At 69.9% G+C, this 109,778-nt stretch carries 92 protein-coding genes and 6 pseudogenes; 46 read left to right on the forward strand and 52 right to left on the reverse strand.

What is annotated here, in order from left to right; genetic code table 11:
* Window positions 1–122: 122 nt before the first annotated feature.
* Entirely contained in the window at window positions 123–1,151 is a 1,029-nt protein-coding gene (locus tag ACFVV1_RS33965; protein ID WP_389997421.1) for a LacI family DNA-binding transcriptional regulator, read from the reverse strand.
* A 144-nt stretch (window positions 1,152–1,295) separates the two neighbouring features.
* On the opposite strand from ACFVV1_RS33965, the gene ACFVV1_RS33970 reads away from it, so the two are divergent.
* The 4 genes from ACFVV1_RS33970 (at window position 1,296) to ACFVV1_RS33985 (ending at window position 3,426) form a co-directional block, all read left to right on the forward strand.
* Window positions 1,296–1,505 (forward strand): hypothetical protein, encoded by a 210-nt coding sequence (locus ACFVV1_RS33970; RefSeq protein ID WP_389997424.1) that lies wholly within the window; start codon window positions 1,296–1,298, stop codon window positions 1,503–1,505.
* A gap of 112 nt (window positions 1,506–1,617) precedes the next feature.
* Window positions 1,618–1,785, forward strand: coding sequence for a hypothetical protein (locus ACFVV1_RS33975; protein WP_389997426.1), 168 nt, complete (start codon window positions 1,618–1,620; stop codon window positions 1,783–1,785).
* Window positions 1,786–1,880: 95 nt separating this feature from the next.
* Entirely contained in the window at window positions 1,881–2,444 is a 564-nt protein-coding gene (locus tag ACFVV1_RS33980) for an ATP-binding cassette domain-containing protein (RefSeq protein ID WP_389997429.1), read from the forward strand.
* 358 nt (window positions 2,445–2,802) lie between these two features.
* On the forward strand, window positions 2,803–3,426 hold the full coding sequence (locus tag ACFVV1_RS33985) for a hypothetical protein (RefSeq protein ID WP_389997432.1): 624 nt from the start codon (window positions 2,803–2,805) through the stop codon (window positions 3,424–3,426).
* Between the two features lie 551 nt (window positions 3,427–3,977).
* Here ACFVV1_RS33985 and ACFVV1_RS33990 read toward each other — a convergent pair.
* A pseudogene (locus tag ACFVV1_RS33990) lies at window positions 3,978–4,276 on the reverse strand (lytic polysaccharide monooxygenase); the annotation flags it as partial.
* Between ACFVV1_RS33990 and ACFVV1_RS33995 the strand changes: the two are divergent.
* A pseudogene (locus ACFVV1_RS33995) lies at window positions 4,242–4,445 on the forward strand (DUF1348 family protein); the annotation flags it as partial. The pseudogenes ACFVV1_RS33990 and ACFVV1_RS33995 overlap by 35 nt on opposite strands.
* 170 nt (window positions 4,446–4,615) lie before the next feature.
* On the opposite strand, the pseudogene ACFVV1_RS34000 reads toward ACFVV1_RS33995, so the two are convergent.
* The 3 genes and pseudogenes from ACFVV1_RS34000 to ACFVV1_RS34010 form a co-directional block, all read right to left on the reverse strand.
* Window positions 4,616–4,768, reverse strand: a pseudogene (locus tag ACFVV1_RS34000) (lipase); the annotation flags it as partial.
* Between the two features lie 165 nt (window positions 4,769–4,933).
* Entirely contained in the window at window positions 4,934–5,449 is a 516-nt protein-coding gene (locus ACFVV1_RS34005; RefSeq protein ID WP_389997434.1) for a DinB family protein, read from the reverse strand.
* Window positions 5,450–5,644: 195 nt separating this feature from the next.
* Window positions 5,645–6,424 carry a tyrosine-protein phosphatase gene (locus ACFVV1_RS34010; RefSeq protein ID WP_389997436.1) on the reverse strand — a complete coding sequence of 260 codons (780 nt, stop codon included), beginning with the start codon at window positions 6,422–6,424 and terminating at the stop codon, window positions 5,645–5,647.
* Window positions 6,425–6,564: 140 nt separating this feature from the next.
* Between ACFVV1_RS34010 and ACFVV1_RS34015 the strand changes: the two genes are divergently transcribed.
* Complete coding sequence (locus ACFVV1_RS34015) at window positions 6,565–7,245, forward strand: YoaK family protein (protein WP_389997439.1); 681 nt, start codon at window positions 6,565–6,567, stop codon at window positions 7,243–7,245.
* 291 nt (window positions 7,246–7,536) lie between these two features.
* Here ACFVV1_RS34015 and rpmG read toward each other — a convergent pair whose 3' ends face one another.
* Window positions 7,537–7,701, reverse strand: coding sequence for a 50S ribosomal protein L33 (gene rpmG, locus ACFVV1_RS34020; RefSeq protein ID WP_389997442.1), 165 nt, complete (start codon window positions 7,699–7,701; stop codon window positions 7,537–7,539).
* A gap of 337 nt (window positions 7,702–8,038) precedes the next feature.
* Here rpmG and ACFVV1_RS34025 point away from each other — a divergent pair, with 337 nt between their 5' ends.
* On the forward strand, window positions 8,039–9,484 hold the full coding sequence (locus ACFVV1_RS34025) for a PP2C family protein-serine/threonine phosphatase (RefSeq protein WP_389997444.1): 1,446 nt from the start codon (window positions 8,039–8,041) through the stop codon (window positions 9,482–9,484).
* 143 nt (window positions 9,485–9,627) lie between these two features.
* On the opposite strand, the gene ACFVV1_RS34030 is transcribed toward ACFVV1_RS34025, so the two are convergent.
* Entirely contained in the window at window positions 9,628–11,127 is a 1,500-nt protein-coding gene (locus ACFVV1_RS34030; protein WP_389997446.1) for a hypothetical protein, read from the reverse strand.
* 231 nt (window positions 11,128–11,358) lie between these two features.
* Here ACFVV1_RS34030 and ACFVV1_RS34035 point away from each other — a divergent pair, with 231 nt between their 5' ends.
* Window positions 11,359–12,495 carry an aminoglycoside phosphotransferase family protein gene (locus ACFVV1_RS34035; RefSeq protein WP_389997449.1) on the forward strand — a complete coding sequence of 379 codons (1,137 nt, stop codon included), beginning with the start codon at window positions 11,359–11,361 and terminating at the stop codon, window positions 12,493–12,495.
* A gap of 69 nt (window positions 12,496–12,564) precedes the next feature.
* Here ACFVV1_RS34035 and ACFVV1_RS34040 read toward each other — a convergent pair whose 3' ends face one another.
* From ACFVV1_RS34040 to ACFVV1_RS34065, 6 genes are read right to left on the reverse strand one after another with little or no spacing between them, the layout of a single operon-like run.
* Entirely contained in the window at window positions 12,565–15,681 is a 3,117-nt protein-coding gene (locus ACFVV1_RS34040; protein ID WP_389997656.1) for a ThuA domain-containing protein, read from the reverse strand.
* Between the two features lie 51 nt (window positions 15,682–15,732).
* Window positions 15,733–16,608: a sugar phosphate isomerase/epimerase family protein gene (locus ACFVV1_RS34045; protein ID WP_389997452.1), complete on the reverse strand. Its 876-nt coding sequence runs from the start codon at window positions 16,606–16,608 to the stop codon at window positions 15,733–15,735.
* Window positions 16,605–17,822 carry an ABC transporter substrate-binding protein gene (locus ACFVV1_RS34050; RefSeq protein ID WP_389997454.1) on the reverse strand — a complete coding sequence of 406 codons (1,218 nt, stop codon included), beginning with the start codon at window positions 17,820–17,822 and terminating at the stop codon, window positions 16,605–16,607. The genes ACFVV1_RS34045 and ACFVV1_RS34050 overlap by 4 nt, the downstream gene beginning before the upstream one ends.
* Window positions 17,819–18,823 carry an ABC transporter permease gene (locus tag ACFVV1_RS34055; RefSeq protein ID WP_389997457.1) on the reverse strand — a complete coding sequence of 335 codons (1,005 nt, stop codon included), beginning with the start codon at window positions 18,821–18,823 and terminating at the stop codon, window positions 17,819–17,821. The genes ACFVV1_RS34050 and ACFVV1_RS34055 overlap by 4 nt, the downstream gene beginning before the upstream one ends.
* Window positions 18,820–19,836 carry an ABC transporter permease gene (locus tag ACFVV1_RS34060; protein ID WP_389997460.1) on the reverse strand — a complete coding sequence of 339 codons (1,017 nt, stop codon included), beginning with the start codon at window positions 19,834–19,836 and terminating at the stop codon, window positions 18,820–18,822. Before ACFVV1_RS34060 ends, ACFVV1_RS34055 begins: the two co-directional genes overlap by 4 nt.
* A complete protein-coding gene (locus ACFVV1_RS34065; RefSeq protein WP_389997463.1) occupies window positions 19,833–21,320 on the reverse strand; it encodes a sugar ABC transporter ATP-binding protein in 1,488 nt (495 codons plus the stop codon). Before ACFVV1_RS34065 ends, ACFVV1_RS34060 begins: the two co-directional genes overlap by 4 nt.
* Window positions 21,321–21,485: 165 nt before the next feature.
* On the opposite strand from ACFVV1_RS34065, the gene ACFVV1_RS34070 reads away from it, so the two are divergent.
* Window positions 21,486–22,673, forward strand: coding sequence for an ROK family protein (locus tag ACFVV1_RS34070; protein ID WP_389997466.1), 1,188 nt, complete (start codon window positions 21,486–21,488; stop codon window positions 22,671–22,673).
* A 151-nt stretch (window positions 22,674–22,824) separates the two neighbouring features.
* Here the strand turns inward: ACFVV1_RS34070 and ACFVV1_RS34075 are convergent, their stop codons facing one another.
* A complete protein-coding gene (locus tag ACFVV1_RS34075; protein ID WP_389997468.1) occupies window positions 22,825–24,156 on the reverse strand; it encodes an N-acetylmuramoyl-L-alanine amidase in 1,332 nt (443 codons plus the stop codon).
* A gap of 384 nt (window positions 24,157–24,540) precedes the next feature.
* Here ACFVV1_RS34075 and ACFVV1_RS34080 point away from each other — a divergent pair, with 384 nt between their 5' ends.
* On the forward strand, window positions 24,541–26,754 hold the full coding sequence (locus tag ACFVV1_RS34080; protein WP_389997471.1) for a germacradienol/geosmin synthase: 2,214 nt from the start codon (window positions 24,541–24,543) through the stop codon (window positions 26,752–26,754).
* Here the strand turns inward: ACFVV1_RS34080 and ACFVV1_RS34085 are convergent.
* From ACFVV1_RS34085 to ACFVV1_RS34120, 8 genes and pseudogenes are all read right to left on the reverse strand, one after another.
* A pseudogene (locus ACFVV1_RS34085) lies at window positions 26,730–27,026 on the reverse strand (glycoside hydrolase family 95-like protein); the annotation flags it as partial. The gene ACFVV1_RS34080 and the pseudogene ACFVV1_RS34085 overlap by 25 nt on opposite strands.
* Before the next feature lie 78 nt (window positions 27,027–27,104).
* On the reverse strand, window positions 27,105–27,605 hold the full coding sequence (locus ACFVV1_RS34090) for a hypothetical protein (RefSeq protein ID WP_018550733.1): 501 nt from the start codon (window positions 27,603–27,605) through the stop codon (window positions 27,105–27,107).
* Window positions 27,606–27,732: 127 nt separating this feature from the next.
* Complete coding sequence (locus ACFVV1_RS34095; protein ID WP_389997474.1) at window positions 27,733–28,134, reverse strand: ACT domain-containing protein; 402 nt, start codon at window positions 28,132–28,134, stop codon at window positions 27,733–27,735.
* A 238-nt stretch (window positions 28,135–28,372) separates the two neighbouring features.
* Window positions 28,373–28,615 carry a DUF397 domain-containing protein gene (locus ACFVV1_RS34100; RefSeq protein ID WP_389997477.1) on the reverse strand — a complete coding sequence of 81 codons (243 nt, stop codon included), beginning with the start codon at window positions 28,613–28,615 and terminating at the stop codon, window positions 28,373–28,375.
* A 102-nt stretch (window positions 28,616–28,717) separates the two neighbouring features.
* On the reverse strand, window positions 28,718–29,884 hold the full coding sequence (locus tag ACFVV1_RS34105; RefSeq protein WP_389997480.1) for a thiolase domain-containing protein: 1,167 nt from the start codon (window positions 29,882–29,884) through the stop codon (window positions 28,718–28,720).
* Window positions 29,877–30,932 (reverse strand): thiolase domain-containing protein, encoded by a 1,056-nt coding sequence (locus ACFVV1_RS34110; protein WP_389997483.1) that lies wholly within the window; start codon window positions 30,930–30,932, stop codon window positions 29,877–29,879. Before ACFVV1_RS34110 ends, ACFVV1_RS34105 begins: the two co-directional genes overlap by 8 nt.
* The gene (locus tag ACFVV1_RS34115; protein ID WP_389997486.1) at window positions 30,933–31,877 is read right to left on the reverse strand and encodes a Zn-ribbon domain-containing OB-fold protein; all 945 of its coding nucleotides are present in this window, start codon (window positions 31,875–31,877) and stop codon (window positions 30,933–30,935) included.
* A gap of 15 nt (window positions 31,878–31,892) precedes the next feature.
* Complete coding sequence (locus ACFVV1_RS34120; RefSeq protein ID WP_389997489.1) at window positions 31,893–32,693, reverse strand: crotonase/enoyl-CoA hydratase family protein; 801 nt, start codon at window positions 32,691–32,693, stop codon at window positions 31,893–31,895.
* A 167-nt stretch (window positions 32,694–32,860) separates the two neighbouring features.
* On the opposite strand from ACFVV1_RS34120, the gene ACFVV1_RS34125 reads away from it, so the two are divergent.
* The 3 genes from ACFVV1_RS34125 to ACFVV1_RS34135 all read left to right on the forward strand — a co-directional run bounded on the left by ACFVV1_RS34125 (window position 32,861) and on the right by ACFVV1_RS34135 (window position 36,956).
* The gene (locus ACFVV1_RS34125; RefSeq protein WP_389997659.1) at window positions 32,861–34,489 is read left to right on the forward strand and encodes an acyl-CoA synthetase; all 1,629 of its coding nucleotides are present in this window, start codon (window positions 32,861–32,863) and stop codon (window positions 34,487–34,489) included.
* A 276-nt stretch (window positions 34,490–34,765) separates the two neighbouring features.
* The gene (locus ACFVV1_RS34130; RefSeq protein WP_389997492.1) at window positions 34,766–35,833 is read left to right on the forward strand and encodes a nitrous oxide reductase family maturation protein NosD; all 1,068 of its coding nucleotides are present in this window, start codon (window positions 34,766–34,768) and stop codon (window positions 35,831–35,833) included.
* A 34-nt stretch (window positions 35,834–35,867) separates the two neighbouring features.
* On the forward strand, window positions 35,868–36,956 hold the full coding sequence (locus ACFVV1_RS34135) for a methyltransferase (RefSeq protein WP_389997495.1): 1,089 nt from the start codon (window positions 35,868–35,870) through the stop codon (window positions 36,954–36,956).
* Window positions 36,957–37,049: 93 nt separating this feature from the next.
* On the opposite strand, the gene ACFVV1_RS34140 is transcribed toward ACFVV1_RS34135, so the two are convergent.
* From ACFVV1_RS34140 to ACFVV1_RS34170, 7 genes are all read right to left on the reverse strand, one after another.
* On the reverse strand, window positions 37,050–37,382 hold the full coding sequence (locus ACFVV1_RS34140; RefSeq protein ID WP_389997498.1) for a TcmI family type II polyketide cyclase: 333 nt from the start codon (window positions 37,380–37,382) through the stop codon (window positions 37,050–37,052).
* 82 nt (window positions 37,383–37,464) lie between these two features.
* Window positions 37,465–37,944 (reverse strand): SRPBCC family protein, encoded by a 480-nt coding sequence (locus tag ACFVV1_RS34145; RefSeq protein WP_389997501.1) that lies wholly within the window; start codon window positions 37,942–37,944, stop codon window positions 37,465–37,467.
* 1 nt (window position 37,945) lies between these two features.
* A complete protein-coding gene (locus tag ACFVV1_RS34150) occupies window positions 37,946–38,203 on the reverse strand; it encodes an acyl carrier protein (protein ID WP_389997504.1) in 258 nt (85 codons plus the stop codon).
* 15 nt (window positions 38,204–38,218) lie between these two features.
* Entirely contained in the window at window positions 38,219–39,469 is a 1,251-nt protein-coding gene (locus tag ACFVV1_RS34155; protein ID WP_389997507.1) for a ketosynthase chain-length factor, read from the reverse strand.
* The gene (locus tag ACFVV1_RS34160) at window positions 39,466–40,734 is read right to left on the reverse strand and encodes a beta-ketoacyl-[acyl-carrier-protein] synthase family protein (RefSeq protein WP_389997509.1); all 1,269 of its coding nucleotides are present in this window, start codon (window positions 40,732–40,734) and stop codon (window positions 39,466–39,468) included. The genes ACFVV1_RS34155 and ACFVV1_RS34160 overlap by 4 nt, the downstream gene beginning before the upstream one ends.
* Entirely contained in the window at window positions 40,731–41,201 is a 471-nt protein-coding gene (locus ACFVV1_RS34165; protein ID WP_389997512.1) for a cupin domain-containing protein, read from the reverse strand. The genes ACFVV1_RS34160 and ACFVV1_RS34165 overlap by 4 nt, the downstream gene beginning before the upstream one ends.
* 76 nt (window positions 41,202–41,277) lie before the next feature.
* On the reverse strand, window positions 41,278–42,399 hold the full coding sequence (locus tag ACFVV1_RS34170; RefSeq protein WP_389997515.1) for a SchA/CurD-like domain-containing protein: 1,122 nt from the start codon (window positions 42,397–42,399) through the stop codon (window positions 41,278–41,280).
* 191 nt (window positions 42,400–42,590) lie between these two features.
* Here ACFVV1_RS34170 and ACFVV1_RS34175 point away from each other — a divergent pair, with 191 nt between their 5' ends.
* Complete coding sequence (locus ACFVV1_RS34175; protein ID WP_389997517.1) at window positions 42,591–44,294, forward strand: FAD-dependent oxidoreductase; 1,704 nt, start codon at window positions 42,591–42,593, stop codon at window positions 44,292–44,294.
* Between the two features lie 21 nt (window positions 44,295–44,315).
* On the opposite strand, the pseudogene ACFVV1_RS34180 reads toward ACFVV1_RS34175, so the two are convergent.
* Window positions 44,316–45,060 (reverse strand): annotated as a pseudogene (locus ACFVV1_RS34180) (alpha/beta fold hydrolase); the annotation flags it as partial.
* Between the two features lie 187 nt (window positions 45,061–45,247).
* On the opposite strand from ACFVV1_RS34180, the gene paaK reads away from it, so the two are divergent.
* Window positions 45,248–46,537, forward strand: a complete 1,290-nt coding sequence (gene paaK, locus ACFVV1_RS34185) for a phenylacetate--CoA ligase PaaK (RefSeq protein ID WP_389997520.1) — start codon at window positions 45,248–45,250, stop codon at window positions 46,535–46,537.
* Between the two features lie 138 nt (window positions 46,538–46,675).
* On the opposite strand, the gene ACFVV1_RS34190 is transcribed toward paaK, so the two are convergent.
* The 5 genes from ACFVV1_RS34190 to ACFVV1_RS34210 form a co-directional block, all read right to left on the reverse strand.
* On the reverse strand, window positions 46,676–48,175 hold the full coding sequence (locus ACFVV1_RS34190) for an acyl-CoA synthetase (RefSeq protein ID WP_389997523.1): 1,500 nt from the start codon (window positions 48,173–48,175) through the stop codon (window positions 46,676–46,678).
* Between the two features lie 88 nt (window positions 48,176–48,263).
* Window positions 48,264–49,730: an MFS transporter gene (locus tag ACFVV1_RS34195; RefSeq protein ID WP_389997526.1), complete on the reverse strand. Its 1,467-nt coding sequence runs from the start codon at window positions 49,728–49,730 to the stop codon at window positions 48,264–48,266.
* Window positions 49,731–49,869: 139 nt separating this feature from the next.
* Complete coding sequence (locus ACFVV1_RS34200; RefSeq protein WP_389997529.1) at window positions 49,870–50,010, reverse strand: hypothetical protein; 141 nt, start codon at window positions 50,008–50,010, stop codon at window positions 49,870–49,872.
* Between the two features lie 181 nt (window positions 50,011–50,191).
* On the reverse strand, window positions 50,192–51,742 hold the full coding sequence (locus ACFVV1_RS34205) for an acyl-CoA synthetase (protein ID WP_389997532.1): 1,551 nt from the start codon (window positions 51,740–51,742) through the stop codon (window positions 50,192–50,194).
* Window positions 51,739–52,848 carry an NAD(P)H-dependent flavin oxidoreductase gene (locus ACFVV1_RS34210; protein ID WP_389997535.1) on the reverse strand — a complete coding sequence of 370 codons (1,110 nt, stop codon included), beginning with the start codon at window positions 52,846–52,848 and terminating at the stop codon, window positions 51,739–51,741. The genes ACFVV1_RS34205 and ACFVV1_RS34210 overlap by 4 nt, the downstream gene beginning before the upstream one ends.
* A 182-nt stretch (window positions 52,849–53,030) precedes the next feature.
* On the opposite strand from ACFVV1_RS34210, the gene ACFVV1_RS34215 reads away from it, so the two are divergent.
* From ACFVV1_RS34215 to ACFVV1_RS34225, 3 genes are all read left to right on the forward strand, one after another.
* Window positions 53,031–54,887 carry a serine hydrolase gene (locus ACFVV1_RS34215; RefSeq protein WP_389997538.1) on the forward strand — a complete coding sequence of 619 codons (1,857 nt, stop codon included), beginning with the start codon at window positions 53,031–53,033 and terminating at the stop codon, window positions 54,885–54,887.
* Between the two features lie 299 nt (window positions 54,888–55,186).
* Window positions 55,187–56,062: a phosphotransferase gene (locus tag ACFVV1_RS34220; RefSeq protein WP_389997540.1), complete on the forward strand. Its 876-nt coding sequence runs from the start codon at window positions 55,187–55,189 to the stop codon at window positions 56,060–56,062.
* A gap of 98 nt (window positions 56,063–56,160) precedes the next feature.
* Window positions 56,161–57,381: an MFS transporter gene (locus ACFVV1_RS34225; RefSeq protein ID WP_389997543.1), complete on the forward strand. Its 1,221-nt coding sequence runs from the start codon at window positions 56,161–56,163 to the stop codon at window positions 57,379–57,381.
* Window positions 57,382–57,564: 183 nt separating this feature from the next.
* On the opposite strand, the gene ACFVV1_RS34230 is transcribed toward ACFVV1_RS34225, so the two are convergent.
* On the reverse strand, window positions 57,565–58,674 hold the full coding sequence (locus tag ACFVV1_RS34230) for a LacI family DNA-binding transcriptional regulator (protein ID WP_389997546.1): 1,110 nt from the start codon (window positions 58,672–58,674) through the stop codon (window positions 57,565–57,567).
* A gap of 228 nt (window positions 58,675–58,902) precedes the next feature.
* Here ACFVV1_RS34230 and ACFVV1_RS34235 point away from each other — a divergent pair, with 228 nt between their 5' ends.
* The 11 genes from ACFVV1_RS34235 to ACFVV1_RS34285 are packed head-to-tail and all read left to right on the forward strand — an operon-like array spanning window position 58,903 to window position 72,872.
* Complete coding sequence (locus ACFVV1_RS34235) at window positions 58,903–60,171, forward strand: ABC transporter substrate-binding protein (RefSeq protein WP_389997549.1); 1,269 nt, start codon at window positions 58,903–58,905, stop codon at window positions 60,169–60,171.
* Between the two features lie 12 nt (window positions 60,172–60,183).
* Window positions 60,184–61,152 carry a sugar ABC transporter permease gene (locus tag ACFVV1_RS34240; protein ID WP_351254483.1) on the forward strand — a complete coding sequence of 323 codons (969 nt, stop codon included), beginning with the start codon at window positions 60,184–60,186 and terminating at the stop codon, window positions 61,150–61,152.
* Window positions 61,139–62,062 carry a carbohydrate ABC transporter permease gene (locus ACFVV1_RS34245; protein WP_389997553.1) on the forward strand — a complete coding sequence of 308 codons (924 nt, stop codon included), beginning with the start codon at window positions 61,139–61,141 and terminating at the stop codon, window positions 62,060–62,062. Before ACFVV1_RS34240 ends, ACFVV1_RS34245 begins: the two co-directional genes overlap by 14 nt.
* A gap of 45 nt (window positions 62,063–62,107) precedes the next feature.
* On the forward strand, window positions 62,108–62,872 hold the full coding sequence (locus tag ACFVV1_RS34250) for an SDR family NAD(P)-dependent oxidoreductase (RefSeq protein WP_389997557.1): 765 nt from the start codon (window positions 62,108–62,110) through the stop codon (window positions 62,870–62,872).
* Entirely contained in the window at window positions 62,860–64,650 is a 1,791-nt protein-coding gene (locus ACFVV1_RS34255; protein ID WP_389997560.1) for a heparinase II/III family protein, read from the forward strand. Before ACFVV1_RS34250 ends, ACFVV1_RS34255 begins: the two co-directional genes overlap by 13 nt.
* Window positions 64,651–64,653: 3 nt before the next feature.
* Window positions 64,654–66,639, forward strand: a complete 1,986-nt coding sequence (locus ACFVV1_RS34260) for a hypothetical protein (RefSeq protein WP_389997563.1) — start codon at window positions 64,654–64,656, stop codon at window positions 66,637–66,639.
* A gap of 2 nt (window positions 66,640–66,641) precedes the next feature.
* Entirely contained in the window at window positions 66,642–67,244 is a 603-nt protein-coding gene (locus ACFVV1_RS34265; protein ID WP_389997566.1) for a hypothetical protein, read from the forward strand.
* Window positions 67,241–68,320, forward strand: coding sequence for a DUF1565 domain-containing protein (locus ACFVV1_RS34270; RefSeq protein WP_389997569.1), 1,080 nt, complete (start codon window positions 67,241–67,243; stop codon window positions 68,318–68,320). Before ACFVV1_RS34265 ends, ACFVV1_RS34270 begins: the two co-directional genes overlap by 4 nt.
* Complete coding sequence (locus ACFVV1_RS34275) at window positions 68,317–69,468, forward strand: SGNH/GDSL hydrolase family protein (protein WP_389997572.1); 1,152 nt, start codon at window positions 68,317–68,319, stop codon at window positions 69,466–69,468. Before ACFVV1_RS34270 ends, ACFVV1_RS34275 begins: the two co-directional genes overlap by 4 nt.
* Window positions 69,469–69,478: 10 nt before the next feature.
* A complete protein-coding gene (locus ACFVV1_RS34280; RefSeq protein ID WP_389997574.1) occupies window positions 69,479–71,893 on the forward strand; it encodes a polysaccharide lyase 8 family protein in 2,415 nt (804 codons plus the stop codon).
* A 4-nt stretch (window positions 71,894–71,897) separates the two neighbouring features.
* On the forward strand, window positions 71,898–72,872 hold the full coding sequence (locus tag ACFVV1_RS34285) for an acetylxylan esterase (RefSeq protein ID WP_389997577.1): 975 nt from the start codon (window positions 71,898–71,900) through the stop codon (window positions 72,870–72,872).
* Window positions 72,873–72,881: 9 nt separating this feature from the next.
* On the opposite strand, the gene ACFVV1_RS34290 is transcribed toward ACFVV1_RS34285, so the two are convergent.
* The 3 genes from ACFVV1_RS34290 to ACFVV1_RS34300 are packed head-to-tail and all read right to left on the reverse strand — an operon-like array spanning window position 72,882 to window position 77,641.
* Window positions 72,882–74,426, reverse strand: a complete 1,545-nt coding sequence (locus ACFVV1_RS34290) for a phytoene desaturase family protein (RefSeq protein ID WP_389997579.1) — start codon at window positions 74,424–74,426, stop codon at window positions 72,882–72,884.
* Window positions 74,427–74,478: 52 nt separating this feature from the next.
* Window positions 74,479–76,725 carry a tetratricopeptide repeat protein gene (locus ACFVV1_RS34295; RefSeq protein WP_389997582.1) on the reverse strand — a complete coding sequence of 749 codons (2,247 nt, stop codon included), beginning with the start codon at window positions 76,723–76,725 and terminating at the stop codon, window positions 74,479–74,481.
* A gap of 28 nt (window positions 76,726–76,753) precedes the next feature.
* Window positions 76,754–77,641: an oxygenase MpaB family protein gene (locus ACFVV1_RS34300; protein ID WP_389997585.1), complete on the reverse strand. Its 888-nt coding sequence runs from the start codon at window positions 77,639–77,641 to the stop codon at window positions 76,754–76,756.
* Between the two features lie 568 nt (window positions 77,642–78,209).
* On the opposite strand from ACFVV1_RS34300, the gene ACFVV1_RS34305 reads away from it, so the two are divergent.
* On the forward strand, window positions 78,210–78,797 hold the full coding sequence (locus ACFVV1_RS34305) for a hypothetical protein (protein ID WP_389997588.1): 588 nt from the start codon (window positions 78,210–78,212) through the stop codon (window positions 78,795–78,797).
* A gap of 200 nt (window positions 78,798–78,997) precedes the next feature.
* On the opposite strand, the gene ACFVV1_RS34310 is transcribed toward ACFVV1_RS34305, so the two are convergent.
* On the reverse strand, window positions 78,998–79,933 hold the full coding sequence (locus ACFVV1_RS34310) for an AraC family transcriptional regulator (protein ID WP_389997591.1): 936 nt from the start codon (window positions 79,931–79,933) through the stop codon (window positions 78,998–79,000).
* Window positions 79,934–80,022: 89 nt separating this feature from the next.
* On the opposite strand from ACFVV1_RS34310, the gene ACFVV1_RS34315 reads away from it, so the two are divergent.
* Window positions 80,023–80,952: an NADP-dependent oxidoreductase gene (locus ACFVV1_RS34315; protein WP_389997593.1), complete on the forward strand. Its 930-nt coding sequence runs from the start codon at window positions 80,023–80,025 to the stop codon at window positions 80,950–80,952.
* A gap of 464 nt (window positions 80,953–81,416) precedes the next feature.
* Here the strand turns inward: ACFVV1_RS34315 and ACFVV1_RS34320 are convergent, their stop codons facing one another.
* Window positions 81,417–82,862 (reverse strand): DUF4157 domain-containing protein, encoded by a 1,446-nt coding sequence (locus ACFVV1_RS34320; RefSeq protein ID WP_389997596.1) that lies wholly within the window; start codon window positions 82,860–82,862, stop codon window positions 81,417–81,419.
* Between the two features lie 180 nt (window positions 82,863–83,042).
* The gene (locus ACFVV1_RS34325; RefSeq protein WP_389997598.1) at window positions 83,043–83,417 is read right to left on the reverse strand and encodes a hypothetical protein; all 375 of its coding nucleotides are present in this window, start codon (window positions 83,415–83,417) and stop codon (window positions 83,043–83,045) included.
* 179 nt (window positions 83,418–83,596) lie between these two features.
* On the opposite strand from ACFVV1_RS34325, the pseudogene ACFVV1_RS34330 reads away from it, so the two are divergent.
* Window positions 83,597–83,758, forward strand: a pseudogene (locus ACFVV1_RS34330) (RidA family protein); the annotation flags it as partial.
* A gap of 218 nt (window positions 83,759–83,976) precedes the next feature.
* Here ACFVV1_RS34330 and ACFVV1_RS34335 read toward each other — a convergent pair.
* On the reverse strand, window positions 83,977–84,651 hold the full coding sequence (locus tag ACFVV1_RS34335; protein ID WP_389997600.1) for a CBS domain-containing protein: 675 nt from the start codon (window positions 84,649–84,651) through the stop codon (window positions 83,977–83,979).
* 227 nt (window positions 84,652–84,878) lie between these two features.
* Between ACFVV1_RS34335 and ACFVV1_RS34340 the strand changes: the two genes are divergently transcribed.
* Window positions 84,879–85,796 (forward strand): pyridoxamine 5'-phosphate oxidase family protein, encoded by a 918-nt coding sequence (locus ACFVV1_RS34340; protein ID WP_389997661.1) that lies wholly within the window; start codon window positions 84,879–84,881, stop codon window positions 85,794–85,796.
* A 281-nt stretch (window positions 85,797–86,077) separates the two neighbouring features.
* Here ACFVV1_RS34340 and ACFVV1_RS34345 read toward each other — a convergent pair whose 3' ends face one another.
* A complete protein-coding gene (locus ACFVV1_RS34345) occupies window positions 86,078–86,311 on the reverse strand; it encodes a hypothetical protein (RefSeq protein WP_389997603.1) in 234 nt (77 codons plus the stop codon).
* A gap of 57 nt (window positions 86,312–86,368) precedes the next feature.
* Between ACFVV1_RS34345 and ACFVV1_RS34350 the strand changes: the two genes are divergently transcribed.
* Entirely contained in the window at window positions 86,369–86,851 is a 483-nt protein-coding gene (locus ACFVV1_RS34350; RefSeq protein ID WP_389997606.1) for a hypothetical protein, read from the forward strand.
* A gap of 945 nt (window positions 86,852–87,796) precedes the next feature.
* On the opposite strand, the gene ACFVV1_RS34355 is transcribed toward ACFVV1_RS34350, so the two are convergent.
* Entirely contained in the window at window positions 87,797–88,330 is a 534-nt protein-coding gene (locus ACFVV1_RS34355) for an HPP family protein (protein ID WP_389997608.1), read from the reverse strand.
* A gap of 37 nt (window positions 88,331–88,367) precedes the next feature.
* Window positions 88,368–90,323, reverse strand: coding sequence for an ATP-dependent zinc metalloprotease FtsH (gene ftsH, locus ACFVV1_RS34360; protein WP_389997611.1), 1,956 nt, complete (start codon window positions 90,321–90,323; stop codon window positions 88,368–88,370).
* 640 nt (window positions 90,324–90,963) lie between these two features.
* On the opposite strand from ftsH, the gene ACFVV1_RS34365 reads away from it, so the two are divergent.
* The 4 genes from ACFVV1_RS34365 (at window position 90,964) to ACFVV1_RS34380 (ending at window position 94,388) form a co-directional block, all read left to right on the forward strand.
* Window positions 90,964–92,040, forward strand: coding sequence for a YbhN family protein (locus tag ACFVV1_RS34365; RefSeq protein ID WP_389997613.1), 1,077 nt, complete (start codon window positions 90,964–90,966; stop codon window positions 92,038–92,040).
* Window positions 92,041–92,234: 194 nt separating this feature from the next.
* On the forward strand, window positions 92,235–92,375 hold the full coding sequence (locus ACFVV1_RS34370) for a hypothetical protein (RefSeq protein WP_389997664.1): 141 nt from the start codon (window positions 92,235–92,237) through the stop codon (window positions 92,373–92,375).
* A gap of 433 nt (window positions 92,376–92,808) precedes the next feature.
* Window positions 92,809–93,384, forward strand: coding sequence for a hypothetical protein (locus tag ACFVV1_RS34375; protein WP_389997616.1), 576 nt, complete (start codon window positions 92,809–92,811; stop codon window positions 93,382–93,384).
* 722 nt (window positions 93,385–94,106) lie between these two features.
* Window positions 94,107–94,388 carry a DUF1876 domain-containing protein gene (locus ACFVV1_RS34380; RefSeq protein ID WP_389997618.1) on the forward strand — a complete coding sequence of 94 codons (282 nt, stop codon included), beginning with the start codon at window positions 94,107–94,109 and terminating at the stop codon, window positions 94,386–94,388.
* A gap of 95 nt (window positions 94,389–94,483) precedes the next feature.
* Here the strand turns inward: ACFVV1_RS34380 and ACFVV1_RS34385 are convergent, their stop codons facing one another.
* Window positions 94,484–94,912: a hypothetical protein gene (locus tag ACFVV1_RS34385; RefSeq protein WP_389997620.1), complete on the reverse strand. Its 429-nt coding sequence runs from the start codon at window positions 94,910–94,912 to the stop codon at window positions 94,484–94,486.
* A 192-nt stretch (window positions 94,913–95,104) separates the two neighbouring features.
* Here ACFVV1_RS34385 and ACFVV1_RS34390 point away from each other — a divergent pair, with 192 nt between their 5' ends.
* The 3 genes from ACFVV1_RS34390 (at window position 95,105) to ACFVV1_RS34400 (ending at window position 98,576) form a co-directional block, all read left to right on the forward strand.
* The gene (locus ACFVV1_RS34390) at window positions 95,105–95,566 is read left to right on the forward strand and encodes a cyclic nucleotide-binding domain-containing protein (RefSeq protein WP_389997622.1); all 462 of its coding nucleotides are present in this window, start codon (window positions 95,105–95,107) and stop codon (window positions 95,564–95,566) included.
* 47 nt (window positions 95,567–95,613) lie between these two features.
* On the forward strand, window positions 95,614–96,237 hold the full coding sequence (locus ACFVV1_RS34395) for a CBS domain-containing protein (protein ID WP_389997625.1): 624 nt from the start codon (window positions 95,614–95,616) through the stop codon (window positions 96,235–96,237).
* Window positions 96,238–96,623: 386 nt separating this feature from the next.
* Window positions 96,624–98,576: a multicopper oxidase family protein gene (locus tag ACFVV1_RS34400; protein WP_389997627.1), complete on the forward strand. Its 1,953-nt coding sequence runs from the start codon at window positions 96,624–96,626 to the stop codon at window positions 98,574–98,576.
* A 334-nt stretch (window positions 98,577–98,910) separates the two neighbouring features.
* Here ACFVV1_RS34400 and ACFVV1_RS34405 read toward each other — a convergent pair whose 3' ends face one another.
* Genes ACFVV1_RS34405 through ACFVV1_RS34420 form a run of 4 tightly spaced genes read right to left on the reverse strand, consistent with a single transcriptional unit; the run spans window position 98,911 to window position 102,105 of the window.
* Window positions 98,911–100,032: an HAD-IC family P-type ATPase gene (locus ACFVV1_RS34405; RefSeq protein ID WP_389997630.1), complete on the reverse strand. Its 1,122-nt coding sequence runs from the start codon at window positions 100,030–100,032 to the stop codon at window positions 98,911–98,913.
* Window positions 99,933–100,328, reverse strand: coding sequence for a cation-transporting P-type ATPase (locus tag ACFVV1_RS34410; protein WP_389997632.1), 396 nt, complete (start codon window positions 100,326–100,328; stop codon window positions 99,933–99,935). Before ACFVV1_RS34410 ends, ACFVV1_RS34405 begins: the two co-directional genes overlap by 100 nt.
* An 8-nt stretch (window positions 100,329–100,336) precedes the next feature.
* Window positions 100,337–101,203, reverse strand: a complete 867-nt coding sequence (locus ACFVV1_RS34415) for a universal stress protein (protein WP_389997635.1) — start codon at window positions 101,201–101,203, stop codon at window positions 100,337–100,339.
* Entirely contained in the window at window positions 101,203–102,105 is a 903-nt protein-coding gene (locus tag ACFVV1_RS34420) for a universal stress protein (protein ID WP_389997638.1), read from the reverse strand. Before ACFVV1_RS34420 ends, ACFVV1_RS34415 begins: the two co-directional genes overlap by 1 nt.
* 282 nt (window positions 102,106–102,387) lie before the next feature.
* Here ACFVV1_RS34420 and ACFVV1_RS34425 point away from each other — a divergent pair, with 282 nt between their 5' ends.
* From ACFVV1_RS34425 to ACFVV1_RS34435, 3 genes are all read left to right on the forward strand, one after another.
* Complete coding sequence (locus ACFVV1_RS34425) at window positions 102,388–103,101, forward strand: CBS domain-containing protein (RefSeq protein WP_389997641.1); 714 nt, start codon at window positions 102,388–102,390, stop codon at window positions 103,099–103,101.
* Between the two features lie 109 nt (window positions 103,102–103,210).
* Complete coding sequence (locus ACFVV1_RS34430) at window positions 103,211–104,113, forward strand: universal stress protein (RefSeq protein ID WP_389997643.1); 903 nt, start codon at window positions 103,211–103,213, stop codon at window positions 104,111–104,113.
* The gene (locus tag ACFVV1_RS34435; protein ID WP_389997646.1) at window positions 104,110–104,802 is read left to right on the forward strand and encodes a CBS domain-containing protein; all 693 of its coding nucleotides are present in this window, start codon (window positions 104,110–104,112) and stop codon (window positions 104,800–104,802) included. The genes ACFVV1_RS34430 and ACFVV1_RS34435 overlap by 4 nt, the downstream gene beginning before the upstream one ends.
* Window positions 104,803–106,080: 1,278 nt before the next feature.
* Here ACFVV1_RS34435 and ACFVV1_RS34440 read toward each other — a convergent pair.
* The gene (locus ACFVV1_RS34440; protein WP_389997649.1) at window positions 106,081–107,154 is read right to left on the reverse strand and encodes a zinc-dependent alcohol dehydrogenase family protein; all 1,074 of its coding nucleotides are present in this window, start codon (window positions 107,152–107,154) and stop codon (window positions 106,081–106,083) included.
* 179 nt (window positions 107,155–107,333) lie between these two features.
* On the opposite strand from ACFVV1_RS34440, the gene ACFVV1_RS34445 reads away from it, so the two are divergent.
* Both ACFVV1_RS34445 and ACFVV1_RS34450 read left to right on the forward strand, forming a co-directional pair.
* A complete protein-coding gene (locus ACFVV1_RS34445) occupies window positions 107,334–108,761 on the forward strand; it encodes an MBL fold metallo-hydrolase RNA specificity domain-containing protein (RefSeq protein ID WP_389997652.1) in 1,428 nt (475 codons plus the stop codon).
* Between the two features lie 208 nt (window positions 108,762–108,969).
* On the forward strand, window positions 108,970–109,623 hold the full coding sequence (locus ACFVV1_RS34450; RefSeq protein WP_389997654.1) for a CBS domain-containing protein: 654 nt from the start codon (window positions 108,970–108,972) through the stop codon (window positions 109,621–109,623).
* Window positions 109,624–109,778: the final 155 nt, after the last annotated feature.

Below are 109,778 nucleotides of genomic sequence, written 5' to 3' on the forward strand. Positions count from 1 at the left end.
GGCCCGGCAAAGACCGTCCCACTCCCATTCCAGCCCGCTACACTCTCCACGCCCAAGCCGTTGACCAGCGCTAATGGAGAAGTCCGGCTGGAGTATTAGGCTGTCCTTTCCCTGCGTTCGGGTCAGTTCGGCATGAGGGGCGGCGCCGTCGACGCGCGGACTTTGAGGGTGCTGGGCGTGACGTGCTCACGTTGCGCCGGGGGCCGTCCGTCCAGGACATCGAGCAGGATCCGCGCGGCCCGCCGGCCCGTGTCGGCGCTGTGCAGGCTGACGCTGGTCAGCGCGGGGTCGACGAGTTCCGCGGCCGTGGTGTCGTCGAAGCCCGCCACGGATACGTCGGTCGGCAGGGCTCGCCCGTGCTCGCGCAGCCAGCGCATCGCGCCGAACGCCATGCTGTCGTTGAAGGCGAAGATCGCGGTGGGCGGCTCGGGTCGCGTCATCAGACGTCCGGCCGCGGCGTAGCCGGACGCGGCGGTGAAGTCGCCGTGTTCCACCAGGTCGTCCGGGGTCGTACGGCGGACGTCGACGAAGGCGCGAAGCAGGCCCCGTAGCCGGGCGGCCATGGCGAGCCGGTTTTCCGCCGGGCCGTCGACGACACCGATCCGGCGGTGTCCCAGGGCGAGCAGGTGCTGGGTGACGGCGTAGGCGCCGCCGTCGTCGTCGGGGTGGACGCGGTAGAGGTCTTCGTCGGTGTGGCCGACGACGACGGTGGGACAGCCGGCCGACCGCAGCGCGGGCAGCGCCTCCCCGCCGGCCCCGGCCTCCACGAGCAGCCCGTCGACCTGGCGGCGCCGGGTGAAGCGCCGGTGGGCCGAGGCCGCGTCGTCGAGCACCTCGCGGGTGGACAGCAGCAAACCGTAGCCGCGGGCGGCGAGTTCCTGGTCCGCTCCCCCGACCAGGCGGATCAGGTGGTCGTTGGAGAACGCGAAGCCGGGGTTGTGCGGGAGGACGACGCCGACGACCTCGGTGCGCCCGCTTGCGAGGGCGCGAGCGCCCGCGCTCGGGCGGTAGTCGAGCACACGCATGGCGGAGAGCACCTTGTCCCGAACGCCGTCGGTGACCGTGGGGTCGCCGTTCACCACCCGGGAGACCGTCTGGTGCGAAACACCCGCCTTGGCCGCGACGGTGCGCAGAGTCGGCCGATCGGACACTCAGGGACCTCTACCCCATGACCGTTCACTTGAAGCACACCGGATCATAGGACTCCCAGTCACCCAGTGGAAGCCGACTCACATGGACTGACGCACTGCTTGAGCGACTCTATCTTCAGCGGCGTCAAGTGAACGGTCACTTGCTTGCCTGTCTGTCCGGCCGACCGGAAGATGCTCGCCGAGCAAAGGATCCTGATCACGAGCGACAGGACGCCGGAACATAACCTCCCCTCACCCGGCAAGGGCGCGGTGACCCGTCGCCAGGCGCTGGCCTACGGCAGGAACGCCGCGATCGCCGCAGGACTGGCCGGTGCGTTCTCCATGGAGAGCTACCACGGCGGCGGCAGCGCCTGACGTTACGTCAAGAAGCCTTGTCGCACCAGCGCCCGACGCCTCCCCGTACGCCAGCACGTCCGACGTCGTCACCTCCTGGACCGGGAACACGTTCTCCAGGGCCACCGAGTGGGTGCAGAACTTCATCTTCAACATCGCCGTCGCCGCCGACGGCACGGTCTACACCGTCAACTTCTGGGACGAGGCCGGCAACTACGCCGGTATCTACAAGGACGGCCACCTCATCGGAAACTGCAGAGGGGCCAACAGCGACGCGGTCGCGGTCAGCGCTTCACCCTGAACGGCACCGGCACGCCCTTGACGTTCACCGTGGGCAGCCCGCCGGCCGCAGCGGCCACTTCGGCGGCGCAGGCCGCGGCGACGGTCGTCGTCGACATGCTCGGCCGGGTCGGGATTCCCGACCCGACGCGCCGGTACTCGGCGTACCCGCACGAGTTCTCCGGCGGCATGCGGCAGCGCGCGCTGATCGCCATCACGCTGGTCCGCGAACCCGAGCTGCTGATCGCCGACGCGCCCATGACCGCGCTGGACGTCACCGTGCAGGCCCAGATCCTCGATCTGCTCAACGAGCTGCAGGCCGAAACCGGGACCTCGGTGATCCTGGTGACCCACGACCTCGGCGTCGTCGCCGAGGTCTGTCACCAGGTCGTGGTGATGTACGGCGGGGTGTGCGGGAGCAGGCAGCCGTCGCCGGCCTGTTCAGAGACCCGCGAGACCCCTGCACCCCAGGCTGCTGGCTTCGATGCCGTCACTGGCAGGGGAATCCGAGCGGCTCGGCCCGATCAGACTCTTTTCCTGGCTCGCCGCAAAACCTCGTGCTTTCGACTCCACCGCAACAGCGCACGATCCCGTCGAAGAACCCCCAACCCGAAGCGCGGCATGACCTGTGTCCGGTGGCAGTGCGCTAATCAACGGCTGCGGTGCCGGGTTCTGCGGTGACGGGGTATCGCCCGCCTGAGCAGCCAGAACGGGGGAGGGGATGTGGCCGAGGGGTGTTCGGGGTGGTGGCGTGGGACTGCTGTGTGGGTCGTGTCAATGAATGACACGCCGTCAACGGGGTGATCGGGTTTCAGCAAGTCGCCCGTACAGGCTAACGGCATTTCAAGTCCCTTGAATTCAGGGACTAGTTCACTTTGCCTAAGATTATATGAAAATAGCATATGGCGTACGTTGTGTACCTCGATCGGAGTCCCGGCACCAGCACCCAATGTGCCCGATATGACAGGTATGGGGACCGTTAGTACGTTCAATCACGGGTCGGCTACTCAGCCGCCCCCTCTGAGACAGGAGAAGTGACATGGCTACCCGTTCCACCGTTGTTACGGCCGCTGTCGCGGCCGCTGCGGCCCTGGCCGCTACCGGCATCACCTACGCGTCCGCCGCCACCTCCGAGCCGGCCCAGGCCGCCCCCGTCGTCCAGCAGGCCGCCCCCGCCGTCCAGCAGGCCCCCGCCCCCGTCACGGCCCTCGACGGCGGCGACGCCGGCAGGGGCAACGAGGGCAGGGGCAACGAAGGCAGGGGCAACGAAGGCAGGGGCAACGAAGGCAGGGGCAACGAAGGCAGGGGCAACGACGAGGGTGGTGGCCGCGACGAGGGTCGCGGCCGCCACGAGGAGGGCCGCATCCACATCAACGAGCGGACCTACTCCGACGAGCGCGGCGGCTGCATCACCGTCGTCAGCGGCCTCGGCTCCAAGAGCCTCAACATCCGCAACGACAGCCGCCGGACCATCGAGGTCTTCCGCGGCGCCACCTGCGACAACGGCGCCCCCATCGCCACCGTCGGACCCCACAGCTCCAGCGACGGCGTCTTCCCCGGCCACGTCCGGGGCGGCGTGTGGGTCAAGAACGGCGTTGTGGGCAGCTTCCGCGTGATCGATCACCACTTCGGCGGAGGCCGCGACCGCGGTGACCGGGACTGATGACCGAGTCACTCGGTTGACGTAGAACCCCGGCCCGCCGGAATCGGGCCGGGGTTCCACCCCGAACTCCCCACATCCCATACACAGCCCACGATCCTCGGCAGACCCGGCCATCCGGCCGGCACAACGTGGCACCGGCGCGGCAGACGCCACCCACGACCCAACCGCCCAGAAGCCCGCCCCACCCCCACCACACCGCCTTCGATGCCTGCCCCTCGGCGACCAACACCTGGATGACCGAGGTGCGGTGGTGATGACCGGATGGTGGTCGGTCCTCTCGGACCGGCGGCTTCCGCGGTTGCTCCGCATGTCGGCTTCGTCCGGGCAGAGCCGGGCGATGTCGACGGCGCGTTCGGCATAAGCGACCGGCCCCCGGATCCGAGGGCCGGTTCTGCCTGTCGGTGTCTTGCTCGCCGTTCGACGGTGCGCCGGTGACGGGGGCACCTGTCCGGGCCATGTCGAGCACGCGCAGTCCACCGACTTCGCTGCGACCCTCGGTCCCATGGGACGGCGGACACCCCGGGAGAGCGGCGCCGGTCCGGACTACTCGGTCAGCCGACGTTCACATCGATGCAGGCGTAGAACGCGTTGGCGGTGTCCGCGATGTTCCACACCGCGAGGACCTTCTGCTTGCCCGTCAGGCCGCCGAAGTTCACCTGGTGGGTGACGGTGGAAGCGGGTTGCGCGCCATTGCGAACCGGCTGTTGCCACCGCTACAACTGGTCAGCCCCTTGGGTCCTTCCGCGCTCTGCGGCTCGTACGTGATGTCTCCGCAGCTCACGGTGCCCGCGGCGCACTGAGCCCGGCGGCTCGGAGGCGACGAGAACTGGGAGTTCGACGAGAACGGGCTCATGAGTGTGCGGCACGCGTCCATCAACGACGTACCGATTCGGGAGTCCGAACGCAAATACCACTGGCCGCTGGGCCGTCGGCCGGACGGCCACCGTGGGCTGAGTGACCTCGCCCTCCGACGAGCTGATCGGACAACAGCAGCGAGGGGCTACGGAGGCCAGAAGTAATGCAGCGGTCAACAAGCTGAAGCGGTTCCGGGCCGTTGGACTCCCCTGTAACGAGCGCGGATACGGTTGCCTCGACACCGTTCACCGCCGCTGCACTCCCGCATCCAGCTGCGAACCCGGCTCGGAATCCGGCTCCGATCACGAGCGCGGCCAGACGAGGAGCGGGCGTTTCAGGTGCGCTTGGCGATGAACGGTCCGCCGGTGGCGAAGGCCAGGGCGGCGAAGCGTTCACCGATGCGGCGATGCGTGGCGGCGTCCGGGTGGAGCTGGTCGGGCAGCGGCAGCTCGGCGAAGTCCGCCTCGCCGTAGAGGTCGCGGCCGTCGCCGCACTCCGGACCGATAGCGCCTGTCGCCCTGCCCCACTCGGCACCGGGACCGCGCACCGGCGGTCCCGGGCCGAAATGTCGCAGCGGCCGATCAGGTCCCGGCCACAACGCCCCCGCGGGCGGGCGAGCGGGTCTGCGGGCCGAGCCGTTCTCCGTGACGCATCACGAGCCGGTCACACCGTCTGTACGCTCCCGCAACAGGTCGGCGTGGCCACTGTGGCGGGCGTACTCCGCGATCATGTGGACGTGGACCATGCGTAGCGAGTACACCTCGCCGGCATGGGTGAAGGTGTCGTCCATCGAGGCATCCGCGACGATCTCGTCCGCCAGCCGGCATTCCTCGACCAGGCGCGCGTAGTCCTCGGCTGCTCGGGACGGGTCCACGTCTTCGAAGTCCGCGTCCTTGCCCCTCTCGGGGTCGTACATCGGGTCGAGCTTCCGACCGGCGAACCGCTGCCGGAACCAGACGCGTTCGACCTTGGCCATGTGGCGGATCAGTCCGAGGAGTGTGAGGTTCGACGGCGAAACCGTCTGCTCGGCGAGTTGCTTCCCGGTCAGGCCGGCGCACTTGTGCAACAGGGTGCTGCGGAACCAGGCGAGGTAGCCGGTGAGCATCTCGCGCTCACCGGCCACGAGCGAACCGGGCGTGCGCTCAACATCAGGTGCTGTCCATGTCATCCCTCGATCTTGCCCCGTGCCCGCCTGACAGGGACAGGGCTTTTCGCTCGGACAACCGGCCTCTCGCCGGTGAGTGATCCGTCGGTCGTCCGCACCCGCGACCTCGCGCCACGCCGGGCCGGGGTTGAGGTATGGCCACACACGTCGGGCGCGCGAACGGGCGCCCCCACGCCGGCGTGACCGGCGCGCGCCGGTTCAGGCGCTCCCTACGGCCGTGGAGCACTCGGCCGGTCGGCGTTCGCCCGCGGGTTCGAGGAGGTTCTCGCGCAGAGCGGCCAGCAATTCCTCGTCGACACCCAGGAGTTCGACCGCGTACGCGCGGACGGAGCCGTGGGTCGCGGTGAGATCCGCCAGAAAGAGCCGCATGATGTCGGCGGGCGCCCGGCCGTACCCGGGCCAGACCGGTTTCCGACCGGCGTGGTCCGCCCGCCAGTCGGCCAGGAGCCGTTCACTGGCGAGCTCGGTGAGGGTGAAGTCGGCGACGATGTCGTCCTCGGCCACACCGAGCAGGGACAGGACGAGTGCGGCGAGCAGCCCGGTGCGGTCCTTGCCCGATGCGCAGTGGAAGACGACGGGCCCGCTGTCCTCGGCCGCGAGCACGTCCAGGGCGCGGCGGAGTTCGGCGACTCCGTCGTGCGCGACCTCCGCGTACCGGTCGGCCAGGAAGCGTCCGGTTTCCACGTCCGGGCCGAGCGCCGCCTGGTCGTAGGGCCGGTGCTCGATGCTGAGGTGGTGGTAACGCAGTCCCGGGGCGTCGGGCACTCGGCCCTTGGCCGCGATCTCCCAGTCGTAGCGCAGGTCGATGACCGTACGGACACCGAGGGCCAGGAAGCGGTCCCAGTCCTCGCCGCGGAGCTTGCCCAGCGAGTCGGATCGGTAGAGCCGCCCCCAGCGGACCGGGCGGCCATATTCTCCTCGATATCCGCCCACATCACGGAAGTTGTGCAGTCGATCGAACGATATGTGTCTGTTCATGATGCAGAACCCTAAGGCCGCTCCGACTCGCAGCCGGCCCGGCTCCCTGCCGGTGCCCGGCTGTGCCCGGCCGTGCCGCTCGCCGCGCCGGTCCGGCCGCGAGTCGGCGCCTTCGGCGGGACTGAGCCGAGAATGCAGGCGTGTCTACTCCTGTTCTCCCTGCCGGGCGCGATCCACGGGACGAATGGTCCCTGCTGCTTCTGTCGGCCGCTTCCGGTGCGGCCGACGCGTTCGTCTTCATCTGTGTCGGCCAGGTCTTCGCCGGGGTGATGACCGGGAATCTGGTGCTGCTGGGCGCTTCCGCGGCCGGTGTCGGGGAGCACGGGGTGGCCCTGCGTGTGATCACCGCGCTCGTTTCGTACGGCGTCGGTGTCGTATGCGGTGCGCGGATGAGCGAACGGTTGCGGTGGCCGCTGCCGGTGATGCTGCTGATCGAGGTGGTGCTGCTCGCGGCAGGGGCTGTGCTCTGGGCGCTGGATCTGATCACCTCGGACGGGGACCGGCTGGGGCTGCTGGTGCTCATTTCCGTGGCCATGGGTATCCAGGGCCGTGTCCTCGCCACGCCCACCAACTACTTCACCGGCACTCTGACGTCTCTCGTCGGCCGCGCGACGCTCCGGTCGTGGAACCAGGGGGACGTCTGGGTGGCCGGCCGGCTGATCGCGGTCGTGGCCGGCGCGTCCGTGACCGCGCTGGCGGTACGGCTCTGGCCGGGCGTCGCTGCCGTGGTGGCCGTGGTTCCGGCGGTCGGTGCGCTGCTGGCCGAGACTGTGCCCAGGAGGCTGCGCCGGGCTGACCGCACCCGTCCCGGGAGTCCTTGACCGGTACGGACCGCGGGGCGCAGGCGCCGCAACGCGTAGGGGATGCCGGACAGGAACCGCCGCCGCACACAGGGTAACGGGAAGCCCCGGCCGGATCGGGGGAATCCGGCCGGGGCGGCCTGGGTGTGGGCGCGGTGCGCGACATCCACACATAGGTGAACAATAAACCATTGCGCCCCGTTCCCGGGAGCCGCACCCCGCACTGTGATTCACGGCACGGAATGCGGCCTTCCGGCGGTTCGGACCAGCGTCCGGACCACGGCCGCCCGACCGCCGCAGCGGCGGCCGGACTCAGCGTTCCTCACGGAAGAGGACATGCTGCCCCGCGACGGCGTCGAACTTGCGCAGGACCAGCCGGTCGGGATTGTTCCGGCGACTCTTGCGCGTCACGTAACTCTGCCCCGTTCCGGCCGTCGACCGGAGCGTCACGACGGGCCGGGTCTCACTGCGGGCCATGGATGCCTCCAGACTCCCTCTCCGACCCCACCCCCCTCATGGGAATGGGTATCGTTTTCGCTCCGTGTAACGCGAGGGGACCCTGGCGCATTCCCACCCACCCGGTACGGCGCACGCGGGCGCGCAGCCGGCCACACACGCCGGGTGACTTGCGTCAACGTCCGTCGACAGCAAGGCTGTTCGACAGGCTGGCGCTGTGCGCCGCCTGCGGCATATGCCAGAAGCAACAACGCATCGAGTGTTGCCAAATCCCTTACGACCCCCCGCAGCCTGTGCGACAGTCGTCTACGGTCCACCTTTCAGACCTGGTCGTGCCGCGCCTGTATCGGAGTACGAGATGCCGTCCCATCTGTCTGCGGAGCGCCCCGCCCCTCAGCCCCCCGGACACGATGCCGTCGATGCCCTGATCAACCGGACCCGTCGGCTGCGTGGCGATGTGGATGCCGTGCGGCGGGACGCGGTGCTGATCGACGAGGAAGACCCGCAGATGCGCTGGCAGCGCGCGCTCTGCGAGCTGGCAGTCCATCACCTCGACGATCTCGGCACCCAGCTGGGACAGCTCAAGGAGGGCATCCCGCCGGAGGCGCCGGAACAGCCCGCGGGGGGTTCGGCGCAGGGCATCTCGGACATGACCTCCGACCAGCCGGATTCCGGTTCACTCATCGGCAGGGTGGGCAGCGCGGAGTGGAATCTGCTGACCGACGAAGTCACCTGGTCCGAGGACCTGTTCCAGATCTTCGGCAGATCACGCGACGCGGGGCCTCTCTCGCTGGACGAGCTTCCGGCCATGCTCCTGCCTGAGGACCAGCCCCTGCTCACCTCTCTGGTGACGGACTGTCTGGTCGACGGCAAGCCGATAAACGGCGAATTCCGCATCCTGCGGACCGACGGCCGGATGCGTACGCTCCACATGATGGGCGAGCCCGTCCTCGACACCGACGGGTGCACCGCCTCCATGTGGGCGGTCCTGCGCGATGTCAGCGAGCTGCGGCGCAGCGAGCAAGTGGTGCGCCGGAGCCGTGATTCGCTACGGCGCCGGCAGCACATGGCACGGACCGAGCACCAGATGGCGGTCGAGCTCCAGGAGGCCGTGCTCCCCCGGTGGCGGGGCTCGCTGCAACTGCCCTCGAAGGGAGCGGGCGCGCTGGACATCGCGGCCCACTACCTGCCGTCGGAGTCGAGTTCCCTGATCGGCGGTGACTGGTACGACGCGCTGGAACTGCCGGACGGCAGGGCCGTTCTCACGGTCGGTGATCTGACCGGCCACGGCATCCAGGCCACCTCGGCCATGGCGATGCTCCTGGGCGCGCTGCGCGGGATGGCGATGGCCGGCATCGAGCCGGGGGCCCTGATGGGGCATCTCAATCAGCTACTGGAATCCTCCGTCCAGCCCGCACTCGGCAGCGCGGTGTGCTGTCGTTTCGATCCGTCGACCGGCATCCTCGCCTGGGCGCAGGCGGGGCACCCCGCACCGCTGCTGTTCCGCGACGGCGAAGGGCGCCCGCTACTGCCACCGGACGGGGTCCTGCTCGGTGCGGCCTCCGGGGTCGCGTACGAGCAGAACGAAGTGCACCTGCTGGCCGGTGATGTGCTGGTGCTGCACACCGACGGACTGAACCGTCACAGCGACCGGGGTGCAGGCCCGGACGCCCTGCTCGCTCTCGCACCGCACTTCGCGCAGGCCCGTACGGCACAGGAGTGCGTACGGACGGTCGTCACGGAGTTCGGCGGTACCGAGCGCCTCGACGACGCGTGCGTGCTGATCGCCCGCATCGGGGCGTAGGGCACAGCGAACACGCGAGCGGCGACGCGGTACGCAGGAGGACGAGCCGCCTACAGGTGCGGCGCTCCGACAACCGGTGCGCCGACAGCAGTCGGTGGTGGGGCAGTTGTTGACCGGCGCCCCCTGATCGCGGCGCCCTCATGTCAGACCTCGGACGAGCGCCTGCGCTGCTTGATGATGGAGCTCTGCGGCAGGGAGAGCTTGATCTCCTCACGCAGGTCCTCGATCTTCGCGTAGCCCGCGAACTGTCCCGTCAACCGGTACATCTCGCGCAACCGGTCCCAGGTGCGGTGCGAGGAGGTCTCCCCCATCGACACCAGGGCGAGCCGTGCGTAGCGGTCGGCCTGCTCGGGGTCGTCGGCGATGAAGCACGCCGAGGCGAGCGAGATGTAGTCGAAGATCTTGGACCGCTGACGCCCGTTGGCCCGCAGCTCCAGAGCCTGCCTGGCGTGACGCTGAGCCACGATCGCCACCGACGGGTCGTGTTCGGCGAGCGTGCGGAACGCCAGGGCCTGCATGCCGTGCAGATCCGCCTCGTCGAACAGCTGCATCCAACTGGGCGGCGGCACATCGCTCTTGTCCGATACGAAGAGCTCCTCGGCCTTGCCGAGGGTCCGGCGCATGGCCTGGCCGCGGCCCATGGACGCCTGCGCCCAGGCCTCGATGGTGTGCAGCATGGCCTGGGTTCGCGGCAGCACCATGTCTCCGGAGCCGGACTTGGCGAGCTTCATCAGGTCCAGGGCGTCATCGGGACGGCCCAGGTGGACCATCTGACGGGCCGCCCTGGAGAGCGCCTCGCCCGCGCGCGGGCGGTCGCCGCCCTCGCGCGCCGCGTGGGCGGCGATGACGAAGTACTTCTGGGCGGTCGGTTCGAGACCGATGTCGTGGGACATCCATCCCGCGAGTACGGCGAGATTGGCAGCGACGCCCCAGAGGCGGCGCTGCAGATGTTCGGGGTGACGGAAGGCGAGCATGCCGCCCACCTCGTTGAGCTGGCCCACCACGGCCTTGCGCTGGAGTCCCCCGCCCCGGGACGCGTCCCAGGCGCGGAACACCTCGACGGACCGTTCCAGCGCCTCGATCTCCTCCGAGCCGATGGGCGCGGCCTCGTACCGGTCGAAACCGGCTGGGTCCGCGTACAGCGGGTCGTCGATCCTTGGAGCGTCGGCCGCCAGCACAGGGTCGGTGTGCAGCCAGTCGTGCATGGGGCCGGTGATGGTCGATCCTGCGGCGAGCGCGGCGCCCGCGCTCACCAAGCCGCGTCGGTTGAGCATGAGGTCCATTCCCGTGAATTCGGTGAGGACCGCTGCCGTCCGTTCGGGCGCCCACGGCAGTGCGTCGGGATTGTGCTGCGTCCCGTCCTCTTGCCGATTCCCCACACGCCCGCGCCGGCCGAACCCGAGGTCCTCGATGGTCACGACACGACCGAGCCGCTCGGTGAACAGGGCAGCCAGCACTTTGGGCACGGGATCGCGGGGGGACTCCCCCATATCGATCCAACGCCTCACCCGCGAGGTGTCGGTGGCCAGCTGCGGGTGGCCCATGGCCGCCGCCTGCCGGTTCACCATTCTCGCGAGTTCGCCCTTGGACCAGCCGGCGAGGCCGAACAGGTCGGACAGGCGGGTGTTGGGTTCTCCGGTCACGTCAAGCCCCCAGGTTCTCGGCTGTGTTGACAGTAACCCCCTGTCAGGTGCCTTGCGAGTATTCGCCAGGGTTCGCCAGGGTCCGCCAGATGGTCTGCCACCCGCGCGCCGGTGTCAGGTAGGAAAGCGCCACCCCGCCCGGCAGCCCTAGGTACTCCCCAGGGTGCCGAACGGCCGCCGGCCGGGGCGGTGCACGCAACTTGTCGGCGCACGAAGGGATCTGTCTCGCCCATGTACACAGCATCGTCCTCCGTGACCGCCCCGCCCCGGCCGCTTCGTCCCCTGGGGGCGGGCGGCGGGCCGTACCTCGCTCCACATGCTGCTCCCCCGGCACCCGGCACGGTCCGGCCGCGGCGGCCGGCGGGGCTGGGCGGACCGCCGCTCAGCGGGCGGCTGGACCTCTCCGGGCCGCAGGGCGCCCAGCTGAGGATGGCGATCGCCTCGGTCCAGCGGATCTGCCCGGAGTTCAACCCGGTGCAGGTCCTGCGCCGCAGCGGCCGTTCGGTGCTCCTCGTCGGCTCCACCGGACGTGCGACCGCGGTCGCCAAGTGTTTATTGGACCACTCCCCCGCCTGGTCGGAACGGTTCCGTCACGAAATAGCTGCATACCGTGCGTTCGTCCGGCACCGCCCGCCGGTGCGGGTGCCTCGGCTCATCGCGGCCGACCCGGAGAACTGCACGCTGGTGATCGAGCGGATGCCCGGCCGGGTGGCGGCGCTGACCCGGCATCCGTCGGAGGCCCCGCCCCGCGCCGATGTGCGGGCCGCACTGGGCGCGATCAGCCGGGTCAATGCCTGGCGGCCGGCTCCGGGGCTCTTCGACGCGCCGCTGGACTACGCCTCGCGGATCGCCCGGTACCACGAGCTGGGGCTGTTCACCGACCGCGATCTGGGCGATCTGCAGAAGCTGCTGCACGGCCTGGCGCACGCGGGCGGCCGTCAGGGCATGGGGCAGTTCTGTCACGGTGACGCGCTGCTCTCCAACATCCTGCTGTCGCCCGCGGGTCCGGTCCTGGTGGACTGGGAGCACGCGGGCTGGTATCTGCCGGGCTACGACCTGGCGACGCTGTGGGCGGTCCTGGGCGACGCTCCGGCGGCGCGGCGCCAGATCAGCCAGCTGGCCCAGGCCAGGGGGCCCGCACAGCGGGATGCGTTCCTGGTGAACCTGATGCTGGTGCTGACGCGGGAGATCCGTACGTACGAGACGGCCGTCCAGCGGGCCATGCGGGAGCCGGTGCCCGCGGGCGCCGGTCAGGACCGGCCGGGCGTGCTCTCGTCGAGCGAGGAGCAGCGGCTGCTGCTGCGGCGGCTGCACGACGACTGCGCGATGGCCCGCCGTGCCGTACGTGCCGCGGTCGGCACTCGCTGACCCTGCCAGGGGGACGCGCGCTGCGGGTCCGGTGCCGACACACCGGTCCCGCAGCGCGCCGATGTGGTGTCAGGGGCTCTTGAAGTCGACCGCGTCCACGTCGAACGAGTTGTTCTGCGGGGACGTGAAGACGAGGTACAGCTTGTGGGTTCCCTTCAGTTCCTGGACGGACACGGGCGGGGTGGCCTGATAGTTGTCCCAGCCACCCGTGTTCGGGACCGGGGTGGTGGCGAGCAGCGGGCCGTCGGGGGCGTCCGCGCGCAGTTCGATCGCGCCGACCCCGTACGGTGAGGACAGCCGGTAGCCGACCGTACCGATGTCTTCGACGCTCATCGGGTCGAAGGCGACCCAGTCGCCGTTGGAGACGTCTCCGATCCGTTTGCCGTTCTCGGCGCCTTCCTGGGCGACGATCCGGGTGCCGGACTGGGCGTCGTAGTACTCCGCCTGCTTGTGCTTCGGCTGAAGCACGGCGCGGCCGTAGCCGGTGAGGGCCGAGACGCCTTCGCCACCCTTGTCGGTGTATTTGGCGTTGAGCACGTAGGTGAGGTCCGCGCCTTCGGGATGGCCGCCGAGGTCCCCGGTGTCCACGGTGCCTTCGCAGCCGGGGATGTCGGTGGTCGGGTGTTCGTGGTCGTCATGTCCCAGCGCCGGGTTGACGGTGACCTTGGAGCAGTCGACCGGGCCGTCTTCCGGATCCGTGACCGTGACCTTGTACGGGATCTTGTCGCCGAACTCGATGAGTTTGCCGTTGACCGGGAAGTCGATGGTCACCTCGGGTGCGGTGTTGCCGGCCGTGACCGGGATGTTGGCGTAGCCGGATTTTCCGGTGGAGTCGGTGACCTTGAGCTGGGCGGCGAAATTGCCCTTGGCCGTGTAGGTGTGGCTGGGGTTCGCGTCGGTGGAGTCGTACGTACCGTCGCCGTCGAAGTCCCAGGCGTAGCTGAGCGGGTCACCGTCGGGGTCGTTGCTGCCCGCGCTGGAGAAGTCGACGTTCAGCGGTACGGGGCCGTCGGTGGCGGAGGCGGCGGCCTTGGCGACCGGTGCGCGCTGTCCCTGGGCGTAGTCGATGCGGTAGAGCCCGGAGTCGTTGTTGCCGCCGCCGAAGGAACTGCCCCATTCGAGGACGTAGAGCGAGCCGTCGGGGCCGAACGTCATGTCCATCGGCTTGTTGAACTTCTGGGAGGAGAGGAAGTCATTGATCTTGAGGACTTTCCGGTCCTTGCCGAAGCGGATTTCCTTGACGAAGTTGCGCGACCACTCGTAGAAGAAGCTCGCGCCCTCGAAGTAGGCGGGGAACTTCGTGGTGGACGGGTTCTTCGCGTCGTAGTGGTAGACGGGGCCGCTCATCGGGGCCGAGCCTCCGCTGCCGACTTCGGGAAACTCCGTCGACGCCCCGTAGCCGTACCAGATCTCCGGCTGCTGGATCGGCGGGAGTGCGGTCAGGCCGGTGTTGTTGGGTGAGGGGTTGACCGGGTCGGCACAGTCGAACTTGGGCCCGACTTCCTTGGTGTCGGGGTTGTACGGGGCGTAGGCCTGGTTGTTGCCGTGGCAGAACGGCCAGCCGAAGTTTCCGGCCTTCTTGATGACGTTGTACTCGACGAGGCCTTCGGGACCGCGGTCGGTGGTGGGCAGTCCGCGGTCGGGGCCGTAGTCGGAGGCGTGGACGTACCCCGTTTTGGGGTCGACGGTGAAGCGGAACGGGTTGCGGAAGCCCATCGCGTAGATCTCGGGGCGGGTCCTGGCGGTTCCCGGGGCGAAGAGGTTGCCCTGGGGAATGGTGTAGCCGCCGTTGTCCTTCGGTTTGATGCGCAGGATCTTGCCGCGCAGGTCGTTGGTGTTGCCGGCGGTGCGGGCGGCGTCCAGCATCTGCTTGCCCTCGCGCCAGTCGAGCGGGGCGTAACCCTGCCAGTCCGGGTCGAGGTTGGGCGGGGTGTCGTCGCCGACGCCGAGGTAGAGCGTGCGGCCGGGGCCGAACTCGACGGCGCCACCGGTGTGTCCGGGCTCGGGGAAGGTGCGGTCGCGGTAGGCGGGGACGTCGATGAGCTTCTTCTCACTGGTGCGGTCGAGGACGTTGCCCTTGACCGTGAAGCGGGAGAGCCGGTTGACGTCCTCGGTGACGCCCGCGGGGGCGTAGTAGAGGTAGATCCAGTGGTTCTTCTTGAAGTCGGGGTCGAGTTCCATGCCGACCAGGCCGTCCTCGCCGCCGGTGTAGACGTCGAGTTTCCCGGCGGTGGTGGTGGCGTGGGCCGCCGGGTCGTAGATGTTGACTTCGCCGCTGCGCTGGATGTAGAAGACGCGGCCGTCGTCGGCGACGTCGAGTTCCATCGGGTCGGCGGTGTTGTCGTCGAGCGTGATCTTCTCGTAGCCGCTCCAGACGGTGCCGCCGCAGTCGCCGGGCTTGTTGCCCGCGGCCCATTTGACGCCGCCGAGGACATGGGTACGGAAGGCGGCTTCGCTGTACGAGGCGGTGTCGTGGCCCATGGCGGTCGCCCAGACCTTGCCGCCCTCGGTGTTGCGGCACCAGGAGATGGGGTGGTCGGCGCCCATGGCGGAGCCGCCGGGGTTGTACGTGGTCTCGTCGGCGGTGACCAGGACGTGGACGTCGCCCCGGGGGTTCCGGTCGAAGTTGTACCACTCCTCGGGGCGCTCCCAGCGTTCCGGGAGGCCCGCGGTGGAGGGGTGGACGCGGTCGGCGACCTTGGCGGTGCCCTGAAGGACTCCGGGTGAGTGGGCGGGCATGTGGACGCCGCCGTTGATGGCCTCGTCCCACCAGGGGAAGGTGTCCTCGATGCCCATGTCGAGGGTGTTGTGGATGGCGACGACGCCGCCACCGCCCCGTACGTACGTCTGCATCGCTTCGCGCTGGGCGTCGGTGTCCCAGACCATGCCGGAGTTCTGCAGCATGACGATGACGTCGAAGTCCTTGAGCTTCGCGGTGTCGAAGACCGCGGGATCGGCGGTCTCGACGACTTCGAAGTTGTTGGCGGCCGCCTCCTCCTTGAACATCTGGATGCCGGCGGGGATGGATCCGTGCACATAGCCGACGGCGCGGGTGAAGAGCAGGGCGCGGAAGGCGGGGGCCTTGCCGGTGGTGGCTGCGGTCGCGGGCAGCGCGGTCAGTGCGAGGAGCAGTGCGCTGATCAGCGCGATGAACGTATGTCGTATGTCGCGAGCATGACAGCGTATGCGGTGGCGGCTCACGTGCGGGTCCTCTCTGCGGGTCGCGGACGAGCGGGTTCAGGGGGTGGTTTCGAGGGCCCGGCGAAGAAAGGCCAGGCCGTCGGTCGCGAGGGTGTCCTGGGTGCCGGCGAGCGGTCGCCAGACGGAGGCGGCGACTGCGATGGCGTCGTTGTGCGCGGTGAATGATTCGATGCAGAGCGGTCCGTGGTAGCCGCTCGTGGTGAGTGCGGTGAGGAAGCCGGGCCAGTCGAGGGAGTCGGCGCCGGGAGTGCCACGGTCGTTGGCGCACACCTGGACGTGGACGATGCGGCCCGCGGCGCGGCGTACGGCGTCGGGCAGGGAGCGTTCCTCGATGTTCTGGTGGTACACGTCGAGCGCGAGACCGATGGTGTCCTCGGGGAGTCCGGTCAGTGCTTCGAGGGTCTGGTCGACGGTGTTGAGCAGACTCGTCTCGTACCGGTTGAGGGGTTCCACGGCGATGCGCACCCCGTCGGCGTGTGCGTGATCGACGATCGGGGCAAGGTTCTCCCGTAACTCCTCGTAGGCCGCCGCGCGTTCGGTGCGGTTCATCCGCCAGGTGCGGCCGACCGCCGTGTACACGGGCCCGGCGACGGTGGGGGCGTTCAGGGCCCTGGCCGCGTCGACGCAGCGGTGCAGGTAGTCCTGGGTGACCCGGACGGTCTGCGGATCGGCGCGGACCAGGTTGCGCTCGGGCGGCATGACGGCGATCACCGCGGCGGGGGCTAGTCCGGATGCGTTGAGGAGCTTGGTGACGGATGCGGGTGCCCAGTCGCGTTCGTTCTCCAGCGGGATCTCGACGCAGTCGAAACCCCATGCGGACAGGCGCGGCAGAACGTCACCGAGTGCTTCGTACGTCACCGGCGAGTGCCAGATCCACGGATTCGCGCCGAGCGGGAACGCGGCGGCACTCACTTCTTGCCTCCCCACTTCTCCGGGAAGCCCGGGAGGTTCTCGCAGCCGCACATCGCGTAGTGCAGGGGCGGCATGCCGGGCTTGAGGTACTGGTCGAGGGTGTCCTGGGTGACGGTGGGCTGCGGAAGCTTCCACTCCTTCGGGACCTGTTCGCCCTTGAGGATCTTCAGCGCGGCGATGACGGGCGTTCGCCACTGAAAGGTGGGGTACGACGGGGCGATCGCGGTGAGCTTCTTCTCCTTCCACGCCTGGAGGAAGTCCTGCTGGTCCTCGCCGGTGATGGGCGGTACGTCCTTGCCGGCGTCCTCGAAGGCTTCGACGGCGGCGACGGAGGTGGCTCCGGAGTCCATCCAGACGCCGTCGATGTCGCCGTTGCGGGTGATCGCGTCGGTGACGATCGCCTTCGTCCTGGCCGGATCGCCGTCGGTGAACTTCACGTCCACGACGTCGAGTCCGCTCTTGTCGAAGGCGACCTTCGCCGCCGACCAGCGGGTCTCCAGCACATCGACGCCCGGGGAGATCCGCAGGGCGAGGATCTTCCCCTCGGGTTTCACCTTCTCGACGAGGAAGTCCGCGCCGACCGCCCCGTATCCGTAACCGCCGATCGGGTTGATGAAGGTGACGGCGCAGTCCGTCTCGACGCCCCGGTCGAAAACGATCACGGGCACCTTCGCGCAGGCCTGCTCGACGGCGGGGGTGAGGGTGGCCGTGGTGTTCGGCGAGACGATCAGTGCGTCGCAGCCCTGGCCGGTGAGCTCCTGGATGTCGGAGATCTGTTTGTCGTCCTTGCCCTGTGCGTCGAGCACGGTGAAGTCGGTGATCTCCTTGTGGAGTCCGGCCTCGGCCCGCAGGTTCTTGAGTCCGACCTGGCGCCAGGGGTTGAAGACTCCCGCGTTGGAGAAGCAGAGATGGATGCCGTCGGCGCCGTTCTTCTTCCTGTACTGCGTGGTGTCGACGAGCTGTGGCCGGAGCATCTGCTCCCACGGTTTGCCGGCGGGGCCCCGCGGGGTCTCCTCGGCGAGGGCGAGCTGGCGGTCGTACTCCGCCCGGTCGAAGAATTTCGACTGCTTGCCGGTACCGGGGTCGCCCGAGCTGCCGCCTGCTGCGGCCGCGGGCGCGTCGGGAGGTGTGTCGCTCGTGCAGCCTGCGAGCAGGGCCGCGCCGAGCAGGGCGGCGACGGACACGAGGGTGTGCCGGATCTTTCGCGTGCTCATGAGGTTTTCGCTCCCGGGGGCTCGGTGCCGCGGCGGCGCAGCCGGGACCAGTCGGCTGCGCCGAGGGCGACGGCGGCGATGACGATGACGCCTTGTACGGTCGATTCCAGGGCGCCGGAGACGCCCTGGAGGTTGAGCAGGGTGAACAGTGCCTGGAGCGAGAAGGCTCCGGCCATCGCCGCGACGACGGAGCCGCGCCCGCCGCCGAGCACCACGCCGCCCAGGACGACGGCGGTGATCGCCTCGAACTCGTAGCCGCGGCCGGCCTGCGCCGAGACCCCGGAGAAACCGGCGACGAGCACGGCGGCGAGTGCCGCCGCGACGCCGGAGAGGACGAAGGCGATGGTGCGGGCCCGTGCGACCCGGACTCCGGCCAGGGCGGCGGCGCGTTCGCTGTCGCCGGTGGCGAGGAGCGTACGGCCGAACCCGGAACGCATCAGGCGTACGGCGAGGAAGCCCGCGACGACGCAGGCGAGGACGGCCCAGGGCAGCCAGCCGAACGCGGTGCCGCGACCGATCCGGCGGAAGGCCGCGGGCAGCGCGCCGTGCGGGGAACCGCCGGTCCAGAAGAACACGGCGCCTTCGAGGATCAGCATCATGCCGAGCGTGGTAATGAACGACGGCACGCGCAGCAGGGTGGTGATCAGTCCGCTGACGAGGCCGGCGAGGGCTCCGGCGAGCAGCAGGACCGTGCTGACGAGCAGCCAGGGCGCGTCCGGGAACGAGCCGTACAGTTCGGCGGCGACGACTACACCGGCGGTGACGATCGCTCCGACGGACAGGTCGAACTCGCCGCAGACGATGACCAGGTACTGGCCCGCGGCGAGGATGACGAGGGGGGCGGCGCGCTTGACGAAGGCGAGGAAGCGGTCGGGTTCGTAGAAGCCCGGGTCGGTGAGGGCGAGTGCGGCGAGGAGCACCGCGAGCAGGATGTAGACGGGTGTGCCGGTGGTGAGGGCGCGTACGGCACGGCGGGCTGCGGGCGCCTGTGCGGTGGTCATGCGGTCCTCTCCTGCGAGGTGCGGCGGCCTCGCGCGTAGAGGGCGACGGCCGCGATGATGACGACGCCACGGACGACGTTCTTGAAGAACGGGTCGACGGCGAGCTGGTTGAAGACGCTGTCGAGTACGGCGAGGACGAGGATGCCGCCGAGGGTGCCCGCCACTCCCCCGCGGCCCCCGGCGAGCGCGGTGCCGCCGAGCACGACGGCGGCGATGGACTCCAGGTCGTAGCGGGCTTCCGTGCCTGCCCAGGGCGCTCCGGCGCCGAGCCGGGCGGCGAGGAAGAGGGCCGCGGCGCCGACACAGAGTGAGCACAGGATGTGCGCGGTGATGACGGTGCGCCGGGTCCGGACCCCGGAGAGCCGGGCGACGTGTTCGTCACCGCCCGTCGCGTACATGTGGTGGCCGAGACGGGTGCGGCGGGTGATCAGCCAGAGGGCGGCGGCGAGGGCGAGGAGCAGGAAGAGGGAGACGGGGACGGGACCGATCCGGTCGTAGCCGAGGTGCTGGAAGGAGGCGGGGACCTTGCCCGCCGGGCCGGTGTAGTTGTCCTCGATCCAGCCGCGCAGGATGAAGGCGGTGCCGAGGGTCGCGATGAACGCGTTGACCTTGAGGCCGGTGACGATCAGTCCGTTGGCCAGTCCGACGGCGGCGCAGAGCGCGAGGACGGCGAGGACGGCGACGAGGACGCTGCCGCTCTCCATCGTTTCCGCGGCGACGAGGGTACCCAGGCTGATGAGGTAGGCGACGGACAGGTCGAGTGATCCGGTGAGGATGACGGCGGACTGACCGACGGCGACGAGGCCGAGGGCGACGCAGTTCTGCAGGATCGTCACCACGTTGGTGACGGTGAGGAAGTCCCCGCCGCGGGCCGCGACGACGATCCAGCCGAGAACGGTGACGGCGAGCGCGGCCAGCCACACTCCGGCCACGGGGCCGGCGGGGCGCAGCCGGGCGGTCCGCCGCGGGCCGGTGCGGGGCCGGGTCTTCAGGTCGGGCCGGAGTGCGGTCATGCGGCTCCCTCCCGGGTACGGTCGCCGCCGGTGGCGATGCGCATGATGGCCTCTTCCGAGGCGCCGGCGGGAAGTTCGCCGGCGAGGCGGCCTTCGGACATGACGAGGATGCGGTCGCTCATGCCGATCAACTCGGGCAGTTCGGAGGAGATGATCAGTACGGCGAGGCCCTCGTGGGCCAGTTCCCGTACGAGGGTGTGGATGGCCGCCTTGGCGCCGACGTCGACGCCGCGGGTCGGTTCGTCGAAGAGGAGGACCCGGGGGCGGGCGGCGAGCCATTTGGCGATGACGACCTTCTGCTGATTGCCGCCGGACAGGTACTGGACCTGCTGGTTCCCGCCAGGCGCCCGCAGGCGTACGCGTTCCAGGAGCGCGCTCACGTCGCGGTCGGCGGGCGGTCCGCCGCGGGCGGGCACGGCCCGGGTCACGAGCAGCGCGTTGTCGGTCACGGACTGGCGCAGGGCGAGGCCCTCGGCCTTGCGGTCCTCGGTGACCAGGGCGATTCCGGCCCGGACGGCGTCCCGGGGGCGGGTCGGGCGCAGCGGTGTTCCGTCGACGGTCATGGTGCCCGTGGTGAAGGGCTCGGCACCGAAGAGTGCCCGGGCGAGGGAGGTGCGGCCGGAGCCCTGGAGGCCTGCGAGGCCGACGATTTCGCCCGCACGCAGGGTCAGATCGATGCCGGAGATCCGGGCGTTGCCGCCGCGGCTCACGGTGAGCCGCACCGCGCCGGCCTCGCCGGGACGGGCCCGGGGCGGGTAGTAGGCGCCGAGTTCCCGTCCGACCATGGCGCGTACGACCGTGTCGGCGTCGGTGTCGCGGGTGGTGAGGGTGGCGACGCGGCGGCCGTCCTTGAGGACGGTGATGCGCTGCGAGAGTGCGAAGACCTCGCGGAGCCGGTGCGAGATGTAGAGAATGCCGAGCCCACGAGCGGTCAGACGGCGTACCAGGGAAGCGAGTTGTGTCACCTCGTGGTCGGCGAGTGCGGCGGTGGGTTCGTCCATCACCAGGATCCGGACGTCGGAGGCGAGGGCCTTGACGATCTCCACGGTCTGCCGGCGTGCCACGGACAGCTCGTGGACGGGGGTCCGTGGGGTGATGCCGGTCTCGTCCATCTCGGCGAGGAGTTCGGCGGTGCGCCGTTCCATGGCGCGCCGGTCGACGAGTCCGTACCGGGTCGGTTCGCGGCCGAGGAAGACGTTCTCGGCGACGGTGCGGTGCGGGAGCAGCGCCAACTCCTGGTGGACGATACCGATCCCGGCGGCCTGGGCCTGCGCCGGGTGGCTGAAGGAGTACGCGGTGCCGTCGATGGTGAGGCTCCCCGCGTCGGGTACGTGCTCGCCCGCGAGGATCTTCATCAGTGTTGACTTTCCCGCGCCGTTCTCCCCCACCAGGGCATGCACTTCTCCGGCTTCGAGATCGAGCCCCACCTCGTGGAGCACACGCACCCCGAGAAAGCTTTTGGACACACCGTGCATCGTCAGCATCGACTGGCTCCTCGCTCAGCGGTCTGCAGAGCAGAGTCGTGACATGCCTTAGGACTGTCAAGGGCTCAAGCACCTTTGTTTTCAGGTGACTTGGCACGGACTTAGGTCGAGGGCCGAACACTTGATGCCTTGTGAGCAGCGGAAGTCGTCCTTAGGGTGGCTGTCATGTCTTCGCCGTCGGATCGCACATCCGCTGCCGCCTCGCACTCGCCGGGCAAGGTGCTCGCGCTGATCAGTTCGGGTGCGGTGGCGACCCGTGCCGACATCGCCCGGATCACCGGGATGGCCCGTTCGACGGTCTCCCAGCGGGTGGACGCGCTGATCGCGCACGGCCTGGTGGACGAGGACGCCGACGGCGGTTCCACCGGTGGCCGCCCGCCGCGCCGGCTGGCGCTGCGCACCCGTGAACACGCGGTGGCCGGGGTGGATCTGGGAGCCTCGCACTGCAGAGTGGTGCTGATGGACATCGGCGGCGCCACCCTGGCGGTGCAGGAGGAACCGCTGTCCATCGGCGACGGCCCGGACTCCGTTCTGCGGCACGTGGAGCGGACGGTGCGCACCCTGCTCAAGGAGGCGCACCGGGAGCCGGAGACGCTGCGGTCCATCGGTGTCGGGGTACCTGGCCCGGTGGAGTTCTCCACCGGCCGCCCTGTCGATCCGCCGATCATGCCGGGCTGGCACCAGTATCCGATCCCGGAGTTCTTCGCCGCCCGGTTCGGGGTGCGGGCCCTGGTCGACAACGATGTGAACGTGATGGCGCTGGCCGAGCAGCGCCGCGCCTTCCCGGACTGCCGCTACCTGTTGTACATCAAGGTCGGCACGGGGATCGGCTGTGGCATCGTCGCCGACGGGCAACTGCACAGGGGGGCGCAGGGATGTGCGGGCGACATCGGCCATATCCGGGTCGCGGACCTCCACGATCCGTGCCGGTGCGGCAATTCGGGGTGCCTGGAGGCCGTGGCGGGCGGTGCGTCACTGGCGGCGAAACTGGTCGGGCTGGGGCTGCACGCGGCATCGGGAAGTGATGTGGTGCGGCTGGTGCAGTCCGGGAACCGGGACGCCGTACGGATGGTGCGGGAGGCGGGCCGGGCGGTCGGCGAGGTCCTTGCCGGGCTGGTGAACTTCTTCAACCCGGACACGGTGGTGATGGGGGGCGCACTGGCGGCCGTCCACGACCAGCTGCTCGCGGGGGTACGGGAGGCGGTCTATCGACGCTCACATCCGCTGGCCACGCAACTGCTGCGGATCGAGCCGAGCCGTACGGGCGAGAACGCGGCCGCGGTGGGGGCGGGCATCCTCGCGATCGAACACGCGCTCTCTCCCGCACAGGTGAACCGGCAGGTGGCGGGCTGAAGGTCGCGGGCCGGCAGGTGGGGCTTAAGGTCGTGGGCCGTCAGGTGGCGGGCCGACGGGGCCCGGACGAACCCGGGCCGTGACCGGACGGTCAAGTGCCCCTCCGTGCACGGATGCCGCACACAGAGGGGCACAGGGCACACCCGCGGTCTCAGTGCGCGCGCACGATGTCCACGTCGGACGCCTTCACGAAGGCGACCCGGTGGCCGATCTGCACCGTCACGTACTTCTCCTTGCCTTGGAAGTACGCGTGGTCGAGCGGGTACGAGGCGTCGATCGTCGGGGCGTAGAAGAAGCCCGTGGGTGCCTCACCGCCGCCGGGGTAGGACTGACCGGCCTTGATCGTGTACTGCAGTGGCGAGCCCACCCGCCGGTCCGCGAAGTCCGCGGGGTACTCGGACTTCTCCGGGTATGCCACCCCGTACACCGGCACCTCCGTACGGCCGGCCTTCGGCTCGACCACGTAGCCGGAGGTGGGCGTGGTGGTCCTGGTCTTGGCCGGGGTCTGGAACCAGGCCTTCTGGCCGTACCACCAGATCGCCGTCCAGCCGGGGGCGTGGTCCGCGACGACGGCCTGCTGGGTCGCGCTGATCTTGCTGCCCCAGTCGGCGGCGCAGTTCGTGCCGGGCTTGCCGTCGGTGTGCAGGCCGGGGTCGGAGAAGAGCGGCGCGTCGGTGGACGGCGCGGTGTGCAGCGGGACGGCGCTGGAGCCCTGGACCGGCAGGTCGACGCCCTTCTCGCAGTCGCGGAAGGCCTGCTTGTTCTGCTTGAAGTCCGGGCTGACGGTGATGAGTTCGCTGCTCTTCGGTGCGCTCGGCACGGTGGGCTTTCCGAGCAGCTTCATGAAGTGGTTCCAGTCCCAGTACGTGCCCGGGTCCCAGTGCATGTTCTTGGTGCCCGCGGCGCTGGTGGGCGGCACACCGTCGTGGCCGATGATGTGCTGACGGTCGAGCGGGATGTCGTACTTGGCGGCGAGGTAGCGCACCAGCTTGGCGGTCGAGCGGTACATCTCGGGGGTGTACCACTTGGCGCCCTCGACGGCGACGCCCTCCTGCTCGATGCCGATGGAGTGGCTGTTGACGTACCAGTTGCCTGCCTGCCAGGCGACGTCCTTGCCCTTGACCATCTGCGTGACATGGCCGTCGCCCGAGCGCACCACATAGTGGGCCGAGGTCTGTTTCAGCGGGTTCTGGAAGATCTTCAGGGTGGTGTCGAAGTCTTCCTCGGTGTCGTGCAGAACAATGAATCTGATCTTGTTGGTGTGCGGCCGGTCCGAGGTGTCGTAGTTCCCGTACGTCTCCTTGTCGGCCGGGTCACCCGTCTGCTGGTAGGCCGCCGGTACCCAGTCGCATTCGAGGCCGCGCGGGCATTCCGGCCGCACCCCGTCCGCACCGGCCTGCGCCGCGGGACTGAGCAGTGCCATGCTCAGTGCGCCGACCGTGGTCAGCGCGAGTGCGAGTCCGGTCCTCTGCTTGGACGTCATGACAACCCTTCTTGGAGCCGTGCGTGATGGAGCCGTGCGTGATCCGATCTCACTGTTCCGCTGTGCGCGCACACTCTCTGACCTGAGGTGATGGCGCGTCAAGGGTTCGGTGGGGGCCGTGCGTCGAGTCAGTGGACCAGACCATTGGCAGGGTGTCTGACCTGCGGCCGGAAAGAAGCAACCGGTCGTTGGCGGCGCCTCGTTACCCGGGTTTTGCGAGTGGCCGGCCGACCGGCGGCACGCGGTGGCAGGCCACGAACGGGCGCACTTTTTGTGTGACTAATTGTGGATGTGCGTGCCCCGAACGGCCGAAGGGTAGTGCTCGCGCGGACACCACCGGTCCGTGCGGCGTACGCACGGAGATCTCTGAAAGGCCGGACGCACATGGCTCAGCCCTTCGCCCTGCCGGACTTCTACGTTCCGTATCCGGCGCGGCTCAATGCCCATGTCGAGGAGGCGCGAGCGCACACCAGGGAGTGGGCGCGCAGCATAGGGATGCTGGAGGGTTCGGGCATCTGGGAGGAGAAGGACCTCGACTCCCACGACTACGCGCTGCTGTGCGCGTACACCCACCCCGACTGCTCGTCCGAGGCGCTCTCACTGGTCACCGACTGGTATGTGTGGGTCTTCTTCTTCGACGACCACTTCCTGGAGCTGTTCAAGCGCACCCCCGACCGTGAGGGCGGGAAGCGGTATCTGGACCGGTTGCCGGCGTTCATGCCGATGGACCGCGGGGCCCGGATGCCGGAGCCGACGAATCCGGTCGAGGCGGGGCTGGCCGATCTGTGGACGCGGACGGTGCCGGACATGTCCGACGCCTGGCGGGTCCGGTTCGCCGAGTCGACGAAGAACCTGCTCGACGAGTCGTTGTGGGAGCTCGCCAACATCAACGAGGGGCGCATCGCGAACCCCGTCGAGTACATCGAGATGCGCCGCAAGGTGGGCGGTGCCCCGTGGTCGGCGGGTCTCGTGGAGTACGCGGCGGGCGCGGAGGTCCCCGAGTCGGTGGCCGAGGAGCGTGCGCTGCGGGTGCTGCGGGACGCCTTCTCCGACGGCGTCCATCTGCGCAATGATCTCTTCTCGTACCAGCGGGAGGTCGAGGACGAGGGTGAGAACAGCAATGGTGTGCTGGTCCTTGAGCACTTTCTCGGCTGCTCCACGCAGGAGGCCGCCGACGCGGTGAACGATCTGCTGACGTCGCGGCTGCAGCAGTTCGAGAACACTGCGCTCACCGAACTCGGTCCGCTCTGCGCCGAGAAGGGGCTCGACCCGGCGGACACCGCGGCGGTTCTGGCGTACGTCAAGGGGTTGCAGGACTGGCAGTCGGGCGGTCATGAGTGGCACATGCGTTCCAGCCGCTACATGAACGACGGCGGGGCCGGTGAGACCGCCCTCGGTTTCGGTATGGCGGCGGCCTCGATCCGGCTGACCCCCCGCTCGGAGTCGGCCCGGCTGCGCAGCCACACCCATGTGCCGTACCAGCATGTCGGCCCGTCCCTGCTGCCCGATTTCGAGCTGCCCTTCGGTACGACGCTCAGTCCGCATCTGGACGGGGCGCGGGTGCGGATCGTCGACTGGGCTCGTCGCACGGGAATCCTGGAGGCGCAGCCGGGAGTGCCGGGTTCGCACATCTGGGACGAGGAGCGGCTGATCGCGACCGACCTGCCGCTGTGCGCGGCGGGACTGCACCCGGACGCGACACCGGCTGAGCTGGATCTGTCCTCGCAGTGGCTGACCTGGGGGACGTACGGTGACGACTGGTTCCCGGTGGTGCACGGGCGGGCCCGTGACCTGGCGGGGGCCAAGCTCGCCAATGAACGTCTGTCGCTGTTCATGCCTCTGGACGGGTCCGGGACGCCCGAGCCGGTCAACGCGCTGGAGCGGGGGCTGGCGGATCTCTGGGCGAAGACCTCGGCGCCGATGGACGCGAGCGGGCGCCGCGCCTTCCGGACGGCGATCGAGGAGATGACCGCGAGCTGGGTGTGGGAGCTGGCGAACCAGGTGCAGAACCGCATTCCGGACCCGGTGGACTACGTCGAGATGCGGCGCAGGACCTTCGGCTCCGACCTCACGATGAGTCTGTGCCGGCTGGGCCACGGCAGGAGGGTGCCGGAGGAGATCTACCACAGCGGTCCGCTGCGCTCGCTGGAGAACGCGGCGTCGGACTACGCGTGCCTGCTCAACGATCTGTTCTCGTACCAGAAGGAGATCGAGTACGAGGGTGAGGTGCACAACGGTGTCCTGGTCGTGCAGAACTTCTTCGGGGTGGACTATCCGACCGGGGTGGCGATCGTGCACGATCTGATGAAATCGCGGCTGCGGCAGTTCCTGTACGTTGCCGAGCAGGAACTCCCGGTGCTGTACGACGACTTCGGGCTGGACGCGGAGGCGCGGGAGATCCTGGCCGGGTATGTGCTGGAGCTCAAGCACTGGATGGCGGGCATCCTGATCTGGCACCGGGACTGCCGGCGCTACCGCGAGCAGGATCTGCGGCGGGGCACCGGCACCCCGTGGCACCTCAGCGGTCCCACGGGGCTCGGCGTCTCGGCGGCGCGGGTGACCGCGCTGTTCGCTCAGCCGTCGGCGACCAGCGTGTAGCGCCCGCCCGCACGTGCCTTGAAGACCTTCTCGCTGCTCGCGAACAGCGTGCTGCGGACGGTCGCTTCGCGGCTGAGGCTCGCCGTGATCACCACACGGCGGGCCTGCCCCGCGGCCCATTCGATGTCGACGGTGAAGCCGCCCCGGGCGCGCAGCCCGCGTACCGATCCGTCCGGCCGGCTCGCCGGGAGGGCCGGGAGGATCTCGACGGCGTCGTGCCGGCTCTGCAGCAGCATCTCGGCGATGCCCGAGGTGGCGCCGAAGTTGCCGTCATGCCCTGCGCCGAACCGGGGGTTCGGGCAGGTGCCCCGCGGCCGCCCCATGCGTATGGGCGGCCGGCGAAGAGGGTTTCAGCCCTGCTGGAACAGCTCGGCGGGCAGGGGCTTCAGCAGGGTGTACAGATCATCGGTGATCGGCCGGTCCCAGCTGGCGATGGTCACGAGCACGCCGTCGCTGCGGTCGAACTGGACGCAGGAGATCCGGCTCTCGGAGAGCTTGACGCGGCGGACGATCAGCAGGTTGTCGCCCTGCATCACGGGCATGTCCTCGGTGCCGGTGACCTCGACCGGTTCGTCGTTCTCCAGCGCGAGCAGCAGCTGGGCGACCTCGAACGGGACCTGCCCCTCCTCGGTCTCGCGGGCGGGCGAGCCCTCCGGGAGATTCCCGATGATCATCGCGGGGCCGCGGCCGCCGAACAGGTCGTAGCGCAGAAAGACGCCCTGACAGCTCCCGTCGGGCGCGGGCAGCAGACCGGCGCCGAGATTTCCGGGCCAGTCTCCCGGGTCCATGGCCAGGACGTCGAAGTCGGGGCCCGCGGGTGTGGCGGCGCTACGGCGGCGGAGGAAGGACATGCAGACATGTTACGTGTCCGGGCTCACGTTGCGGAGCCGGGTCCGCGCAGGCGGGGGCGCCCGCGGGTCCGCCGGCCGGGCTCCGGCGGGCCCCAGGGCCCGGCTGAGGCGGCGCCGCGGCGCCGCCTCAGGCCGATTCGGCGGCCAGGGTTTCCAGCACGTCGACGGCCTCGGCCGCCCGGTCGTACGGGACGAAAAGATGGTCGTGGTGGAAGCCTGCCACCACATTGCAGCTCAGCCCCACGTCGGCGAGCGCCAGGGACACGGCAGCGGTGAGGCCGACCGCGTCCAGGGACGAGTGGACACGGAGCGTGATCCAGCCCGCGGGGTATTCGTGCGCCAGTCCCGCCTCGTCGGCCTCCGCCTCCGGCAGGACCAGGGTCACGCCCTCGGGTTCGGTGACCGTGACGACCGGAGTGACCCAGGTGGGCACGGCGTCTCCCGGCACGGTCGTGAAGACGTAGCGGCCGGGGTTCAGTTCCGGCCGCATACCGCTCAGCAGGGTTCGAAGGTCGCGCTCGCCCATCATGATCACCACGCTACTGGGTGCGGTGCCGCTCGTGGTGGCGGGCGCCCCTGGCGCGGTTGCCGCACGACAGTACGCACTACTGCCGACGGGGGTGTTCCTTGAACGCGTTCCCTTCCGCCGTGCCGCCGAAGCCGCAGCCGGCCCCTGTCCGCGGGGCCGGGCTCACCCGGGCGGACGCCGTACGCGAAGAGCGCCCGGCCGGCGGCGTGCAGCGACCGTACGGCTTCTCTTGCGACGCTCAGGTGAGGTCGAATTCGCCGTCGCGGGCGTTCACCACGAAGGCCCGCCATTCGGCCGGGGTGAAGATCAGCGGGGGGCTGCCGGGTTTGCCGGCGTTGCGCATCGCGATGAATCCCTCGACGAAGGCGATCTGGACATCGCCCGCGCCCTGACTGCCCGACCGCCAGTCCGCGTTGCTGAGATCCAGGTCCGGCTCGTCCCAGCCCGCGAAGGGCTGTCGGGTCGTGGTGCTCTCCGCCACGTCGGCTCCTCCCACTTGTCGTCCCGGGCCGAATCGTAGCCACCCCGGGCGGCCCGGGACAGGCCGCGTGACGGACTCCCTCCGGTCCGCGACGGCCTGCGGTCAGCCGGTGGGAGGCTCGGCTCCGACCAGCCACATGGAGAAGAACTGCGCCCCGCCGCCGTAGGCGTGGCCGAGCGCTTTTCGCGCCCCCGCCACCTGGTGCTCGCCCGCCTGTCCCCGGACCTGCAGCGCGGCCTCGGCGAAGCGGATCATGCCGGAGGCGCCGATGGGATTGGTGGAGAGCACCCCGCCCGAGGGGTTCACCGGCAGGTCGCCGTCGAGTTCGGTGACGCCGGATTCGGTGAGCTTCCAGCCCTCGCCCTCCTCGGCGAAGCCCAGGTTCTCCAGCCACATGGGCTCGTACCAGGAGAACGGCACGTACATCTCGACGGCGTCGATCTCCCGTCGTGGGTCGCTGATCCCCGCCTGCCGGTACACATCGGCGGCGCAGTCCTTGCCCGCCCGCGGCGAGACGAAGTCCTTGCCGGCGAAGAGTGTGGGTTCGCTGCGCATGGCGCCGCCGTGCACCCAGGCGGGCGGGTGCGGTGAACGGTCCGCTCCGGCACGGTCGGTGAGGATCATGGCGCAGGCCCCGTCGGAGGACGGGCAGGTTTCCGAGTAGCGGATGGGGTCCCAGAGCATCGGGGCGGACTGGACCTTCTCCAGGGTGATGTCCGGGTCCTGGATGTGCGCGTACGGATTTCTGAGCGCGTTGCGCCGGTCCTTGTACGCGACGAGCGAGCCGATCGTGTCGGGCGCCCCGGTGCGGCGCATGTACGCGCGGACGTGCGGGGCGAAGAAGCCGCCCGCTCCGGCCAGCAGCGGCTGCTGGAACGGGATGGGCAGCGAGAGGCCCCACATGGCGTTGGACTCGGACTGCTTCTCGAAGGCGAGCGTGAGGACGGTGCGGTGCACCCGTGCGGAGACCAGGTTGGCGGCGACGAGTGCGGTGGAGCCGCCGACCGAGCCCGCGGTGTGCACCCGGAGCATCGGCTTGCCGACCGCGCCGAGGGCGTCCGCGAGGTAGAGCTCCGGCATCATCAGGCCCTCGAAGAAGTCGGGAGCCTTGCCGATGACGACGGCGTCGATGTCCGCCCAGGTCAGTCCGGCGTCCTCCAGCGCGCGGACGGCGGCCTCGCGGACGAGTCCGGCGAGGGAGACGTCCCGGCGGGCGGAGACGTGTTTCGTCTGGCCGATGCCGACGACCGCCACGGGCTCCTCAGACATGAGCGCTCTCCCCTTCGAGTACGGCGACCAGGTTCTGCTGCAGACAGGGCCCGGAGGTGGCGTGGGCGAGCGCCCGGTCGGACTCGCCGCGGTGGATGCGGGCGGCGGCCTCGCCGAGGCGGATCAGCCCCGCGGCCATGACGGGGTTGGCGGCGAGCGCACCGCCGGACGGGTTGATGACGGTGACGCTGTCGTCGAGCCGGAGCGCCTTGCGCAGCACCACCTCCTGGGAGGTGAACGGCGCGTGCAACTCCGCGGTGTCCACGGGCCGTTCGAAGGCCCCGGCGCGGGTTGCGGCGAGCCGGGTGGAGGGTGATTCGGTCAGCTCGCGGACGCCGAGGCTATGGGCCTCGATGCGGTGGTCGATCCCGCGGATCCAGGCAGGGCGGGCGCACAGGGCCCGTGCGGTGTCGTCGGCGGCGAGGAGCACGGCAGCCGCGCCGTCGCCGACCGGCGGGCAGTCACCGGTGCGCAGCGGCTGTACGACGTACTCACCGGCCGGGACCGGGCCGGCGAGCTGGGCGTGCGGGTTGTTCACGGCGGCGGCGCGGCTGCGGGTGGCGATCGCGGCGAGGGCGGCCTCGTCGGTGTCGCCGGCGTCGATCAGCGCCTGCGCCTGGAGCGCGGCGAGGGCGACGGAGTCCGGCCAGAGCGGGCCGACGTAGTACGGGTCGAGCTGGCGGGTGAGCACGTCGCGCACCGCACCGGGCGAGGACTTTCCGTACGAGTAGACGAGGGCGGTGTCGGCCTGGCCCGTCCGGATCTTCACCCAGGCCTCGTACAGCGCCCAGGCGCCGTCCATCTCCACATGGGACTCGGAGATCGGCGGGTACGCGCCGACGCCGTCGAGCGCCATGGTGAAGGAGAAGGCGCGGCCCGCGAGGTAGTCGCTGGAGCCGGAGCAGGTGAAGCCGATGTCACTCGCCCGCAGACCGGTCGCGTCGAGGACCTGGTGGAGGACGGGCATCAGCATCTCGACTTCGGAGAGTTCGTCGGTGCGCCTGCGGTGGTCCGTCTGCGCGAAGGCGACGATCGCCACGTCTCGCATCTACAGCAACTCCTTGTACGCGTCGTAGTCGGCGTCCGGTTCGCCGGTCGGCCGGTAGTGATCGGGGTGCCGTCCGCCCTCGGTCCAGACGGGTTCGACCCGCAGGCCCATGCGCACCTGGTCGTACGGGAGTCCGCCGATCCGCGCGTGCAGTGCGAGGTCGGCGCCGTCGAGGGCGATGTGCGCGTAGACGTAAGGGACTTCGATGTCGAGGTTCTTCGCCTTGATGTTGACGATGCAGTACGTCGTCACCGTGCCCCGCGGGCCGACCTCGACCTGTTCGGCGGTGGCGACCCCGCAGGTGGGGCAGGCACCGCGGGGCGGCACGTACACCTTGGTGCAGGACGGGCAGCGCTCCCCGACGACCCGCCGCTCGGAGAGTGCGCCGAGGTAGGCGCTCTGGGCGCGGCCGGGAGTGTACCGGTAGTCGAGGCGGGCGGGGGTGACGATGCCGGTGACGGGATCGCCGAACTCGCCGCTGTGCGGGACGGATCGACCTGTCTCGCCGTCGTCGTACGGCTCGAAGCAGGCGATGTCCGTGATGGCGCCGGCCCGTTCGGGGGCCCAGCGGATCCGTACCCGCATGCCGGTGCGGACGGATTCCGGGCCGGGCGCGTCCAGGGCGTGCAGCAGGGCGGTGTCGGCGCCGTCGAGCCGGACGAGGACCCAGGCGAAGGGGGTGTCGAGGGGCTGGCCGCGGCGCGGGGCGGGGTTCCAGGCCCAGGTGGTGACGGTGCCGGTGGCGGCGACCTCGGTCAGCTCGCGGATCTCCTGTGCGGTGACGGGGTCGTACTCGACGGGCGGGACGAGGACCTTTCCGTCGACGGTCCGGACGCCGAGGACGGTGCGTGCGCGCAGTCCGGTGAGGAAGGCGCTCTGGACCGGTCCGAGGGAACGGGTGAAGGGGAATTCGACCACCAGCGGTGCGCTGAGGATGTCGGGCACGGTTGCCTCCTTGGCTCAGGCGCGCCGGTAGACGGGCGGGCGCTTCTCGGCGAAGGCGCGGGCGCCTTCCTTGGCGTCGTCGGTGGCGAAGATCGGCCGGCCGCGTTTCAGCTCCGCGGCGAGCCCCTCGGTCTCGGTCAGCTCGGCCGTCTCGTACACGGAGGCCTTGACGGCTTCGACGGCGAGCGGTCCGCAGGCGTTGATCCGCTCGGCGACTTCGAGGGCCTGCTCCAGGGCGGTGCCGTCGGGGACGACCCGGCCGATCAGCCCGATGCCGGCGGCCTCCTCGGCGCTGTACGGGCGTCCGGTGAGGAGCATTTCGAGCGCGTGGGTACGGGCGATCTGGCGCGGCAGCCGTACCGTCGACCCGCCGATGGGGAAGAGGCCGCGCTTGACCTCGAAGAGCCCGAAGGTGGCGCCCGCCCCGGCGATCCGGATGTCGGTGCCCTGGAGGATCTCCGTGCCGCCCGCGACGCAGTGGCCCTCGACGGCAGCGATGACCGGTTTGCGGGGGCGGTGGTGGCGCAGCATCGCCTTCCAGTGCAGATCGGGGTCGGCGGTCATCCGATCGCGGTACTGCTCGCCCTCCATCCCCTTGCCCGCCAGGGCTTTGAGGTCCATACCGGCGCAGAAACAGCCGCCGGCGCCGGTGAGGACGATCGAGCGGACCCCGTCGTCCTCGTCCGCGGCCAGCCAGCCGTCGTACAGCCCGACCAGCATCGGCAGCGAGAGGGCGTTCTTCGCCTCCGGCCTGTTCAAGGTGAGCACCAGCGTGGCGCCCTCGCGCCGCACGGTGAGGTGTTCCGTACCACCCATTGCCTGCCTCCCGTCTCAAGACCTAGAACAGGTTGCAGTAGGAGAGGGTCCAGTTCAATAGTTTTCTGACAGTCAGTCAGATTTCTTCGGCGGCCCCTCTTCCCACTTGCGCCTCCCGGCGCTCTAATGACCGCCGGGCCAGTCAGCATCCGGGGTCAGGAGGAATGGTGGAGTACAACCTTGCCGACCTGTTCGAGTCGGTCGTCGACGCGGTCCCGGAACGCGAGGCGCTCGTCTACCTCGACCATCCCGGTACGGGTGCGGAGCGCCGGCTGACGTACGCGGAGCTGGACGCGGCGGCCAACCGCGTCGCGCACCATCTGATCGAGGCGGGCATCGCTCCCGGCGAGCACCTCGGGCTGCACCTCTACAACGGGGTCGAGTATCTCCAGACGGTGCTGGCCTGCCTCAAGGCCCGCATCGTTCCGGTGAACGTCAACTACCGCTATGTGGAAGAGGAGTTGGCCTATCTCTACCGGGACTCGGATCTCGTGGCGCTGGTCTTCGACGCCGAGTTCGACGTCCGGGTCGCGGCCGCCGCGCCGAAGGCCCCGACGCTCCGTCACCTGGTCCGGGTGGGGGCGCCGGTGACGGGTGTACGCGGTCCGGGTGCCGTGGCGTTCACGGACGCCGAGGCGGCCGGGAGCCCGGAGCGCGGCTTCCCGCCGCGTTCGGCCGACGACCAGTTCATCATCTACACCGGTGGCACCACCGGAATGCCCAAGGGTGTGATGTGGCGTCAGGAGGACCTCTTCTTCTCCGGCCTCGGCGGCGGTGCGCCGACCGGTGATCCGGTGAAGACCCCGCAGGAGCTGGCCGAGCGGGTGGCCGCCGGTGGTGACGGGATCACCTTCTTCCCCACTCCCCCGCTGATGCACGGCACTTCGACGCTCACCGCGTTCATCGGGTTCAACTTCGGGCAACGGGTCGTCGTCCACCGCAAGTTCGTGCCGGAGGAGGTCCTCCGTACGATCGAGAAGGAGAAGGTCACCAGCGTGTCCCTGGTGGGCGACGCGATGCTGCGGCCGTTGATCGACGCGCTGGAGGGGCCACTGAAGGGCACCGACTGTTCGTCGCTGTTCTCCGTCTCCAGCTCGGGTGCGATCATGTCGGACTCGGTGCGCGCGGAGTTCCAGGCGCTGGTGCCGACGGTGATGCTGCTGAACAACTTCGGCTCGTCGGAGTCGGGGTTCAACGGTACGGCGACGGCCGACTCGGGTCCGGAGAAGGGCTTCCGGCTTCAGGTCAACTCCCGTACGGCGGTGGTCGATCCGGTGACGTACGAGCCCGTGGCTCCGGGCGAGCCCGGGCGGATCGCCCAGCGCGGCCACGTACCGCTCGGGTACTACAACGACCCGCAAAAGACCGCGGAGACGTTCTTCCGCAGGGACGGTCAGCGCTGGGTGCTGCTCGGCGACATGGCGACCGTCGACGCGGACGGCATCGTCACGGTCCTGGGCCGGGGCTCGCAGTGCATCAACACCGGGGGCGAGAAGGTGTATCCCGAGGAGGTCGAGGAGGCGCTGAAGGCCCATCCGGATGTGTACGACGCGCTGGTCGCCGGGGTGCCGGACGAGCGGTGGGGAAACCATGTCGCGGCGGTGGTGCAGCTGCGCGAGGGGGCGGCCGAGCCCTCGCTGGACGACGTCCAGGCGCACTGCAGGACGCGTCTGGCCGGCTACAAGATCCCCCGCCGGCTGGTGATCACCGGGCAGATCCAGCGCTCACCGAGCGGCAAGGCCGACTACCGGTGGGCCCGCTCGGTCGTCGCACCCCGGCGCACGCCCGAGGGCTGAGGACGCGAGCCCGAGCAGAGGGGCACCACGGGCCCGAGGACGAAGAGGCACCCGAACGGCGGCCGGACGGGATCCCCGAGGAACACCCGAACGGCGGCCCGACCGTTAATCCTCGCAAGAGCCGTGACAGCGCCGGTCCGGATCACCCGGGTGCATCGCTGCGCGTCCACCCCCTGCGCCACGCGACGTGCCCAGGCGTAAGCCATTCGGGAACGCCTGGTACCCGTCAGCTCACCCTATGTGGCAAAGGGGGGAAAACGCCCATAGCTTCGGCTCATGAGGAAACGACACATCAAGATCCTTGTCCCGGTCGCGGTAGTCTCCGCCGCTGGAATCGGCGCGGCAATGCCCTCCGCATCAGCCACGAGCGCCCATGTGGTGCGGCCCGGCCAGTCGATCCAGAAGGCGGTGGACGCCGCTCGGGCGGGTGACACCGTCGTCGTCATGCCCGGCACGTACCGGGAGACCGTCCTGATCACCAAGCCGAACCTCACCCTGCGCGGCTACGGCGACCGGACCGTCATCCGGCCGGCGGCGAAGAACCCGCGCTCCGTCGACGCCTGTGCGAAGACCGGCAGCGGAGTCTGCGTCCTGGGCCGGGCGGGCCGGACCGTCGACGGCGTGAGCGTCGACTCGCTGACCGTCTCCGGCTTCAAGAAGAACGGCGTCTGGGCCTCCCGGACGGACCGGCTGTCCGTGCGGCGGGTGATCGCCGAGCACAACGGCGTCTGGGGCATCGCCCAGGAGCGCTCGACCCGTGGTGTGTTCACGGGCAACACCGCCCGCGCCAACGGCGACGCCGGCATCTTCGTCGCGAACACGGTCGACGAGGAGGGCGGCGCCACCGACACCCGGGGCACCGAGCTCCAGGACAACACGCTCTCGGACAACCGAATCGGCTTCACCGCCAGGCGCGTCAGGAACCTGTCGGTCCACGACAACACCTTCACCGCCAACTGCAGCGGTGTGTTCGTCGTGGGCGACGAGGGCAGGCCGCAGGCCGGAGCCATGACGATCCGGTCCAATCAGATCAACAACAACAACAAGTTCTGCGCCAAGACCGAACGGCTGCCCGCCATCCAGGGTTCCGGCATCGTGCTCACCGGCGCCGCGGACACCCGGGTGCGCTCGAACACGATCAGCAACAACGTGGGCGCCACGCCGCTCTCGGGCGGCGTCGTGCTGTTCAAGAGCTTCGTGGGCACGAAGAACACCGGCCACACCATCAGCGGCAATGTCGTGCTCGGCAACAAGCCGGCCGACCTGGCCAACGGGGACACCGGCAAGGGCAACACGTTCACCGCCAACGTCTGCACGAAGTCCACACCGGCCGGGATGTGCTGATCGGCGCACCCCGCACGAGGAGAAGCGATACAGCATGACCACTGTGAGTCCCACTCCCGCATCCACTTCCGCATCGACCCACGTCCACGTCGCCGTCCCGCACCCCGTCACGCCCCCTCAGCCGGCCATGCAGCTGCGCGAGATCGTGTTCGGGGCGGCCCGCGCCGCCGCGGTGCGCGCCGCGGCCCGGCTGGGCGTCGCCGACGCACTGGGCGAGACACCCGCCACCGCGCAGGAGCTCGCCGCGCTGGTGAAGGCCGAGCCGGTGCCACTGCGCCGGCTGCTGCGTGCCCTGTCCTGCTACGGGATCTTCACCGAGACCCCGGACGGGTACTTCGCCCATACCGAGATGTCCCGCCTGCTGCGCGAGGACGACCCGAACAGCCTGCGCTCCATCTCGCTGTGGTGCACCGAGCCCTGGACCTGGGATGTCTGGCCGCGCCTCGACGACGCGGTGCGTACCGGCCGGAGCGTCTTCGCGGAGGTCCACGGCAAGGGCTTCTTCGACTACCTCCACCAGGATGCCCACGAGTCGGCCCAGATCTTCAACCGGGCCATGACGACCTCCAGCATGCAGTCCGCGCTGGACGTCGCCGAACTCCTCGACCTCACCGGGGTGTCCGCGGTCGCCGACATCGGCGGCGGCCAGGGGCACGTACTGGCGAGCCTGCTGGAGAAGCACCCGTCGCTCCACGGCACCCTGATGGACCTGCCCGGTGTGGTGGCGCGGGCCGATGCCCGGCTGCGGGACGAGGGGCCGCTCGTCGACCGGACCCGGATCGTGGCCGGGGACTGCCGCGAGGCCATCCCGGTCGAGGCCGATCTCTACATCATCAAGAACATCCTGGAGTGGGACGACGACAGCACGCGCCGGACACTGCGCAATGTCGTCGCCGCGGCCCGCCCGGGAGCCAGGGTCGTCGTCATCGAGAACCTCGTCGACGACACTCCCTCGATGCGGTTCACCACCGCGATGGACCTGCTGCTGCTCCTCAATGTCGGCGGCGCGAAGCACACGAGGGAGAGCCTGGTCGCCCGGATCTCGGACGCCGGACTGCTGATCGGCGACGTCGTGCCGGTCAACACGTACCTCCACGCCTTCGAATGCGTGGTCCCGGGCTGATTCCCCGTCCCCCGGGAGCAATGGAAGCCCCCGAGGGAGACGAAAATCGCCCCGGGTCCGGCCGACTGGCCGGACCCGGGGCGATTTTCCGTCTCAAGCGGTGGTGCCGCGCTCCCACCGGTAGAACTCGTGGGCCATGGCGTCCTTGGGGCTGCGCCAGGTCTCCGGGTCGTACGCGCTCACGTATGCGGTGAGCTTGTCGCTGATGTCCTTGAACGCCGGGTGCTCCGTCACCTTGGCGATCTCGGGGCCCGGCGGGCGTTCCGATTCGATCAGGTGGAGGTAGACGTCGCCGAACTGGAACAGCTTGCGCCTGGTGACGCCGACGAGGTGCGGCAGTTCGGTGCTGTCGGAGGCCGCGAACAGCTCGGCGATGTCCGGCGCCGAACCCGGCGCCATCCGGGCGACGATCAGAGCGTGGTGCATCGTGGGATGCCTTTCTGGTTCCCGGCCCGGCACCCCGCCGTCCGGCGGGGTGCCGGGCCCTGTGGGGCGGGCGGACGGCGGGTCAGCTGGCCGATACCGAGGCGGTACGGCGCTCGCGGGCGCGCTGCTCGATCTTGTCCCGGATGAGCTCCATCTGGACCTTGGAGTTGCGGTTGATGTTGTCGGTCATCCACGCGTCGTCGACGGGTGCGTCGGGCCGCATCGCGAATTCCTGGGTCCAGCGCATCTTCGTACCGCCGGGGACCTCGGAGTACTCCCACCGGATGTTCATGTGCTGGAACGGGCCCGGCTCGACCCGGCGGGCGCGGACCGTGCGGCCGGCGCGGTCGACGGTCCGCTCGGAGACCCAGCTCCACACCTTGTCGTTCTCGTCGGGGTGCATGGTCAGGCGGAACTTCGTCCTGTCGCCGTCCCGTTCGATGACTTCGACCGCGGCGTACTCGCTGAACAGCCGCGGCCAGTTCTCCAGATCGTTGGTCACGTCCCAGACGAGGTCCAGGGGGGCGGCGATGGTGATCTCGTTCTCGGTGCGTCCAGGCACGTCAGGCTCCTTGCATGAGGGTGTTGTTGACGAGGTCCAGGAATTCCTGGGGGGTTTTGCAGCGGTCGGCGTCGGTCGGCAGCGGTCGGCCGTGCCGGTTCTCCAGCACGCCCACGATGCCGAGCAGGCCCAGCGAGTCGAGGCCGAACTCGTCGAAAGCGGACCCGGGACGCTTCTCCATGTCGCGCGGGTCCACGGTGAGTCCGGCGCCCTTCTTCATCAGGGCGGCGAGTTCCGCGTAGGTCAGTCGATCGGTCATGAGGACTTCTCCTTCTCACGATTGGGTGTCGGTGGAGCGCCGCAGCACCATCGCCGCGTTCGAGCCCATGAGCCCGCGGCTGAGCACCAGCGCCGTCCGCAGGTCGGCGGGGCGCGCACTGCCGGTGACGACATCGAGGTCATGGCACACCTCGAAGACGTTCGGCGTGGGCGGTATCAGCGCGTTCTCCATGGAAAGCACCGCCGCGGCCGCATCCAGTACCGGCGCCCCGCAGTAGGCGCGCCCGATGCCGGTCTTGGGCGCCGTCACCGGTACCTGCCGGCCGTGCGCGCCGAGTGCGTCGGCGATCGCGAGTGCTTCGGCGCGGTCGGCCGCCGGTACGCCGAGGGCGTCCGCGAAGACGACGTCGATCTCGTCCGGTGCGCAGTCGGCCTCCCGCAGGGCGCCGATGATCGCCTGGGCGAGGCCCTCCCGGGACTCCTCCCATCTGGACGCGCCGGTGAACGTGGCGGCGTGCCCGGCGAGTTCGGCCCGGACACGGGCCCCGCGCCGGCGCGCCGACTGCTCCTCCTCGACCACCAGCATGGCGCCGCCCTCGGCAGGCACGAATCCGCAGGCGTCCGAGGTGAACGGCCGGTAGGCGCGGGCGGGATCGTCGCAGGTGCTCAGGTCCTGGTATCCGAGCTGGCAGACGACCGAGTAGGGCGCCAGCGGTGCCTCGGCCGCACCGACCACCACCGCTTCCGCTCCGCCGCGGATCGAACGGGCGGCGTGCGCCAGCGCGTCCAGGCCGCCCGCCTCGTCGCTGGCCACGACCGCGCACGGCCCCTTGAAACCGCCGCGGATCGAGATCTGGCCGGTGCTGGCGGCGTAGAACCAGGCGATGGACTGGTACGGGCCCACGTAGCTGGATCCCTGTCCCCACAGCCGTTGGAGTTCACGCTGACCGAATTCGCCGCCGCCGGACCCGGCAGCGGTCACCACGCCGACGTCGAACGGTGAGTTCTCGTAGTCGGCGCGGCCCAGCCGGGCGTCGTCCAGTGCGATGTCCGCGGCGGCCATCGCGAAGTGCGTGAACCGGTCGGTCTGGACGATGAAGCGCTCCTCGATCAGCTCGACCGCCTCGAAACCCCGCACCTCGCCCGCGACCCGCAGCGGAAGGTGCTCGCACCCTTCGCGGGTCACCCGGTCGAGGACACTGATCCCTTCGTGCGTCCTCTTCCAGAAGGCCTCGGTGTTGGTTCCGTTGGGGGCGACGACACCGATGCCGGTGACGACGGTGCGCCGGGCTTTTCGGGTTCTCATGGTGTCCTCCCACCTGTTCGCGTCAGGGCCACCGCGGACTGGAAGCCACCGAATCCGCTGCCGACCGAGAGGACGCTTCGCAGCTTCAGGGGACGTGCGGTGCGCGGCACGTAGTCGAGGTCGCACTCCGGGTCCGGGCTCTCGTAGTTCGCGGTCGGCGGCACCGTCTGGTGGACCAGGGCCAGTACGCAGGCCGCGATCTCTATGGCCCCGATCGCCCCCAGCGAGTGACCGACCATGGACTTGATGGAACTCATCGGTACGTCATAGGCGTGCGCGCCCAGTGCCCGCTTCACGGCGGCCGTCTCGTGCCGGTCGTTCTGCTTGGTGCCCGAGCCGTGCGCGTTGACGTAGTCGATCTGCGAGCCGTCCATCCGGGCGTGACCGAGCGCCCGGTTGATCGCCTCGGCCATCTCCAGCCCTTCGGGGGTCAGCCCGGTCATGTGGTAGGCGTTGCCGAAGGTGGCATAGCCCGAGATCTCGCAGTAGACGGTCGCGCCGCGGGCGCGGGCGTGCTCCAGCTCCTCCAGGACGAGCACCGCCCCGCCCTCGCCCATGACGAAGCCGTCGCGGCGGGAGTCGAACGGGCGGGAGGCGTGCTCCGGATCGTCGTTGTTCGCCGAGGTGGCCTTGATCGCGTCGAAGCACGCCACCGTGATCGGGGTGATCGGTGAGTCGGACGCCCCGGCGACGCAGACGTCGACGCGGCCCTCCTCGATGGACTGGAAGGCGTACCCGATCGCGTCCAGGCCGGAGGTGCAGCCCGTGGAGACGGTCTGCACCGGGCCGTGCGCGCCGACCTGTTCGGCCACCGCCGAAGCGAGGGAGCTGGGTGAGAAGGCCCGCTCCAGATGCGGGCCGGCCGGCCTGTGGTCGACGTCCCAGCGGGCGCCGCTGCCGCTGACGGCGACGTAGTCGTGCTCCAGTCGGGTGGTGCCGCCGACCGCGGTGCCCAGCGACACCCCCATGCGCCAGGGGTCCACCTTCTCCGGGTCGAGCCCCGCGTCGCCGAGGGCCTCCCTGGCGGCCACCATCGCGAACTGGACGTACCGGTCGGACCGGGCGACCTGGTCCGCGTCCAGTCCGTGCGCCGCCGGGTCGAAGTCGCACTCGGCGGCGATACGGGACCGGAAGCCGGCCGGGTCGAAGAGCGTGATGCCCCGGGTCGCGGTGCGTCCGTTCGCGAGGAGGTCCCAGAAGGCCGGTGCGCCGATGCCGCCGGGGGCCACGACGCCTACGCCGGTGACCCCCACGCGGCGGGTCATGAGGCGGCCTCCGTTCGTTCCGGCGGTGCGACGCGCCCGGCGGACCGTGTGTGCTCGGCGGACGGGGCGTGCTCGGCGGACTCGGTGTGCTCGGTGTCGACATGGCCGAGTTCCGGGCGCGGGGCGAGCGGGCCGAGGTGGAAGACCATGCGTGCCTCGACGTCGCCGACGTTCCGGAACCGGTGGCGTACATGGGGAGGGATCAGCAGGCCCTGGTCGGGCCGCATCCGGTGCGGTTCACCATCCAGATCCACCTCCAGGAGACCGTTCACGACGTACACGAACTCCTCGGAGTACGGGTGGTAGTGCTCGCCGATGCGGTCGCCGGGCTGAACGATGGCCAGCCCCATGAAGCCGCTGGTGGCTCCCACCGCTGTCGGCGTGAGCATGGCGCGAAGGTCGCCTCCGCGCCTGCGGTTGGGCTGCGTCTCGCTGAGGTCCACGATGCGTGGCCGGTGCATGGTCATGACTGCTTTCCTCCTGGCGCATTGCGCGTTGTATTGACGGGTTGAGCGAGAACCCCCCAGGGTGCGGATGCGCGGCTCAGGACTCCGTGGCGCGCCGATCGGTGATCAGGGTCATCTCGGACTCTGCGAGGAAGTGCGAGATCCCCTGATCGTTCGTGGGCACGGCGTTCGCGCCGCCGTCGAGGAGACGTCCGAGCCTGGCCACCTTGCCGGGGCCGTCGATGCCGACCGCCTGAGCGGCCTGCGCGTCGATCGGTTCGATAGCTTCGAGGAGGCGGACGACGACATCGTCGCGCTGGAAGATGGTGCTGCTGTCGATGATGCTCGCGGGGTCGTCGGCCGCCTCCTCGTCATGGCCGGCGAGCAGCCGGGCGAGTGCCATGCCGCAGCCCTCCTTGGCCTGGTAGAAGAGCGCGTGCCGGCGGACGTCCTCGGCCTTGTGCCGGCCCGCGGTCACGTGGTGGACGGTGGGGAGCGCCGCCCGGGTGAAGAACATCCGGGCGGAGTCCGGGTCACTGAGGTCCCGGTCCTGCTCCAGGTACGGGTTGATGGCCTCTTCGACGGCCCTGACCTCGGGCTGCCGGGCGACGTGGCGCAGGGCCGCGAGGAGGTCGCCCTCGACCTCGACCGCCCGCACGACGCGGTTTCCGTGCATGAAGAGCGAAGTACGGCGCAAACGGGTGTCTTCGTCGACACGAGCGTTCGGGGAGTCGTAGTCGGCCAGGATCTTGGCCACGATGTCCTCGGTGCCGGGCTTGACGGTGAACGTCAGCGCGTGGCGCACCACTCCGTCGCCGAGGCGGGGTGACGCCTGCAGTCTGCCCTTGGCCGTCTCGGGCGCCATCTCGAACGACTTCCCGGTCTCCCGCAGGACGCTGAAGCGCAGCGAACGGGTGTCGCGCACGCAGCTGTGCAGCGGCTGCACCGTCGCGACATGCTCCTCGCTGTTCACCCAGGCGAGGAACGGGGGTGCGCTCTCCCATTCGCTCGTGATCAGCCACTGCGAGGGGTTCTCGATGGACTGGCACAGCTGGTCGCTGATGTGCCCGGGGACGGATGCCACCTGGTTGCGCAGGTGCTCATACGCCTCCAGGAACTCTTTCTGGGCCCCGTCGTACAGGTCCAGCAGCAGGACGACCCGCAGCCTGGAGCCGTCGAAGGCGGACTGGGAGATCCGTTCCGAGAGGGTGGTGGTCATCTTTCGGTCTCCTTCGAGACGGTGTCGTGGACAAGCCGGGTGGCGTGCCGTCAACCGTCGGTTGGCGAGTGATCCGGAGCGGGGACTCTCCCGGCGGATGTGAGCGGTCCGCCCCCGTGACCGCGGGCATCGTCTCCGTGACCGATCGTGAAACGCTGGTCCGGGTGGCGCGAGATTTATGAACCGTTCAGGTGAGCGATCGTCCGAACCGCTCCGACGAGGGCATGGAACAAGGCAACCGAACGGCGTCCGAGCTGGAGCAACTGATGAACGAGAACGTCGGCATTCGCGTACCGGTCCTCATCGTGGGCGGCTCCCTGGTGGGCCTGTCCACCTCACTTTTCCTCGGCCGGCTCGGCATCGAGCACCTGCTGGTCGAGAAGCACCGGTCCACCTCGACACATCCGCGCGGACGCGGCAACAACGTGCGCACGATGGAGGTGTTCCGTACGGCGGGTGCCGAGCCGGGCATCCGGGAAGCGGCGTCGGTCCTCGCCGAGAACCACGGGATTCTGCAGGCCGGGTCGCTCACCGGCGACGACCAGAAGTGGCTGTTCAAGGAGATCGACCCGGGGGGCGGGCTCGTCCGTTTCAGCCCGACCGGCTGGTGCCTGTGCAGTCAGAACGATCTGGAACCCGTGCTGGTGAAGCTGGCCCGCGAGCAGGGCGGTGACCTGCGGTTCTCCACCGAGATGCAGAGCTTCGACCAGGACGGGTCAGGGGTGGACGCGGCACTCAAGAACCGGGAGACCGGAGAGCACATCAGTGTGCGCGCCGACTACCTCGTCGCGGCCGACGGGCCGCGCAGTCCCATCCGTGAGCAGCTGCGCATCGACCGGACGGGGCCCGGCGATCTCTTCCACAACGTGAGCATCACCTTCCGTTCCCGGCAGCTCGCCGATGTGCTGGGCGACCGGCGCTTCATCGTCTGCTATCTCACCAATCCCGCAGCGGACGGCGCCCTGTTGCCGGTGGACAACAAGAAGGAGTGGGTGTTCCACGCGCCGTGGCAGCCTCAACTCGGGGAAACCCTTGAGGACTTCACCGACGAGCGGGTAGCCGAGCACATCCGTACGGCGGTCGGCGCTCCGGGGATCGACATCGAGATCACCGGCAAGGCCCCGTGGCACGCCGCGGAGCGGGTCGCGGAGCGGTACTCGTCCGGCAGGGTCTTCCTCGCCGGGGACTCGGCCCACGAGATGTCTCCCACCGGGGCGTTCGGCTCCAACACCGGTATCCAGGACGCGCACAACCTGGCCTGGAAGCTCGCCGCCGTGCTGAAGGGCGAGGCGGGCCCGGGTCTGCTGGACACCTACGAGGCGGAGCGGCTGCCGGTGGCGCAGGCAACGAGCGCGCGGGCCTCGGCGCGTTCCAGCGAGCACAGCCACCCGGGATACGCCGCGGCGCCGGGTGTGGGCGGCGGGAAGCAGGGCGGGATGCTCACCGTGGCGCTGGGCTACCGCTATGTCCGCGGTGCTGTGCTGGGTGCCGACCCGGGGCAGCCGGTGGTGCCGCAGGGAATGCAGCTGAACGGCCAACCGGGCAGCCGTGCACCGCATCTGTGGGTCCGTCAGGACGGTGAGCGCAAGTCCACGCTGGATCTGTACGAGCACACTTTCGTGCTGCTCACGGACGGTGAGGACGTGGTGTGGCGGCGGGCGGCGGCCCGGGTCGCCGACGGACTTTCGGTACGGCTCCAGGCGTACGGCATCGGTCCGGGCGCCGAGCTGGAGCCGGAGAACGGGGCCGACTGGGCGGAGCTCCACGGCACGACACCCGAAGGCGCGGTCCTGGTGCGTCCCGACGGCTTCGTGGCCTGGCGGTCGACGGGGCCGGTGGCCGATGCCGAGACCACTCTCCGGGAGGTCCTGACCTCGCTGCTGTACCGGTCGTGACTGCCCGGTAGCCGTCCGGGAGCTGCTCAGGTCGGGCCAGTCGGAGTCCAGCTTTTCGTCGGGGCGCTCTGCGGGGCCGCGCGGCGGTTCGAGCGGGAACGGCGGCGGGGCCTCCTCCCGGACGATCCGGCCGATCAGTCCGGGTTCCCGCCCGGCGAGCAGACAGGCAGCAGCGGCGCCCATGGAGTGTCCGACCACCGTGGCGCCCGCGAGGCTGCGGGCCTCCGGGAAGGCGTACAGATCGTCCCGGAACAGCTCGAAGGAGTAGCGGCCGGGCCGGTCGCCGAGGCCGTGCCCGCGGAAGTCGAACGCGTACACCCGGTGGTCGGCGGCCAGACGTTCGGCGATCCCGGCCCAGGTGGCGGCGGGGTCGAAGACGCGTCGATGCCGACGGCCCGGGCGCCGGGTGTGATGAGCGTGGGCGTACGCAGCCGCCGCGGGTGCCGGGCGGCGTACAGCGCGGCCGGATCGGCGGCCCCGGCGTGGGCGAGCAGGTCGACGCGTTCCTGGCCGAGGTGTTCGCCCAGTGCCTCGACGTCGGCGGCCGGCCGGTCGCAGCGGTACGTCGACAGGTCGTCCGGCACCGCGGAGCCCCGGGGCCACGCAGGTCGAGCACCACGAGCTGCCGGTGGGCCGAGAGGCCGCCGAGGCCGCCCAGGTACGCGCCGGCCCGCATCGGCCCGCCGGGGAGACAGATCAGCGGTGCGCCCTCTCCCAGGAGGCTGTGGGCGAGCCCGGTCCCGTCGTACGCGTGGAAGACCGGCATGCACGCCACCCAAACAGGGCGGTCCGGGCGGCGCAGCCGTGTTCGGCGTGAGCGTATCCACGATGCGGGACGCCTCCGAGGGAGTGGTGTGCGCCACCCCTCTTGCCAGGAGACGGAACATCCTGAATTACTACTACCGAAGGATCGACCGAACGATCGGTCGACTGCTCGGAAGAGGGAGATCCGGATGACGCCTCTGCTGGACGCGGCGGAACGAATGGGCCGGGACGAGCTGGAGGCACTCCAGCTGGAGCGGTTGCGGGCCACGCTGCACCATGCGTACGAGAACGTCGGCCATTACCGGGCCGCGTTCGACAAGGCGGGTCTGCGCCCGGACGACTGCCGCACGCTCGCCGATCTCGCCCGCTTCCCCTTCACGACCAAGGCGGATCTGCGGGACAACTACCCTTTCGGCATGTTCGCCGTCCCCGAGGAGCGCGTGCGGAGGATCCACGCGTCCAGCGGGACGACGGGCCGTCCGACCGTCGTCGGTTACACCGAGCGGGACCTGGACACCTGGGCGGACATGGTCGCCCGCTCGATCCGGGCGGCCGGCGGCCGCCCCGGGCAGAAGGTCCATGTCGCGTACGGATACGGACTGTTCACCGGCGGTCTGGGAGCGCACTACGGAGCGGAACGGCTCGGCTGCACGGTCATTCCCGCATCCGGTGGAATGACGGCCCGTCAGGTCCAGCTGATCCAGGACTTCCGGCCCGAGATCATCATGGTGACCCCCTCGTACATGCTGACGCTCCTCGACGAGTTCGAGCGGCAGGGCGTCGATCCGCGGACGACTTCCCTGAAGGTCGGGATCTTCGGTGCCGAGCCGTGGACGGAGGAGATGCGGCGCGAGATCGAGGAGCGGTTCGCGATCGACGCGGTCGACATCTATGGCCTGTCGGAGGTGATGGGGCCCGGTGTCGCGCAGGAGTGCGTGGAGACCAAGGACGGGCTGCACATCTGGGAGGACCACTTCTATCCGGAGGTCGTCGACCCGTTCACCGGTGAGGTGCTGCCGGAGGGCGAGGAGGGCGAGCTGGTGTTCACCTCGCTCACCAAGGAAGCCATGCCGGTGATCCGTTACCGGACGAGGGACCTGACCCGGCTGCTGCCGGGCACGGCGCGCGTGTTCCGCCGGATGCAGAAGGTGACGGGGCGCAGCGACGATCTGGTGATCCTGCGCGGGGTGAATCTCTTCCCGACCCAGATCGAGGAGATCGTGCTGCGTACGCCGGGGCTCGCCCCGCACTTCCAGCTGCGGCTGACCCGCGAGGGCCGCCTCGACGCCCTGACCGTACGGGTGGAGGCCCGGGCGGGAGCCACGCCGGAGCAGCGGACGGCCGCCGCGGAGTCGATCACGGCGGCCGTCAAGGACGGGATCGGGGTGTCGGTCGGGGTCGAGATCGTCGATCCCGGGACGCTGGAGCGGTCGGTCGGCAAGTTCAAGCGGATCGTGGACGAGCGCGACGACCGATAGTGCGCCTTCCGGTCCGGCTCATGCCGGGCGGACGGGCCCCGTGCCGGGGAGGCGCGGCCCGTTCGCGCTCCGGTCGTGTGCTGCCGGGGCCCGGACCGCCGCGTCGGCGAGAGCCCCGCATGACACGTGCCGGATCCCCTACGCGAACCGGTCGCGCAGTTCCCGCTTGAGGATCTTTCCGCTCGCGTTGCGGGGCAGTTCGGTCACGAAGAGAACCTGCTTCGGGGCCTTGAAAGGGGCGAGCCGCTCGCGGGCGTGGTCGATGAGTTCGGCCGGTGTCGCTTCGCCGCGCAGGACGACGACGGCCGTGACGGCCTCGATCCAGCGGTCGTCGGGCAGGCCGACGACCGCGACCTCGGCGACGGCGGGGTGGGTGTAGAGGGTGTCCTCGACCTGCCGGGAGGCGACGAGGACACCACCGGAGTTGATGACGTCCTTCACCCGGTCGACGACGGTGAAGAAGCCCTCCGCATCGCGCACGGCGAGGTCTCCGGAGTGGAACCAGCCGTCGCGGAAGGCCTCCGCGGTCTCCTCGGGCTTGTCCCAGTAGCCCTCGCACAACTGGGGCGAGCGGTAGACCACTTCACCGGCCGTGCCGTCGGGGACCTCCTTGCCGTCCTCGTCGACGACCCGGGCCTCGACGAAGAGGACGGGCCTGCCGCAGGAGTCCATCCGGCCCTCGTGCTCGTCCGGTCCGAGGACGGTGGCGAGCGGCCCGATCTCGCTCTGCCCGAAGCAGTTGTAGAAGGCGAGCGCGGGCAGTCGGTCGCGGAGCCGTTCCAGTACGGGTACGGGCATGATCGACGCGCCGTAGTACGCCTTGCGCAGACCGCCGAGTTCCCGGGTGGTGAATCCGGGGTGCCGGGAGATGCCGATCCATACGGTGGGCGGGGCGAAGACGCTGTCGGCCTGCCCTGTTTCGACGAGGTCGAAGATCCGGTCCGCGTCGGGTGCGTCGAGGATGATGTTCTGTGCGCCGACCGCGAGAGCGGGCAGCAGGAACACGTGCATCTGCGCGGAGTGGTAGAGCGGCAGTGAGTGGACGGGCAGGTCGGTGGCGCGCAGGTCGAGCGCCGTGATCGCGCTGACGTACTCGTGGACGAGCGCGCCGTGGGTCATCATCGCGCCCTTGGGGAGTGCGGTGGTGCCCGAGGTGTAGAGCAGCTGGACGAGATCTTCCGCGGCCGGTTCCCGCTCCGGGGTGAAGGGGCGCGGGGTGGCGGTGGCGTCGAGGAGCGAGCCCGGTGCGTCGCGCAGCGCACATACGGAGAACGCGGCCGGAATACGGTCGGCGAGGTCCGGGTCGGTGAGGACGAGGGTGCTGCCGGACTGTTCGAGGAGGTACGTGAGGTCGTCGCCGGTGAGGTTCTGGTTGACCGGCACATGGACCAGGCCCGCACGGGCACAGGCGAGAAAGCCGATCAGATACGCGTCGGAGTTGTGCGCGTAACAGGCGACCCGGTCGCCGGGGCGCAGCCGGTGCTCGCCGGTGAGGACCGCCGCCGCGGTGCTGACGGCGGCATCGAGTTCCGCGTAGGTCCAGGACCGCTCCGCGTACCGCAGGGCGGTGCGCTCGGGGGTTCGCCGGGCGCTGCGCGCCACGACGCCGTCGACTGTGCTGCTCCGTACACCTGTCATGGCGTGATCCTGTGCGGCCGGAACGCGGTGGTCAAGAGGCCGGGTACCGGGGATGCCGGCCAGGGGTGTGGGGATGGCGGGGGTTCGTTCAGGCGCTGCGGGTACGGGTGGCGAACAGGGCGGCCAGGACGCAGGGCGCGAGCAGCAGGACGAAGGCGGCGCCGTAGCCGACGTGGCCGGTCGCGCCGGCGCTCAGGCAGGCGTTGAACAGGGCGGAGGAGACACCCAGAACCGTAATCTGGCCGAGGTTCTGGTTGGTCTGCATCGCGCTGCTGGCATAGCCCTGCCGCCCGGCCGGAGCGTGCGAGAGCGACAGCACAGTGAGAGACGGTGCGAGCAGGCCCATGCCGACGGCCGCGACGACCATGGCCGACGCGGCGATCACAGCGGGCAGCTCGGGCAGCGTCCCGACAGCGGCGACAGCGACCGCCGCGGTCAGCACCAGCGCACCGGCCACGACCAAGTGGTGCCGGGGGCGGCGCTCCAGGCGGCCCTGCACCCAGGAAGAGGCGGCCCAGGCCACGGCCGCCCCCGTGAAGGCCAGGCCGATCGACACGGGACGCACGCCCCGCTCGGTGACGAGCAGCAGGGGCACGAGTGCCTCCAGCGTGAAGAACACCCCCGAACTGATGCCGCGCAGCAGCACCGTGGCCGGCAGACCGCGCGCGGCACGCCAGGTGCCCGGCGGCAGCAGCCGGGGCGCGAACACGACCAGCAGGGCGAACCCTCCCACCACGAACAGCAGGTGGCGCGGGTCCCAGCCCGAGACTCCGTACTGCCCCACCGCCGCACCCACGCTCACCGCCGCCGCCACCATCAGCGCGGGGCGCGGCGACCTGTCTCCCGACGGTGCGGGCGCCGCTGGCCAGGAACGGCCGCGCAGCACGGCCACCACGGCCAGAGCCGGCAGCACGGTCAGCGCGGCCAGACCGAAGAACACCGCCCGCCAGGACCACCATTCGGCCACCACCCCGGCCAGTGGAGGACCGACCAGCGACGGGACGACCCAGCAGGCACTCATCAACGCCAGGACACGCGGCCGCAGTCGGTCGGGGTAGGCCTGCCCGATGGCGGTGTTGATCGACACCGCCACCATCCCGCTCGCGAGTCCGTCCAGGAAGCGGCCGGCCGCCAGTTGCCAGATGGAGGTGCTGGCGGCCGAGACCAGCAGGGTGACCACCGCCAGCACCATGCCCGCCGCCAGCGGACGTCGTGCGCCGGACCGGTCCGCCCAATGGCCGCCCAGTACCCCGCCCAGCAGGCCGGCGGCCACGAAACATCCCGCCACCAGCGGGAAGAGCGACACCCCGTCCAGGTCCCGTGCGGCCGTAGGCAAGGTGGGCACCACGGCCAGCGCGGCGAACCCGGTCAGGAACATCACCGCGGAGAAACTGGCGGTCGCGGCCACGTACCGTCTGGAGAACAGTCCTCCGTCGGTTTCGGATCGCACCGGCGGACGGCCGGCCGTCGCTGTCGACTCCCAGGAGACGGACGCGTCCCGGTCCGTGGACGGCGCGGCCGGGTCGGTGGACGAGTACTTGGGGACATCGGTCACGAGCGCACAAAGTACGGGGGCCCGGTTCTGCTTGCCACTCGTTTTTTGGCTTCCGCGCGAGACCCGGGCACTGACCGATGACGTGTCAGGGCCCCTTCGTCGCCCCCGCAGGCCGTTGGACGCACTACGGGGACGACGCTCAGAGGACCAGGGCCAGGACGGTCGCCGAGACCACCGCGAACGCGCTGCCCGCGGCGCCGGTCAGGGCCCTGGCGTGGCTCGGAACGAACGACGGGGCCCGGATGGTCGCGGCCTCCGGGTTCCGCGCGCGGTAGTACACCGTCAGGAACTCCGCCTCGGCCGGGGTCAGGCGTGCCTGCCGCTCCTCGAAGCTGACGGTGCGGCCGTCGAGCGTACGGAACTCCAGGGTGGCGTAGCCGGGGACGACGGGTACTCCCTCGGCGTCCTGGCCCTCCTCCGTACGCAGGACCGTGCACCGGGCCTCTGCGACCGGGCAGGGGTCACACCGCCCGGTGGTGCCCTTCCCAGTACGGGTCGCGCAGCCGTCGTTTGTACAGCTTGCCGTTGGGGTCGCGGGGCATCTCCGCGATGAAGTCGATGCTCCGGGGGAGCTTGTACCCGGCGAGACGGTGTTCGCAGTGGCGCAGGATCCCGGCGGCGAGCGCTTCCCCCGTCTCGTGTCCCGGGGCCGGTTCGACGACCGCCTTGATCTCCTCGCCCCAGTCGGGATGCGGAATGCCGAAGACGGCCGCGTCGGCGACTGCGGGGTGGCTGAGAAGGGCGCCCTCGATCTCGGCGGGGTAGATGTTGACACCGCCGGAGATGATCATGTCGATCTTGCGGTCGCGGAGGAAGAGGTAGCCGTCCTCGTCGAGGATGCCCAGGTCGCCGACGGTGAAGAAGTCGCCGATGCGGTTCTTCCTCGTCTTGGTCTCGTCCTTGTGGTAGCTGAAGCCGCCGGTGTTCATCTTCATGTAGACGGTGCCGAGTTCGCCGGGCGGCAGGCGGTCGCCGTCGTCGTCGAAGACGGCGAGTTCACTGATCGGCCAGGCCCTGCCCACGGTGCCCGGCTTCTTCAGCCAGTCCTCGGCGGTGGCGAAGGCGCCGCCGCCCTCGCTGGCCGCGTAGTACTCCTCGACGCACCTCCCCCACCAGTCGATCATGGCGCGTTTGACGTGGTCGGGGCAGGGCGCCGCACCGTGGATGGCGTGGCGCATGGCTGTGACGTCGTATCCCCTCTTCACCTCGTCGGGGAGGGCGAGGAGGCGGTGGAACTGGGTCGGGACCATGTGTGTGTGGGTGCAGCGGTGGGTGTCGATGAGCCGCAGCATTTCCTCGGGCGTCCACTTGTCCATCAGGACCAGCGGATGCCCGATGTGCAGGGACGCGCCCGCGAACTGGAGGACGGCCGTGTGGTAGAGCGGCGAGCAGACCAGATGGACGTTGTCGTCAAAGGGTCTGATGCCGAAGATGCCGAGGAATCCGCCGAGATGGCTCTCCTCGGGGAGCTTGCCGGAGAGCGGACGGCGGATGCCGCGCGGTCTGCCGGTGGTGCCGGAGGTGTAGTTCATGACCCAGCCGAGGGTGCGGGCCTCGGGGGGCGCTTCGGGTTGTCCTTCGAGCAGTTCGGCGTACGGGCGGAATCCGTCGACCGTGCCTACGGCGTAGCGTTGGCCGGCCGGGAGCTTCGCCTCGTCGGCCGCCTCGGCCGCCGCCTGTGCGAACCGCTCGTGGGCGATGAGCACCTTGGCGCCGGAGTCCGAGACGATCCAGGCGATCTCGGGTCCGACGAAGTGGTGGTTGACGGGTACGAGATAGAAGCCCGCCTGGGTGGCCGCGAGGTACGCGGTGAAGAACTCGACGCCGTTGGGCAGGACGACCGCGAAGGCGTCGCCCCGCCGGAGCCCGGCCGCGCGCAGTCCGTGGACCAGGCGGTTGGCCGCGGCGTGCAGCCGGCCTGCCGTCCAGCTCTCGCCGTCGGGGGCGGTCAGGACCCTACGGCCGGGGTCGGCGGCGGCCTGCGCCCAGAAGCCGTTGGGTGGCCGGTTCATGAGGCACTCCGTCCGGCGATGCGGTTGATCCGGTCCACGGCACGCTCGAAGCTGCGGGTCAGGTCGTCGAAGACGGCCTGCACGCTGCGCTCGCTGTTCATCCGGCCGACGATCTGGCCGACGGGGGTACCGAGCAGCGCGCCGGTCTCGTACTTCTGGATGCGGGAGACGGCTTCGGCCACCAGCAGCCCCTGGAGCGGCATGGGCAGGGTGCCGGGGCCCGCCGGGTCGTCCCAGGCGTCGGTCCATTCGGTACGGAGCTGGCGTGCGGGTTTGCCGGTGAGCGCGCGGGAGCGGACGGTGTCGCCGGAGCCTGCGGCAAGGAGTTTGCGGGTCAGCGCGCGGGAGTGGAGGTCGGCTTCTTCCGTGGTCAGCCAGAGGGAACCGAGCCACGCGCCCTGGGCGCCGAGGGCGAGCCCGGCGGCGATCTGCTCGCCGCTGCCGATGCCGCCGGCGGCGAGGACGGGGAGCGGTCCCACCGCGTCGACCACGTCCGGGACCAGGACCATGGAGGCGATCTCGCCGGTGTGGCCGCCCGCCTCGTATCCCTGCGCGACGACGATGTCGATGCCCGCGTCCGCGTGGTGGCGGGCGTGCTTGGCGCTTCCGGCGAGCGCGGCGACGAGGACGTCCTGGTCGTGGGCGCGCCGGACGACGTCGGGGGGCGGTGAGCCGAGGGCGTTGGCGAGGAGTTTGATGGGGTAGTCGAAGGCGACGTCGAGCTGGTTGCGGGCGACTTCCTCCATCCATCCGGTGATGCGCCAGCCGGATGCCTCGCCCTGCGCCAGCTCCGGTACGCCGTGCTTGGCCAGGGTGTCCTGGACGAACTGGCGGTGTCCGGCCGGGATCATCGCCTCGACTTCGGCCTCGGTCACCCCTTCCACCTTCTTCGCGGGCATGACGACGTCGAGGCCGTACGGCTTGCCGTCGGTGTGCTCCTGCATCCAGTCGAGGTCGCGTGCCAGGTCGTCGGGGGCGGTGTAGCGGACCGCGCCGAGTACGCCGAATCCGCCGGCCCGGGTGATGGCGGCGGCCACCGCGGGGAACGGCGTGAAGCCGAAGATGGCGTGCTCGACTCCCAGTTTCTTGCTCAGCTCCGTCTCCATGGGGCGCAGGATGCCGCAGTCGGACATCCGAGGGAAGAGCTTTTCTGATGCAGTGTCAGATTCTTTGTGATGCCGGGGGCCTCCGCGACAGCAGTGGTGACAGTAATCTCTGCGGCGGCAGGAAGTTTCATCGTCGGACGAAATTTCGAAAGTTACTTTCGCGCAGCAGGAAGGGGTTCCGGATGACCGAGGACGCAGCCGGCAGAGGGATCAGCCGACGCAGGCTGGGCGGTGGGATGCTGGCCCTGGGCGGAGCACTCGCCCTGGCGCCGATTCCGTTCGCGGAACGGGCGTCGGCCATGGAGTCGGGGGCGGGGTCGTCGGGTATGCACGCAGGGATCGGGACGAGCGCGGCGTCCGGGCAGGCCCGGCCGACGCTGCGGCGCGGATCCGCCGCCCGTGCCAGGTTGCTGCAGGGGCCGCTGGACCAATTGGTCGCCGATGCGGAGAAGTTCCTCTCCAATTCCCCCAAACACCCTTGGTACGCGGGTGCGGTGCTGCTCGCCGGGCGGGGTGGCACGGTGGCACTGCACCACTCGATCGGCAAGGCTGTGCGCTACGCGGCGTACGACGAGAAGACCGACACGGGGGTGGAGTTCCCGCCCGACCAGCAGATCGCCATGGCCGAGGACACGGTCTTCGACCTGGCTTCGGTGTCCAAGCTGTTCACCTCGATCCTGGCCGTGCAGCAGATCGAGCGCGGCAAGCTGGAGCTGGAGGCGAAGGTCGCCTCGTATCTGCCCGATTTCGCCGGCGGCGGTAAGCAGGACATCACCGTCCGTCAGCTCCTCACGCACACCTCGGGCTTCCGTGCCTGGATTCCGCTGTACAAGGCGCCGACGCGGGAGGGGAAGCTGGAGCTGCTGTGGAACGAGGTGCCGGCCAATCCGCCCGGCACGGTGTACCTCTACTCCGACCTCAATCTGATCTCGCTGCAACTGGTCCTGGAGAAGATCACCGGCCGCACTGAGGATGTCCTGCTCCGCGAGGAGATCACCGCTCCGCTCGGCATGCACCGCACACGGTACAACCCACCGGCCTCCTGGAAGCCGAAGATCGCCGCGACCGAGGACGCCCGGCTCCCCTGGTCCGGCCTGGACCGCGGACTGGTCTGGGGCCAGGTGCACGACGAGAACGCGTACAGCCTGGACGGCGTGGCGGGCCACGCCGGAGTCTTCTCCTGCGCCTGGGACCTCGCGATCCTCGCCCGTACGCTGCTCAACGGCGGGGTCTACGGCAGGGCGAGGATCCTCTCGGCGGAATCGGTGGACCTGCTGTTCACAGACTTCAACACTGCGTTCCCCGGAGATGAGCACGGTCTGGGTTTCGAGCTCTACCAGCACTGGTACATGGGGGCGATGGCCACCCCGCGGACGGCGGGCCACACCGGTTTCACCGGCACCAGCCTGGTCCTGGACCCGACAACCGACTCGTTCCTGATCGTCCTCGGCAACTCGGTGCACCCAGTGCGCAGTTGGCGCTCCGGCAGCGCGCCGCGCGTCGCCACCGCCAACCAGATGGCGCGCGCCGTCGCGGTCCGTCCCGCCCGGGGACGTACAGCGTGGTTCTCAGGACTGGCGAGCGCCACCAGCGCCACGCTCACCCTGCCCGCGCTACGTCTCGCGTCGTCGCGGGCCCGGCTGAGCTCGGCTCTCTGGTGGGATACCGAGCCCGGGTCCGACTTCCTCTTCCTGGAGGCGTCGGCGGACGCCGGGGCGACCTGGCAGCCGGTGCCGTTCACCACCGTCCCGATGGCCGGTGACCACCACCCGCAGCCCGCGCCCGAACCCCGTCCGACGGGTTCGGTCTCCGGCTGGTCCGGCCGGGTCTGGCACCGGCTCGACGCGGACCTCGCCGCATGGCGCGGCAAGGAGGTACGGCTGCGGTGGCGGTACGCCACGGATCAGCTGTACGTCGGGCGCGGAGTGTACGTGGACGCGGTCCGGGTCGAGGACGGCACCCGGACGCTCTTCGACGAGGGCCGGGACGGCGATGCCGCGCGCATCGAGGCGCTGGGGTGGACGGCTTCGTCGGACTGAGACGGACTGAGACGGACGAAGACGGACGAGCACCGAATGAGTCGGTCCGATTCGGGCCGAGTCGGTCTGGGGCCGGCCCAGTCGGGCTTCGGCGGACTGGGGGCGGACCGCAGCGGACCGGGTCAGGCCGTGGCGGGCCACAGCGGGCCTGGCGGGCCGTCGAACCGTTGACCGGCCGTGCCGGGGAAGGGCCGTCCCTCTCTCCCGGCACGGTCACAGCAGCCGGACAACCCCTGGGCGGCAGTGCGTCGGCGACACCCCCTCCTGGAGACGGGGGTCCGGCAGCGGAGAATGCTCCGATGACCACATCTCCGCAGACCTGGACGCGCGCCGAGCGACTTGATGCCGACCGGCTGACAGCCGCTCTGTATGCCGAGGCAGGTGTCCGGCTGATCGTGGAGGGGCCCTGTCCCGGAGGGGAGGTCGGTGCCGCGTACGTGCGCTGGCCCGACGGTCACCGCTCCGTGCTGAAATCGCGGCCGGACACCCGCATCGAGGATCTGCGGGCGGGACCGCTGGCGGTGTGCGAGGTGCTGCGCGGGCAGGGGTACCCCTGCCCGTCGACGGAGTTGGCGGTCCAGGTGGGTCACGCGGTGGCACTGGTCCAGGAGCTCCTCCCGGGCACGCCGATGCGGCGTCTGGACGACCATGGGCTGGATCAGGCGCTCACTCTCAACGAGTCGCAGGCGGGGCTGCTGGCCGGCCGTACGGATGTCCCGTCGATGAACCTGTATCTGCTCGACGACGGCCCCGGTTACTGCCTTCACGAGCCGCTGCGTCGGCACAGCCGGCGCAGCGGTGACCTGGAGCGGCGGATCAGGTCGGTCGGGGCCGATCACCCGCACCACCTGGCCGGGCACGACGTCGTGCACCAGGACTTCCACCAGGGCAACCTGCTCGCCGTCGACGGCTCGGTCACCGGCGTCATCGACTGGGACGGCGCCGGCCGGGGTGACCGCCGTTTCGATCTGGTCACCCTGCGCTTCGGGCTGCACGCGAACGAGCAGGCACCGGATGTCACGAGCCGCCTCGACGACCTCCTGGACGGCCTGCCCGAGGACGTCCTGCGTCTCTCCTGGGCGCATATGAGTCTGCGCATGGCCGACTGGGCCATCAGGCACTTCGCCCCGGGCGACGTCGAGCACTGGCTCGACCTGGCCGAGCAACGCCTGTGACCGCCCCGGGCACCGAGCCGGGCGGCCGTGCACGTACCGTAGCGACCGCTCCTGAGGACAGGCACTGGGGTGCTCGCTGTGCCGACCACAGGAGGATCATGAAGGCTGCTGTCGAACTTCCGACAACTCCCTTGAAACCGCTGCGCGTTGCCGCTTTCCGGCGATTCGTGCTCGCCAATCTCGTCTCGGCGACCGGGTCCGCGATGGCTCCGCTCGCGCTCGCGTACGCGGTGATCGGGCAGGGCGGAGGGGCCGGCTCGCTCGGCATCGTGCTGGCCACGAACTCGGTCCCGACGATCGTCCTCACCATCGCGGGCGGCGTCCTCGCGGACCGCCTGTCGCGCAGCCGGATCCTGTTTCTGGGCAACCTCCTGTCCGCGGCCGCGCAGGGGGTGCTCGCCCTGCTGGTGGCCACGCATCAGGCGACGACCGTTTCGATCGCCGCGTGCGGCTTCCTGTCAGGGATCGCCGTGGCCTTCACCGGTCCGGCCGCGACGGGCGTGGTGGGACAGCTCGTCGCGTCGGAGCACCTCCAGCAGGCCAATGCGCTGGTCCGGCTGCCGAACAATGCCGTCAAGGTGCTCGGACCCGTCGTCGGAGGGCTGATCGTCGCGGTCGGCGGTCCGGCGTGGGCCCTGTCGTGGGATGCGCTCACCTTCCTGGTCGCGGCGCTCCTGCTGCTCGGTCTGCGGCTGGGCGCGCCGGTCACGACGGGGAGTGCGCTGGCCGACCTGCGGGCGGGGTGGTCCGGTTTCCGCTCCCGCACCTGGCTGTGGACGTACACCGCCGCCGGGACGGTCGTGGTCGCCGCGTGGCTGGCAGGCTTCCAGCTCCTCGGCCCGGTCGTCGCCAAGGAGCACTACGCGGGGGCGCGTTCCTGGGGGCTCGTCCAGGGCGCGTTCGCGTTCGGTCTGCTGGCGGGGACGCTGGTGTGCCTGCGCTGGAAGCCGTACCGTCTGCTGGCCGTTGCCGTCATCACCGGCTGCGCTCTCTGCCTGCCACCGATGGCGCTGGGCATGGGCCTGACCCTGCCCTGGGTGATGCTCAGTGCCGTGCTCGCCGGCATCGGGCTGGATGTCGCCATCGTGGCATGGACCACCGCACTCCAACAGCATGTGCCCCAGGAGGAGTTGGGGCGCATGTCCTCGTTCAACGGTGTCGGGGAACGCGTCGCGATCCCGCTCGGCTACCTCGTCACCGCGTTCGCCGCACATGCCTGGGCCGACCGGTCCGTGCTCCTGGTCTGTGCCGGTGCCATCGTGGTCACGACGGTCCTCAACCTCTGCGTACGGGACGTGTACCGCGTCAATCGCGTCTGAAGCGTTCACGCACGTACGCCTTGCCGAGCCGGCCGGTCACCCCCCTCGCACCCGCGGCCTTCGAAGCCTCCGGCATCCCGCGGAGACGTCAGGGCGCGGCGATCCCCGGTCGCCGCGCTCTTGTGTGCCGCGCCCCGGTCGCCGCGCTCTCGGGGCCAACGGCCGGCGCTCCCCGGGGGTGCCCTACTCCGGCCGGCCCGCCGCCCGCTGCCCGGCTCCGCCCGGTCCCGGAATCTCGGCGGCAGGACCGGTCGGGGCCGGAGCCGTCGACTCCCGTACGACCAGCCTCGGCCGGATGAGCAGCGACCGGCCCGCGGCAGGGGCCGAGTCGATCCGCGCCCGCAGCTGCTGGAACGTCTCCGCGGCCATCTCCGGCAGCGGCTGGCGCACCGTCGTGAGCGGTGGTTCGAAGAGGTCGGCGAGGAGGATGTCGTCGAAGCCGACCACGGAGACGTCCTGTCCCGCGCTGCGTCCGGCGTCCTTGGCGCCCCGGCAGATCCCGATCGCGCACATGTCGTTGATGGCGACGAACGCGGTGGGCGGACGCGGTCCGGCGAGGAGCTCCCTGGCCGCGTTCCGCCCCAGCTCGGCGGCATCCTTGTCGCCGAACTCGGCGGTGTCGGCGCCGGGCCACACGATCGCGTCGGCCGGGTCGAGGCCGGCTGCTTCCAGGGCGGCCCGGAAGCCGCGAAGCCGCTCGCGGCGGTTGACACTGTTCACCGAGCCGGAGACGAACGCCAGGCGGCGGTGGCCGAGTTCGATCAGATGCCGGGTGGCGAGCTCCGCGCCCATCGCGTTGTCGACACTGATGGAGGCCAGTGACGGCGGGTCGCCCGCCTGTGCGGTGCGGTCGAAGGCGACCATCTTCAGCCCGCGGCTGAGCAGCGGCGTCACATGGTCGAGCGAGGGGAGCGAGGAGCAGAGCACCACGCCGCTCACCCCGTCCGCTAGCAGCTCCTCGCCGTACTTGAGCTCACGGGCCGGATCGCGCTCGCTGTTGCACAGCAGTACGTGATAGCCCTCGGCGAGCGCGATGGCCTCCAGCTCACGGGCGAGCGCCCCCCAGAACGGGTTGGCGACGGACGGCACGATGAGGCCGATGACCTTGATGCGGCCCGTGCGCAGCATTCGGGCCGCGCGGTTGGGCCGGTAGCTGAGCTGCTCGATCACCTGCTCCACGCGGGCCAGCGTGGCCGCCTGCATACGGTCCGTACGCCCATTGAGGACGTTGGAGACCGTGCTTGCGGAGACCCCCGCAGCCTCCGCGACCTGATGGATCGTTACCCCGCTCATGCCACCTCCGGTTCGGAACACATCTGACCTTACCAGTGTATCGATTTACTGGATCCTGTTCACCGGTACACCCGTTAACATCCCTGAAAATTCATGTGCATCAGCTGTTGACGTTTCTCTCGGCGCGTTCCTAGCATCAGTGCATCGATTTACCAGCGCTTCCCAGCCATGGCCGGGTTGCCATCGCTGGATCGATCCACAGCCTCTCCACCTCAAAAGGGGTGTCCCATGGAACTCAAAAGACGATCGCTGCTTGCTGCCATCGGCGCCGGCACCGCTGCCGCCGCCCTCAGCGGGTGCGGCACCGGCTCGTCGGCGGCCGGCTCCGCCAACGGCCCAGCCGAAGGTGAGATCACGCTGCTCACCCCGATCTACGAAGGTGCCGACGGCAAGACGCTGTTGGAGAAGGAGATCCTGGGCGGGTTCCGGAAGAAGTACCCGGACGTCAAGGTGAACGTGGACTACACCACGTACGATCAGCTCAACGAGAAGATCACCACGGGGCTCGCGGGCGGTCTGCTGCCCGACGTGCTGATGATGGGCGTGGGCTGGATCCCGCCGTTCGCCGCGAAGAAGGCGATCGCGGAGCTGCCCGAGAAGTTCGCCACCGCGCACGACTACGAGAAGCGGGTCCTCGAACCGTCCCGGTACGACGGCAAGTTGTACGCACTGCCCGTCGTCCTCGACACCCGCATCGTCGTCTACCGCAAGGACCACTTCGCCGAGGCAGGTATCAAGAAGACCCCGGCGAACTGGGCCGAACTGCGCGCCGTGGCCAAGCAGCTGACCAAGGACGGCCGGATCGGGTTCGACCCGTTCTCCATCAATCTGCGCCAGTGCTGGGAGACCTTTCTCTTCGCCAACGGTGGCCAGCTGTTCAGCGAGGACGGCAAGAAGGTGCTGTTCACCGACGCCCGCGGGGTCGAGGCGCTGCAGTTCTTCAAGGATCTCGTCAAGGACGGCTCCGCTGTCTACGCCAAGAAGACGGACCTCGGGGCCCCGACCAACGTACAGACCGGCAAGGCGTCGATGATGATGACCACCAGTGGGCTGTGGAGGCAGGCCGGCGAACAGACGCCGGACCTGATCAAGGACGACAAGCTCGGGGCGTTCATCCTCGCCAACCGCAAGCCCGCGATGCTCCAGGGCGGCACGCTGGTCACCCAGTCCGCCAGTTCCAAGCACCCGGCAGCGGCCCGTGCCCTCGTCGAGTACCTCGCGACACCCGAGTCGATCCTCGGTGCGGCCAAGCAGCGCGGTTCGGTGCCCGGTCTGAAGGATCTCAGCGACACCAGCTATGTGAAGGAGAACAAGTTCGTCGATCTCTCCCTGCAGAGCATGGGCCACTCGTGCTCGGAGGGCGGCACCGCTGCCTGGATGGAGATCCGCGAAAAGATCAAGCCCACGCTGGAGCCCGCGATCGTGGGCAACCAGTCGGCGAAGGACGCCATCGCGGAACTCGGCCGGCTAGCCGAGGCCGCCATCGGCCGGATGTAAGGACCCGTAACTGTGGGAGCGACATCCGTATTGAAGGCGCGGCCCGCGCGGCCCCCTTCCCCGACCGGGCACACGGTCGCGAAGAAGCGCACCGGCCGGGCACCCACCGGCCCGGGGCGCCGCAGGCAGCGCGCCGGCATGCTGATGGTGGCGCCCGCGCTGCTGCATGCCTCGCTCTGGATCGGCCTGCCGGTCGTCGCATCGGTGGTTCTGGCCTTCACGAAGTACGACGTGCTGACGGCGCCGCAGTTCGTGGGCCTGGACAACTTCCGGGACATGCTGGGCGACGCGGTGTTCCGCAAGTCCATCGTCAACACCGTCGTCTACACCTTCTTCACCGTGCCGTTCGGCATGATGCTGGGGCTGCTCGTGGCCCTGGCGCTGCACACCGGGCTGAAGGCGCGGGGCATCTTCCGTACCGCGGTCTTCATTCCCCAGGTGACGGCGACCGTCGCGATCGCCCTGGTCTGGCTGTGGATCTACAACCCGGGCAACGGGCTGCTGAACACACTCCTGTCGTTTCTCGGGATCAACGGCCCGGCCTGGCTGGCGTCGACGTCGTGGGCGATGCCGTCGGTGATCCTGGTCGGCATCTGGCAGGGCATCGGCATGAAGATGCTCATCTACTTGGCCGCGCTGCAGTCCCTGCCGAAGGAGCTGTACGAGGCGGCTTCGGTGGACGGGGCGTCCAAGGTACGGCAGTTCTTCTCGATCACCCTGCCGCTGCTGAAGCCCGCGACGTTCTTCGTGCTCATCACGTCGTTGATCAACGCGTTCCAGTCGTTCGACCAGATCTACATCCTGACCGACGGCGGCCCGGCCAACAGCACCACGATGATGACGTTCGAGATCTACAAGTCCGCCTTCCGGGAGTTCCGCATCGGCTACGCCTCCGCGCAGTCACTGGTGCTGTTCGTACTGCTGATGGGCTTCACCCTGGTCAACCGGCGGATCATGGGAGGCACCCGTGGCCACAACTGAGCTGCACAGGCCCGGGGTTGTGGAGAAGGACCGGCCCCGGACGAAGGGCAAACCGCTCTCCGTCGGCCGGATCGCGCTCTATCTGACGCTCACCGTCGTCTCACTGCTGATGGTGGCACCGTTCGTGTGGATGGTGCTCACATCGCTCAAGACGCCGGTCGAGATCGCCTCGCAGGACGCCGGACTGCTCCCGGACCACTGGGAGTTCGGCAACTATCTCGACGCGCTGAAGGCGGCGCCGTTCGCGACGTACGCACGCAACAGCTTCATCATCGCGTTCAGTCACACCGTCATCAATGTGCTGGTGGCGTCGATGGCCGGATACGCGCTTGCGCGGATCAGGTTCCGGGGCAGCGATTTCATCTTCTACGCCTTCATCGCCGCGCTGATGATCCCGACATACACCAAAGTGCTGCCCGAGTTTCTGATCGTCCGCTTCATGCCGCTGGCCGGCGGCAACGACATCTTCGGTCAGGGCGGCAGCGGCTGGCTGGACTCCTGGTGGGCGCTCATCGTTCCCGGCGCCGTCACCCCGTTCGCGGTCTTCCTCTTCCGTCAGTTCTATCTCGATCTTCCGGTGGAGCTGGAGGAAGCGGCCAGGCTCGACGGTCTCGGTGAGTTCCGGATCTACGCCAGGATCATGACGCCGCAGGTCAAGCCCGCGCTCACCACAGTGGCACTGCTGACCTTCGAGTCGTCGTGGAACAACTTCCTCTGGCCACTGCTGGTGACCCGTACGGACAGCCTGCGGGTCATCCAGGTCGGGCTCTCCGTCTTCAAGACGGAGAACGGCCCCCAGTGGCACTTCCTGATGGCCGGCACCACGCTGGCCACCCTTCCCATGGTCGTTCTCTTCCTCATCGGCCAGCGCTACTTCGTGCAGGGCTTCGCAACAGCCGGTCTCAAGTGACCGGTCCCGGCCCCCAGCGGCCGGTCATCGAAAGGTTTTCACTTCATGTCTGCTGATCTCAACGGCTCCCGCGCACTGGTGACAGGGGCGGGCCACGGAATCGGCCGCGCCATCGCCGTCGCTCTTGCCGAGGCCGGCGCCGATGTCGCCGTCCACTACCACTCCTCCGCCGACGAGGCCGCGAAGACGGTCTCCGCGATCGAGGCGCTCGGCCGCAGGGCGAAGGCGTTCCAGGCCGATGTCACCGTGACCGACGAGGTGAACCGGCTCGCCGAGGAGGCGGCCGGCTTCCTCGGCGGTCTGGACGTCCTCGTCTGCAACGCGGGACATCTGATCGGCCGGGCCACGATCGCCGAGATGTCCGACGACCACTTCGAGCAGGTGCTCTCCACCAATCTGACGTCGACGTTCCGTACCGTGCGGGCCGCGCTGCCCCATCTGACGAAGTCGTCGGCCGGCCGCATCATCACCATGTCCTCGCTGGCCGCGCACAACGGCGGTGGCCCCGGTTCGGTCGCCTACGCGGCGGCCAAGGCCGGTGTCCGCGGCTTCACCAAGGGCCTGGCCAAGGAGCTCGGCGGTACCGGCATCACGGTCAACACGGTGGCGCCGGGCTTCATCAAGGGCACCGCGTTCCACGACACGTTCACGGCGCCCGAGGCGCAGCAGGCGATGGAGGCGGGCATCCCGGTCGGCCGGGCCGGCACCCCGCAGGACGTCGCCACCGCGGTCGTCCATCTGGCGTCGCCGTCGTCCGGCTTCCTCACCGCCACCACGGTGGACATCGACGGTGGCGTGTGGCCGCGTTGAGGGGGATCGCCCGGGAGCGGGGCGGCTGGTGGCACGCGTACGTCTGCCCGGCGCACGGTGTGGAGCTCGACCACGGTGACCTGCTCGCCGGGGTGTTCCCGGCGGGCGGTGCGCGGTGTGCGTACGGCTGCCGGGTGGCCGACGAGGCGGTGCGCGGTGCCTGGCTGGTGCTGTCGCACCAGGCGTGGGCGCGGCATCTGCGGGTGCTCGCCCACCGGGGCGAGCGCGCGGAGGCGGTGGCGCGGCTCGTCGAGTACGCCGGTCTGTACGCGTCGCTCGCCACCGAGCGGCACGGCGAGGCGCAGACCTGGATGCTGCGCGGCCGGCTCTTCCATCAGGCGCTGACCGACGCCATCTGGGCGGTCAACATCGGGCACACCGTGATCACGCTCGCCGAACAGTCCACCGACGGCCTGGCCGACGTGCTGCCGCTCCTCGACGCGCTGGAGCAGGCCGCTCTCGACGCCCGGGACGTGCTGACCGGGCAGGGCCATCTCGCCTCCAACTACACCGCGTGGCTCAACGCCGCCGGTGTGGCGGCGAGTCGGGGCGCCGCCGCGGCCCGTGGCCTGGAGTGGGACGGTGGCAAGCGGTGGCTGGAGGGCGACCACGGGCTGTACGCGCATCTGCGGGTCGCGGTCGCCGATGACGGCTGGGAGTGGGAGGGCAGCACCTACTACCACGGGTTCGTGCTGCGGGCCGCGCTGCTCGCGCTGCGGGGCACCGACCCCGCGGCCGTTCCGTCCGATGTGGTGGATGTGCTGGCCGGGATGACGGACGTGCTCGCGGCGATCGCCACGCCCGGCGGCATCCTGCCCGCGCTGCACGACGGCCCGTATCTGCGCGGCCCCCTCGCCCTGGAGTGGCTGGAACTGACCGCTCTGGCCCAGCAGTTGGTTCCCTCCTCCGCACTCGACGCGGTGGCCGCGCGGGCCCGCGCCGAACTCGGCGCGCAGGACGACGGGCTCGACCGCGAGCTGGGCGGCTGGTTCGCGGGACCAGCATTGCCGGAGCGGCCGGCCCCCGATCCCGTCACGGTGTTCCCTACGGCCGGCTACGCGGTGCTGCACCACGCGGGCGTCCACGCGCTGCTGGACTTCGGTCCGCACGGCGGCTCGCACGGGCACCGCGACAAACTGTCGCTGTATCTGTACGGGGACACCACCCCGTGGCAGCCCGACCCCGGTCAAGTGCCTTACGCCCATGCCGAGTTCCGTGATCTGTACGCATCGACCGAGGCGCACCCCACTTTCCGGGTGGACGGAGCAGAACAGGCCGAGTGCACCGGGAGGTTGCTCGGCTCGGACGGCTCCCGCGTCACGGCCGAGGTGACGACGGCGTACGAAGGCGTGCGTGCGGTGCGGCAGGTCGCGCTCGGCGACAGCTATCTGGTCGACCTGCTGACCGTGGCAGCCGAGGACGAGCGGCAGCTCACCGCGCAGCTGCGTCCCGGGGTCGCGCTGGACATCCAGCTCCAGGCCTCGGGGCCGGTGCGCACCACCTGGTACGGCGACGAGACCCTGCACGGCTGGCACACCCACACCCCCGGCGCGGCCGTGCGTCCGGTCACCCGGCCGGGCCCCGGTCCGGCCGACGATCCGCAGTGCATGCGTACCCGGGTCGACTTCACCGTGAGGTCGGACCGGATCACATTCGCCTCGGTGTATCAGGCGACGTCGGCGGGCCCTGCCGTCACCGGCGTACAGCTGGACGGTGACGGGCTTCTGACGGTCGCGCTGGCCGACGGCAGCACCGCACGGTTCCGGACGGAGGACTGACCCTTGTTGCTCTCGGCGACCCCGCCGCCCGGTCCGCGCCCCGCGCAGGAGGCTCGGTTGTACGAGGAGGCCGCCCGCCACCGCGGGCTGACCCCGCCCCGTACGCACCCCCTGGCCAGCATCACGTGGCTGGGCCCGGCCGCCTCCAACCCGGCACTGGCCTACCGGGTCGGCGGTGATCCGGCCCATCTGGCGGAGAGCCGCCGCTGGATCGAGGCCGCGGTGAGGCTGCCGCACTGGGGCAAGGCCCATATGCCGGACCGCGATCTGGACGCCGGCTGGCTGCTGCACCATCTGTCGCTCGCGTACCGGTGGATCGGCGACGATCTGCCGGACGGGGTGCGGGCGCTGCTCCGGTACAAGCTGCTGCTCCAGGGGCGGCGGATGTACGAGTACGCGGTGGCGAGCGAGGGCGGCTGGTGGTCGTCGTCGTACTGGCAGAACCACAACTGGATCTGTTACGCGGGTCTGGCGACGGCCGGATATGTGCTGGGCAAGGAGGAGTGGACCGAGCGCGCCAAGGACAATCTCGGCACAGTCCTCGACCTGATGCCCGAGGACGGTTCGCACGCCGAGGGTGTCGTGTACTGGCGCTATGGTGTGCCCTTCCTCGCCATCCATCTGGACCTCCTCCAGGAGGCGGAGGGCATCGACTGGTGGGGGCGGGGCGGTTTCCTCTCCCGCACCTTCGACTACCGGCTGCACCAGATGGCCCCCGGCTTCGCGTTCAACGTCGACCACGGCGACTGTCACGACCGGCGCAGCGGGCACAGCGCGGGGCTGTACTACCGTCTCGCGGCGCAGTACGGCATCCCGGAGGCCCAGTGGATGGGTGATCTCGCCTCGGGTGAACTGCTGTGGCAGGAGGCAGCGGAGAGCGGGGTGCGGCCGGGCATCCTGCCGGAGGCGTACCTCGAATACCTCTGGTACGACCCGTCCGTGGCCGGTGCCCGCCCCACCGCGACGAGGGCGTTCTTCCCGGATCTCGGTCTGCTGGCGGCCCGTACCGGATGGGACGACGACGCGACACTCGTCTCGTTCAAGGCGAGCCCCGGCGGAGGCCACAAGGCGTGGGAGACATCGGCGAAGCACCGGGCCGAGCGGGGCTGGGAGACCCTCGACCAGGGGCACCACCACCCCGATTCGGGCTCGTTCGTGCTGGTCTCGCAGGGGGCGTTCCTCGCGGTCGACGAGGGCTACAGCAACCGTAAGCGGGCCGCGCACCACAACCTGCTGCTGGTGGACGGACAGGGGTACGCGGACGAGGACCGCTACCACGTCTACCAGGACATCCCGTACGAGCGGCAGGCCCGGCAGCGTGATGTGCTCGTCTCCCCCGACTGCGGCTGGGCGCATGCCACGGCGGAGACCGCCGCGATGTACGACCCCGGGCTGGGGGTGCGGCGGCTGGACCGGACGCTGGTGTTCACCCCGTCGGGGCGGCTCGTACTGCTGGACCTGGCGGAGGCGGACACGGAGCGGGCGTGGACGTTCCTGCTCCAGACCGACCGGCCGACCGAGCCGCAGCCGGACGGCAGCCGGCTGATCCGGTCCGGGGCGGCCTCGGCGCTGGTGCGGCAGTTCGCGCCGCTCGACGCCTCGGTCGTCTCCGAGGCCACCGAGGTCGAGGCCAATCCGACGTCCAGTACGCCGGAGCTGCGCCTCACCCGCACGCTGCACACGCTGCGTTCGACGACCGCGCGGACGTCGAACGGTCTCTTCCTCACCGCGATCACCCCGGGCGGCGGACAGGTCGCCGCCGATCGGGTCGTGTGTGCACACGGCGAGGGCATCACCTTCGGCGAGGAGACCGTGCTCCTCTCCCCCGTCGCCCGCCGCATCCGTACCAGCGCCGTCTCGGCCGACGCGGCGGCGGTGCTGCTCGGCGGCGACGGGTCGGCCCCGTATGTCGTCGCGGCGACCCGGCTGGAGCTGAACGGCCGCGTGCTGCTCGATGTCCCGGAGCCGTACACAGGAAAGGTCGGCTGATCATGCGGGCAACCCTCTCGTCCGGCCGGATGACGCTGCTGCGGCGGCTGGAGTTCGTGGCCTACCCGGCCGCCGCCGGGGCCGCGTTCGCCGTGCTGTCGCTCGGTGTCGTGACCTGGCTGCCCGCGCTCGCCGCAATGGGGCACGCCCTGCAGCGGTGGCGGGCGGAGGGTGACAGCCATTGCTTCACCCACACGTTCAGCGCCTTCCCGCGGTACTGGCGGGCCTTGTGGCGCCACTGTCTGGCGTCCACCGCGGCGGGAATCGTGCTGACCGCCAACATCGTCTATCTGCTGGGCCGTTCGGAGCCGTGGACGTTCGTGCCGCTCGCCGCCCAGGTGGGCATCGCGGCCGCGCTGGTCATCCATCATGTGGCGCTCGCGGCCGAGGCGGGCCGGTCGCCGCACGGGACGGTCCGCACCTGGGCGCGCGGCGCGCTGGCCCTCGGCTTCGGGTCCGCGGCCCGTGGCACCGCACTGCTCGGCGCGGTGATCTCCGCCGCGCTGCTCTCCCTCGTCGTACCGCTGGGGCCCCTGCTCCTCGGCCCCAGCATCCCCGTACTACTCGCTCTGTCCTTCGCAGACCCCAGGAGGCACACCCCATGAGCCGTGTACTACGCACCACTCTCGTCGCCGCGCTTGCCGTCGGCGCCCCGCTCGCCTTCCCGCCGCCGTCCGTGGCCGCCGAAGCCACCACCGCGTACTACGTGTCGCCGTCCGGCAGCGACTCCAACGCCGGTACGTCGGCGAGCGCCCCGCTCGCCACGATCCAGAAGGCGGTCGACCTGGCGCCGACGGGCTCGGTGGTGAACCTCGCCGCCGGTACGTACAAGCAGGACGTCGTGACCCAGCGCGCCGGGGTCACCATCACCGGCCCGTCGAACGCCGTGGTGAAGGGGGCCGGCGACGCCCGGATCATTCAGGTGCAGCACGACTCGACGACGCTCAGCGGTTTCACGGTGGACGGGCTGCACGGGTCGTCCACCGATGTGTCGGGGTACCGCCTCAAGCTCATCTATGTCATGAGCACAACTCCCGGCAATGGTGTGGGCGGTCTTCGCATCACCGGGATGACGCTGAAGAACGCTGCCGATGAATGCCTGCGGGTGCGCTATCTGGTGACCGGCGCCGACATCTCCGGCAACACGATCACCAACTGCGGGGTCGACGACTTCAAGTTCGGCGGCGGCGGCAAGAACGGCGAGGGCATCTACCTCGGTACGGCCCCCGAGCAGCAGGGTGCGAACGGCGCGCCGGACGCGGCCCCCGACATCAGCAGGAACAACCGCATCCACCACAACACCATCGCCACCCAGGGCAATGAGTGCGTCGATGTGAAGGAGAACTCGACCAACAACTACGTCGAGTACAACGACTGCAGCGGCCAGAAGGATTCCAGCTCCGGCGGTCTGGACGCGCGCGGCAGTGGCAACATCTTTCGCTACAACACCATTCACGACAACGTCGGCGCGGGCATCCGGCTCGGCGGCGACACCGCGACCGACGGCATCGACACCAGCGTGTACGGCAACACCATCACCGGCAACGCGGGCGGCGGCATCAAGTTCATGCGCACCCCGCAGGGCCCGGTGTGCACCAACACGATGAGCGGCAACACCGGTGGCGACGCGGTCGGCACCTACGGCAGCGCGTACGACCCGACGGGTGCGTGCCCCCGGTGAGCGGGCGAGGGCCCGCGAGACGCGGGGTTCTGACGGCGGCGGCCGGGCTGGCGACGGTCGCCGCGACGGCGCCGGGGGCACGGGCCGCCGGGGCCGCGGACAGTGGCGTCGGCCGGTCGCGCTGGGCGACGTCCTGGGCGACCGCGCAGACCGCGCCGACCGCCGCCGACACGGTGGCGAGTGCCGGGCTGACCGACGGCACGTTCACCGCCCACGTACGGCTGTCGGCGGGCGGCTCGGTCCGGCTGCGCTACGGGCACGCCTTCGGCACGGTCCCGGTCCTGATCGGCCCCGTGACAGTGGGCGGCCGGCCGGTGACGTTCGACGGGCGACGGCAGACGTGGATCGCCGCGGGCGCCTCGCTGACCAGCGACCCGGTCGACGGTCTGCGTGCCACCGAGTCGGCACGCCTGACGGTGGAGACCCGGCTCCCCGGCCCCACCGGACCGTTGTCCTTCCACCGCAACACCCATGCCTCGCACACCGTCGACGGCGTGCGCACCACCTCGGTGTTCCTGCTGACGGGTGTCGAGGTGACGGGCGCGCACGGGCCGGTGGTCGCGGTGCTCGGCGACTCCATAGCGGAGGGCGTCGGCACCCCGGCCGACGCCGATCTGCGCTGGCCCGACCAACTGGCCAGGAGGCTGCCCGGTTCGGCCGTCGCCAATCTCGGCATCAGCGGCAACCGTGTCCTGCTGGACGACGCCCGGTTCGGCCCGGGCGGCCAGGCACGCTTCGACCGCGATGTGCTGTCGCTGCCGGGGCTGCGGACCGTACTCGTCCATCTCGGCGTCAACGACCTCCAGCAGCCGCCGAGCCAGACCGACCCGGCGCGCGTCCTGGCCGGGTACCGGCAGCTGGTGCTGCGCGCCCGGAACGCCGGGCTGCGGGTGGTCGGCGCGACCGTCACCCCGTTCGAGGGCTGGACCCGCTGGACACCCGAGCTGGAAACGGTACGGCAGCAGATCAACGCGGCGGTACGGACCGGGCGGGTCTTCGACGCCGTGGCCGACTTCGACACTGCCCTGCGCGACCCGGAACGCCCGTCGCGGATGCTGCCCGCGTACGACAGCGGCGACGCACTGCATCCCAACCCCGCCGGTCACGCCGCGCTGGCCGCGGCCGTCGACCGCCGACACCTTCTGTGAGGGCCGCACCATGAACCCAGCAACCACCCCGGGCACCACCCGGCGCACCGTTCTCGCCGGGGCGGCGGCCATCGGCGCGGCCGCCGCCCTGCCGCTCGCACTCACCACCACCGGCACCGCGCACGCGACGGGTTCGGACACCGCCGCCTCCCTGCGCACCCGGTGGCACACCCTGCTCACCGGCGGCCCCGGTCTCGACCTGACGGACCCGCGGATCGCCGCTGCCGTGGCCAGGATCGGCAAGGCCGCGACCACCTCGGCCAAGGGCCTCGACCCGGCCCGTACCGACGGTCTGTTCCCCGATCTGACCAGCACCACGCTCTCCAACCACGTCACGACATCGTTCAAACGGCTCGCCACCGTCGCGACCGCGTGGGCCGTCCCCGGCACCCCCCAGTACGGGGACACCGCGCTGCGGGATCTGCTGCTGGCCGGCCTCGACTGGATGCTGACGCACCGTTATGGCCCCGGCCGCACCCGGTTCGACAACGACTGGGACTGGGAGATCGGCTCCGCGCTCGCCCTCAACGACACGGCCGTGCTGCTGTACGACGCGCTCGGGACGGACCGGCTGGACCGGATCACCACCGCCGTGCGGCACTACACGCCCGACCCGAACCTCTGGCGGGCCGACCGGCAGATCGCCACCGGCGCCAACCGGGTGTGGATCTCCACCGTCGTCGCCGTCAACGCCGTACTCACCGACAGCGGCGACGATCTGGCCCGGGTCCGTGACGCTCTTTCGGACGTCGAGGGTTCGGGCGCCAACAGCGTCCTCGCCTTCAACGACACCAGCGCCGCGGCGGAAGGAACCGGGGAGGGCTTCTACTCCGACGGATCGTTCCTCCAGCACTACAAGCACCCGTACAACGGCGGCTACGGCAAGGAGCTGCTGAACAATCTGTCCCGGCTGCTGAACCTGCTCGCCGGTACGGCGTGGTCGGTCACCGACCCCGACCTCGACAACGTCCGCAGCTGGGTCGACGACGGCTTCGACCCGCTGCTGGCCCGCGGCGATGTGATGGCGTCGGTGTGCGGGCGCGAGATCGCCCGCCCCAGCAAGCAGGGCCACGTCTCGGCGCAGACGGTCATCGAGGCCGTGGTACGGCTGATCCCGAGCTTCCCCGGCGAGACGGCCGACCGGTTCACCGCCCTGGTCAAGCAGTGGATCGCCGAGGACACCTACCGGGACTTCCTGGCCGTCACCGACCTCGCCTCGCTCATCGCCGCCCAGCGGGTCATCGCCTCCCCGGTCCCCGCGCGCGGCCCGCTGGTCGCGCACAAGCAGCACCCGCGGATGGACAAGGCGGCGCACCACCGGCCGTCCTTCGCGCTCGGTATCTCCGCTTACTCGTCCCGCATCTACAACTACGAGTCGATCCAGAACGAGAACCTGCACGCCTGGCACCTCTCCGACGGAATGGTCCTGCTCTACACGGACGACCTGGGGCACTACAGCGAGGACTACTGGCCGACCGTCGACCCGGCCAGGCTGCCCGGTACCACCGTCATCGCCGGACGGCCCACGGACGCGGCGGGTCAGCGCACCACCAGCACGGCGGACTGGGCGGGCGGCACGGCCCTGCCGGGCACGACGCTCGGTGCGTACGGCATGGAGCTGCGCGCGTACGGAAGTTCGCTGCACGGTCTGAAGAGCTGGTTCTGCCTGGACGATGTGATCGCGTGCGTCGGTTCGGGTATCACCTCCGACGCGGGCACGGCCGAGACGATCGTGGAGAACCGGAAGCTCCGCGACCCGAGGGCGGCCCTGCTCGTCAACGGAACGGCCGCGCCCACGGACGCCGGCTGGTCGGCCCGGCTCGACGAGGTGCGGTGGCTGCACGTCGCCGGGACCGGCGGCTACGTCTTCCCCGAGCCCGCCACACTGCACGGCCTGCGCGAGGACCGCACCGCGACCTGGCGCGAGATCAACCTCAAGTACGGCACGGACACCCCAGTCACCCGCCCGTATCTGACGCTGTGGCAGGACCACGGCAGCGCGCCGAGCGGCGCCGGCTACTTCTGGCTGCAGGCCCCGGCGGCCTCCGCCGCGCGTACGAAGCAGTGGTCGTCCGCGCCGCCGGTGAAGGCCATCGCCCGCTCCACCGCCGTGCACGCGGTACGCCGCTGCGCGGACGGGCTGGTCGCGGCGAACTTCTGGACCGCGGGCACCGCGCACGACCTGACGTCGGACGGTCCCGCCTCGGTGCTCGTACGACCGGACGGAAGGACGGTGACGGTGTCGCTGTCCGACCCGACGCAGCTGCGGTCCTCCGTCGTGCTGGACCTGGCGCAGCGCGGTCTGACCGTGGCCTTCGCCGACCCGGGCGTGAGCGCCGCCCCCACCGGCCGAGGCATCCGGATCACCGCCGACACCGCCGGACGCCGCGGTGCCACCCTCGGCCTCACCCTGAAGAGGAGCTAGACCCTTGCTGTTCGACATGGATCTGGACCGGCTGCGCGCGTACCGGCCGCAGCCGGAGGAGCCGGCCGACTTCGACGCCTTCTGGGAGAAGACCCTCACCGGGACGGCCCGCCACGCGCTGGACGCCGAGTTCGTCCCGCACGACGCCGGGTTCGCGACGGTCGACGTGTTCGATGTGACGTTCCGGGGCTGGGGCGGGCAACCGGTGAAGGCGTGGCTGATGCTGCCGAAGGCGCGCTCGGGTCCGCTGCCCGCCGTGGTGCAGTACATCGGCTACAACGGCGGCCGGGGCATTCCGTACTCCTGGCTGACCTGGAGCGCGCTGGGGTACGCGCATCTGGTGATGGACAACCGGGGCCAGGGCGGCGGCGGCAAGAACACCGCGGACACCCCGGACATCGGTCCGGACGGGCACGGCTCGTCCTCGCCCGGTTTCCTGACCCGGGGCATCGAGGACCCGTACCGCCACTACTACCGGCGGCTGATCACGGACGCGGTGCGGGCGGTGGACGCGGCGCAGGCCCATGAGGCGGTGGACGCCTCACGGGTGGCGGTGCTCGGGGGCAGCCAGGGCGGCGGGCTGGCGCTCGCCGTGGCCGGGCTGCGGAACGACGTCGTGGCGGCCGTCGCCGATGTGCCGTTCCTCTGCCACTACCGGCGTGCCTCGCAGATCACGGACTCCGGACCGTACGCGGAGATCGCCCGCTGGCTGTCCGGGCACCGTTTCCGGATCGACGAGGCGATGGAGACGCTGTCCTACTTCGACGGGGTCAACTTCGCGGCGCGGGCGACCGCCCCGGCGTGGTTCTCGGTCGGTCTGATGGACCGGATCTGCCCGTCGTCCACGGTGTTCGCCGCGTATCACCGGTATGCGGGTCCGGCCGAGATCGAGGTGTTCACGTACAACGGGCACGAGGGCGGCGCGGAGTACGACCTGCCGCGCAAGCGCGACGCGCTGCGCGGCGTGTTCGGCCGGTAGCGGCGACGGTCACCGGCCCAGCGCCGCCATCGCGGCGTTGTGGCCCGGGACCCCGCTGACCCCGCCGCCGCGTACGGCGCCCGCCCCGCACAGCAGCACATTGGCGTGCGCCGTCTCCACGCCCCACCGGCTGGTGGATTCGGTCGCGTACGGGAAGGCGAGGTCCCGGTGGAAGATGTGGCCGCCGGGCAGCCGAAGGTCCTGTTCGAGGTCGAGCGGGGTCTTCGCCTCGATGCACGGTTCGCCGTTCTCGTCGCGGGCCAGGCAGTCGGTGACCGGCTCGTCCAGGTGCGCGTCGAGTTCGGCGAGCGTGGCCGTGAGCAGTTCGGCGCGCGTCGCCGCGTTGTCGGCGGCGAAGAGCCGGGCGGGGGTGTGCAGGCCGAAGAGGGTGAGGGTCTGGTAGCCGCGGGCGGCGAGGCCGGGGCCGAGGATCGACGGGTCGGTCAGTGAGTGGCAGTAGATCTCGGACGGCGGGGCGGCGGGCAGCCGTCCCGCCGCCGCGTCCCGGTAGGCGTCGGCGAGCTGCCCGTACCCTTCGGCGATGTGGAACGTGCCGGCGAAGGCCTCGCGGGGGTCGACGGAGCGGTCACGCAGCCGGGGCAGCCGGGTGAGCAGCATGTTCACCTTCAGCTGCGCGCCCTCGGCCGGGGCGGGTGGTTCGTCCCCGAGGAGCGCGGCGAGCGCCTGCGGCGAGGCGTTGACGAGGACCCGGCGGGCCGTGACGACGTGTTCCGCCTCGGGTGAGCGGACGGTGATCTCGGCCCGTGTCCCGTCGGTCTCGATCCGGGTCGCCTCGTGCCGTACGCGGATCTGCGCCCCGGCCTCGCGGGCCGCCCGGGCAAGGGCGTCGGTGAGGGCGCCCATGCCGCCGACCGGGACGTCCCAGTCACCGGTACCGCCGCCGATGACGTGGTAGAGGAAGCAGCGGTTCTGGAGCAGGGACGGTTCGTGCGCGTCGGCGAAGGTGCCGATCAGGGCGTCGGTGAGAACGACTCCGCGCACGAGGTCGTCGCGGAAGTTCTCCTCGACGGCGACACCGATGGGCTCCTCGAAGAGCGCCCGCCAGGCCTCCTGGTCACCGATCCGTGCGCGCAGCGCGTCCCGGGTGGGCAGGGGTTCGGTGAGCGTCGGGAAGACCTGCTCCGCGACGCGTCGCGTCATGCCGTAGAAGCGCTGCCACGCCTCGTACTCCCGGTCCGATCCGGTGAGCGCGGCGAAGGAGTCCCGGGTGCGGTCCCCGCCGACGAGCAGCCCGGTGGCACGGCCGCCGCGCACGGTCGGGGTGTACGACGAGACGGTCCGCTTGCGTACGGCGAAGTCCAGACCGAGATCGCGGACGATCTTCCGCGGCAACAGGGAAACGAGGTACGAGTAGCGCGACAGGCGGGCGTCGACCCCGTCGAAGGGGCGGGTGGAGACGGCCGCTCCCCCGGTGGTGGCCAGGCGTTCCAGGACCAGGACGGACTGTCCGGCGCGGGCGAGGTAGGCGGCGGCGACGAGACCGTTGTGGCCACCGCCCACGATCACCGCGTCATAGCTGTCGGGTGCGTGCATGGCCCTTCGTAACACGGGATGTGATCCCCTGACCAGAGGCGGTGGTGGCGGGTCAGCCCGGCGGTGCGTCCCGTCCCCGGCGCAGTGCCGCGACCCGGCGGTACAGCTCGACGGCCTCCGGCCCCCGGCCGAGCTGCTCCAGGCAGTGCGCCTCGTCGTTGCGGGCGGCGAGGGTGTCGGGCTGGTCGGCGCCCAGGACCCGTTCGCGGGCCTCGGCGACCTCGCGGTAGACGGTGAGGGCGTCGGCCCAGCGGCCGAGCCAGCCGAGGCCGACGGCGATCTCCCGGCGGCTGACGAGGGTGTCCGGGTGGTCGGCGCCCAGGACGCGTCCGCGGATCGCGGTCACGTCGCGCGCCTCGGCGAGCGCCTCCTCCCAGCGGGCCAGACGCCCCAGATTGACGCCGAGGCCGTGGCGGGCGCGGAGCGTCTCGGGGTCGGCGGGGCCGCCCACCCTGGTCCGGTCGTCGACGAGGCCGCGGTACAGCTCCAGGGCCTCCGCGCTGCGGCCCAGGCGGCCGAGGCTGATGCCGATCTCGTAGCGGGCGGACAGGGTGTCGGGGTGGTCGGCGCCGAGCGCCCGGGCCCGGGCGCGGGCGACTTCCCGGTAGGTCTGCAGGGCCTCCGTCCAGCGCCCCAGCCGGCCGAGCGTGTACCCCACTTCGTAGAGCGTGACCAGGGTGTCGGGGTGGTCGGCGCCCAGCAGGCGGGTGCGGGCGGATGTCACGTCCCTGGCCATCCGGTAGGAGTCCTCCAGGCGACCGAGCCTGCTGAGGTTGAAGGCGAGGTTGTGGCGGCAGCGCAGGGTGTCGGGGTGGTCGGGGCCCATCGTCCGTTCCCGGGAGGCGAGGACCGCCGCGTACACCTGGTGGGCCTCGAAGTGCCGGCCGAGCCGGCCCAGGACGTACGCCATCTCCTGGCGGGCCGCGAGGGTCTCCGGGTGGTCGGGGCCCAGGGCGCGTTCCCGGCCCTGGGCGACGCGGCCGAACTCCCGCAGCGCGTCACAGGCGCGCCCGGTGCGGCTGAGGGTGAAAGCGACCTCGTACCGGCTGGAGAGCGTGTCGGGGTGGTCGGGGCCCAGCGCGTGCTCGCGTTCGGCGGCGACCGCGCGGTGCACCTCGCCGGCCTCCTCCCAGTGCCCGAGCCGGCCCAGGTCGAGGCCCGCGCTGTGCCGGCCGGCGAGGGCGGAGAGCAGTTCCGGCGACGGGGTCGGCCGCTCGGTCCTGGGCAGCGGCAGCTCTCCGGTGAGGTGCCGCATGTCGGTGGCGGTGGTCCACTCGCCGGTGAGGCCCGCGGAGTGGTCGGGCGGAGCGAGCCCGAGGCGGGCGCCGGTCGCCTTGTGTCCGGTGGTCATGCCGCGGGTCCAGGCCGGCAGCTCCTGCCCCGGACGCACGACGGGAACAGGCGGCGCGAGCAGCACGCGTCCCGTGGACCGGAGCTGCGGCTGCTCGCCGGTGCGGCCGACGGCGATCCGCTGCCGCAGGTCGCCCGCGTCGACGGGTCGCTCCTCGGGGGTCTTGGCCAGCAGTTCCAGGACGACACGGTCGAAGAATCCGGGGAGTTCGGCCCGGTGGGTGCGCAGTGGTTCGGGCTGGGTGTCGCGGTGTCCGACCAGGACGGCCCAGGCGTCGTCGAGGTCGAACGGCGGTGCTCCGGTGGCGATCTCGTACAGGACGCAGCCCAGTGAGTACAGGTCGCTGCGGTGATCGACGTTGCCGCCGCTGATCTGCTCCGGCGACATGTAGTGCGGGGTGCCCATGGCGATGCCCGTGCCGGTGAGGCGGGAGGTGAAGCCGATGTCGTGGCCGAGCCTGGCAATGCCGAAGTCGCAGATCTTCACCGTGCCGTCGGTGAGGCGCATGATGTTGGCGGGCTTGAGGTCGCGGTGCACGATGCCCTGCTGGTGGGTGTAGCCGAGGGCGTCGGCGACCTGTTCGGCGATGTCGACGATGTCGGGCACCGGCAGCGGATGCTGTTTGTTGTCCTCCAGGAGCTGGCTGAGGTTGCGGCCGTCGAGGAGCTCCATCACCAGGTAGAGGACGCCCTCGTGCTCACCGAAGTCATGGACGACGGTGACGCCGCGGTGCTGGAGCGCGGCGGCGACGCGGGCCTCGCGGCGGAAGCGTTCACGCAGGATGCGGGTGAAGGACCGGTCGTGCTGGGGCCCCATCGGCTTGAGGCATTTGACGGCCACATGGCGGCCGAGCGACTCGTCGCGGGCGCGCCACACCTCGCCCATGCCTCCGCGCCCGATCAGATCGAGCAGTCGGTACCGGCTCTGGATCAGCCTGGTGTCCGCCATCGCCTGCTGTCGCCCCCCGTAGCTTCGCCTACCTCGGTGCCCTCCCCGGCCCGTCCAGTATGGCGGCCTGGCTGCGCAGTTTGTACGGGGTGGGACGGCTGCCCGGACCGAGTCGGGCCATCGCGTTCAGAATATGACCGGGCGGGAGTTGCCAGCGCAGCCGGGACGGAATGCAGCGCAGAGCGGTTCCGGCGGTGCGCAGCCGTCGGTCGACGGTGCGCACGGGCCCCACGGGTCTGCCGTAGAGCTCATGGGCGTACGGGGGCAGTGACTGGTAGGCGAGTGCCGCGACGCGCCGCCACAGCAGTGCGCGCGCCGGTACGAGCAGTGCGTGGACGGGTGGCCGGCGCAGGAAGTCGTCGACGTCCAACGCCTCGGGGGACGCCGCGAGTTGTGGCCGCACCCGTTCGAAGTAGGCGGCGAGCTGCGCGGTGGTGGCCGGTACATCGGCGGGGTCGAGGCCGACGAGCCGGGCGCTGTGGCGGTGCTCGTCGACGTAGCGGTCGGCCTGCGCGTCGGTGAGCGGGAAGCCGGAGCGGCGTTCGACCTGGAGGTAGGAGTCGACCTCGGCGCAGTGCACCCACAGCAGCAGCTCGGGTTCGTCGACGCCGTACGTCTCCCCGGTGGCCGGGTCGGTGGCCTTGAGGAGCCGGTGGATCCGGCGGACCCGGGCGCCCGCCTTCTCGGCCGCTTCGGTGGTGCCGTAGGTGATCGTTCCGACGAAGCCGGCCGTGCGCATCAGCCGCCCCCAGGCGTCCTCGCGGAAGTCGGAGTTCTGCATGACGCCGCGTACGGCGCGCGGGTGCAGCGCCTGGAGGTAGAGCGCGCGCACTCCGGCGACCCACATCATCGGGTCGCCGTGCATCTGCCAGGTGACGGATTCGGGTCCGAAGAGCCCCGGGTCGGCGTCCACCATGTCGCTCGTACCTCCCGCTCGGCGGCATACGTACGCAAAGGATGCGCTGTGACCACAGCCGCTAGGTGTCTCCGGAGCATCACGATGACCTGCGCTTTTGCCAACCAGCTTCAGCAGTACGGGGAGCTTGCTGCCGAGGATTCTTGGCACATCGGTACAGATTCATAGATCTTCCTGCCCTGCACCGCAGAGGGCGCCCTCCCCCGGCTGCCTGCATCGGCACATCCCCAACCACGACGTCACCCCGGATCCTTCCCAGAGCGCCGCTGGATCATTCCCTCGAAAGCGGGCCCGCGGTCTCCTGTTTGCCGACGAAGCTGCTGGAGCGAGCGCATCGCGGCCCCCTCCACCCTGACCCGCTCGGATCACTGCCGTACAGCGCCTCATCTCCGGCCTACGCACCCTCAGTTGGACAGGTCAGCCCGTGCCGGACTGATCAGTGAGGGCTCAGCACGTCGGGACGTCTCCCTGAGACCCTCCAGCAAGGGGGCCGCGGTGCCGACCACAGGCCGCACCGATGGCCTCTCGATGCGATGAGACGCGTTACGAAGATCCGAAAACCCTTGAGATGATCTTCGCAATTTCCACCGCACTCTTGGCATGTAAGGCGGAGACGTGGCTCCCCAGACCCTATACGCATTCGATCGTCGCTTTCCGGCTCACGTTGGTGTCGGACACCTCGGTAGACGTCGCCATGATCTTGCGGGACGTCATGATGCCGCTGCCTGTGCGACCGGACTGGGGTGAGGAGATGGAGTGGGCCTACCCCGGGGTCCCTGGCACCGTGATCGCGGGATTCAGTGGCGGTAAGGTCGCCGGGCTGCCGTTCTTCGCCCCGGAGACCGTGACCACCGGCCACGGCTCGGTTTACAAGAATCACCACCTGGTTTACAAGAATCACCACCTGATCGAGGTTCAGCGGGTGATCGGCGCGACGATCCGGCCGAGTCGGTTGCTGCGGCCGACCGACAAGCAGGCGGTGGAGCGGGCCTTCGGCGCCATCCAGTCTCTGCTGTTCCGGATTCTTCCGGACTATCAGGGCGTCGACAGCTCGGATCGCGGTATCGATCCGGAAGGCGACGCATGCCTCACCGTGGCAGAGATGGAGCACTTGATTGCCACCTGGGTCGTCAAGATCTGGCAGTGGCTACGTTGATCTCCAGGAACAGCGTTTCTTGATGGGTTCCGGAGTCAGTTGGTGATCATCTGGTTCGGGAATATCGAGCAGAAATGACGGCGCTGCCGTGGGGCGGCGAGGAAAAGGGAGGGCGGAGGCCAACTGGCCGTTGGCGTCGGCGTACGCCTGACTGTCCCCAGTCGCGTACAGCTGAACGTGCCCAGGTTGCCGCACCGGATTCAGCTCTTCCGCCGGTAGGTACCGGGTGCTGTTCCGTGCGTTCGTTTGAACGCGTTGGCAAAGGCGAACTCGGATGTGTAGCCCACTTGGGCGGCGACGGATCTCAAGGGTGCGTCCGATGCCCGCAGCAGGCGCGCCGCCGTGGTCATCCGCCACCAGGTCAGGTAGCCGAGGGGCGGTTGACCGATCAGCAGGGCGAAACGCCTGGCGAACGGAGCCCGGGAGAGCCCGGCCTCCGCCGCGAGTCTCGCCACTGTCCACGGCGATGCCGGGTCTCGGTGGATGGCGTGGAGGGCGGCGGTGACCGGGGGGTCGTTGAGGGCGGCGGCCCATCCGGTGGTGTTGCCTTGGGAGGACGGTTCGTTGAACCAGATGCGCAGGATGTAGAGCAGCAGCGCGTCGAGCAGTGCGGGGACGGCGGCGTCCGTGCCCAGACGCGGGTTCTCCACCTCTGCGGCCAGTAGTTCCACGGCTGAACTCAATTGCGGATGGCAGCCCGCTTGTGCCGGCAAGTGGATCAGGTCCGGGAGGGTCAGTAACAGCGGGTGAGTGCGGAACGGGTCGAGTTGGTAGGCCCCGCAGAGCACTACGGTGACCGGACCTCCGTCGCCGCTCCGGTCGACGTTGTCGGAGGCGTAGGTGTTGGACAGCTGGTGGTCGTCGGGGCCGCAGGCAGGGGACGTCACTGGGGATTTGGGGCTGTCGGCCAGGGTGTGCCCTCTGCCGCGGGGAAGGAACACCACGTCGCCCGCGACCAGTTGGACGGGCTCCGCCGCTGGTGGCAGCAGCCAGCAGGAACCCTGCAGGACCATCTGGAAGCCGGCCGACCCTGGGACGGAGGCGAACTCCTGTCTCCACGGGGCATGCCACCGCACGTGAGCCGACCGGGGCCACCCAGTTCGCATCACCGCGACCACGTCGCTGAGTACATCCATGTGCTGAGCGTACGTGTGCGAGACGTACGCGCATGGATTGAGCACTCTGGCGCATGGATCGTCTCCGCGTGCGCTCGTAGATTCGCGGTATGACGATGATGAAGACCGCGCGTATCCATGAATTCGGCGATGCGTCCGTGATCCGCTACGACGCCGTTCCGCGCCCTCGACCCGCCTTCGGTGAAGTGCTCATCCGTGTCGCCGCGACCTCGTTCAATCCCACCGAGGCCGCGTTGCGCGCCGGATTGCTGCATGCGTTCCTCCCTGTGGAGCTGCCCTACACGCTCGGCTGGGATGTCGCCGGCACCGTGGCCGAGATCGGCGCGGGGGCGCAGGGGTTCGCCGTCGACGACCGGGTCATCGGGTGGCTCGACAGCGGAGCGGCCGCGGAATACGTACGGGCGCCCGTTGCCGTGCTGGTCGCGGTGCCGGACGCTGTCCCTCTCGCGAACGCTGCGGCTCTTCCCTTGGCCGGACTGACGGCATGGCAGGCGGTCTTCGAGCATGGGAAGGTAGCCGCTGGTCAGCGGGTGCTGGTCAACGGTGCGGGCGGCGGCATCGGCGGCTTCGTGACGCAGCTCGCGAAGTATGCCGGCGCCGAGGTGTTCGCCACGGCGGGTGCTCGAAGCGCCGAGGCGGTCCGGAGGCAGGGCGCGGACCGAGTGATCGACTACACCGCAGGGCCGGTGGGCGCCTCGCTCGACGGCCCGGTGGACACTCTGTTCAATCTGGTCCCGCTGAGCCCGCCGGACGCCGCAGCTCTGGTGCCTCTGGTGCGGCCGGGCGGGCGTATTGTCTCGATCGCGACACCGGTCGAGCCGCCTGCCGATGCCGAAGTGACCGCCATGCACATGGTCGCCAGAAACGATGTAGCGCATCTCGCGGCGCTCGTGGAACTGGTCGAGGCGGGCGCGGTCGCCATCGACATCAGCGAGTCACGCCCGCTGACCGACCTCGCAGACGTCCACCGCCTCAGTGAGGCCGGCCGGACCCGAGGCAAGGTCATCATCATTCCTTGAGGCTGGGCGGCCGAACGTTCTCTGCAGCGCCCGCGCACCATTCCCGGTGGGCACGTTCCCGTGTACCTGGCTGAGCATGTTCGCGGGTACGCGGACAGTTGGCAGAATGTCCGCGCTCAACGTCCGATGGGAATGGACCCTACGACCAGCACGTAAGGCATGTGGCTGATCGGAAACGGTTCGGCCGAACCGTTTCCTGGGCATCTGACACGGCCCCGCTGCGCGCCCCCCTCAGCGTGGGGCGCACGCTGCAGCAGCCCCTGCCCCTCCCCGTCCGCCGCAGCGAGGACTACACCGTCGACCCGATGTACGACCACGAACGGGCCGCACTGCTGGCCGGACTCGACAGGCCGTAGCCGCGCTCTTGCGGGGCGGCTACGGGCCGGCTTCGGGTTCTACGGGCGGGCGTTCAGGGTCAGGGCGGGCAGGTCGGATCAGGTCGGGTCGGGTCGGGTCGAGTCGGGTCACATGAGCTTCCGGCGGCCGGTCTCCCTTCTGAGACCGCCCACGTTGATCGGCTGGAGGATGACGGTGATCGCGCCGACCGAGAAGTGCTGCACCGGCGCGCCGGTGTTTCGCCCGTGGAAACTGTGCGGCAGCGCCTGCCCGTTGGTCGGGTCCGTGCCCGCCGTATACATGTCGACGATGCCCTCGTGCCCCTGGCGGGCCTTTGCGTCGGTGCCGTCCGCGGCCTGCTCCACGGTGATGCGGTCATCGCCGTCCACGGCGACCACGGCCGCCACGTGGTAGGGCCACCCGCTGGTGTTGGCGGGCAGCTCGTAATCCTCGTCCCACGCGGTCTCCACGATGGCGAACGCCTGGCCGGGGTTCGGCCGCTCCTCGCCGTTCGCATGCGGGCCGCCGGGCCTGGCATGCGCGTAGGCCAGGGCGCCCTCCGTGTTTTCCCTTTCGCCCAAGCCGAACTGGCCGCCGCCCAAGGCGAATTCGCTGGCGTCCTGCCCCAGGGCCAGCCGCTGCTGGTGCATGATCTCCTCGGCGGTGTGGGCACAGTCCGCGAGGAAGGTCGTCGACGGCTCGTACTCCGCGTACGTGCGCCCCCCGATGTCCCCGCTCTGCCCGGTCGGCGTGCAGTACCGGGGCGCTGGGGCGTCCTGCGCAACCCAGATAACGGTGGTGTCCGCCCCGGGAGTGACGGTCATGAGATAGCGGCCGTTCTCCGAGACCCGTGCGGGCCCCAACTCCGCGGTGGTGACCTGGGAAAAGCGCTGGAGGACCGTCGCGTCGGTGCCGCGCGCCGTGCCCCGGGCCATGGCGTCGGCTTCCCGCTGTACGGGGGCACCTTGGGGGCCCTGGTCGCTCTGCTCGGGCGTCCGCCTCATCACCCGGACCGCGTTGGCCTCGGCCTCGCGCTCGAAGCGGTCGCCGGGGTCGGAGACGCTCAGTCCCGACCCGTTGTCCGTACCGGCCACCGGACCCTGGCGCTGCTGGATGACGTGCGTCAGCTCATGGGCGAGGGTGTGCTTGTCGCCGCCGCCGTCGCCGATGACGACATGGCTGCCGGAGGTGTAGGCACGGGCACCCACCTCGGCGGCGGAGTCGCGGGCCGCGGAGTCGGTGTGCAGGCGGACGTCGGAGAAGTCGGCGCCGAGGCGGGATTCCATTTCCTGGCGCAGCGGTTCGTGCAGTGGCTTGCCCGGCGCGCGCAGCACGTCGTGCACGGCGGAGCGCTGCACCGGCTCCGCCGTGGGCTGTTGGTGGCCGCAGCCCGCGCCGCGCTGGTGCCGGTCCCGCTGGAGCATACGGACGACGGCCGCGTTGCCGATGGTGCGCTGCAGCTCGAGAAGCGCATCGGGCACCCGACTGCTCGGGGCCTCCCCCGGCCGCGTGGCCGCGCTCTTGGCGGGGCGCTGCGGCTGCTTTTCGTTCTTTGTCGGCTCTTGCGCGTGCATGGACTTCCGCTCGTAGGGCTGGCAGTTTCGCTGTGCTCTCCCTACCTACCTGGTGCAGCAGTCGCGGGTAAGGGATGTACGGGCACGATGCGGTAGCCCGTATGGGCAGCGTGTCCGCCTGGCGGGCATCGGCGGGGGCTGCCCGGGGCGTGGGTACTACCAGCGCGCTCCGGGCCCGCTTCAGCTAGCGTGCCCCCGCTGCAGCGCCGCCTCCGCCTGCCGCTGACGGGGGAAGACGCACAGCCGGTCGGTGAGGTGCGAGACGGCCGAATCGGCGCGGGCGGAGTGGAGTTGGGGGTAGTGGTCGAGGGCGAGGTGGACGTGCGCGCATGCCTCGTCGAGGTGCCCGGCGTCGAGGAGCAGTCCGGCGAGGCGGGCCTGGGTGAGCGCATACGGGCGGCGCCTGGCTGGGGTGCGTCGGCGGGCCACGTCGCGCAGGGCGCTCAGCGCCTGCCGGCCGTCGCCGAGAGCCTGCAGGGTCCGGGCCCGTTGGTAGTCGAGTCCTGCCCGGGGATAGGCGGAGAAGGGGCCCGGAGGGCTGGCGAGCCTCTCCATACTCGGCCCGGTACTCCCGAAGGTGCCGCAGATGTAAGACCTCGGTTCGGTCGAACCGAGGTCGGTCGGCTTTGCTTACGTGCCCAACATGCCTAACACCCATCGGATATCTGTCAGGCACGGGCCACCAGGGCTACTTGCCTTATATGCCTGACGGCTTCTCGGCACCCGAGATAGCCGTGGCTCGTGCCATCGCTTTGATCCGCTCCGCCTCCCTGTCCGTCGTCGCCGAGTACGCCTACGCGGCCACGGCGCCCGCCGAGTCACGCCTGATCTTCCTCGCTGGGGCATGTCCGCTGAACGATGACGGCTCCACGGCAGCGATCGGGGATTACGCGGGCCACACAGAGAGCGGTGGTCAGCCCCTGGTAGTTGGGCATTGACGGGTTGCGGGGCGTTCCCTGGAAGAGTGGAACGGGCTACTGGCGAGGCAATCCGGCACGACGAGGCGCTCCTCCTCGCGGGCCTGCTCCGGGCTCGGTCAGCCTTGCCGTGGGCCCGTGCAGACTGCCCTGCCGTTGCGGTGCGCGGTGAGGCGGGTTACGAGGGCCCGAAGGTCTCACGTGTCGGTGCGGGAAGTCCGGATGTCGTCGGTCCGGAAGGCGACACGCTCAGCAACGGAGACCACACCGTCAACGCTCCGACACAACCGTTCGATGATGGGGATCAGGCTCTTGAACTCGACGGATCCGCCGAGGACGACCTGTCCCTGGCGTACGTCGACCACCACCTCCGAGGGGGCCAGCCCCATCGTCCGCTGTAGTACGTCCCGGTTGATTTCCTCGTAGATGGCGTCGTCACGGCGCAGGAAGACCCGCAGCAGGTCACTACGGCTGACGATGCCCAGCAATTTGTCCGTCTCGTCCACGACGGGCAGCCGTTTGACGTTCTGCACTTCCATGAGGCGGGCAGCCTCGACCACGGTCCACTCCGGACGCGCACACACCGCGGGAGCCGACATCAGCTCCTCGGCCCTGGCCCCCTCGGCCTTGGCCCTCTCCCACGCCTCCAGATGCGGAATCGGCGTCAGGCCTGACGGATCGGCCTGGTCGGAAGACTTGCGCAGCAGGTCGGCCTCGGACACGACACCCATGGGGCGATCCAGTTCATCGACCACGGGTACCGCTGTGACATCGTTCTCCGCCAGGAGCTTGACGATCTCTTTGAACGGCAGGTCACGCCGTGCCCGGACGACGTCTCTGGTCATGAGCTCTGCGACCGATCGGTGGTGCATGCGGCTTCTCCCTTCGGGGTGTGACGGCCAGTAACAGTCAGGTGTCGAGCGGGTCAGGGCCTGTCGCCCGCGAGTCGCGCGGTGAGTCGGCCAGGCTCGTCGATGGACCAAGTGGGCCCGGTTCCAGCCCGCTCGGCCCCACGGAATCACGGTTTCTCATCCCGTGCGGCGACGTGCCACGCGTGGCACGTTGGGTACAGCAACATGATGAGGAATTGGCGGCGATCATGCGAGCTCACCTCGGCGATCAACTTGTTGTCGAAAGCCCGGCCACCGGCGCCAGCAGGCGCGACGGCGAGATTGTCGGACTGCACCACGAGGACGGAACGCCTCCCTACGACGTGCACTGGTCGGATACCGACCAGGTGACGCTCGTGTTCCCCGGGCCCGACGCCCATATCCGTCACCTTGAGCACAGGCCCGACAGATCCCGCGAGCCATCCCGGCCGGGCATGACCGAGGCCGGTGCCGAGTCCGCCAGGGTCCGGCTCGAGGGCGCGCCCAACCCCGGCGACGTCGGCAGACGCGTGGCCATGGAACGCGAGCGACAGGGGCTCAGCCGCGCGGAAACAGCCCGCCGCGCCAGAATGGCGCCGGACTACCTGGCATACCTCGAACAACGGCCGGCGGACCCGAGTCTGGCCAGTCTCATCAGCCTGGCCGACGCACTGGGCACCACCGTCGCAGCCCTGCGCGGAGGCGGCATCGATCTGCCACCCGGCCAGAGCCAGGCGCTCCTGCACCCCCGGCTGCGGGACCTCAACCCCGATGAATGCCGCGCCCGGCTCTCCACACACGGCGTAGGACGCATCGCGGTGTCAACACCCGATGGCCCGGCAGTCCTTCCGGTGAACTACGAGGTCATCGATGACACGATTGCTTTCCGGACCGCGCCTTACTCAGTGCCTGCGATGGCCGGGGGAACGGATGTCGCATTCGAGGTCGACCATGTGGACGAGGCCATGAGCCAAGGCTGGAGCGTGCTTGCCGTAGGCCCTGCGCGGATCGTTACAGAGCCCGACGCACTGCGGCAGCTTGCCGATCGCGCCCACACCACGCCTTGGGCAGGAGGCGAACGCGAGACGTGGATATCGATCCGGCCCACACGCCTCACAGGGCGGCGCATCAGTCCGGCTGATCAGTGACCGACAGCGGACTGCCGCGACGCCCGGCGGGCATTCCACGACCACGATCCAGCCCTGACCACACAGCGACCGCGACCAATGGGTCCGCCGACTCACACAGGGAGGCTTTGGCGATCCAGGACCCTGCTCGCCGACGAATATGTAACAGCGCCGGCCTACGGCGCGTAGCCGTGGCTCTTTGTCTGCCTTCAGGGCAGCCTTGACTTCCATGTACAGCTGATTCCGACCGAGTCACGCCGTACCCCGAACTCGACACCCGTTCCGGCGGTCTCAGGGGCACGCTAGGACGATCCGTGCCAACCTGCCCTGGCCCGCACATCCGCACGGACGGCTGGGAAGCCCAGGGTCCGTGCGGCCCGCTCGACCACGGTCGCCGTCCGAGCACGCAGCCCCTGGCCGGCCCGGCCCGAGTCACGGACGCGGAGGCCGAAGATGGTGGGCCGAATGATCTTGCTGGTCTCGTCCAGATCATCCACCGCACGCAGCAGCCGCTCGCTCGCCTCTGGCTGCTCCACGAGCCGCACCACGCTCTTGCAGCGCCGTCCCCGTGCCGAACAGCGTGGGGCGATCCGGTGGACGACTCGGCGGCGGCGGTGGGCACCGGCCTGCGGATCTCGGCCGCCGCCCGCACGGCCGGTGCCGTACCCGAGGCGGTGTCCTGGGCGGGAGGGCGCCTTGCCCTGCTGGTCTGCCGCGGGCTGTTCATTCACGGCCGTCGGCTGACGGAGCCGTCCGCTCGGCGCGCTGCCCGGGTCCTCGGCTCCGGGGCCCTGCACGCCGGGGCCTTCGCCGACTTCCGTCGGCAACTGCCGGGCACGGCGCGTTGGGTGGTGAACGGTGTCGAGGAGCCGGCCGACCTCTGGCGGGCCGAGGCGCACCGGTGGACGCGGGTCGAGCAGGACGGCTCCGCGCTACTGACCGGTTCACGGCTGGACGCCGCGCCGGTTGTCGGTGCGGTCGCGTTGCTCTCCACCGACGCCTGGCGTGTACGGGCGGCGCTGGAGTCGGCCGCACGGGGCGGCGGGCCGCTGGAGGCGTTCGATGCGCTGGGCTGAGGCCACGAAGCCAGAGGAGATCCTCGACCGCCGCTTCGCCTCCGGCGAGATCGATGCGGAAGCGTACACCGAGGCAAGCAAACGTCTCGCCGCCCACCGGCCGGGACCCCGGTAACCAGGCTGCGGGGCCGTTGGCTGCCGCTCACCGTGCTGGTTGCGGCGGTGATGATGCTGATCGCGATCGTGTGGACCGCCGGCAGTGACGTCGGGTGATCCGGCCCGCCGGCGAAGACGGGCGCGGTCTCCCGCGACGGACCGGTACGCAACCTGGACGGCGCTGAGCGCGCGACCGGACGCTTCGCCGACCGGTGGGACCCGCGTGTCGGAGAAGTCATGGAGTTCAGCAACGGCTACTACGCCGAATTCCTCACGCCTGACGGAAAGGGCGCCACCAAGGTCCTCATCGATCCGGGCAGCGGCAGCGTGCAGCTGAAGTTCGGCCCGGCCATGATGTGGAACGCCACCTACGGGATGATGCCGTCCGCCACCAGACCGGCGTCACGACAATCGAGCCAGGCCAGGCCGCGCGGATCGCCGACGGGTGGGTGCGAGAGCACCGTCCCGGGCTGCACGCGGCTGACCCGGAATCGTTCCCCGGCTGCTACACCCTGCACGCGCTGCACGGCGACGACATCGTTGGCATGTCACATGCCCATGCCAACGCCTGTACCGGGGCGGTCTGGTACCACACCTGGCACGGACCCGCGTCCGCAGCAGCGCGGGTTGCGTCGAGCCCAGCGCCGGGGCGTGCCGCGCAGGGCGCACGCGCCGCCAGGCCATCGACGGGGAACTGACACCTGAGACCGCAGGCGGGCGAATGAGGAAGCGCGGGACCTCACCTGCGTGCTCGGGGCCCGGACGGACCTGATGCCGACGTCAGGTGACACCAGGACAGCCTTACCAGGTGTCACCTCGGCAAGCGTGCCGCAGCTCAGCGGTGGGCGCTCAGGGCACCGCCGTTCCGCGGTAGCCCCGCCGAGGCGAGAGCCCAGGCAACACCGTGGACGGGGCCCGCGGACGCGTGTCGGCGGGTTCCTTCTGCACCGGACGACCGGCGAGGGCCGCGACGATGTCGGCTGCGGTCAGCACCCCGGCGAGACGCCCGTCTTCCTCCAGCACCGGCAGGGCGTCGGCTTCGGTATAGCTCATGAGGTCGGCTGCGTGGCGTACGGTCTGCTCGACATGTACGAGTGCCGACCTGTGGGCGGGCAGGAGGTCGCCCACGCGCAGGCCGGACAGCGAGGCGGCCGGTGCCGCACAGACGACCGCCACGTCGGCCCTGTCCAGCAGGCCGGCACAGCGGCCGTCCGGATGCACGACCGGAAGGTGCCGGGAGCCGGATCGCTCCAGCAACTCCCAGGCCACGAGCACGGTTTCGTCGACATCGATCGTGACCACAGCGGTGCGCATCACGATGGCGACCGTCCGCGCCAAGACCTCCTGCTCACCGTGGACCGCCCCCGGCTGCTGCTCCTTCATGGTCGCCTCCTTCTTGTTTGCGAGCGTCGCCGCGGCGTCACGGGGAGGGCGTCGGCTTCCCTTCCGCCGTGGGGTGGGGACCGTCCGGCGGCTGTTGCTGTCGGAGTACGTCGAGGACCACGGATCCGTCGACGGTCTCGCGGGTGGTGAGCAGTCCGGCAAGGGTGTCCAGCGCCTCCCGGTGGTCGCGCAGCAGAGCCACCGCGCGTTCCTCGGCTTGCCGCAGCAGGCGGGCGGTCTCCTCGTCGACGATGCGTTGGGTCTGCTCGGAGTAAGGCCGGTGCAGTGTCTCTTCAGTGCTCTCGCCGCCGAGGTAGCGGGGGGCTCCGGAGCCGTATCCGACGGGGCCGAGGGCCGGGGACAGGCCGAACTCGCGGACCATGCGGGCGGCGAGCTGGGTGGCGCCGGCCAGGTCGTCGGCGGCGCCGGTCGAGCCCTCGCCGAAGACGACCAGTTCGGCCGCGCGGCCGCCGAGCCGGACGGTCAGCAGGTCGGTCAGATAGCCCTCGCTGTACAGGTGCCGTTCGGCCTCCGGGAGCTGCTCAGTGGCACCCAGCGAAGGCCCGGAGGGCAGGATGGTGACCTTGGCGACCGGGTCGGCGTGCTCGCACAGGGCCGCCATGAGCGCGTGTCCGGATTCGTGGACGGCCACGGAGTGCCGTTCCTCGGGCAGCAGGGCGTTGGTGGACTCCCGCCGCCCCAGCAGCAGCCGGTCGCGGGCGTCGCCGAGACCCTGGGCGTCGATGACGACGCCCCCTGCCCGGACGGCATTGATGGCGGCCTCGTTGACCAGATTGGCGAGGTCAGCGCCGGAGAAGCCGGGCGTGGCCCGGGCGACGGTGTCCCAGTCGACGTCCGGTGCCAGGGTCTTGCCGCGGGCGTGGACGGCCAGGATGGCCGCCCGTTCGGCCTGGTTGGGCAGTGGCACGGTCACGTGCCGGTCGAAGCGGCCGGGGCGCAGCAGCGCCGGGTCGAGGGCCTCGGGCCGGTTGGTCGCGGCCAGGACGACGATGCCGCTGGCCTGGTCGAAGCCGTCCATCTCGGCGAGGAGTTGGTTGAGGGTCTGCTCGCGTTCGTCGTTGCCGCCCAGCCGGGCAGCCCCGCCGCGACGGCTGCCGACGGCGTCGATCTCGTCGATGAAGATGATCGAGGGGGCCCGTTTGCGCGCCTGGGCGAACAGGTCGCGCACCCGGGAGGCCCCGACACCGACGAACATCTCCACGAACGCCGAGCCGGTCACCGACAGGAACGGGACCTCCGCCTCACCGGCCACCGCGCGGGCGATGAGGGTCTTACCGGTGCCCGGCGGGCCCACCATGATCACACCACGTGGTCCCTTGGCTCCCGCGACCGCGTAGCGCTCGGGGCTGCGCAGGAAGTCGACGATCTCGCTGATCTCCTGCTTGACGCCCCCGTAGCCCGCGACGTCCTCGAAGCGGGTGGTCGGCCGCTCGGTCTCGATGATCTTGGCGCGGGCCCGCCCGATGGCACTGAGCCCCCCGCCCAGTGTCCTTGCTGCCTGGCGGCCGGTCCACACGAACAGAGCGACGATGAACAGCAGCGGCAGGAACAGCACCAGCAGTGTCCCGATGGGGCTGCCGCTGCTGCTCCGGGACGCGGTGATCTCCACGTTCTTGGACTGCAATTGCTGCTCCAGGCGGCTGTTGTCCAGAGCGGTGGGTATCCGCGTGGTGAATTTCTTACCGTCCTTGAGGGTTCCCTTGATGGCGCCCTTGTCGTCGATGTCGACCGTCTTGACCTGACCGACGCTCACCTTGCCGACGAACTCGCTGTACGACAGCGACGCGCCCCCCTGGGGGGAGGGAGTTCGCATCAGCACCACGAGCAGCAAGACCAACGCGGCGAAGGGCAGCAGCCAGCGAGACCAGGAAGGCCCCGGCGAAGGCGCCGGCGGCTTGGGCGCCTCGCGCGGGGGCCCCGGTTTGGCCGAGCGTGACAGATGCCGGCCTGACAGACGAACTGATGTGATCACCGGACGGCTCCCTTGGCGGAAGGACGAACCTCGGGCGAGACCGTTCCCGCAATTCGAAGAGGCATGGATCGCAGGCGGGCGTCCCACTTCCAGGATCAACGCTCTCTCCGCCATCGGCAGGAGCGAACGCACCGAGTCGGGGCCTGGTCACGCGCGGTCCCGACCGGAGAAGCCGGCCGACCAGGACCAGGAGTCCTCGGCCCTCCACCACACAGACCGTCTGTGACAAGTCTAGAAAGTGCCATTTTTGGCAGGTTGCGATGAAACGATCCGTACCCCAGCAGCCCCCGAGGTCCAGATGGAGGCCCTCGGGGAGCTGCCACCGAACGCGGCCGGGTACGCGCGGGACAAGGTACAGGCAGTCCTCGGCCAGACGCGGGAACCGGTTCTGTTGCCGCCTCTGTCCGGTTCGGAGCCCGCCGGCGGACGACACCTCGGCTGGGGTCCGTGCCTGCCTGCCCGCCCCGGGGCGGGCAGGCAGGCCGCTGCGCGCTCCGTGCACGTTCGTCAGATGAGTGGTCCGTCCCGGCGCCTCCTGCGGACAGCTGCGCGCACGACGGGACAGCCAGCGGCCCCTGTACAGGACGGTTCGCCTTACGGCTCATCTCGTCGGGCGGTGTGGCGCCGTACGGTGTCCGACATGGACGGCGCGGACGAGAACGTCGAGCATGGCGAGGGCTTGGTTGCCGCACCTTTCAGGGCGCCACGTCGGCTGTGGTGGGTCGGCTCCGTCGCCCTGTTGATGATCGCGGCGGTCGTCGCGGTGTACAGGCGGCACGACCTGGCTGCGGCCTCGCACCTGATCGCCGCAGTCCGGCTGCCCCGGCTGGTCCTGGTCGCCGGGTTCGAGGCAGCGTCTCTCGGTGCTCTGATCGCACTGCAGCACTGGCTGCTGCGTATGGGCGGGGCGCGCTTGCGCCTCAAGGTCGTCGGGACCATCGTGCTGGCGGCCAACGCCGTCGCCGGTGCACTGCCGGGCGGAGCGGCGTTCGCGGCCGCATGGATGTTCACGCAGTTGCGGCGCAGGGGTGTCGGACAGGTACTCGCGGGAGCGGTGCTTGCCGTCTCGGGAGTACTGTCGGTGGCCGCGCTCTTTGCGCTGCTGATAGCCGGTGCGCTGGCGAGCGGCTCCGCGGGGCTCGGCGCGCTACGGCCCCTGGTGCTCGGGCTCGTGGCGGTCCTCAGCGTGATGGTGGGCGCTGTGGCTGGGCTCTCCCGTTTCCGGCCGGTACGCCGCCGGTTCTGGCGGCTCTGGCGGCGACTCGGGGTACATTCCCAACAGCTGCGGGACATCGAGGACGGCCTGCTTGCCCTCGTCCGGCACGTCCATGCCGTACGACCGGGGCTGCGCCCATGGTGGCGGCCCTTCACGTTCGCGCTGCTCAACTGGGCGTGCGACGCGGCCTGCCTCCTCACCTGCGCGTGGGCGCTGGGCATCGGCGTTCCCTGGCGCGGGATCCTCGTGGCATACCCGCTCACCCAGATGACGGGCAGCCTGCGGCTGACGCCGGGCGGTCTCGGTGTGGTGGAGGCCGGCCTGACAGCGCTGCTCGCGCTGTACGGGCTGCGCACCGACCAGGCAATCGCGCTCACGCTGCTCTACCGGATGGCGAGCTACTGGGCGCTGCAACCCATCGGCTGGGGGTGCTGGCTCGGTCTGACCTTCAGCTCGCGACGCGCGGACCACCGCGCCGGACCTGACCGGCACACCGGATGAGAGCACCGCCGAATCGTCTCCATGGGGCGCCACGAGAACCTCGTCCGCACTGGATACCCAGGCACCCGAACGGCCCTCCCGTCGCCTGGCGCCGGTGGCTCACCGGGGCACGGACCCGGTGAGCCACCGGCGAAGCAGTGCTGATCACACGGCCTCGGTCACTCCGTTCGGGCACGGAGCAGGTATTGCACGCCGTGGAGGAGCACCGGACCCAGCGGCTGCCGGTCATCGACGAGCACCGGCTGGCCGGCATGATCGCCGAAGCCGACCTCGCCCGGAATCTCCCGGAAAAGCAGTTGGGGCACTTCGTAGCGTCCATCTGCGCGACTCCTTGACCATGCCGGATGCGCGCCGAGCGGCGTGATCGGGACACACTGCTCGCCCCACCATTCCGCGTGCACACTGCGTCGCTCTTCGCGATGCCCCGTGAGGACCGCGGTCCGGTCGCATGACCGTCCCGGCGGCAGGTCCGGACGCAGTGCCGGTACCTGTGCCAGGGCGTGGTCGGCGGTGCCGGCGTCGTCGAGCAGGAACACGCGGACCGGCCTCTGCGGTGAGAATCCACCTGTGTCGCTCATGGTGCCCTCCACGCTGTGGGCCGGCGTGGCGTCCGACCCACCCATCGTGACGCGCAGCCCGCGGGCGCGCCAGGGGGAACGGGCCCGCGCCCGCGCTTCCAGCGTGTACGGCACAAGCCGGCCGCTCGGCCCCTCTTTGCGGTAGCAGAAACGTGGGACGGTTGAGAGACAACCGAAAGGGGGGCACGCGATGCCTTTCAGCACGGTTTTCTGGCGTTGGCGGCGCAACCCGCTCAGGCGTGGTTCGGACGTCGCGGAATCCTGGCTCGTACTGGCCACAGCGGTGCTGATCGCCGTGGCGGCTCCGAGTGCTGGACTGGCCGCCGCGCAAGCGGGAGACGCCGGAGCTCACGAACAAAGTCAGGGATGGCACAGCGTGTCGGTGGTTCTGACCGAGAATCCGCCGGCCGTGATCGGTATCGATTCCCCGGGTGTGGGCGGCGGCAAGATCCAGGCAACGGTGCGGTGGACGACGCCCGATGGCACTGTCCGGACAGGAGAGACAGCGGTGCCGGCGGGCCTTAAAGCCGGCGACCGGACCACCGCATGGCTCGACGGGCACGGCACTTTGCTGCGCCACCCCGTCACTCCGGGGGAGGCCAGCGTCGAGGGCATCGGGGTCGGCACCGCGGTCGCGAGCGGCACCTGCTTGATCGCGCTCGGCGCCGAGCGGGCCGGCGTTGCGCTCCTGAACCACCGACGCTATGCACAGTGGGACCGGGAGTGGGCGGAGGCGGACCCGCAACGGGGGCATAAGCGGACATGAACGGCCGCGGGGACCCCTTCGGCCAGACCACCAAGTCCCCGTCCCACGGCGCTCCCCGCACCGTGCTCCCGTCCGCGGTGAGTCCGTCGTGAGGTGAGCACCGGCGGTCAGGGCCGCGTGTGGCAGATGCGGTGGTCTCCTGACCTGGGCGGTATGCGGCACCATGTCGGTGCGTGAGGCGGTGCACCACCGCGACCATGCCGTGGACCTGCCGGGTCATCCGTACGGCAACGGCCTCGTGGATGCCGTTCTCCACGTCGCCGCACAGCCTCACCACACCGCCGTGCACGGTGACGCTCACCGTATGCGGACTCAGCCACCGCGCGGCGGACCAGGACGGCGAGCACTGGCAGACCGCGACCGGTCGGCAGCCGCCTTGCAGGTCGGGCCGTCGTTCCGGGGACAGGCGGTGGGAGGAGGCTGGCGATGATGCGCGCGCCCCGTCGGCTGGGGTGGCGGACGAAGCGGCGCTCGTGCTGGCTGGCGGCGTGCGCGTCGGGCGGCGGCCATGGTCCCCCGTCCGGCACGCCCTGTGGGCCGGTAGGCCCAAGTCCGGGACGGCTCACACGGCGCAGTATGGAGGCCGGAGCAAGTCGAGAAGGACCGTTGTCGCGCCGAATCCAGCAGTCGGTCGTGCGCTTCTGTCAGCGTGGATACCCAGCGTACCGACGGCGGCCGCGTCCCCGGCAGCCTGGACCGTTCAACGGAAGGAAGTCTTGGCCATGACCCAGCACACGAGCACCGAGAAGCCACACAGCAAGCAGTGGAGCGTGCGTCTGGACCTCTTCGAGGAAGATGACCTCACCAAGGTTCACGCCGTCCTCGACACCGGTGACACCACCCTTCGGAGTCGCGCCTCCGCCCAGCGCAACCCTCACGACACACCCGTTCCCGAGATCGGTGACGAGTACGCCGCCGGCCGGGCATTGATCGACCTCGGTAACCAGCTGCTCCGTGCCGGAAGCACCGACTCCGCGTCGGGTGACCTTGCCGTGCCCGGTTGAACGGGCATCGAGAGCAGCCGCCCCTGCTGGTGGGTAGGAAGGGATCCGCCATGGCCGAGCGGTCCCTGCCCCTGGAAGAGCCGCTTCTGCAGGGCTCAGCCGGAGTTGTAGCGCCGCCACTGCACAACAGTCGGCCGTGGCACTTCCGCCCGATGTCCGACGCGCTCAGGATGCACGTGTACGCGGCCCCGATGCGTGCCGTGCCGCACTCCCCTGCGGTCTGCGCAGTTCGCGGGCGCGGCCGCCCCTCCACCGAGGTGCAGGGGCGGCCGTTGCAGTACGGGCGCAACGAGGGAGTGGAGGGCGGTGGAGTGGGGTACCTGGCTCTCGGTGACGTGGGCGCCGAAATCGTGGACCCCGAAGGTACGGGTGGGCAGCGCGCGGTCGGACTCGATGGGAAGGTCGGCGGTGTGCGGCGCGGCCATGACGGTCGGGGTGCCGGACTCGATGGCGTAGGTGCCGGGCTCGGACAGGGCGAACAGGTCGTTGTCGCAGCCGGCATCGGGGAACTCGAAGCCGGCCACCCAACGCACGGTCTCGGCCGCGTCGTCGCGAGATCTCGCAATCGGGTGCAAGGAGTGACCTCGGCCAGCAGATCCGTCAGATGAGCTCTCCGGCCCAGGGCCGGACGGGACCTCGGGAGGGCCCGGTGGACCCATGTCCGTGAACCGGCTGTCCGGCGATGCTGAAGCCGGAGGCTACAGAGGAGGCCACCGATGAGCGCTTCTCCGACTCGCATCACCGCAGCCCTGCCCGCCCGGTACCGTGCCCGCCTGATGCAGATCGGGCAGGAGGTCAATTTCGCCCAGGGAGTCCGTCTCTTCCACGAGGGAGACCACGCAGACCGCTTCTGGATCCTGCGCTCGGGCACCGTCACGCTGGACATCCGCGTACCCGGCAGCCCCCCGGCAGCGATCGAAAGCCTCGGCTCCGGCGAACTGGTCGGCTGGGCCTGGCTGTTCGAACCCTACATCTGGCACCTCGGAGCAGAGGCGATGACACCTGTCCGTACCCATGAGTTCGACGCGACGACCGTACGCATGATGATGGACGCGGATCCCGCCTTCGGCTCGGCCATCGGCCACTGGGTCGGGCAGGTACTCGCCCACCGATTGCAGGCCACTCGGATCCGTCTGCTCGATCTCTACGCCCCTCACGGCAGCGGCGGGTTTGTGTGAGCACGCCGCCCTGCCACCACCCAAGAGTCACGTCCGAGGAGCACCCCATGGCTGCATTCCCGTATACCGTCAGCGACGTCATGACCCACACGGCCGTGGCCATCGGCCGCGAGGCCTCGTACAAGGAGATCGTCGAGCTGATGCACCAGTGGAAGGTCAGCGCCGTGCCGGTCCTCGAAGGCGAGGGCCGCGTCGTCGGGGTCGTCTCCGAGGCGGACCTGCTGCCGAAGGAGGAATTCCGGCAGGACGACCCGAAGCTGCCCGACCAACTGGAGGAGGCGTCAAAGGCCGACGCGGTGCTGGCCGAAGAGCTGATGTCGAGTCCGGCCGTCACCGTCCACCCCGACGCCACGCTCGCCGAGGCCGCCCGCATCATGGCGCGCAAGCGAGTGAAACGACTGCCCGTCGTGAACAATCTCGGCATGCTGGAGGGCGTCGTGAGCCGCAGCGACCTGTTGAAGGTGTTCCTGCGCTCGGACGAGGAGATCGACGAGGAGATCCGATCCGCTGTTGTCGCCGAACTCTCTCCTTCGGACCGGGTGGAATTCTCTGTGCTGGATGGTGTCGTCACGCTGCGGGGAGCTCTCCGGAACCGTTCCCTGGTGCCACTTCTGGCTCGGGCCATTCGCGCGGTGGAAGGCGTCGTGGACGTGCGCATGGAGCTTGGCTGAAGTTCCCTCCAGGCACTGCGTCCCACAACAGCCGGTCCGGCTCCGCCGTGCGGGCGGTCGCGACCAGCAGGGGTATCGACTGGGTGCAGTTCCCTCCGGCGGAGTGGACACTCGACCTCTACGCTGCGGGGGCAGTGTCGTGACTGCGCTGCTACTGAACCCCGGCCGGGCCGTACCAGTCTCCTTGATCAAGCCGACTGTCGCCACAGTCGAAAGCCATGCGCCGTGAACGCCACGGCGTGGAGCGCAGGGCGAGCTGAAACGCTGCGCCTGGCATGAGGACCTCGGCCCTCGACGTTCCGAGTGGCTCTTCTTCGTCGTGTCGGAAACACTGGAACGGTTTCTGGGACTGAAGCCGACGGGGGGCCGTGTCCAGGAGGACTCAGATGGCCACAAGGCGACAATTCATCAAGGCGGGCCTCGTCGGCGGAACGTGCCTCTTCATCCCGGCCGGGTCTGCCTCCGCACGGGCCTGGCCGGGGATCCCCGGTCGCGTCCTGGACCCGAAGCGCATCGACAAGTACGTCACCGAGCTCGCCGTCCCGCCGGTCATGCCCTGGACCGAGAGAGACGAGGCAGGACGCGTCGACCACTACACGATCGGTGTTCGGCAGTTGCGGCAGCAGATCCTGCCAGCCGGTATGCCGGCCACAACGGTGTGGGGATACGGGTCGACCCGGCATCCGGGAAGCTTCTCCTACCCGTCACACACCGTCGAGGCGACCTTCGGCCGGGCCATACGGGTCACGTGGGTGAACCAGCTGCTCGACCGCCACGGCAACCATCTGCCGCACCTACTGCCGGTAGACCCCACACTGCACTGGGCCAACCCCCAAGGCGGCATCTCACGGCGTGATGCACGGCCGACCTTCACCTCGACACCCGGCCCCTATACCGGACCCGTGCCGATCGTGACCCACCTGCACGGGGGGCACAACACGCAGGAGAGCGACGGCTACCCCGAGGCGTGGTATCTGCCCCGCGCTTCCGACATCCCCGACGGATACGCACGGGTGGGCACCTTCTACGAACGGTTCAGGACACTGTTCGAGGACCAGTTCGACGCAATGTGGGAGCCTGGAGCCGCGGTATTCCAGTACGCCAACCAGGAGCGTGCCGCCACCTCCTGGTTCCATGACCACGCCCTGGGGGTCACTCGGCTGAACGTCTACGCAGGGTTGGCGGGTTTCTACCTCCTGCGTGGCGGGCCGGCCGACCTCCCGGACGGTGTGCTGCCGGGGCCGGGGCCGAAACTCGGTGACCCCCCGGGAACGCACTACTGCGAAATACCGGTCGTCATCCAGGACCGGTCGTTCTCCACCGACGGCAGCCTGTTCTACCCGGCGAGCCGCGCGTCCTTCGACCACTTCACCGGGCCCTACATCCCCGGCAGTGACATCTCCCCGATCTGGAACCCGGAGTTCTTCGGCAACACGATGGTGACCAACGGCCGTACCTGGCCTGCTCTCTCCGTCGAGCCGCGCCGCTACCGCCTGCGGTTTCTGAACGGCTGCAACGCACGCTTCCTGATCCTGAAGATCGTCACCGACCCGATGGCCCCTCGTCCCGCGGACCCGGTGCTCCCCTTCTGGCAGATCGGTTCGGAGGGAGGCTTCTTGCCCGCACCCGTGCAGCGCGACCGGCTGCTCACCGCTCCCGCCGAACGCGCCGACGTCGTCGTCGACTTCACCTCGATTCCGGTCGGCACTGATCTGTACCTCATCAACGAGGGACCCGACGAGCCGTTCAGGGGTGGGAGAGCTGGCACAGACTTCCGGTCGGCGGCCCCCGGGACCACCGGACAGGTCATGAAATTCACGGTGGCACGACCGCTCACTACACCGGACAGGACCGTGCCCCCCGCCCACCTCACCCTTCCGCCGTTCGAACCGCTGGGTCCAGCGAGCCACACGCGGCAGGTCTCCTTGCAGGAGCAGAACTCCGCGGTCCTGCGGGGCGTGGGCCCCCGCGTGGTGATGCTCGGCACCGTGGACCGGCACGGAAACCGGACCCCCATGGGATGGGCCGATCCCATCACGGAGAACCCGGCACTCGGGGCGACCGAGATCTGGGAAATACACAACTCAACCAGGGATGCCCACCCGATCCACATCCACGAGGTTCAGTTCCAGGTCGTCGACCGGCAGAGCACCGGGCACAGCGCAAGACCTCCAGAGCCCTGGGAGAACGGTTTCAAGGACACGGTGATCGCCTATCCGCACGCCATCACCCGGGTCAAGGCCACCTTCGACCGGGCGGGACAGTATGTGTGGCACTGCCACATGCTCGAACACGAGGACAACGAGATGATGCGGCCATACCGTGTCGGCCCTCACTGAACGCCAAAGCACCTCGCTGCGCTGCCATCGCCATGTGACGGTGACCGTTTCAGTCACCCGGTGAGCCCGCGCCGACCGTCACCTTGTTCGGTCGCTGGTGGTCCGGCCCGGTTGACGATCGTGCGGCGCTCGCGGTGGGCGAAGCGAGGATGGTGGAGGTTCGAGCACCTGGCCTGTCTGTGCGAGTGCGGGCTGGCTGGCTCGCGCCCGGTGGCCGGGTGTCGGTGTTCGCTCTTGCCCGGCCCGCGCTGCTGACTGCGGCGGAGGCTGGGCCGGCGGCAACTGAGTGCGCGGGTGCCTCGTCAGTCGGCTTCCTGGCGGACTCGCACCAGTCTCATGGCTTCGCCTTCGCGGCCTTCATTTCCGGGAATGCGTTTCGTGTGAGCCGAGCGGCCAGGTAGCCGCTCATGAGGGCGGCCGTCGCGAGAGCGGCCCCGGACCAACCGAGCGGATCGGTCTCCAGGACCGACCGCAGCGGCGGAACGTACAGCGCCGCCACCGCCAGCAGGGCGGACGCGAGCACAGCCAGGGGAAAGAAGAGGTTCTGCCGGGTCAACAGACGCGTCCGCAGGCCCATGACGACGCCGAGCTGCGCGCCGAGCAGCGACAGGAACAAGACGCTCTGCCACGGAAGGTCCCAGGCTCGTGCGACAACACCTGCGGCGAGACAGACCACGGTGGCGACAGGGCCGAGCTCGGCGGGTGTCGGCTGCTTGCCATCCACCTGGACATCCCCCTGGGGTTCGTATCCGACTCCGAAGATGTCCGCTGCGACCGACGGTGTCCATACGTGCTGGACGACCATGCGGCCTTCGGTGAGGGTGCCCGTCTTGTCTGTGGCCAGAACGGTCACGGAGCCGAGCGTCTCCACGGCGGGGAGCCTGCGCACGAGTGCGTGCCGGGCCGCCATGCGGCGGGCGCCCAGTGCCAGCGCGAGGGTCACGACGGCCGGCGAGGACTCGGGAACCGCCGCGACGGCCAGGCTGATCGCCGTCACGGCCATGGTTCCGGCCGGCAAGCCGCGTACGAGTCCGAGGGCGAAGACCACCAGGCACAGTCCCAGGGTGGCGGCGGCCAGGATACGGCCCAGGGAGGCCAGACGGTGCTGCAGTGGTGTCGGCTCGCGCGTGTCGTCGAGCAGTGCGGCGATACGGCCGAGCGCGCCGGCGGCGCCGGTGGCCGCGACCGTCGCGACGCCCCGTCCGCGCATCACGACAGTCCCTGCGCCCAGCAGCGAACCGGCGTCCTTGTGCACGGGAACCGATTCCCCGGTGAGCATGGATTCGTCGATGAGAAGGGCGGATGCTTCGATGAGCTCGGCGTCGGCAGTAACAATGTCGCCCTCGCCGAGCAGCATTACGTCGCCGGGCACCACAACAGCTGCGGCAACCTCCCGTGCGGTGCCGTCACGCAGGACGCGGGCGCTTGGTGCCGACAGCGCCGACAGGGCCGCCACGGCGTGGTCGGACGGATCTCCTGCGCGACTCCCACCGTTGTGTTGAAGACAATCACCAGACCGGTGACCACCGCATCCGGGTGGTCACCGATCACGATCGTCAGCAGTGCCGCACCCAGCAGCACCATGATCAGAGGATCGCGAAGCTGCGCAAGTACGCGACTGTGCAAAGGCGCGCTGCGCACCTCCGCCGCCTCGCTGCGGCCGTGCTCGGCCAGACGCCGCTCGGCCTCCGGCCCAGCCAGCCCGCAGAGCTCCTGTCCGGGCTCCCTCTCCCCGGCCGGGGTGGTCGTCACCGCGGAGTTCACACAAGGGGAACTGTGATCACCGGGCAGTGTGCCCGGTGCAGCAGTCCGTGGACGACGGAGCCGAGCCGCATGCCCGTGTAGCCGCCCCGGCCACGGCGGCCCACGACGACGGCCAGAGCGTGTTCGGACGCCCCGGCCAGCTCCTCCACCGGCTGTCCGGTCGGCACCTCGTGCGTCAGGTGCACGTCCGGGTACTTCGACGACCAGCCTGCCGTGGTCTCGCACAGCATGCGCCGCTGAGCCTGCACGGCAACCTCCTCGTCCTGGAACATGACTACGGGGACTACGGGTGGCTGCCAGACCGAGACGGCGCGGAGCGCGGCTCCTCGGAGGTCGGCCTCCTCGAACGACAACCCCAGCGCCGCCTTCGAGGACTCGCTGCCGTCGATTCCCACGACGAGATAAGTAGGTTCCTGAGTGATGTGCTCCGCATCGCCCACGACCACCACGGGACAGCGCGCCTGGGCCGTGACGGGGACGACGAGGGAGCCGGCGCTGAAATACTCCGCCGTGCGGCTCAGATGCCGGGATCCGAGAACGACCATGCGGGCCTGCGCAGACAGCCCGCCGATCACGGTAGCCGGGAAACCGTCGAGCAGATCGGTGTTCGGCTGCAGTTGCGGGTGGCGCGCCCGTACCCAGTCGCCTCCCTCCTGAAGAGCGTCCGCCCCGGCTTGGAGCATGGCCTTTCTGCGTGGGCTGTCATCGCCGTGATGCCGGTCGTGCGATGGGGGTACGGCCACGACGAGCCGGAGTTCCAGCCCGCGTCGGTGCGCCTCGTCGGCCGCCCAGGCCAATGACAGGTGCCAGTTCCTGGCCGGATCGATACCGGTGACGAGTTCACGGCGTTCGTCGGTGCCCATCACGACTCACTCCCATGCCCGGAACCGTGCCGCGGAATGAGCTGCACGGGGCAGTGCGCGTGGTGCAGAAGGCTGTGCGTCGCCCGCCCGAGGGTGGGGCCGATGTAACCGGGCGACCGCCGTCCGCCCATCACCAGCAGATCCGCGTGGCGCGATGCCTCCACCAGGACCCCGGCGACGGTCAGGCTCTTCTCGGCATCCGCCTGCACGTTCAGGTCCGGGAATTCGCCGCGGATCCGATCCTTCACAGTCATCAGGTGATGGACGTGTTCTCCGGCGATCGCCTCGACATCGTCGAGCATGGTCACGGCGAGTCCGGCGGATTCGAGAATGTTCCACACGTGCAGCAGCCGCAGCGATGCCTTACGGATCTCGGCTTCGCGCGCCGCGTACCGGGCGCATTCGGCGTCGTGCTCGTCACGGACCGCGGCGAGCACCACTCCGGTCTCGGTCCCGTTGTCAGTGCCCCTGACCACGATGACGGGTGTCGTGGCGCCTGCGGCGAGCTTCAGGCCGACGGATCCGAGCATGAGGTTCTTGAACCCGCCGAGACCGCGGTGGCCCACCACGACAGTGCCGCGCAGGCCGGCGGTCCGGTGCAGGCTGGGGACGGGTGCACTGCGGCTGAACTCCGTGCTGACGTGCAGACCGGAGTACTGTTCTTCGACGGCAGCGGCGGTTTCCCGCAGCAGTTCGTGGCCCGCGCTGCGAACGCGTTCGATGCTCTCCGCCGAGAGGTGGAGAACCCGGCCGTCCGTGTCTGCCGCGTAGACGATGCGCAGCGATCTGTCACGGCGAGTGGCCTCGGCCGCTGCCCACAACGCCGCCCGGCGGGCCGGCTCGGAGCCGTCGACACCGACGATGACGGAGCCCAGTTCCGGGCTGCCGGTGGTGCCTTTCATGGTTCCTCCTCACCGAGGGCCACCGAAGGGTCAACTCTCAGGCTGGCACCACGGGCCCCTGCGGGGAGAGGGCCGCTCAGGACCGCCCGGGGGCCCAATGGACCCTGTCGAGAGAATCCTGCCGTGCACGGGTGCCCGGACGCCCGATCCGGGTCCGACCGGTCCCGGCCACGACCCATTCGGCCCTCCTCCTCTCCGTACGGCCCGGCGGATCGTGGTCCCTGAACAACCTGCGGGCGCTGCGTCCGTGCGGGTCCCTGCGAGAGGGCAGGAGGCGCCTCCATGAAGCGCATCAAAGTGGGAGACCTGATGACCGACGAGGTCGTCTCGGTCGTCCCGGTCACCTCCTTCAAGGAGGTCGCGAAGCTGCTCGCCCAGCACAACATCAGCGGACTGCCCGTGCTCGACGACGAGGACCGGGTCGTCGGCATCGTCTCCGAGAGCGACCTGCTGAACCGCCAGGCGGCGAGGCACCTCGTGAAGGGCGACGTCCCTGACGCCGCCACCGGGACCGCATTCTCGTCCGGAGCGGAATTCACCGCTGCCGAGGTCATGTCGACACCGGCGGTGACCGTCCACGCGCACGAGACCGCACCGGACGCCGCCCGGCTGATGATGCGCAGTGGCGTGGAGCGGCTCCCGGTCGTGGACGACGAGGACAGACTCGTCGGCATCGTCACGCGCCGGGACCTGCTGCGCCTCTTTCTGCGCCCCGACGCGGAGATACGACGACGCCTCGTCGAGGACGTGCTCGTGGACACCATGGGGCTCAGCGCCGACGTGGTCACCGTCCATGCAGTGGACGGCGTTGTCACCGTGGAAGGCCAGCTGGAGAGCCAGAACCAGATCGCGATACTGACCTGCCTGGCCGAACAGGTCGACGGGGTGGTCGCGGTCGTGAGCCATGTGTCCGCACCCATGGATGGCCCCGTACCCACCTCCTCGCAGTGGAACGCGTGCGCGGACTATGTCGCCTCGCGCAATCCCACCGCATAGACAGGGCTGGTCGGCCCCGCAAGGAGCCACATGGCCCCTGCTCCGCTCCCGCCTCGCAGGCCAGGCTGAGAAACAGATCGCAGACCTGCGACGCGCGGGAGGTTCCGCCATGAAGCACCTCGTGACCGTCGGCCTCGACGGCTCCCCCGAGAGCCGGGCGGCCGCGGACCGGGGCGTCCAGGAGGCGTCCTTGCGGAAGGTGTCGCTGAGGCTCGTCCACGTCACCGACCGGCCCATCGGCCCTGCCATTCAGCGACTGGGCCGAGAGACGGCCAACCAACGGGCCGGTGAGGCGCTCTGCGAGGCACTGAAGGATGTACACCGCCGGCACCAGCAACTGGAGGTCGTCATCCGGCGGCTCTCCGGCAAGCCGGTCGCCGCCCCGGCCGCCGAAGCGAACGACGCCGACCTGCTCGTCCTCGGTTCCTGCGGCCTGGGCGGCTCGGTGGGTTTCCTCGCCGGCGCGGTGGGCACGGCGCCCCTCGTAGCCACCGAAACCCCGGTAGCCCTCCTATGGGCGACGGATGAACCGGAGAACACCGGGCCTGGCAGGTACGACGAAATGGTCGTAGACACCGATATCCACGGAGCACCGGACGAGGTTCTCGCCCTTGTCTTCGAAGAGACCGCCCGTCGCGTTTGCGCCTTGCGGGCGGTCCACGGCTGGAACCCCACTCCCGCCCACAGGTTCTTCCCGTTCCTCGACTCCGAAGACGAACGGGTAGCAGGCCGGAGTTCCGCACAGATGCTGGACGAACTGCTGCTGCCCTGGCGCCGCAGATTCCCGTCGGTGAGCGTCGACCGGATGGCGCTCATGGGACCCGCTGGTCATCAACCGGTCCAGGCCGCGGCCGGCGCGGACCTCGTCGTCGGTCGGCACCTGCGCGGCTCTCCTCCGCCTGCCCGCTTCCGGCCGGTGGCCCATGCCGTCCTGCATCACACCGCCGCCCGCCCCGGTCGCCGTCGTCGCCCACGACTGACGCCCCTGCACGAAAGGGAAATCGGACCATGATGCACCGCACTGTCGCCGAAGTCATGACCCGGGACGTGGCCACGGCCAGCCCCGAAGCATCGCTCAAGACGGTCGCCTGGAGCCTCGCCTACAACGACGTCTCGGCCCTTCCCGTCGTGGACACCCACCACCACCCCATCGGCATCGTCTCCGAGGCCGACCTGCTCCGCCGGCAGGCCGGTCTGCCAGAAGCAGAGGGCCGTGACCAACTGCGCCGGACGGCGGCCGTGAACCACCGCACCATGGACGCCCGCACCGCCGGTGATCTCATGTCCACTCCCGTGCTGACGGCCCGGCCCGCATGGAGCATCGTCGAGACAGCGCGCTTCCTGAACGAGCGGGGCGTCAAACGTCTTCCGGTCATCGATGACACCGGCACGCTCGTGGGCATCGTCAGCCGCTCGGATCTGCTGCGCCCCATGCTCCGCCGCGACGACGCCATACACGAAGAAATCGTCGACGAGGTACTGGGCCGGACTCTCCGGATGACACCCGGGGGCGTGACAGCGACCGTTCAGGAAGGAGTCGTCACCCTGAGCGGAAGGGTGGAGGAGCGTTCAACCCTTCAGATCATCGAACTCCTGTGCCTCTCCGTCGACGGCGTCGTCAGTGTCGATCAGTCTCTCGAATACGCCGTGGACGATCTGCCGCCAGATCTCGATCCGGCGGGTGACGCCGGCAACCCCTGAGCGCTCACGTCATGAGACGGAAAGAGCCAACCGCTTCTCGCCGCGGTTCCTGATCGTGCGATGCACGGCCATCAGCCGCTTCTCCGCACCCTCGCAATGGCTCCTTCCGCCAATTCCACGAAAGCACCGTTCGTACCGGGCCAACAGGGCCGAACAGTCCCCGGCGCACCCCGGGTGGTCCTACCGTCGACCGACAACGCTGCCGAGGCTCGGAGATACAGGAGCCTCGGGTCGTCGATGCCCCACAGTTGCGCCGCCCTGCGGAAGTTGAGGGGCTGGATGTCGAGCTTCAGAGCGGCGAGGGCGTGCAACGGCGAAGACTGTGCGAACAGCCGGCTCATGACCGGTGCGGTCTCACCACCGAGCAGCAATCGCGCACGGCTTTCCAGGGGCGGTCGGTCGAGGTGCCGGAGGGCGCAGTGGTGACGGACGGCGAGGCTGGGCTCGCCACGACGAGGTCGGGGAACGAGTCGATGATGACGGGCAGTGGCCTTGCGTCGCCCAGCGCCAGCAAGGCATCGATTCCTTCCTTCCCATCACGCCAGTGGCTGGGCTGTGCGACCTGCCGGTATCGCGCATACTCCTCGCCCACCCTGCGCAAGGACTCGGCTTCGGTGGCTTCTGTCCGCAGAAATAGAACCCTCCCGTGGCTCGTGCCACCGACTCCAGCAGGAGCGTCTTGCCCTGGCGGGGCCGCCCCATGACGACGCCCAGGCCCGTTCCCGGATGCGGATCGGTCGAGAATGACATCAAGGCTGCCCGTTCGTCCTCCCTGTCGAAGAGGCACACAGGGCCTCGACCGTCCGCTCCTGCTTGGGGTCGTAGCCGCTGAAGTCCCAGGTCCGTGCTGTGCTCATGACCACTCTCCGCAGCAATCCTCGGTCGCAAGGGCACCGTCCGGCCACCTGGCGTCCCGGCCATGGGCACACCGGTGGTTCAGCGTCCGGGGCCGGGGACCGGCCATCGACGAGCAGGCCAGCAGGGCGGCGAAGCCGTGTTTCCGCACCGGCATGAGCACCGTCGACGACCACCGCGTCGAAGGGGTTGGTGCCCAGCGTTTTCATGAACACGCGTTCCTCTTTTCCCCGGCGGCGATCGCCCTTCGTCCGCAGTGAGCCCGTGTTCCGTACGAGTGTGCCGATCACGGACCCCGCGGCGCGCTTTTCGGGCACGGGCGGCATGACAAGCATTGGCGCCGGATCGACAGGCCCGGCGGACACCTCGATGACGGTGGGTCCGGAACTGGTCCTGCTCATGATCTTCATGCCCCCGTTGAGCTTACGGCTGAGCCGGGGCGATGATCTCGTTGTGCGGCGTTCCTCCCAGTGCCACCTTGAGCGCGCCGGTGTCCGCGGCGCGGGAGAACACGTCGTATGCCTCTTCTATCTGTCCCAGCTCGAAACGGTGGGTGATCAGCGGGGACGAAGGCAGCCGCCCTGCGGCCATCATGCGCAGCAGCATGGGAGTGGAGTACGTGTCGACCAGTCCTGTGGTGATGGTGACGTTCTTGGCCCACAGGTCTTCGAGGTGCAGCGTGGCCGGCTTACCGTGGACGCCGATGTTCGCGACGCGGCCTGCGGGCCGGACCATGCGGGTGCACATCTCGAAGGCTTCGGGCACGCCGACGGCTTCGATGACGACGTCGGCACCGAGCCCCTCGGTAAGGTCCTCAACCAGTTGTTCGGGTTCCTCGGCCGCGCTCGCTGTCGCGTCCGCGCCCAGGGAGCGCGCCGCGGCCAGCCGGGATTCGGCGAGGTCGACGGCGATGACACGTCCCGGGCTGTAGAGGCCCGCGCCGACGATGGCGGCGAGCCCGATGGGGCCGGCGCCGACCACAACGACGGTGTCGCCGGGCCGTACCTTGCCATTCAGCACACCGACCTCGTAGGCGGTCGGGAAGATGTCGCAGAGCAGCACGCCGTCATAGCTGTCGACAGAGGCCGGCAAAGGGTATACGGACAAGTCGGCGAAGGGCACCCGTACGTATTCGGCCTGGGTGCCGTCGATGGTGTGGCCGAGCACCCAGCCGCCACCGCCACGGCACTGCCCGTAGCGGCCCTCACGGCAGAAGCGGCACCGGCCGCACGCGGATATGCACGAGATCAGTACACGGTCACCGGGACGGACCGTACGGACGTCGGCCCCGGCCTCGACCACGGTGCCGACGGCTTCGTGCCCCAGCACCCGGCCGGGAGCCACCTCGGGCACGTCGCCCTTAAGAATGTGCAGGTCGGTACCGCAGATGGTGACGGCGTCGACGCGGATGACGGCGTCGGCAGCGTCCTTGACCGAGGGGTCCGGAACGTCCTGCCATGCGGTCTGCCCCGGGCCCTGGAATACGAGTGCCTTCACGACCTCGCCCCTCTCCTCTGTCTCCTCCGGTGAGGTTCCCCTCATGCTGCCCCGGCACGGGCCCGCCCCGCATGGGCCGGTCGGTCCCCGTCCGGGCCTGTCGGGCCCATCCCGCCCCGGGGGCCGGGGATGTGATGGTGAAAACGGCTGGCTGCTACCCACCGAAGAAGGGAGCGGCGATGTCCGAGGCAGAACCACACCCGGCCGCACCCGCGTCGAGACCCGCGCTGCTGCGCTTCCTCGGCGGCGTCCGGACCGTCACCGGCAGCAAGTTCCTCATCGAGAGCGACCATGCCCGGGTCCTCCTTGACTGCGGCCTCTTCCAAGGCGTCGCGGACCTGCGCCGCCGCAACTGGGCAAAGCTGCCGTGTGACGCCTCGTCCATTCACGCCGTGGTCATCACCCATGCCCACCTGGACCACTGCGGCTATCTGCCCCGACTGGTTCGACAGGGCTTCCGGGGACCGATCCTGACCAGCGCCCACACCGTCCGGCTCGCCGAAATCGTGCTCCGTGACAGCGCCCGCCTCCAGATGGAGGCGGCCCAGCACGCCAACGAACACGGCTGGTCCAAACACCGGCCCGCCAGACCGCTCTATGACGAAACCGACGTCGACACCACCGTCAGGTTCTTCGACCCCGTCCCGGTCGGCAGCGAAGTCCAGATCATGGCCGGCACCCGGCTCACACTGCACCGCGGTGGACACATCCTCGGCTCGGCCTGGGCCCACCTGACCCTTGAGGACGAGCACACTCTCGCCGCCGGCGGCGACCTCGGCCGCCCCGGCCACCCACTGCTGTTGCCGGCGGAACCGTTCACCGGCGCTGACGTGCTGCTGACGGAGTCGACGTACGGCGACCGTCGTCACGAACCCGAGAAAGCCCAGGCCGAATTCGCGGCCGTACTCACACGTACCCTTGCGCGCGGCGGTACCGCCGTCATCCCCGCCTTCGCGATCGACCGCACCGAGGTCGTCCTCCACGAACTCGCCGGGCTGCGCCACAACGGGATCCTGCCGCAGTCCGTTCCCGTCTATGTGGACAGTCCCATGGCTCTGGCAGCGCTCGACGTCTATCGCGACGCGCTGCGTGCCCATTCCTCCGAGATCCGGCCCGAGATTCTCGCCCGAGGCGAACAAGCGATCAGCCCTGCCCCGTTCCTGGCCGCCCGGACCGTCCAGGAGTCCATCGACATCAACAGCACGCCCGGTCCCGCCGTCATCGTTTCCTCGGCCGGCATGGCCACCGGCGGCCGGGTCCTGCACCACCTCCACCGGCTCCTGCCCAATCCACGCAATGCCGTCGTCATCGTCGGTTTCGCAGTCACCGGCACCAGGGCCCGCGACCTCGTCGACGGTGCCCACACACTCAAGATGTTCGGCGAATACGTACCCGTACGCGCGGAGGTGGCCGACCTCCCGCACTTCTCGGCACACGCCGACGCCGACCAGATCATGGACTGGCTGCGCGGCGCCCCCGCACCGCGCACGACCTATGTGGTCCATGGCGAGGAATCGTCGTCCGATGCCCTGCGGGACCGGATCGACCACGAGCTGGGCTGGACAGCGGTCGTACCCAGACCCGGAGAGGCCGTCCTGGTCCGCTGACCGGCGCCGGGCGGCTTGCGCGATCTGACCACGAGGCTCTCTCGCAGCTCGTTCCCCCCGGTGCGAGGCTGCGAGTGAGGAACGGGAGGCACACCATGAACTCCATGGAGTCTCCGCTCGTCGCGGATTCGACGTCACGGCCGCATCGGACCTGCTCACCCTCACGGCAGCAGCCGGCCGCTCGCCCGCACGCATCGAGGAACCCGCCATGACCTACGCCCGGTACACCGTCAACGACGTCATGACGAAGAACGTCATCGCCATCACCCGTGACATGGAATTCAAGGAGATCGCCGCCTGCATGAAACAGTGGAAGGTCACCGCCGTGCCCGTCATCGAAGGCGAGGGCCACGTCGTCGGCGTCGTCTCCGAAGCCGATCTACTCCCCAAGGAGGAATTCCACGGCCACAGGATTGGCTTGATCGAGCAGATGTACCGACCGGGGGACACCGCCAAGGCCGGCGCGGTCCGGGCCGAGGAACTGATGACGAGTCCCGCCATCACGGTGAACCCTGACGTGCCCCTCCCGCAGGCCGCCCGGCTGATGGCCGACCAGCGCGTCAAGCGCCTCCCGGTCGTCGATGCCGACGGCAACCTCAAGGGCATCGTCAGTCGCGCCGATCTCCTCAAGATCTTCCTGCGTTCCGACGACGACCTCGCCGCAGAAATACGCCACGAGGTGGTCGACCGGCTGTTCCCCGGCTCGCACCAAAACGTGAAGGTCAGCGTCACCCGCGGTGTGGCCACACTCACCGGTCGGATCCACGACGCCACCCTCATTCCCGTCGCCGCCCGCCTCGCTCAATCCGTGGAAGGCGTCGTCAACGTGGACTGCCGGCTCGAAAGCCAGGCATCCGCCTAGAAGACCGCTGAAAATCTTGTCGAGAGGTTGTCCGGCCGTAGGCCGGACGGCCCCTTTTGTTATGCGGTGGCCGGGGCGAGATGCCAGGTGTTGTTGGTGCGGGTGAGTTTGAGGGTGATCAGTCGGCGGAGGTTGAGGGCGGCGGCGCGGTGGTG

It is taken from the genome of Streptomyces sp. NPDC058092 (assembly GCF_042884935.1).
Classification (GTDB): Bacteria; Actinomycetota; Actinomycetes; order Streptomycetales; family Streptomycetaceae; genus Streptomyces.

Excerpts from the sequence above, each read along its gene's own strand:
- ACFVV1_RS33980 (WP_389997429.1), top strand. The coding sequence starts at position 1,881 with ATGCTCGGCCGGGTCGGGATTCCCGACCCGACGCGCCGGTACTCGGCG.
- ACFVV1_RS33985 (WP_389997432.1), top strand. The coding sequence starts at position 2,803 with ATGGCTACCCGTTCCACCGTTGTTACGGCCGCTGTCGCGGCCGCTGCG.
- ACFVV1_RS34005 (WP_389997434.1), bottom strand. The coding sequence starts at position 5,449 with ATGACATGGACAGCACCTGATGTTGAGCGCACGCCCGGTTCGCTCGTG.
- ACFVV1_RS34010 (WP_389997436.1), bottom strand. The coding sequence starts at position 6,424 with ATGAACAGACACATATCGTTCGATCGACTGCACAACTTCCGTGATGTG.
- rpmG (WP_389997442.1), bottom strand. The coding sequence starts at position 7,701 with ATGGCCCGCAGTGAGACCCGGCCCGTCGTGACGCTCCGGTCGACGGCC.
- ACFVV1_RS34025 (WP_389997444.1), top strand. The coding sequence starts at position 8,039 with ATGCCGTCCCATCTGTCTGCGGAGCGCCCCGCCCCTCAGCCCCCCGGA.
- ACFVV1_RS34035 (WP_389997449.1), top strand. The coding sequence starts at position 11,359 with ATGTACACAGCATCGTCCTCCGTGACCGCCCCGCCCCGGCCGCTTCGT.
- ACFVV1_RS34050 (WP_389997454.1), bottom strand. The coding sequence starts at position 17,822 with ATGAGCACGCGAAAGATCCGGCACACCCTCGTGTCCGTCGCCGCCCTG.
- ACFVV1_RS34055 (WP_389997457.1), bottom strand. The coding sequence starts at position 18,823 with ATGACCACCGCACAGGCGCCCGCAGCCCGCCGTGCCGTACGCGCCCTC.
- ACFVV1_RS34060 (WP_389997460.1), bottom strand. The coding sequence starts at position 19,836 with ATGACCGCACTCCGGCCCGACCTGAAGACCCGGCCCCGCACCGGCCCG.
- ACFVV1_RS34065 (WP_389997463.1), bottom strand. The coding sequence starts at position 21,320 with ATGCTGACGATGCACGGTGTGTCCAAAAGCTTTCTCGGGGTGCGTGTG.
- ACFVV1_RS34070 (WP_389997466.1), top strand. The coding sequence starts at position 21,486 with ATGTCTTCGCCGTCGGATCGCACATCCGCTGCCGCCTCGCACTCGCCG.
- ACFVV1_RS34075 (WP_389997468.1), bottom strand. The coding sequence starts at position 24,156 with ATGACGTCCAAGCAGAGGACCGGACTCGCACTCGCGCTGACCACGGTC.
- ACFVV1_RS34080 (WP_389997471.1), top strand. The coding sequence starts at position 24,541 with ATGGCTCAGCCCTTCGCCCTGCCGGACTTCTACGTTCCGTATCCGGCG.
- ACFVV1_RS34090 (WP_018550733.1), bottom strand. The coding sequence starts at position 27,605 with ATGTCCTTCCTCCGCCGCCGTAGCGCCGCCACACCCGCGGGCCCCGAC.
- ACFVV1_RS34095 (WP_389997474.1), bottom strand. The coding sequence starts at position 28,134 with ATGATGGGCGAGCGCGACCTTCGAACCCTGCTGAGCGGTATGCGGCCG.
- ACFVV1_RS34105 (WP_389997480.1), bottom strand. The coding sequence starts at position 29,884 with ATGTCTGAGGAGCCCGTGGCGGTCGTCGGCATCGGCCAGACGAAACAC.
- ACFVV1_RS34110 (WP_389997483.1), bottom strand. The coding sequence starts at position 30,932 with ATGCGAGACGTGGCGATCGTCGCCTTCGCGCAGACGGACCACCGCAGG.
- ACFVV1_RS34120 (WP_389997489.1), bottom strand. The coding sequence starts at position 32,693 with ATGGGTGGTACGGAACACCTCACCGTGCGGCGCGAGGGCGCCACGCTG.
- ACFVV1_RS34130 (WP_389997492.1), top strand. The coding sequence starts at position 34,766 with ATGAGGAAACGACACATCAAGATCCTTGTCCCGGTCGCGGTAGTCTCC.
- ACFVV1_RS34135 (WP_389997495.1), top strand. The coding sequence starts at position 35,868 with ATGACCACTGTGAGTCCCACTCCCGCATCCACTTCCGCATCGACCCAC.
- ACFVV1_RS34140 (WP_389997498.1), bottom strand. The coding sequence starts at position 37,382 with ATGCACCACGCTCTGATCGTCGCCCGGATGGCGCCGGGTTCGGCGCCG.
- ACFVV1_RS34150 (WP_389997504.1), bottom strand. The coding sequence starts at position 38,203 with ATGACCGATCGACTGACCTACGCGGAACTCGCCGCCCTGATGAAGAAG.
- ACFVV1_RS34155 (WP_389997507.1), bottom strand. The coding sequence starts at position 39,469 with ATGAGAACCCGAAAAGCCCGGCGCACCGTCGTCACCGGCATCGGTGTC.
- ACFVV1_RS34160 (WP_389997509.1), bottom strand. The coding sequence starts at position 40,734 with ATGACCCGCCGCGTGGGGGTCACCGGCGTAGGCGTCGTGGCCCCCGGC.
- ACFVV1_RS34165 (WP_389997512.1), bottom strand. The coding sequence starts at position 41,201 with ATGACCATGCACCGGCCACGCATCGTGGACCTCAGCGAGACGCAGCCC.
- ACFVV1_RS34170 (WP_389997515.1), bottom strand. The coding sequence starts at position 42,399 with ATGACCACCACCCTCTCGGAACGGATCTCCCAGTCCGCCTTCGACGGC.
- paaK (WP_389997520.1), top strand. The coding sequence starts at position 45,248 with ATGACGCCTCTGCTGGACGCGGCGGAACGAATGGGCCGGGACGAGCTG.
- ACFVV1_RS34190 (WP_389997523.1), bottom strand. The coding sequence starts at position 48,175 with ATGACAGGTGTACGGAGCAGCACAGTCGACGGCGTCGTGGCGCGCAGC.
- ACFVV1_RS34205 (WP_389997532.1), bottom strand. The coding sequence starts at position 51,742 with ATGAACCGGCCACCCAACGGCTTCTGGGCGCAGGCCGCCGCCGACCCC.
- ACFVV1_RS34210 (WP_389997535.1), bottom strand. The coding sequence starts at position 52,848 with ATGGAGACGGAGCTGAGCAAGAAACTGGGAGTCGAGCACGCCATCTTC.
- ACFVV1_RS34215 (WP_389997538.1), top strand. The coding sequence starts at position 53,031 with ATGACCGAGGACGCAGCCGGCAGAGGGATCAGCCGACGCAGGCTGGGC.
- ACFVV1_RS34220 (WP_389997540.1), top strand. The coding sequence starts at position 55,187 with ATGACCACATCTCCGCAGACCTGGACGCGCGCCGAGCGACTTGATGCC.
- ACFVV1_RS34225 (WP_389997543.1), top strand. The coding sequence starts at position 56,161 with ATGAAGGCTGCTGTCGAACTTCCGACAACTCCCTTGAAACCGCTGCGC.
- ACFVV1_RS34230 (WP_389997546.1), bottom strand. The coding sequence starts at position 58,674 with ATGAGCGGGGTAACGATCCATCAGGTCGCGGAGGCTGCGGGGGTCTCC.
- ACFVV1_RS34235 (WP_389997549.1), top strand. The coding sequence starts at position 58,903 with ATGGAACTCAAAAGACGATCGCTGCTTGCTGCCATCGGCGCCGGCACC.
- ACFVV1_RS34250 (WP_389997557.1), top strand. The coding sequence starts at position 62,108 with ATGTCTGCTGATCTCAACGGCTCCCGCGCACTGGTGACAGGGGCGGGC.
- ACFVV1_RS34265 (WP_389997566.1), top strand. The coding sequence starts at position 66,642 with ATGCGGGCAACCCTCTCGTCCGGCCGGATGACGCTGCTGCGGCGGCTG.
- ACFVV1_RS34270 (WP_389997569.1), top strand. The coding sequence starts at position 67,241 with ATGAGCCGTGTACTACGCACCACTCTCGTCGCCGCGCTTGCCGTCGGC.
- ACFVV1_RS34280 (WP_389997574.1), top strand. The coding sequence starts at position 69,479 with ATGAACCCAGCAACCACCCCGGGCACCACCCGGCGCACCGTTCTCGCC.
- ACFVV1_RS34290 (WP_389997579.1), bottom strand. The coding sequence starts at position 74,426 with ATGCACGCACCCGACAGCTATGACGCGGTGATCGTGGGCGGTGGCCAC.
- ACFVV1_RS34295 (WP_389997582.1), bottom strand. The coding sequence starts at position 76,725 with ATGGCGGACACCAGGCTGATCCAGAGCCGGTACCGACTGCTCGATCTG.
- ACFVV1_RS34300 (WP_389997585.1), bottom strand. The coding sequence starts at position 77,641 with ATGGTGGACGCCGACCCGGGGCTCTTCGGACCCGAATCCGTCACCTGG.
- ACFVV1_RS34305 (WP_389997588.1), top strand. The coding sequence starts at position 78,210 with ATGATCTTCGCAATTTCCACCGCACTCTTGGCATGTAAGGCGGAGACG.
- ACFVV1_RS34310 (WP_389997591.1), bottom strand. The coding sequence starts at position 79,933 with ATGGATGTACTCAGCGACGTGGTCGCGGTGATGCGAACTGGGTGGCCC.
- ACFVV1_RS34315 (WP_389997593.1), top strand. The coding sequence starts at position 80,023 with ATGACGATGATGAAGACCGCGCGTATCCATGAATTCGGCGATGCGTCC.
- ACFVV1_RS34320 (WP_389997596.1), bottom strand. The coding sequence starts at position 82,862 with ATGCACGCGCAAGAGCCGACAAAGAACGAAAAGCAGCCGCAGCGCCCC.
- ACFVV1_RS34325 (WP_389997598.1), bottom strand. The coding sequence starts at position 83,417 with ATGGAGAGGCTCGCCAGCCCTCCGGGCCCCTTCTCCGCCTATCCCCGG.
- ACFVV1_RS34335 (WP_389997600.1), bottom strand. The coding sequence starts at position 84,651 with ATGCACCACCGATCGGTCGCAGAGCTCATGACCAGAGACGTCGTCCGG.
- ACFVV1_RS34340 (WP_389997661.1), top strand. The coding sequence starts at position 84,879 with ATGCGAGCTCACCTCGGCGATCAACTTGTTGTCGAAAGCCCGGCCACC.
- ACFVV1_RS34355 (WP_389997608.1), bottom strand. The coding sequence starts at position 88,330 with ATGAAGGAGCAGCAGCCGGGGGCGGTCCACGGTGAGCAGGAGGTCTTG.
- ACFVV1_RS34365 (WP_389997613.1), top strand. The coding sequence starts at position 90,964 with ATGGACGGCGCGGACGAGAACGTCGAGCATGGCGAGGGCTTGGTTGCC.
- ACFVV1_RS34375 (WP_389997616.1), top strand. The coding sequence starts at position 92,809 with ATGCCTTTCAGCACGGTTTTCTGGCGTTGGCGGCGCAACCCGCTCAGG.
- ACFVV1_RS34380 (WP_389997618.1), top strand. The coding sequence starts at position 94,107 with ATGACCCAGCACACGAGCACCGAGAAGCCACACAGCAAGCAGTGGAGC.
- ACFVV1_RS34390 (WP_389997622.1), top strand. The coding sequence starts at position 95,105 with ATGAGCGCTTCTCCGACTCGCATCACCGCAGCCCTGCCCGCCCGGTAC.
- ACFVV1_RS34395 (WP_389997625.1), top strand. The coding sequence starts at position 95,614 with ATGGCTGCATTCCCGTATACCGTCAGCGACGTCATGACCCACACGGCC.
- ACFVV1_RS34400 (WP_389997627.1), top strand. The coding sequence starts at position 96,624 with ATGGCCACAAGGCGACAATTCATCAAGGCGGGCCTCGTCGGCGGAACG.
- ACFVV1_RS34415 (WP_389997635.1), bottom strand. The coding sequence starts at position 101,203 with ATGGGCACCGACGAACGCCGTGAACTCGTCACCGGTATCGATCCGGCC.
- ACFVV1_RS34420 (WP_389997638.1), bottom strand. The coding sequence starts at position 102,105 with ATGAAAGGCACCACCGGCAGCCCGGAACTGGGCTCCGTCATCGTCGGT.
- ACFVV1_RS34425 (WP_389997641.1), top strand. The coding sequence starts at position 102,388 with ATGAAGCGCATCAAAGTGGGAGACCTGATGACCGACGAGGTCGTCTCG.
- ACFVV1_RS34430 (WP_389997643.1), top strand. The coding sequence starts at position 103,211 with ATGAAGCACCTCGTGACCGTCGGCCTCGACGGCTCCCCCGAGAGCCGG.
- ACFVV1_RS34435 (WP_389997646.1), top strand. The coding sequence starts at position 104,110 with ATGATGCACCGCACTGTCGCCGAAGTCATGACCCGGGACGTGGCCACG.
- ACFVV1_RS34445 (WP_389997652.1), top strand. The coding sequence starts at position 107,334 with ATGTCCGAGGCAGAACCACACCCGGCCGCACCCGCGTCGAGACCCGCG.
- ACFVV1_RS34450 (WP_389997654.1), top strand. The coding sequence starts at position 108,970 with ATGACCTACGCCCGGTACACCGTCAACGACGTCATGACGAAGAACGTC.